General features: G+C 71.9%; 96 protein-coding genes, 1 tRNA gene, 1 pseudogene and 1 riboswitch (1 of these 99 running past the window's edge). Of the genes and pseudogenes, 36 read left to right on the forward strand and 62 right to left on the reverse strand.

All coding sequences use genetic code 11. The features are described from left to right. Nucleotides 1-553: 553 nt before the first annotated feature. Nucleotides 554-1,693 carry a glutathione-independent formaldehyde dehydrogenase gene (locus AB0F04_RS18685; protein WP_351637183.1) on the reverse strand — a complete coding sequence of 380 codons (1,140 nt, stop codon included), beginning with the start codon at nucleotides 1,691-1,693 and terminating at the stop codon, nucleotides 554-556. A 209-nt stretch (nucleotides 1,694-1,902) separates the two neighbouring features. Between AB0F04_RS18685 and AB0F04_RS18690 the strand changes: the two genes are divergently transcribed. Beyond that, a complete protein-coding gene (locus AB0F04_RS18690) occupies nucleotides 1,903-2,088 on the forward strand; it encodes a hypothetical protein (RefSeq protein WP_352099294.1) in 186 nt (61 codons plus the stop codon). 26 nt (nucleotides 2,089-2,114) lie between these two features. On the opposite strand, the gene nrfD is transcribed toward AB0F04_RS18690, so the two are convergent. From nrfD to AB0F04_RS18720, 6 genes are all read right to left on the reverse strand, one after another. Continuing rightward, complete coding sequence (gene nrfD, locus AB0F04_RS18695; protein WP_362042845.1) at nucleotides 2,115-3,035, reverse strand: NrfD/PsrC family molybdoenzyme membrane anchor subunit; 921 nt, start codon at nucleotides 3,033-3,035, stop codon at nucleotides 2,115-2,117. A gap of 38 nt (nucleotides 3,036-3,073) precedes the next feature. Continuing rightward, nucleotides 3,074-3,985, reverse strand: a complete 912-nt coding sequence (locus AB0F04_RS18700; protein ID WP_362042847.1) for a 4Fe-4S dicluster domain-containing protein — start codon at nucleotides 3,983-3,985, stop codon at nucleotides 3,074-3,076. Continuing rightward, nucleotides 3,982-7,284, reverse strand: coding sequence for a formate dehydrogenase (gene fdh / locus AB0F04_RS18705; RefSeq protein ID WP_362042848.1), 3,303 nt, complete (start codon nucleotides 7,282-7,284; stop codon nucleotides 3,982-3,984). The genes AB0F04_RS18700 and fdh overlap by 4 nt, the downstream gene beginning before the upstream one ends. A gap of 108 nt (nucleotides 7,285-7,392) precedes the next feature. Further along, nucleotides 7,393-9,174, reverse strand: a complete 1,782-nt coding sequence (gene selB, locus AB0F04_RS18710) for a selenocysteine-specific translation elongation factor (RefSeq protein WP_362042849.1) — start codon at nucleotides 9,172-9,174, stop codon at nucleotides 7,393-7,395. Next, nucleotides 9,165-10,586, reverse strand: coding sequence for an L-seryl-tRNA(Sec) selenium transferase (gene selA, locus AB0F04_RS18715; protein WP_362042851.1), 1,422 nt, complete (start codon nucleotides 10,584-10,586; stop codon nucleotides 9,165-9,167). Before selA ends, selB begins: the two co-directional genes overlap by 10 nt. A gap of 23 nt (nucleotides 10,587-10,609) precedes the next feature. Continuing rightward, a tRNA-Sec gene (locus tag AB0F04_RS18720) sits at nucleotides 10,610-10,704 on the reverse strand. Nucleotides 10,705-10,791: 87 nt separating this feature from the next. On the opposite strand from AB0F04_RS18720, the gene selD reads away from it, so the two are divergent. Further along, nucleotides 10,792-11,811 carry a selenide, water dikinase SelD gene (gene selD, locus AB0F04_RS18725; protein ID WP_362042852.1) on the forward strand — a complete coding sequence of 340 codons (1,020 nt, stop codon included), beginning with the start codon at nucleotides 10,792-10,794 and terminating at the stop codon, nucleotides 11,809-11,811. 143 nt (nucleotides 11,812-11,954) lie between these two features. Here selD and AB0F04_RS18730 read toward each other — a convergent pair whose 3' ends face one another. Beyond that, nucleotides 11,955-13,460: a S53 family peptidase gene (locus AB0F04_RS18730; protein ID WP_362042854.1), complete on the reverse strand. Its 1,506-nt coding sequence runs from the start codon at nucleotides 13,458-13,460 to the stop codon at nucleotides 11,955-11,957. Nucleotides 13,461-14,301: 841 nt separating this feature from the next. Then, a complete protein-coding gene (locus AB0F04_RS18735) occupies nucleotides 14,302-14,580 on the reverse strand; it encodes a hypothetical protein (protein ID WP_362042855.1) in 279 nt (92 codons plus the stop codon). Nucleotides 14,581-14,715: 135 nt separating this feature from the next. Between AB0F04_RS18735 and AB0F04_RS18740 the strand changes: the two genes are divergently transcribed. Further along, nucleotides 14,716-18,321 (forward strand): helix-turn-helix domain-containing protein, encoded by a 3,606-nt coding sequence (locus AB0F04_RS18740; RefSeq protein ID WP_362042857.1) that lies wholly within the window; start codon nucleotides 14,716-14,718, stop codon nucleotides 18,319-18,321. A gap of 93 nt (nucleotides 18,322-18,414) precedes the next feature. After that, nucleotides 18,415-18,876 (forward strand): hypothetical protein, encoded by a 462-nt coding sequence (locus AB0F04_RS18745; protein WP_362042859.1) that lies wholly within the window; start codon nucleotides 18,415-18,417, stop codon nucleotides 18,874-18,876. Between the two features lie 747 nt (nucleotides 18,877-19,623). Here AB0F04_RS18745 and AB0F04_RS18750 read toward each other — a convergent pair. The 4 genes from AB0F04_RS18750 to AB0F04_RS18765 all read right to left on the reverse strand — a co-directional run bounded on the left by AB0F04_RS18750 (nucleotide 19,624) and on the right by AB0F04_RS18765 (nucleotide 24,599). Then, the gene (locus tag AB0F04_RS18750; RefSeq protein ID WP_362042861.1) at nucleotides 19,624-21,348 is read right to left on the reverse strand and encodes an acyl-CoA dehydrogenase family protein; all 1,725 of its coding nucleotides are present in this window, start codon (nucleotides 21,346-21,348) and stop codon (nucleotides 19,624-19,626) included. Nucleotides 21,349-21,422: 74 nt separating this feature from the next. After that, the gene (locus tag AB0F04_RS18755) at nucleotides 21,423-21,995 is read right to left on the reverse strand and encodes a PadR family transcriptional regulator (RefSeq protein ID WP_362042863.1); all 573 of its coding nucleotides are present in this window, start codon (nucleotides 21,993-21,995) and stop codon (nucleotides 21,423-21,425) included. A gap of 86 nt (nucleotides 21,996-22,081) precedes the next feature. After that, nucleotides 22,082-23,725 carry a SpoIIE family protein phosphatase gene (locus AB0F04_RS18760; RefSeq protein ID WP_362043515.1) on the reverse strand — a complete coding sequence of 548 codons (1,644 nt, stop codon included), beginning with the start codon at nucleotides 23,723-23,725 and terminating at the stop codon, nucleotides 22,082-22,084. A gap of 190 nt (nucleotides 23,726-23,915) precedes the next feature. Then, on the reverse strand, nucleotides 23,916-24,599 hold the full coding sequence (locus AB0F04_RS18765; RefSeq protein ID WP_362042865.1) for a class I SAM-dependent methyltransferase: 684 nt from the start codon (nucleotides 24,597-24,599) through the stop codon (nucleotides 23,916-23,918). A gap of 191 nt (nucleotides 24,600-24,790) precedes the next feature. Between AB0F04_RS18765 and AB0F04_RS18770 the strand changes: the two genes are divergently transcribed. Then, nucleotides 24,791-25,357, forward strand: a complete 567-nt coding sequence (locus AB0F04_RS18770; protein WP_362042866.1) for a GNAT family N-acetyltransferase — start codon at nucleotides 24,791-24,793, stop codon at nucleotides 25,355-25,357. A 102-nt stretch (nucleotides 25,358-25,459) separates the two neighbouring features. Here the strand turns inward: AB0F04_RS18770 and AB0F04_RS18775 are convergent, their stop codons facing one another. The 5 genes from AB0F04_RS18775 to AB0F04_RS18795 form a co-directional block, all read right to left on the reverse strand. Beyond that, complete coding sequence (locus AB0F04_RS18775; protein ID WP_362042868.1) at nucleotides 25,460-28,018, reverse strand: CBM35 domain-containing protein; 2,559 nt, start codon at nucleotides 28,016-28,018, stop codon at nucleotides 25,460-25,462. Nucleotides 28,019-28,147: 129 nt separating this feature from the next. Next, a complete protein-coding gene (locus AB0F04_RS18780) occupies nucleotides 28,148-28,999 on the reverse strand; it encodes a carbohydrate ABC transporter permease (protein ID WP_362042870.1) in 852 nt (283 codons plus the stop codon). Continuing rightward, nucleotides 28,996-29,952 carry a sugar ABC transporter permease gene (locus AB0F04_RS18785; RefSeq protein ID WP_362042872.1) on the reverse strand — a complete coding sequence of 319 codons (957 nt, stop codon included), beginning with the start codon at nucleotides 29,950-29,952 and terminating at the stop codon, nucleotides 28,996-28,998. The genes AB0F04_RS18780 and AB0F04_RS18785 overlap by 4 nt, the downstream gene beginning before the upstream one ends. 76 nt (nucleotides 29,953-30,028) lie before the next feature. Next, on the reverse strand, nucleotides 30,029-31,339 hold the full coding sequence (locus tag AB0F04_RS18790) for an extracellular solute-binding protein (RefSeq protein WP_362042874.1): 1,311 nt from the start codon (nucleotides 31,337-31,339) through the stop codon (nucleotides 30,029-30,031). 118 nt (nucleotides 31,340-31,457) lie between these two features. Continuing rightward, the gene (locus AB0F04_RS18795; protein ID WP_362042876.1) at nucleotides 31,458-32,528 is read right to left on the reverse strand and encodes a LacI family DNA-binding transcriptional regulator; all 1,071 of its coding nucleotides are present in this window, start codon (nucleotides 32,526-32,528) and stop codon (nucleotides 31,458-31,460) included. 167 nt (nucleotides 32,529-32,695) lie between these two features. Here AB0F04_RS18795 and AB0F04_RS18800 point away from each other — a divergent pair, with 167 nt between their 5' ends. Beyond that, on the forward strand, nucleotides 32,696-34,825 hold the full coding sequence (locus tag AB0F04_RS18800; protein WP_362042878.1) for a glycoside hydrolase family 36 protein: 2,130 nt from the start codon (nucleotides 32,696-32,698) through the stop codon (nucleotides 34,823-34,825). 89 nt (nucleotides 34,826-34,914) lie between these two features. Here the strand turns inward: AB0F04_RS18800 and AB0F04_RS18805 are convergent. The 16 genes and pseudogenes from AB0F04_RS18805 to AB0F04_RS18880 form a co-directional block, all read right to left on the reverse strand. Further along, a pseudogene (locus tag AB0F04_RS18805) lies at nucleotides 34,915-35,769 on the reverse strand (PHB depolymerase family esterase); the annotation flags it as partial. Between the two features lie 312 nt (nucleotides 35,770-36,081). Further along, nucleotides 36,082-36,783, reverse strand: a complete 702-nt coding sequence (locus AB0F04_RS18810) for a FadR/GntR family transcriptional regulator (RefSeq protein ID WP_362042880.1) — start codon at nucleotides 36,781-36,783, stop codon at nucleotides 36,082-36,084. A gap of 198 nt (nucleotides 36,784-36,981) precedes the next feature. Next, a complete protein-coding gene (locus AB0F04_RS18815; RefSeq protein WP_362042882.1) occupies nucleotides 36,982-37,710 on the reverse strand; it encodes a FadR/GntR family transcriptional regulator in 729 nt (242 codons plus the stop codon). Next, nucleotides 37,701-38,732 (reverse strand): aldo/keto reductase, encoded by a 1,032-nt coding sequence (locus AB0F04_RS18820; RefSeq protein WP_362042884.1) that lies wholly within the window; start codon nucleotides 38,730-38,732, stop codon nucleotides 37,701-37,703. The genes AB0F04_RS18815 and AB0F04_RS18820 overlap by 10 nt, the downstream gene beginning before the upstream one ends. A 34-nt stretch (nucleotides 38,733-38,766) precedes the next feature. Next, a complete protein-coding gene (locus tag AB0F04_RS18825; protein WP_362042886.1) occupies nucleotides 38,767-39,804 on the reverse strand; it encodes a sugar kinase in 1,038 nt (345 codons plus the stop codon). Then, entirely contained in the window at nucleotides 39,801-40,442 is a 642-nt protein-coding gene (gene eda / locus AB0F04_RS18830; RefSeq protein WP_362042888.1) for a bifunctional 4-hydroxy-2-oxoglutarate aldolase/2-dehydro-3-deoxy-phosphogluconate aldolase, read from the reverse strand. Before eda ends, AB0F04_RS18825 begins: the two co-directional genes overlap by 4 nt. After that, nucleotides 40,439-41,197 carry an SDR family oxidoreductase gene (locus AB0F04_RS18835; protein ID WP_362042889.1) on the reverse strand — a complete coding sequence of 253 codons (759 nt, stop codon included), beginning with the start codon at nucleotides 41,195-41,197 and terminating at the stop codon, nucleotides 40,439-40,441. Before AB0F04_RS18835 ends, eda begins: the two co-directional genes overlap by 4 nt. Then, nucleotides 41,194-42,237, reverse strand: coding sequence for an alcohol dehydrogenase catalytic domain-containing protein (locus tag AB0F04_RS18840; protein ID WP_362042891.1), 1,044 nt, complete (start codon nucleotides 42,235-42,237; stop codon nucleotides 41,194-41,196). Before AB0F04_RS18840 ends, AB0F04_RS18835 begins: the two co-directional genes overlap by 4 nt. After that, complete coding sequence (locus tag AB0F04_RS18845) at nucleotides 42,234-42,671, reverse strand: RbsD/FucU domain-containing protein (protein WP_362042893.1); 438 nt, start codon at nucleotides 42,669-42,671, stop codon at nucleotides 42,234-42,236. Before AB0F04_RS18845 ends, AB0F04_RS18840 begins: the two co-directional genes overlap by 4 nt. Nucleotides 42,672-42,685: 14 nt before the next feature. Further along, a complete protein-coding gene (locus AB0F04_RS18850; protein ID WP_362042895.1) occupies nucleotides 42,686-43,573 on the reverse strand; it encodes an amidohydrolase family protein in 888 nt (295 codons plus the stop codon). Next, nucleotides 43,566-44,891 (reverse strand): L-fuconate dehydratase, encoded by a 1,326-nt coding sequence (locus AB0F04_RS18855; RefSeq protein WP_362042896.1) that lies wholly within the window; start codon nucleotides 44,889-44,891, stop codon nucleotides 43,566-43,568. Before AB0F04_RS18855 ends, AB0F04_RS18850 begins: the two co-directional genes overlap by 8 nt. 95 nt (nucleotides 44,892-44,986) lie before the next feature. Further along, nucleotides 44,987-46,030 carry an ABC transporter permease gene (locus tag AB0F04_RS18860; protein ID WP_362042898.1) on the reverse strand — a complete coding sequence of 348 codons (1,044 nt, stop codon included), beginning with the start codon at nucleotides 46,028-46,030 and terminating at the stop codon, nucleotides 44,987-44,989. Further along, on the reverse strand, nucleotides 46,023-47,588 hold the full coding sequence (locus AB0F04_RS18865) for a sugar ABC transporter ATP-binding protein (protein ID WP_362042900.1): 1,566 nt from the start codon (nucleotides 47,586-47,588) through the stop codon (nucleotides 46,023-46,025). The genes AB0F04_RS18860 and AB0F04_RS18865 overlap by 8 nt, the downstream gene beginning before the upstream one ends. A 44-nt stretch (nucleotides 47,589-47,632) precedes the next feature. After that, nucleotides 47,633-48,697 (reverse strand): sugar ABC transporter substrate-binding protein, encoded by a 1,065-nt coding sequence (locus AB0F04_RS18870; RefSeq protein ID WP_362042903.1) that lies wholly within the window; start codon nucleotides 48,695-48,697, stop codon nucleotides 47,633-47,635. A gap of 226 nt (nucleotides 48,698-48,923) precedes the next feature. Further along, nucleotides 48,924-51,821: an RICIN domain-containing protein gene (locus AB0F04_RS18875; protein ID WP_362042905.1), complete on the reverse strand. Its 2,898-nt coding sequence runs from the start codon at nucleotides 51,819-51,821 to the stop codon at nucleotides 48,924-48,926. A 365-nt stretch (nucleotides 51,822-52,186) separates the two neighbouring features. Continuing rightward, nucleotides 52,187-52,882 carry a GAF and ANTAR domain-containing protein gene (locus AB0F04_RS18880; RefSeq protein WP_362042907.1) on the reverse strand — a complete coding sequence of 232 codons (696 nt, stop codon included), beginning with the start codon at nucleotides 52,880-52,882 and terminating at the stop codon, nucleotides 52,187-52,189. Between the two features lie 241 nt (nucleotides 52,883-53,123). Between AB0F04_RS18880 and AB0F04_RS18885 the strand changes: the two genes are divergently transcribed. The 9 genes from AB0F04_RS18885 to AB0F04_RS18925 all read left to right on the forward strand — a co-directional run bounded on the left by AB0F04_RS18885 (nucleotide 53,124) and on the right by AB0F04_RS18925 (nucleotide 64,983). Further along, complete coding sequence (locus AB0F04_RS18885) at nucleotides 53,124-53,966, forward strand: endonuclease/exonuclease/phosphatase family protein (RefSeq protein WP_362042909.1); 843 nt, start codon at nucleotides 53,124-53,126, stop codon at nucleotides 53,964-53,966. Nucleotides 53,967-54,178: 212 nt separating this feature from the next. After that, entirely contained in the window at nucleotides 54,179-55,900 is a 1,722-nt protein-coding gene (locus AB0F04_RS18890) for a SpoIIE family protein phosphatase (protein WP_362042911.1), read from the forward strand. Between the two features lie 217 nt (nucleotides 55,901-56,117). After that, on the forward strand, nucleotides 56,118-57,110 hold the full coding sequence (locus tag AB0F04_RS18895) for a hypothetical protein (protein ID WP_362042913.1): 993 nt from the start codon (nucleotides 56,118-56,120) through the stop codon (nucleotides 57,108-57,110). An 86-nt stretch (nucleotides 57,111-57,196) separates the two neighbouring features. Next, a complete protein-coding gene (locus AB0F04_RS18900) occupies nucleotides 57,197-59,053 on the forward strand; it encodes an HSP90 family protein (protein ID WP_362042915.1) in 1,857 nt (618 codons plus the stop codon). Nucleotides 59,054-59,055: 2 nt separating this feature from the next. Further along, nucleotides 59,056-61,995, forward strand: coding sequence for a hypothetical protein (locus tag AB0F04_RS18905; protein ID WP_362042917.1), 2,940 nt, complete (start codon nucleotides 59,056-59,058; stop codon nucleotides 61,993-61,995). Nucleotides 61,996-62,049: 54 nt separating this feature from the next. Next, a complete protein-coding gene (locus AB0F04_RS18910) occupies nucleotides 62,050-62,580 on the forward strand; it encodes a GNAT family protein (protein ID WP_362042919.1) in 531 nt (176 codons plus the stop codon). 26 nt (nucleotides 62,581-62,606) lie between these two features. Beyond that, nucleotides 62,607-63,107: a hypothetical protein gene (locus AB0F04_RS18915; protein ID WP_362042921.1), complete on the forward strand. Its 501-nt coding sequence runs from the start codon at nucleotides 62,607-62,609 to the stop codon at nucleotides 63,105-63,107. A gap of 1 nt (nucleotide 63,108) precedes the next feature. Then, nucleotides 63,109-63,654 (forward strand): kinase, encoded by a 546-nt coding sequence (locus AB0F04_RS18920; RefSeq protein WP_362042923.1) that lies wholly within the window; start codon nucleotides 63,109-63,111, stop codon nucleotides 63,652-63,654. A gap of 147 nt (nucleotides 63,655-63,801) precedes the next feature. Continuing rightward, on the forward strand, nucleotides 63,802-64,983 hold the full coding sequence (locus tag AB0F04_RS18925; protein WP_362042925.1) for an aromatic ring-hydroxylating dioxygenase subunit alpha: 1,182 nt from the start codon (nucleotides 63,802-63,804) through the stop codon (nucleotides 64,981-64,983). A gap of 31 nt (nucleotides 64,984-65,014) precedes the next feature. Here AB0F04_RS18925 and AB0F04_RS18930 read toward each other — a convergent pair whose 3' ends face one another. Then, nucleotides 65,015-65,854 carry an alpha/beta hydrolase gene (locus AB0F04_RS18930; protein ID WP_362042926.1) on the reverse strand — a complete coding sequence of 280 codons (840 nt, stop codon included), beginning with the start codon at nucleotides 65,852-65,854 and terminating at the stop codon, nucleotides 65,015-65,017. Between the two features lie 64 nt (nucleotides 65,855-65,918). Here AB0F04_RS18930 and AB0F04_RS18935 point away from each other — a divergent pair, with 64 nt between their 5' ends. Then, nucleotides 65,919-66,398 (forward strand): MarR family transcriptional regulator, encoded by a 480-nt coding sequence (locus AB0F04_RS18935; RefSeq protein WP_362042927.1) that lies wholly within the window; start codon nucleotides 65,919-65,921, stop codon nucleotides 66,396-66,398. 72 nt (nucleotides 66,399-66,470) lie between these two features. Here the strand turns inward: AB0F04_RS18935 and AB0F04_RS18940 are convergent, their stop codons facing one another. The 3 genes from AB0F04_RS18940 to proP form a co-directional block, all read right to left on the reverse strand. Next, on the reverse strand, nucleotides 66,471-66,779 hold the full coding sequence (locus tag AB0F04_RS18940; protein WP_362042929.1) for a hypothetical protein: 309 nt from the start codon (nucleotides 66,777-66,779) through the stop codon (nucleotides 66,471-66,473). A 6-nt stretch (nucleotides 66,780-66,785) separates the two neighbouring features. Then, nucleotides 66,786-67,199 carry an SRPBCC family protein gene (locus tag AB0F04_RS18945; RefSeq protein WP_362042931.1) on the reverse strand — a complete coding sequence of 138 codons (414 nt, stop codon included), beginning with the start codon at nucleotides 67,197-67,199 and terminating at the stop codon, nucleotides 66,786-66,788. 131 nt (nucleotides 67,200-67,330) lie between these two features. After that, nucleotides 67,331-68,827: a glycine betaine/L-proline transporter ProP gene (proP, locus tag AB0F04_RS18950; RefSeq protein WP_362042932.1), complete on the reverse strand. Its 1,497-nt coding sequence runs from the start codon at nucleotides 68,825-68,827 to the stop codon at nucleotides 67,331-67,333. Between the two features lie 233 nt (nucleotides 68,828-69,060). Between proP and AB0F04_RS18955 the strand changes: the two genes are divergently transcribed. Beyond that, nucleotides 69,061-70,575 (forward strand): MFS transporter, encoded by a 1,515-nt coding sequence (locus tag AB0F04_RS18955; RefSeq protein WP_362042934.1) that lies wholly within the window; start codon nucleotides 69,061-69,063, stop codon nucleotides 70,573-70,575. A 138-nt stretch (nucleotides 70,576-70,713) separates the two neighbouring features. Here the strand turns inward: AB0F04_RS18955 and AB0F04_RS18960 are convergent, their stop codons facing one another. The 17 genes from AB0F04_RS18960 to AB0F04_RS19040 form a co-directional block, all read right to left on the reverse strand. Next, a complete protein-coding gene (locus AB0F04_RS18960; RefSeq protein ID WP_362042936.1) occupies nucleotides 70,714-71,235 on the reverse strand; it encodes an amidohydrolase family protein in 522 nt (173 codons plus the stop codon). After that, the gene (locus tag AB0F04_RS18965; RefSeq protein ID WP_362042937.1) at nucleotides 71,175-72,989 is read right to left on the reverse strand and encodes an ABC transporter ATP-binding protein; all 1,815 of its coding nucleotides are present in this window, start codon (nucleotides 72,987-72,989) and stop codon (nucleotides 71,175-71,177) included. The genes AB0F04_RS18960 and AB0F04_RS18965 overlap by 61 nt, the downstream gene beginning before the upstream one ends. Nucleotides 72,990-73,280: 291 nt before the next feature. Beyond that, a complete protein-coding gene (locus AB0F04_RS18970) occupies nucleotides 73,281-73,613 on the reverse strand; it encodes an STAS domain-containing protein (protein ID WP_362042939.1) in 333 nt (110 codons plus the stop codon). Beyond that, entirely contained in the window at nucleotides 73,610-74,932 is a 1,323-nt protein-coding gene (locus AB0F04_RS18975) for a SpoIIE family protein phosphatase (protein ID WP_362043516.1), read from the reverse strand. The genes AB0F04_RS18970 and AB0F04_RS18975 overlap by 4 nt, the downstream gene beginning before the upstream one ends. After that, nucleotides 74,932-75,738 (reverse strand): alpha/beta hydrolase, encoded by an 807-nt coding sequence (locus tag AB0F04_RS18980; protein WP_362043517.1) that lies wholly within the window; start codon nucleotides 75,736-75,738, stop codon nucleotides 74,932-74,934. Before AB0F04_RS18980 ends, AB0F04_RS18975 begins: the two co-directional genes overlap by 1 nt. 73 nt (nucleotides 75,739-75,811) lie before the next feature. Further along, a complete protein-coding gene (locus AB0F04_RS18985; protein WP_362042941.1) occupies nucleotides 75,812-76,468 on the reverse strand; it encodes a maleylpyruvate isomerase N-terminal domain-containing protein in 657 nt (218 codons plus the stop codon). Between the two features lie 75 nt (nucleotides 76,469-76,543). Further along, nucleotides 76,544-77,398 (reverse strand): ATP-binding cassette domain-containing protein, encoded by an 855-nt coding sequence (locus tag AB0F04_RS18990; RefSeq protein WP_362042943.1) that lies wholly within the window; start codon nucleotides 77,396-77,398, stop codon nucleotides 76,544-76,546. Continuing rightward, entirely contained in the window at nucleotides 77,395-78,144 is a 750-nt protein-coding gene (cbiQ, locus tag AB0F04_RS18995) for a cobalt ECF transporter T component CbiQ (protein WP_362042945.1), read from the reverse strand. The genes AB0F04_RS18990 and cbiQ overlap by 4 nt, the downstream gene beginning before the upstream one ends. Nucleotides 78,145-78,150: 6 nt before the next feature. Further along, nucleotides 78,151-78,519, reverse strand: a complete 369-nt coding sequence (locus AB0F04_RS19000) for an energy-coupling factor ABC transporter substrate-binding protein (protein WP_362042947.1) — start codon at nucleotides 78,517-78,519, stop codon at nucleotides 78,151-78,153. Then, the gene (locus tag AB0F04_RS19005; RefSeq protein ID WP_362042949.1) at nucleotides 78,516-79,217 is read right to left on the reverse strand and encodes an energy-coupling factor ABC transporter permease; all 702 of its coding nucleotides are present in this window, start codon (nucleotides 79,215-79,217) and stop codon (nucleotides 78,516-78,518) included. The genes AB0F04_RS19000 and AB0F04_RS19005 overlap by 4 nt, the downstream gene beginning before the upstream one ends. Before the next feature lie 29 nt (nucleotides 79,218-79,246). Continuing rightward, a riboswitch (cobalamin riboswitch) is annotated at nucleotides 79,247-79,432 on the reverse strand. Nucleotides 79,433-79,560: 128 nt separating this feature from the next. Continuing rightward, nucleotides 79,561-81,006: a serine/threonine-protein kinase gene (locus tag AB0F04_RS19010; protein WP_362042950.1), complete on the reverse strand. Its 1,446-nt coding sequence runs from the start codon at nucleotides 81,004-81,006 to the stop codon at nucleotides 79,561-79,563. Between the two features lie 227 nt (nucleotides 81,007-81,233). Next, complete coding sequence (locus tag AB0F04_RS19015; RefSeq protein WP_362042952.1) at nucleotides 81,234-82,526, reverse strand: MFS transporter; 1,293 nt, start codon at nucleotides 82,524-82,526, stop codon at nucleotides 81,234-81,236. Next, a complete protein-coding gene (locus AB0F04_RS19020) occupies nucleotides 82,523-84,331 on the reverse strand; it encodes an ABC transporter permease subunit (RefSeq protein WP_362042954.1) in 1,809 nt (602 codons plus the stop codon). Before AB0F04_RS19020 ends, AB0F04_RS19015 begins: the two co-directional genes overlap by 4 nt. 86 nt (nucleotides 84,332-84,417) lie before the next feature. Then, on the reverse strand, nucleotides 84,418-85,929 hold the full coding sequence (locus AB0F04_RS19025) for an ABC transporter substrate-binding protein (protein ID WP_362042956.1): 1,512 nt from the start codon (nucleotides 85,927-85,929) through the stop codon (nucleotides 84,418-84,420). Nucleotides 85,930-85,952: 23 nt separating this feature from the next. Further along, nucleotides 85,953-86,489, reverse strand: coding sequence for a GNAT family N-acetyltransferase (locus AB0F04_RS19030; RefSeq protein ID WP_362042958.1), 537 nt, complete (start codon nucleotides 86,487-86,489; stop codon nucleotides 85,953-85,955). 99 nt (nucleotides 86,490-86,588) lie between these two features. Continuing rightward, the gene (locus tag AB0F04_RS19035; RefSeq protein ID WP_362042959.1) at nucleotides 86,589-87,386 is read right to left on the reverse strand and encodes a VOC family protein; all 798 of its coding nucleotides are present in this window, start codon (nucleotides 87,384-87,386) and stop codon (nucleotides 86,589-86,591) included. A gap of 133 nt (nucleotides 87,387-87,519) precedes the next feature. Further along, nucleotides 87,520-88,332 carry an SDR family oxidoreductase gene (locus tag AB0F04_RS19040; RefSeq protein WP_362042961.1) on the reverse strand — a complete coding sequence of 271 codons (813 nt, stop codon included), beginning with the start codon at nucleotides 88,330-88,332 and terminating at the stop codon, nucleotides 87,520-87,522. Nucleotides 88,333-88,457: 125 nt separating this feature from the next. Here AB0F04_RS19040 and AB0F04_RS19045 point away from each other — a divergent pair, with 125 nt between their 5' ends. After that, nucleotides 88,458-88,934, forward strand: a complete 477-nt coding sequence (locus AB0F04_RS19045) for a DUF4396 domain-containing protein (RefSeq protein ID WP_362042963.1) — start codon at nucleotides 88,458-88,460, stop codon at nucleotides 88,932-88,934. Nucleotides 88,935-88,996: 62 nt separating this feature from the next. Next, nucleotides 88,997-89,359 (forward strand): hypothetical protein, encoded by a 363-nt coding sequence (locus AB0F04_RS19050; protein ID WP_362042964.1) that lies wholly within the window; start codon nucleotides 88,997-88,999, stop codon nucleotides 89,357-89,359. Between the two features lie 65 nt (nucleotides 89,360-89,424). Here the strand turns inward: AB0F04_RS19050 and AB0F04_RS19055 are convergent, their stop codons facing one another. Next, entirely contained in the window at nucleotides 89,425-90,564 is a 1,140-nt protein-coding gene (locus AB0F04_RS19055) for a winged helix DNA-binding domain-containing protein (protein ID WP_362042966.1), read from the reverse strand. A 143-nt stretch (nucleotides 90,565-90,707) separates the two neighbouring features. Between AB0F04_RS19055 and AB0F04_RS19060 the strand changes: the two genes are divergently transcribed. Beyond that, a complete protein-coding gene (locus AB0F04_RS19060) occupies nucleotides 90,708-91,373 on the forward strand; it encodes a hypothetical protein (RefSeq protein ID WP_362042968.1) in 666 nt (221 codons plus the stop codon). 217 nt (nucleotides 91,374-91,590) lie between these two features. Then, a complete protein-coding gene (locus AB0F04_RS19065; RefSeq protein WP_362042970.1) occupies nucleotides 91,591-92,202 on the forward strand; it encodes a sigma-70 family RNA polymerase sigma factor in 612 nt (203 codons plus the stop codon). A gap of 72 nt (nucleotides 92,203-92,274) precedes the next feature. On the opposite strand, the gene AB0F04_RS19070 is transcribed toward AB0F04_RS19065, so the two are convergent. Together AB0F04_RS19070 and AB0F04_RS19075 are read right to left on the reverse strand one after the other, a co-directional pair. Then, nucleotides 92,275-93,108, reverse strand: coding sequence for an alpha/beta fold hydrolase (locus AB0F04_RS19070; RefSeq protein ID WP_362042972.1), 834 nt, complete (start codon nucleotides 93,106-93,108; stop codon nucleotides 92,275-92,277). A gap of 5 nt (nucleotides 93,109-93,113) precedes the next feature. Further along, nucleotides 93,114-94,496, reverse strand: a complete 1,383-nt coding sequence (locus AB0F04_RS19075) for an FAD-binding oxidoreductase (RefSeq protein WP_362042974.1) — start codon at nucleotides 94,494-94,496, stop codon at nucleotides 93,114-93,116. Between the two features lie 716 nt (nucleotides 94,497-95,212). Between AB0F04_RS19075 and AB0F04_RS19080 the strand changes: the two genes are divergently transcribed. Beyond that, a complete protein-coding gene (locus tag AB0F04_RS19080) occupies nucleotides 95,213-95,800 on the forward strand; it encodes a hypothetical protein (RefSeq protein WP_362042976.1) in 588 nt (195 codons plus the stop codon). A gap of 9 nt (nucleotides 95,801-95,809) precedes the next feature. Here AB0F04_RS19080 and AB0F04_RS19085 read toward each other — a convergent pair whose 3' ends face one another. Together AB0F04_RS19085 and AB0F04_RS19090 are read right to left on the reverse strand one after the other, a co-directional pair. Continuing rightward, nucleotides 95,810-97,096 (reverse strand): cytochrome P450, encoded by a 1,287-nt coding sequence (locus tag AB0F04_RS19085; protein ID WP_362042978.1) that lies wholly within the window; start codon nucleotides 97,094-97,096, stop codon nucleotides 95,810-95,812. Nucleotides 97,097-97,125: 29 nt separating this feature from the next. After that, complete coding sequence (locus AB0F04_RS19090) at nucleotides 97,126-98,475, reverse strand: glutamine synthetase family protein (RefSeq protein WP_362042980.1); 1,350 nt, start codon at nucleotides 98,473-98,475, stop codon at nucleotides 97,126-97,128. A gap of 337 nt (nucleotides 98,476-98,812) precedes the next feature. Here AB0F04_RS19090 and AB0F04_RS19095 point away from each other — a divergent pair, with 337 nt between their 5' ends. The 10 genes from AB0F04_RS19095 to AB0F04_RS19140 all read left to right on the forward strand — a co-directional run bounded on the left by AB0F04_RS19095 (nucleotide 98,813) and on the right by AB0F04_RS19140 (nucleotide 108,971). Beyond that, a complete protein-coding gene (locus AB0F04_RS19095) occupies nucleotides 98,813-99,001 on the forward strand; it encodes a ferredoxin (protein WP_031108213.1) in 189 nt (62 codons plus the stop codon). 1 nt (nucleotide 99,002) lies between these two features. Then, nucleotides 99,003-100,214: an FAD/NAD(P)-binding oxidoreductase gene (locus AB0F04_RS19100; RefSeq protein ID WP_362042982.1), complete on the forward strand. Its 1,212-nt coding sequence runs from the start codon at nucleotides 99,003-99,005 to the stop codon at nucleotides 100,212-100,214. Further along, nucleotides 100,211-101,023, forward strand: a complete 813-nt coding sequence (locus AB0F04_RS19105) for an acetoacetate decarboxylase family protein (protein ID WP_362042984.1) — start codon at nucleotides 100,211-100,213, stop codon at nucleotides 101,021-101,023. The genes AB0F04_RS19100 and AB0F04_RS19105 overlap by 4 nt, the downstream gene beginning before the upstream one ends. A 96-nt stretch (nucleotides 101,024-101,119) precedes the next feature. After that, a complete protein-coding gene (locus tag AB0F04_RS19110) occupies nucleotides 101,120-102,583 on the forward strand; it encodes an aldehyde dehydrogenase (RefSeq protein ID WP_362042986.1) in 1,464 nt (487 codons plus the stop codon). Further along, nucleotides 102,576-103,505 (forward strand): 3,4-dihydroxyphenylacetate 2,3-dioxygenase, encoded by a 930-nt coding sequence (locus AB0F04_RS19115; protein WP_362042988.1) that lies wholly within the window; start codon nucleotides 102,576-102,578, stop codon nucleotides 103,503-103,505. The genes AB0F04_RS19110 and AB0F04_RS19115 overlap by 8 nt, the downstream gene beginning before the upstream one ends. Then, a complete protein-coding gene (locus AB0F04_RS19120) occupies nucleotides 103,498-104,343 on the forward strand; it encodes a fumarylacetoacetate hydrolase family protein (protein WP_362042990.1) in 846 nt (281 codons plus the stop codon). Before AB0F04_RS19115 ends, AB0F04_RS19120 begins: the two co-directional genes overlap by 8 nt. 163 nt (nucleotides 104,344-104,506) lie before the next feature. Further along, nucleotides 104,507-105,109, forward strand: coding sequence for a TetR family transcriptional regulator (locus tag AB0F04_RS19125; RefSeq protein WP_352098559.1), 603 nt, complete (start codon nucleotides 104,507-104,509; stop codon nucleotides 105,107-105,109). 138 nt (nucleotides 105,110-105,247) lie between these two features. Further along, nucleotides 105,248-106,708, forward strand: a complete 1,461-nt coding sequence (locus AB0F04_RS19130) for an APC family permease (RefSeq protein WP_362042992.1) — start codon at nucleotides 105,248-105,250, stop codon at nucleotides 106,706-106,708. 80 nt (nucleotides 106,709-106,788) lie between these two features. Beyond that, nucleotides 106,789-108,279, forward strand: a complete 1,491-nt coding sequence (locus tag AB0F04_RS19135; protein ID WP_362042994.1) for an aldehyde dehydrogenase — start codon at nucleotides 106,789-106,791, stop codon at nucleotides 108,277-108,279. Next, nucleotides 108,276-108,971, forward strand: coding sequence for a gamma-glutamyl-gamma-aminobutyrate hydrolase family protein (locus tag AB0F04_RS19140; RefSeq protein ID WP_362042996.1), 696 nt, complete (start codon nucleotides 108,276-108,278; stop codon nucleotides 108,969-108,971). Before AB0F04_RS19135 ends, AB0F04_RS19140 begins: the two co-directional genes overlap by 4 nt. A gap of 14 nt (nucleotides 108,972-108,985) precedes the next feature. Here the strand turns inward: AB0F04_RS19140 and AB0F04_RS19145 are convergent, their stop codons facing one another. After that, nucleotides 108,986-109,558: a MarR family transcriptional regulator gene (locus tag AB0F04_RS19145; protein ID WP_362042998.1), complete on the reverse strand. Its 573-nt coding sequence runs from the start codon at nucleotides 109,556-109,558 to the stop codon at nucleotides 108,986-108,988. 125 nt (nucleotides 109,559-109,683) lie between these two features. On the opposite strand from AB0F04_RS19145, the gene AB0F04_RS19150 reads away from it, so the two are divergent. Further along, nucleotides 109,684-110,625 (forward strand): LLM class flavin-dependent oxidoreductase, encoded by a 942-nt coding sequence (locus AB0F04_RS19150; RefSeq protein ID WP_362043000.1) that lies wholly within the window; start codon nucleotides 109,684-109,686, stop codon nucleotides 110,623-110,625. A gap of 15 nt (nucleotides 110,626-110,640) precedes the next feature. On the opposite strand, the gene AB0F04_RS19155 is transcribed toward AB0F04_RS19150, so the two are convergent. Next, nucleotides 110,641-111,672, reverse strand: coding sequence for a LuxR C-terminal-related transcriptional regulator (locus AB0F04_RS19155; RefSeq protein WP_362043002.1), 1,032 nt, complete (start codon nucleotides 111,670-111,672; stop codon nucleotides 110,641-110,643). A gap of 202 nt (nucleotides 111,673-111,874) precedes the next feature. Between AB0F04_RS19155 and AB0F04_RS19160 the strand changes: the two genes are divergently transcribed. The 3 genes in view from AB0F04_RS19160 to AB0F04_RS19170 are tightly spaced (at most 10 nt apart) and all read left to right on the forward strand, a layout consistent with a single transcriptional unit that may run on beyond the window. Next, complete coding sequence (locus AB0F04_RS19160) at nucleotides 111,875-112,885, forward strand: sugar ABC transporter substrate-binding protein (RefSeq protein ID WP_362043004.1); 1,011 nt, start codon at nucleotides 111,875-111,877, stop codon at nucleotides 112,883-112,885. Between the two features lie 10 nt (nucleotides 112,886-112,895). After that, nucleotides 112,896-114,566 (forward strand): sugar ABC transporter ATP-binding protein, encoded by a 1,671-nt coding sequence (locus tag AB0F04_RS19165; protein WP_362043005.1) that lies wholly within the window; start codon nucleotides 112,896-112,898, stop codon nucleotides 114,564-114,566. Further along, nucleotides 114,563-115,343, forward strand: partial view of an ABC transporter permease gene (locus AB0F04_RS19170; protein ID WP_362043006.1) — the 5' portion only. It continues 203 nt past the right edge of the window; the window shows 781 of its 984 coding nt (coding positions 1-781); the start codon lies at nucleotides 114,563-114,565; its stop codon lies off the right edge, out of view. Before AB0F04_RS19165 ends, AB0F04_RS19170 begins: the two co-directional genes overlap by 4 nt.

Consider the following 115,343-nt stretch of genomic DNA (forward strand, 5'->3'; position numbering starts at 1 on the left):
GGCGGGCGCAGGAGCGGCCGTCCATGGCGGAGCAGGTGGTCGGGAGCGGCGTCTTCAGGTCGCTGGCCCGGTCCGGTTCGACCAGACGCTGCCACGGCCGGCCGGGCCGTGTCCCAGCTGTTGCCGCTGGCCATGGTGCTCGCGGTGTACAAGCCGCGGGGCATCCCCCCCCGTTCGGGCAGCGATAACAGGAGGCGCAGCGCGAGGGCCGAATCGCGGGTGCGGGGACCGTGCCTCAGACGTGACAGGGATCCGCGTCCTTCTTGCAGATGCCGAAGTACGTGGTGATCGCGCGTGCCTGGCCGCGCGGATGACACTGGTCGTCCTGACCGCGCCGCCGGTCAGCACGCCGGGAACGGAACGCCCCGCCACGGGTGGGGACCTGGTGCTCGACGGCGGACAGCGGCAACGGCTCTCTCCGGCGAGGGCGCCGGCGGCGGCACCGACATCCTCATCACGCGGGGCGCCGCGGCAGGACGGCCCGTACCGCCGCGAAGCCCCCTCGCTGTCGTGACCGACCTGGCGAGGGGGCCTCCTTTCATGCGGGGTGTCCTCACTCGTGCGGGTGGAGCACGACCTTGGTGTAGCCCTCGACCCGCTTGTCGAACTTCTCGTAGGCCGACGGGGCCTGGTCGAGGGGCAGTTCGTGCGACACCACGAAGCTGGGCGTCGCGCGGCCCTCGATGATCAGGTCACGCAGCTGGCGGTTGTAGCGCTTGACGTTGCACTGACCGGTGCCCATCCGCAGCCCCTTCTCGAAGGCGCGTCCGATGGAGACCAGCAGCATGCCCTGCTTGGCCTGCTCGTCCGGCCCGCCCGGGTCGCGCGGGACGTACAGTCCCGGTATGCCGAGGGCGCCCGTCGGCCGGACCGTCTCGACGAGGGAGTTCAGCACGATCGCCGGCTCCTCGCGGTCCGCCTCGTGCGCCTGGGCCTGGTAGCCGACGGCGTCGATGCCCTTGTCAGTGCCTTCTCCTCCGGTCTGTTCCTTGATCTGCTGCGCGGCGTCGCCCTCGGTGAAGTTGATCGGTACGGCGCCGATCTCCTCGGCCTTCTGCAGCCGCTCCGCGACCCGGTCGACCACGAACACCTTGCTCGCGCCGCGCACCATCGCCGAGTAGGCCGCCATCAGGCCGACAGGGCCACCGCCGTACACGGCGACACTCTCGCCGGGACGCACGTCGGCCAGTTCGTTGCCGTGATAGCCGGTCGGGAAGATGTCGGCGAGCAGGACGAAGTCGGTCTCCTTCTCGGTGCCCTCCGGCAACTTCAGACAGTTGAAGTCGGCGTACGGCACCCGTACGTACTCGGCTTGCCCGCCCACGAACGGGCCCATCGCGACATAGCCGTAGGCGCCGCCCGCGAAGCCCGGGTTCACCGTCACGCAGAAACCCGTGTAGCCGGCCGTACAGTTCTTGCAGAAGCCGCATGCCACGTTGAAGGGCATGACCACCCGGTCCCCGCGGCTGAGCGACGTCACGCCCTCGCCTGCCTCCTCGATGACACCGAGGTTCTCGTGGCCGAACACGATGCCCGGCTCGGCGGCGGTACGGCCCTCGTACATGTGCAGATCCGAGCCACAGATCGCGGTGGACGTGACCCGTACGATCACGTCGTTGGGGTGCTGGATCCGGGGATCCTCCACCTGCTCGACCGCTACTTCGAACGGTCCCTTGTACACAACGGCCCTCATCCTTGAGCACCTCCACTGCCCGTGATGGATCGGTCACGCTCTGGAGCGGCAGTGCCGGGAACCCGCTGCTTCACCGCGAGAAAGGCCCCGGCCCGCAGCTCGGCCGGTCTTGTGTGGTATGCCTCATAGTCCAGACTGGTGCATGATGCGACGATTTGCACCCAGGGGCTTCTTTCGCCTGTTCGTGCTCTTCGGAAGGATCGACTGTCTTGTCACGACGTCTAGGCTCACTGCTCGTCCCGGTCTGTGGCCTTTCCGGCACCACATATCCGGTGGGAACCCGCGTGGCCATACGCGGCAACGGAGGATCCGTCGACGGCTTCGTCGACGGAGACTGGCTGCCGCTCGCCTGGTGGGAGTTCGCGGACATCCGGGAGGACTCCCGGGAGGGGTGACGCGGATGCCGACGGCCGCGCCTCCGTCAGGACTGCGCCGCACCGCGCCGCCGCTGCGGGAGCACCACGTACTTCGGGTCCTGAGCGGACGCGAGGCCGGCTTCGAAGACGCCGAAGCGCGTGCACAGGCCCGCCCCCAGGTACGCCGCGCCGGCCAGGGCCGATGCCACGGGGCTGCGGCGGCCGAGCAGTGAGAGCCCCGTCCCCACCGCGGTCAGGGACTTGCTCAGTCTCAGCAGCCGCCCCGGCCGGCCCGTGACGTACGGTTCGCCGACCAGCCCGAGCCGCCGCTCCATCCCGCGCAGGGCGGCGAGCTCCATGCCGGCGCCCAGCAGTCCCATCCGGGTGGGGGGCCGGTGGTCGACGCCGGGCACGCACAACGCGGCGCCTGCACCGCAGGCCAGCGCGCTGCCGCCGAAGACGAGGGGCAGCTCGGGATAGGCCTCGTGCCACGCCGGTACCGCGGTGTCGGCGAGCAGCACCGCGGTGTAGGTGCACATCGCCGGTCCCAGCACGCCCGAGCCGATCCCCGCCAGCCGGCCCGGCCGCGAGAACGTCCCGGTCAGCTCGGCGGCCGCCGAGGCGGTCGCCAGCGCGGAGAACGGCCCGATGATCCAGGACCCCACCGACAGCGGAGAGGTCGGTTTGAAGACCCTGAGCATGTTGAGGAAGCGCTCGGGTCTCCCGAGGTCGTGGATCAGCGCGGCCACGCTGGCGAGCGCACCCACCGCGGCCACACTCCGGCCCACCCTGGCCAGCTCCGGGCGCGAGGTCAGGTCGGCGAGGACCGCCATGGTCGCCGAGGCGCCCGCCGTCCCGCCCAGGAACAGGTAGCCCGGCACGTCCGGCACCTTCCAGGTGGGACGCTTCAGGATCGGACGGCCGTAGTAGGAACGGAACTCCGCCTCAGGAACCACAGAGCCCTCCCGGCGGCCATGTCGCGTCACGGCATCCTCCTCTCCTCCGGCTCCCCCCACCCCCACGGTCACCGGCGCCGCCCGGCGAAGGACAGTGCCACGCTCGCCGCCACGCCGAGTGCCGCCACCGCCGCGTGCCGCCACATCGACGGCAGGTCACGGGTGGTGACCACCGGGTCCGGCGGCAGTCCGTACACCTCCGGCTCGTCCAGCAGCAGGAAGAACGCCCCGTCACCGCCCACGCCGTCCTGCGGGTCCCGGCCGTACAGCCGCGCCTCGGGCACGCCGCGTCCGTGCAGCTGGGCGACGCGCTGATCGGCCCGCTCGCGCAGTTCTTCCAGCGGGCCGAACTGGATCGAGTCGGTCGGGCAGGCCTGGGCACAGGCCGGTTCCTGGCCGGCGCCGAGACGGTCGTAGCAGAGCGTGCACTTGAACGCCCGGCCGTCACCGGGCCGGAGGTCGAGCACTCCGTACGGGCAGGCGCTCACGCAGTAGCCGCAGCCGTTGCAGATGTCCTCCTGCACCACGACGGTGCCGAACTCGGTGCGGAACAACGACCCGGTGGGACACACGTCCAGGCAGGCCGCGTGGGTGCAGTGCTTGCACACGTCGCTCGCCATCAGCCAGCGCATCCCGGTCTCGGCCTCCCCGGGCGGGTCCGGCTCCGGCGGGCCGAGTGCCGGCATGCCCAGGTCGACCGGCTGCCGGGCGGGCACCTTCTGCTCGATGAACGCCACATGCCGCCACGTGTCGGCCGACAGCGCGCCCGTGTTGTCGAACGAGTCCCCGAGCAGATCCGGACCGTCCTGCTCGGGCGGGAGGAGGTTCCACTCCTTGCACGCCACCTGGCACGCCTTGCAGCCGATGCAGATCGAGGTGTCGGTGAAGAACCCCATCCGGGGCGGATGCGACTCCGGATAGCCGGCGTCCGAGCTGGGGTCGGCCAGCGGGCCGGACAAGCGGTTGGCGTCGGTCGTCATGGCTGCGTGTCTCCTCCCGCACCGGGGTCCGCGTCCTCCGGGGTGCCCGGCGGCCGGGCGTCCTCGGGGAGACCGGCGCGCTGCCGGTAGCGCGCCACGTAATCCAGCAGTTCCGGGCCGCGAGGGCGCCGGCCCGGACGGATGTCGCAGGTCGCCGCCTTGGATTCCTGGATGTGCACGTTCGGGTCGAGTACCACGGCCAGCAGTTCGTTCGCCGCGTCACCGGTGGACAGGCCGTTGGGGCCCCAGTGGTACGGAAGTCCCACCTGATGGATGGCCCGGCCCCGGACCCGCAGCGGCTTGATCCGGTCGGTCACCAGCACTCTCGCCTCGATCGCCGTGCGCGCCGTGATGATGGTGGCCCAGCCCCGGTGCTCCAGGCCTCGTTCCGCCGCCAGTTCGGGGGAGACCTCGCAGAAGAACTCCGGCTGGAGCTCGGCCAGGTAGGGCAGGGTACGGCTCATGCCTCCGGCGGTGTGGTGCTCGGTGAGCCGGTACGTGGTGAACACGTAGGGGAACACCTCGCTGTGGCTGGGGTTGTAGCGGTTGTCCCGGCGGTCGTACGCCTGGAGCGTCGGGTTGGTCTGCTGCCGGTACAGCGGGTTGTCCACCGGTGACTCGAACGGCTCGTAGTGCACGGGCAGCGGGCCGTCGGCCAGGCCGGCCGGGGCGAACAGCCAGGCTCGCCCGTCGCTCTGCATGATGAAGGGATCGGTGCCGGCCAGCGCGGCCTGGGCCCGGGCCCCCGGCGGCGGCCGGTAGTCCGGCGGCTTGTCGGCCTCGAAGTCCGGGACGTCCTCGCCGGTCCACCGGCGCTGCTCGGCGTCCCACCACACACAGCGCTTGCGGTCGCTCCAGGGCCTGCCCTCCGGGTCGGCCGACGCCCGGTTGTAGAGGATGCGGCGATTGGCGGGCCACGCCCAGGCCCATTCGGCGGCGACCCAGCTCTGCTCGCCGCGTGGCCGGCGGTTGGCCGCCTGGTTGTGTCCTCCGGCACGGATCCCGCAGTAGATCCACGTTCCGCAGGCGGTGGAGCCGTCGTCCCTCAGCTGGGTGGAGGTCGACAGCGGCCCGTCGGGTCCGTACCCGTTGATCTCGGCGAGCACCGCGTCGGCGCTCGGTTCGTCCAGTGGTCCCTCGGTGGGGTAGTCCCAGGTCAGGGCGAGCAGCGGGCGGTCGCGTGGATCGGTGGAGCGGGCGAGCTTGGCGCGGATGATGCGGCCGAGGTGGTAGTAGAACCACAGGTCGCTGCGCGCGTCGCCCGGCGGTTCGACGGCCGCGTGGTGCCACTGCACCAGCCGCTGCGTGTTGGTGAAACCGCCGTCCTTCTCCGTGTGGGCGGCGGCCGGCAGGAAGAACACCTCGGTCGGGATCTCCTCGGTGCGCAGCTCACCGGTCTCGATCTCCGGGCCGTCCTTCCAGAACGTCGCGCTCTCGATGAGCCGCAGGTCCCGCACCACGAGCCAGTCCAGGTTGGCCATGCCGAGCCGTTGCAGCTTGGCGTTGGCGGAGCCGACCGCCGGGTTCTCCCCGACGAGGAAGTAGCCCTTGCACTCTCCGGCGATCTGATGGAGCACCGTCTGATAGGAGCCGTGGTCCCCGGTGAGGCGCGGCAGCCAGTCGAAGCGGAAGTCGTTCTCGGCGGTGGCCGCCTCGCCCCACCAGGCCTTGAGCAGGCTGACGACGTACGCGCGCATGTTGCCCCAGAAGCCCGTCGTCGCGGCGTCGGCGGCCACGAATCCGTCGAGGTCCTGGTGCTGGTGCGCGTGTGGCATGGGGATGTAGCCGGGCAGCAGGTCGAACAGGGTGGGGATGTCCGTGGAGCCCTGGATGCTGGCATGCCCGCGCAGGGCGAGGATGCCGCCCCCCGGCCTGCCGATGTTGCCCAGCAGCGCCTGCAGGATCGACGCGGTGCGAATGTACTGGGCGCCCACCGTGTGCTGGGTCCAGCCGACCGAGTAGCACAGCGCGGTGGTGCGCTCACGGCCCGAGTTGGCGGTGATCGCCTCGGCCACCTTCTCGAAAAGCTCTCGCGGAACGCCGCACACGTCCTCGACCATCTCCGGTGTGTAGCGGGAGAAGTGCCGCTTGAGCACCTGGTAGACACACCGCGGGTGCCGCAGCGTCGGGTCCGTCCTCGGCTCGGTCCCCAGACCGGGGCCGCCGCTGCCGTAGGTCTCCGACCGGGCGGTCTCCCGGTGTTCCGCACCGCCGTGCTGCTCGGTCGTCCGCATGTCGTCACGTGCCGCCCAGCGTTCCCGGGCACCGGCGGCCGCCGCATGGTCCGCGCCCTCGTACATCCACGTCGTGGGGTCGTAGAAACCGCCGTCCGGATCGAACCCGGAGAACAGCCCGTCCAGGTCCTCGGCACCGGCGAAGTCCTCCCGCAGGATCGCCGCCGCGTTGGTGTACGCCACCACGTACTCGCGGAAGTCCTTCCCGTTGGTCAGCACGTGGTTGACCAGGGCGCCGAGGAACGCGATGTCCGTCCCGGGCCGCAGCGGCACGTACAGGTCGGCCAGCGCGCTGGTCCGCGTGAACCTGGGGTCGACGTGAATGATCGTCGCGCCCCGCTGCTTGGCCTCCATCACCCACTGGAAGCCGACCGGATGGCACTCGGCCATGTTCGAGCCCTCGATGAGGATGCAGTCCGCGTTGGCGAGATCCTGCTGGAACGTCGTGGCTCCGCCACGGCCGAACGAGGTTCCCAGACCGGGAACGGTGGAGGAGTGTCAAATGCGGGCCTGGTTCTCGATCTGGATCGCTCCCAGCGCCGTGTAGAGCTTCTTCATCAAGTAGTTCTCTTCGTTGTCCAGCGTCGCTCCGCCGAGACTGGCGATGCCGAGCGTGCGCCGGACCGGGGCGCCGTGGAAGGACTCCTGCCAGGTCCGCCGGCGGGTGTCGATCACCCGGTCGGCGATCATGTCCATGGCCCGGTCGAGGGGGAGCCGCTCCCACTCCGTGCCGTGCCCACGCCGGTGCAGCACCGTGTGGACCCGGTCGGGGCCCGTCACCAGTTGCTTGCTCGCCGACCCCTTCGGGCACAGCCGGCCCCGCGAGACCGGAGAGTCGGGGTCGCCCTCGATCTGGACGACTTCCTCGTCCTTCACGTAGACCCGCTGGCCGCAGCCGACGGCGCAGTACGGGCACACGGAGCGGACGACCCGGTCGGCCTGCTCGGTGCGGGGGCGCAGCTGCTCGGTACGGGGGGAGCGCGCGGCCGCCCCCCGGCCGAGGTCGTCTTCACCGGCGAGCTGCCGGTACACCGGCCAGCCCTCGAGCCACTGCCGCAGGCCCATGGCGATCTCCCGCCTCCGCCGTACTCCGCCCGACCAACGTAACGCCCGGTGCCCAGGGGTGCATGCGGTCCCATCCGTTCCCCTGCTGGGGCCGTGTCCCGTCGCAGGTCACAGGGGTCGGCCGGCGCGCACCCGGCGCGTGCTGTCCGGGAGCCGCTCGGTGATCCCCTGACGGTCCAGCAGCTCCAGCAGCGGCACCGCCACCCGCCGCGTGGTGCCGAGGGCCTGGCGGGCCTGGCTGAGGGTGAACGGCTGGCGCAGCCCGGAGAGAAGTTCACCGGCCCGCCGCTCGCACCCGGGGAGGAGAAAGACACCGTCGGCCACCTTGAGCAGGCGACCGGCCCGCACCGCCGCGGCCAGCTCCCTGGCGCCGAGTCGCAGCGCCGTCAGCCGGCCGGCGTCCGGCGCCGCGAACGGAGTCCGGCTCAACTCGGCGGCCAGTTCGTCCACCGCCGTCTCGACCGGTGCGGGGAGTACCGCGCGCTGACCTGGCGCACAGACCCGCCCGTCCACCACCACGAGCGAGGCGGCCTCGGCGAGCAGTTTCACCACCCCCGTCCCGGGCAGCCGCAGCCGTTGCCGCACCACGTCCACCGGGACGCCGGGCTCCAGCGGGTGGTCGCCGCGCCAGCCGTCGACCAGCTGGCGCAGTTCGCCGGTCAGCTCACGCCACACCCCGGGGTGTACGCGCCAGCCGTCGCCGACCGGCCGGCCCACCACCGGCAGTCCCATCGCGCGCAGCTCCCCGGCGGTGGCGAACCCCCGGCGACGCAGCACCGAGTCAGCCACCGGCAGCCGCCGCGGCCCGGCCAGGGCGGCCAGCTCCGCGCCGCGCCGTCCTGCCGCCCCCCGGCGGACCAGCTCGGGCGGGCACACGTCGAGCACGTCGACACCGGCCGCGACCCGATGCCGTCCCGCGTCGCGCAGCAAGGCCCGGTCACCGGTGCGCAGCGGCAACGGCCGGGCCAGCCGGAGCCGGGCGGTGTCCGGGCCCAGGGGCCTGACCCGGACGGGGACCGCGGCCGATCCGATGTGCAGCACGAGCTCGCGGGCCAGCTCGCCGGTGTCGTCCCCACGCAGTGCCACGTCGGCCTCGCCCGTGGTCAGCCACCTGTCCGGCGTGAGCAGAGCGTCGCCGCGGGTGAGCGCGTCGCGTTCGACACCGCGCAGGTTGACCGCGACCCGGGCGACCGCGCGGACCGTGCCGGCGTCCCGGCCCAGGGTCTGCAGGCCTCGTACCCGCGCTGCCGTACCGGAGGAGGCGAGCACCAGCCGGTCACCCACCCGCAGGGTCCCGGCCGTCAGGGTGCCGGTGACCACGGTGCCCGCGCCGGTGATGCTGAAGGAACGGTCCACCCACAGCCGGACGTCGGCCTCGGGATCGGCCGGCGGCAACGCACCGACCAACCGGTCCAGAGCGGCGCGCAACCGGTCCAGGCCCTCGCCGGTCCGCCCGCTCACCGTCACCGAGTCGACCCGCCCGAGACTGGTGCGGGCGACCCGGGCGAGAGCCTGGTCCCTGGCCGGCTCCGGGTCCGCCAGGTCACATCGGGTGACGGCGAGCAGCCCGTGCCGGACGCCCAGCGCGTCCAGCGCCTGGAGGTGCTCGGTGGACTGCGGCATCCACCCCTCGTCGGCGGCCACCACGAACAGCACGGCGGGGACCGGGCCGACACCCGCGAGCATGTTGGGCACGAACCGTTCGTGACCGGGCACGTCGACGAACGCGACCAGCTCGCCACCCGGCAGGGTGGTCCAGCCGAAGCCCAGGTCGATGGTCAGGCCGCGGTGGCGCTCCTCCGCCCAGCGGTCGGGCTCCATTCCGGTGAGCAGCCGGACCAGGGTGGACTTGCCGTGGTCGACATGGCCGGCGGTGGCGATCACGTGCACTGCGGGTCGCCTCCGTCGCCGCTCCGGTGGATCGCGGGGCCGGTCCGGCCCCCGTGCTCGTGGCTCCCGTCGCCGATCCGGCCGTCGCCGCTCTCCGGCCGGTCCTGCGTCGGCCGCGCCGACCGGTGAGCCGCGAGCACCGCCTCCAGCAGGGCCCGGTCCTCGGCCTCGGGGACGGTACGCAGGTCCAGCAGGCACCGGCCGTGTTCCACCCGGCCCACCACCGCGACCGTGCCGGTGCGCAGGAGGCGGCCGAACTCCTCGGGCAGGCCGACAGCCACGCTGGGCAGCCGTACTCCCGGCGCTCCGCCCCCTCCCACGGCCGCGGCGGTGTGCACGACCCCGGCCCGGACGTGCTCGTCCCGCAGCCGCCGCACCAGCGCGGACGCGCGGTCGTACAGGGCGCTCTCGGTGGTGGCGAGTGCCACGCGCACCGGCGGCTCCGGGCCGCGCAACGTGGCCTCCAGCGCGGCGAGGGTCAGCTTGTCCACGCGCAGCGCACGCGCCGCCGGATGCCGCCGCAGCCGCTCGACGATCTCGGCATCGCCGAGCAGCAGACCGGCCTGCGGGCCGCCGAGCAGTTTGTCCCCGCTGGCGGTCACCAACGCGGCGCCCGCCCGCAGGGCCGTGGCGGCGTCCGGTTCTTCGGGGAGCAGCGGATGCGGCGCCAGCAGACCGGAACCGATGTCCACGATCACCGGTGGCCCGAGCGCCGCCAGTTCGGCGACACCGGCGGCGGCCGTGAAGCCGGTCACCCGGTAGTTGGACGGGTGCACCTTGAGCAGGAACGCGGTGTCGGGACCGAGGACCTCGGCGTAGTCCCGCACCCGGGTGCGATTGGTGGTGCCCACCTCGCGCAGTCGGGCGCCGGTGCTCGCCAGCAGTTCGGGGATGCGGAAGCCGTCACCGATCTCGACCAGCTCGCCGCGGCTGATCACGATCTCCCGGTCGCCGGCCAGCGCGACGGCGCACAGCAGCAGAGCGGCCGCGTTGTTGTTCACCACATGCACCGCCCCGGCGTCCGGCACGGCCTCGGACAGCGCGGCCGTCACCCCTCGCCCGCGTCGGGCCCGGCGGCCCGCCACCAGATCGAACTCGACGTCGGTGCAGCCGGCCGTGGCCCGCACCGCGTCCTGGGCGGCGTCCGACAGCGGCGCCCGGCCGAGGTTGGTGTGCACCAGCACGCCGGTGGCGTTGATCACCGGCCGAAGGCTGCCCACCCGCTCCGGGAGGCTCTCCACGGCCGCCTCGGCCACGTCCTCCGGGGCGATCTCACCCGCTCGGGCCCTGTGCTGCGCTTGGGTGATGGCCGCCTTCACCAGCGGGCGTCCCAGCGTCCGCGTCGCCCTGGCCAGCCGCGGCTCGGCCAGCAGGGCGTCGGTGCTGGGGATGCGGCGCCGGGGATCGCTCACCGCAGCACCTCCCGGACCCGGGGTGGCGGAGGCGGACGGGAATCGAACCCGCCGACGGCAGCTCCTGCCGTCCGACGGTTTTGAAGACCGCGCCGGTCACCAGGCCGGATACGCCTCCTCGTACCACACGGTCATCTCACCTCGCGGTCCGTTTCGCAAACGCGCCGGAGGAATGCCGACCCGCACGATGGGCACCCCGGTGGCTGTGAGCACCACGACTTCCGGGAACCGCATCCGGCTCACCCAGTACGCGCACGGCGGCGGCTGCGCCTGCAAGATCCCGCCCGGCGAGCTGGAGGAGGTGCTGCGCGGCCTGGGCGACGGCGTGCCGGTCCGCGATCCCGCCGGCGAACTGGTCGTCGGGCTCGACGAGGGCGACGACGCCACGGTGGTGCGGCTGCACGACGGCCCGGCGGTGCTGGCCACCACCGACTTCTTCACACCGGTGGTCGACGACCCGTACGACTGGGGGCGGATCGCCGCGGCGAACGCCCTGTCGGACGTGTACGCCACCGGCGGGCGCCCGCTGGTCGCGCTGAACCTGCTGGCCTGGCCGCGCGGAGTGCTGCCCTTCGAGCTCGCCCGGCAGGTGCTGCGCGGGGGTCTTCAGGTGGCCGCGGAGGCCGGCTGTCATGTGGCCGGCGGCCACAGCGTGGACGATCCGGAACCCAAGTACGGAATGGCCGTGACCGGCGTAGTCGACCCCGACCGCGTCCTGCGCGGTGACGCCGGTGAACCCGGGGCGCCGCTGTCGCTGAGCAAACCGCTCGGCACAGGCGTCCTCAACTCCAGGCACAAGGCCACCGGCGAGGTGTTCCCGCACGCGGTGGCGGCCATGACCCGGCTCAACCGGGAGGCCGCCGAGGCGGCACTGGCCGCCGGTGTCACCTGCGCGACCGACGTCACCGGCTTCGGGCTGCTCGGCCATGCCTACAAGCTGGCCCGGGCGAGCGGGGTCACCGCGGTGATCGACTCCGCCGCGGTGCCCTACCTCGACGGCGCCCGCCAGGCCCTGCGCGAGGGCCATGTCAGCGGCGGGACCCGGCGCAACCTGGAGTGGGTGCGCGCCCACAGCGACCTCTCCGCGGTGACCGAGGAGGAGGCGCTGCTGCTCGCCGACGCGCAGACCTCCGGCGGGCTGCTGGTGGCAGGCGAGATCCCCGGTGCGCCGGTCGTGGGGGAACTGACGCCCCGCGGGAACCACGTCCTGGTGGTGCGCCGATGAGCCGGTGAGGTTCAGGCGAGAGCCCAGGCGCTCTGGTGCCAGGTGCCGGTCGCGACGGCCGCCAAGGGCGTCCAGCCGATCCGGGTGGCGACGGGCATCGCGCCGCCGGCCTGCGGCGCGATGCCCGACTGGGGGCCCGGAGGTCAGCCGCCGTGCACGGCGCTGACGAGATCGGGCAGGAGCTTCGCCGCGTTCGGCGTCCCCAGTCCGGTGACCGGGTCCCATCCTGTGCCGGCCGCATAACCCGGGACCGACGTGTCGGCGGTGTTGTTGCCCACGGTGACGTCGTTGAAGTCGGCCGCGTAGGTGGCCGGGTCGGACGCGAGCTTGTACAGAGCCGGGTTGATCCGTCCGAGTCCACCGTGGTTGATCTGGGCGGCGATGGAGACCAGGCCCGCCCACTGAGGACACGCCAGTGACGTGCCGCCGATGTCGTACCAGCCCGTGCTGCACGGTGTGCTGCCACACTTCAGCCCGCTCTGGCCGTCGGGCGGGAGGGACAGGTACACCAGTGCTCCCGTCGACGGACTCGCCTGCAGGGAGATGTCCGGAACGCCGCGCATGGCCCCGAGGGCCGTGCTGCCTGTCGGCAGCACGCCCGACTGGTAGTCCGGCTTGGCGAAGACGCTGCTGTAGCCGCCGCCGGAACCGGTCCAGCCGGTCTCCGATTGGCCGGGGGAGTTCTGGCAGGCCCCCGGCGGGGAGGCGCTGTCGACGACCCTGCCTTCGGTGGCGCCCGGGTCGGTGCACAGGTTCGTGCCGCCCACTCCGGTGACCAGCGGGTCGGATGCCGGCCACTCGACAGCGGGACGGGAGAGCGTCGACCCGCCCTGGCCCACCGGTGTCTTGGCCGAGCCGGCGCTTCCGTCGTCACCCGACGAGCCGAGAACGGTGACGCCGTTCTGTGCCGCCGCCTTGAAGGCGTAGCGCAGTTTCTCCAGCGACTGGGTGCTGCCGAAGGCGCCCTCCGCGGAGGCGAACGACTGGGAGATGACGGTGGCGAGGTGATGCTCGACGACGTACTGCTCGGCGGCCATCATCTGAGGGAAGCCCTGCACCCCGAGGGTCTCGGCGGTGGGGGTGGTCACCAGCAGGATGTTGGCGCCGGGCGCCATGGCATGGGCGGTCTCGACGTCAAGAGCCACCTCCAGCGCCCACGCGCTCTTGTCCTCCTGCCCGGGGCTGTTGCTCGTGGACGGCGGCGCCTTGGTGGCGGGCGAGCCCTGCAGCCGAAGCTCACTGAAGGTCGGCATGCCGGACGCGCAGCTGACGCCCTCTTCTCCGCACATGGGTGCGATGCCGAATGCACGGTCGAAGACATGCAGGTCGTGGGCCATGGTGTCGCTGCCGTAGGAATCGACGATGGCGATCGTCTGACCGCGTCCGTCGTCCCCGGCAGAGTGCAACGGGCCCACGTTGTAGGCGGCCTGGATGGCCTGCGGGGTGAAGCAGCGGCGTCCTGCGGAGGCGCACTGCGACTGGGTGGGTGGGGTCTGGCCGGCGGTCACCTGTGTGTAGTCGGCCACGGTAGGCCGTACGTGCGGATAGGCGGCCTGGTGGGCCGCGCTCGTCGCGGGGACGGCGCCGACCGCCGCGAGGCTGAGGGTTCCCACCCCCGCGAGCAGCCACCGTCTGATGGTGCGTGCCATCAGAGTCCTTCCTTGAGTGCGAAAGGGGACTTGGGCGTCCGCCACCTCAGGTGGGGGGTGGATACAGGGGGTGCGGACGTGGCGAGGCTAGCCCTCGCGGCTGCCGGGCCAACACATTCGTCTTGTCAACAATGATCAAAGAATGGCCATCGTGAGGACCCGCCGCATTGACGTCGGCTGCTGGCCATCGTCGGACGTCTGCTGGACAACGCGATCGCCGCCGCGGCGGGCGGACGAGGGTCGAGCTCTCGCTGGTCGAGGCCGTCGACCTGGTGCTGGTGCTGGTGCTGGTGCGGGTCGCGGACAGCGGCACGATCCGCTGTGCCTACGCGTCCCGCGTGGAGGGCTTCGAGGGGGTGGGCCGCGCGGCGACCGTGGCCGAGACGCCGGACGCGGTGCGACCCGACCCACTACCGAGACCGTCGAACCGGCCTCGTCACGTACTCGACAGACCGGCCCGATCCGCAGTCGAGCGGTTCTGTCCGGCGGCGCAGACCGCCGCCCGCCTCACCCCCCAACCTGGCCGACGCCTTCGACTCCGGCTCCCACGACGATCAGTTGCACCTGGGCATGGACCTTGTCGATGGCTGGACCTTGGCTCGGGAGGGCCGCAGGACATCGCCAGGGTGTGATCCACCGGGACATCAACTGCTCACCGGACGCCCGCCGTTCACCGGAGCCACCTCCGGGTGATCACACGCCTCCAACCGGCGTACGGCATGACGCGCAGGCCGGCGTCAACGCCGTTCGGCCGAGCAGTTCACCCGGCCGATCGGTTAGCCCAGGAGTCCCGATGAGGTATGCCGAGGTCCGGGGCCTCTTCTGGGATCGACACAAGGCGTCAGTCCTTGCGGGAGCGGGCTGCTCGTCGGCGGGCGCGTTCTGTCGTGTTGCGCTGCTCGCCGGCTTTCCCGGCCGGTCGTTCGGTGCGCCAAGCGCGGTGGGCTTCGATGAGTTCAGCACGTTCGTCCGGGGCCGTGTCCCGCAGGACCATCCGAAGCGTGATCAAATCCCGCAGGCTGCGGCCGAGACCAGCCAGTGCGTGCTGTGGACGGCGGGCAAGACGGATGAGCAGCCCGAGAACGAACGGTACGGCGAGCAAAGCCAGTTGCAGGGTCATGGGTGACACTCCTTGCGGGTCCGATGACAACTGTGTGGACAAAGACCGGCCGGCCTCGGAGTACCAGGGATAGTCTCGACAGGCGTTCATAGGGGTGATGTGAACGAGGACAAACCGTGAGGTCAGGAGCCGCCAGTGCCCGATACGGGGGACGGAGGGCCCGGGGGGGCCCAGAGGAAGCTCATCGCGCAGCTTCGCGAGGGCATGACCGCCCGCAAGATGAGGCAGGCAGATCTGGCAAGACGAGCCGGTCTGTCCAAGGCGTCAGTCAGCCACATCATGAGCGCGAAATCTGTGCCCACTCTCGACACGCTCGAACGCCTCATCACCGCTGTGGGCTTCCCCGAGCAGACGGCCCAGGACCTGTATCGGCTTCGGGAACGGGCAGAGGTCCGCACGCACCGCCTCGACGCCTATCTGGCCGCCGCCCTCGGCACTGCGCGCCACCACCCGTACGCCGGGGTGTTGCCGGGGAGCGCGCCGTCGCTCACCGACGTATACCTGAACCAGACATTCCACCGTCTCGGTCAGGACGACCGGCGCAGCACCATCGCCTTGCGACCTGCCGCGACAGTAGACGTGCTCAGCGACGACGTGCTGGCCGGCGGCAAACCCTGTGTGGTCGTCGCGGGGCCCGGAGGCGGAAAGTCGAGCCTACTTCGCATGTGGCTCGCTCGCGGGGCCGAACGCTGGCTTGCCGGGAACGGCCATGAGACCGTGCCAGTCCTTGCTTCAGCCGCAGCTCTGGCCGGCATTCCCCTGGCAGAAGCACTTGCCGCCGCGGCGAACAAGGGACTGGAAGGTCTCGTCGAGCCACTGCCCCCGTCATTCTTCAGTACCCCTCCGCAGCCATCAGTGCGATGGCTGGTGCTGGTCGACGGCCTCGACGAGATCGCGGACCCTCGGGTCCGGAAAGGGGTGCTGCGACACTTGGCCGCGGTTGCCAAGGGCGAGTACGCAGATCTGTACCAGTTCGTCGTCACTACCCGCCCTCTGGCTGACGAGGAAGTCGATGCCCTGGGCACCAGCGTGGCCCGCTACGAGTTGCGGCCCTTCGCCGGCGACGACCTACCGCTCGTCGCCGCTGGATGGTTTCGCCACATGCAATTGCCGGACTCCGACCGCATCACGCAGCGGTTCATCCAGGCTCTGAAGCGGACTCGCCTGTCTGAACTCGCCCGCGTTCCGCTCATGACCGCGATGCTCTGCCAGCTCCACGCCGCTGCCCCGGATCAGCCGCTTCCCGACAGCCGCAGCCAGACCTACCGCCACTTCATCACTCTTCTCCAAAAACAGCAGTACGCCGCCGGATCGCCTTACGCTCACGCCGCGCTCTTCGCCGGCCTGGAACGCTACGGAACTGCCGCCCTCGCCCGCGCAGAGAATGTCCTCGACCACCTCCATGATCTGATTGCGTACCTCGCCGCGCAGCGCCATGCTGGAGACACCCGGCCCGCACTCGACGTTCTGGGTTGCCTTCCCGAGGTGCAGACACCGACCCGTGTTCCCGAGGACGATTGGCAAGCCTTCTTGCATAACGCTCTGCGTCGCAGTGGTTTGCTTGTCGCGCCCGCCGGTGATCTCGTCTTCCTTCATCAAACCCTGCTGGAGTACCTGGCTGCCCGTCACATCATGCGTGACCGGGCAACCGGCGTCCGAGCTGTCCGCAGGATATTCAACCGATCAGATGTGTATGACCCCTCTGTGGATTTGGGGGGTGGTCTACCCGGCATCCAGGCCGTTTGGGGACGCAGGTACTGGAACAAACCGACCGAGGACCCTTCCTACGTGGGATTCCTTCTCGATGCCGCACATGACAACGGCTTCACCCTCCGCCCTTCACCGCTCCGCCGCCTTGCAGCCCGCGGAGGATTGTCGGGCTGTCAGTACATCGTCGCCCTCCACCGCCTGGGGACTGTCCTCTCGGGCGATGTCCGCAACACGACCACCCGCCGACTCCACGACCTGGTCCACGACCCCACCATCAGCCGCCCGTCCATCCGTGTCAGAGCTGCCGAGGCACTGGCCGAACTGGGAGATCCTCGCGCAATGGGTCTCCTTCGAAACCTGGCTCTCGACAGGAAAGGTCTCGGCTCCAGTCGCATGTCGGCAGCCAAAGTGCTGGCCGACATGAACGACCCCGACATCGCCCACATACTCCGCACCCTCGCCCGCGACGCAGATGTCGTGGAGGACTTTCCGAACACATCGTTTCGAGTGAAAGCGGCAAAGGCGCTGGCCGACTTCGACCGTGTTCAGGCAGCCGACATCATGCGTGATCTGATCCTCGACACGAGCCTTCGTCGCGACCACATCACGCATGCCGCCGAAGAGCTGGCCGCTCTCGACCGCTCCCGGTCCATTGACGCCTTGCGCGCGCTCGCCGGGGATACGACGTATCAAACCTCGTCCCGTCTCACTGCGGCTGAGACACTGGCCGAACTCCATGATGCCGGAGCCTCGGATCACCTTCACAGTCTTGCCGTTGATGCTGCCATCGACGCTTCGTCGCGTCTGCAGGCAGCCAAGGCACTGGAAGGACTCGGTGATCCTCGTGTCGCGAATCTCGTTCACCCGCTGACCTTCGACACTGCAGGCGACGCCTATTCCCGGGTCGAGGCGGCAGTGACACTGGCTAGGCTCGGTGATGGCCGCGCCGCCAGTGCTCTCAAAACCCTAGCCCTGGATTCCACCATCAATGACTCCTCACGAATGAAGGCAGCCGCGGCGTTGATCAGCCTCGATGGTCCACGTGCCGCAGCCATCCTTCAGGACTTGGCCCTCGACCCCACCATCCGCGCAACCTCTCGGGTGGGAGCCGCCACAGCATTGACCGGGCAAGGCGACACGAGCGCCGCCGATCTCCTTGACAGACTGGCCTCTGACCCCGTGATCGGCATGCAGGCGGCTGAGGCTTTGGCTGATCTCGGTGATCCTCGGGCTGCCGATCATTTCCACGACATTGCACTGCATACCGAGATCGCACATCACTCCCGCACAAGGGCCGCCGAGAGGTTGAGCAAGCTGGATGATCACCGAGCCGCCGACGTCTTCCACGCCCTCGCTCTTGAGGCCGCCCTTGACGCTTCATCCCGCGGTCGAGCTGCGGATTCGCTGGCGAAACTGGGTGATGCCCGCGCCGCGGACCTCCTGCACACCCTGGCCCTCGACACGAATTTTTCGTTCCGCATCCGACCGGCGAAGTCCCTGGCGAAGCTAGGTGATCCTCGAGCTGGCGGCGTTTTCCACACCCTGGCCCTTGATGCCGCCCTTGACGCTTCATCCCGCATTCAAGCTGCGGATTCGTTGGCGAAACTGGGTGACCCCCGCGCCACGGACCTCCTGCACACTCTGGCCCTCGACGGCGCCATCGACGCTTCATCCCGTATCCAAGCTGCGGATTCGTTGGCGAAACTGGGTGATGCCCGCGCCACGGACCTCCTGCACACCCTGGCCCTCGACACGATCCGCCGAAGGGAAGGGGCTACCGCGAAGCCCGTTTCCAAGCATTTCAGCTTCGACGAAGCCGCATTCGATATGGAGGACCACATGGAGGCGGTTAAGCGATTGGCTGAGCTAGGCGATCCTCGTGCCGCAGATCACTATCACGCTCTGGCCCTCGACTCGGTCATCGACGATTCGTTCCGCACACAAGCTGCGGAGGCCTTGGATTCCATCGGCGATCCCCGCGCCCCAGGTATCCTCGACGCACTTTCCAGCGAGCCCGCACTTGATGATTGACAGACGGGGTAGGGTGACGACCTGGCCGAGAATTTGATCTTCTCAACGCCCCGATGAGACATGCTTGTCGTATTGGGAGGACACGATCGGCGCATGTCAGAGGCCTTGGTCGACCTGGGAACCGTGAATGCGCCGTCTGGTGTGCTGGTGCTTGGCATAGCCGGGCGGATCGACCAGTGGCGAGTTGCCGGTGACGCCGCACTGCTGGAAGCGTGGACGGGCATGGACGACGAGCCGCATGACGGGCTCACCGATGTCTTCTCATGGGGCTTGTACGCGGTCGGCCGAACTCACTGCCTGGCGCGACCGCCTCCATGCGCAGGCCTCATGGTCTCGGTCGACAAGCACACCGATCTCCACCGCTTCCGGCGAGCCGAGTGGCACCATCCGCTCCATGTCGGCGCGATCGACGTCGGCCCTTGCCAGGTGCTCGGCATCGAATGGGACCAGGGCGACCACTCGATGAGGCACCGCGGCGAGCGGGCGGCCGGCCAGGTCCATCCGGTCATCGTTCACTTGAACGCACCGCTCACTCACTGCCTCTGCATGAGCTGATTCCCCGAGAGCGGCAGTCTGCGGGCGTCTGTGGCAGGACCTCACTACAGCCTGCGTTCCTCATCCGGCCTCCGGGCTGCTGGCCAGACGGCGTCTCCACCAGAGGTCAGAGCGCCTCTGCCGATGAGCGGCGAAGGGATCCGGCAGCGTGCGCTCGACGTATCCGGCATCCAGGACACGCACTTGGCGTTCGAGCTCGGCGCGAGGTCTGTGAGGCAACTGCCGTACGATCTCGGCGAGCACGTCGCGTGCGTGCCGCACGTCGTGGAAAGAACAGCCGCGGCAGGAACACGTATCCTCCTGCGGATACAGGGGCCGACGTCCGGGTGGTTGGAGGAATGCTCGGTACCGCCGCAGCGCACGGTCGGTGGCGCCGGGGTAGATGTAGTAGTCGCCCGAGAGCTGCTCCACTCGATCTATCGCGACGCTGGTTCGGGCAGAGAGGCCGTGGATCCGGTCTGGAGGCAGGCTCCACGCGAAACGGGGGGACTGCTGAGCGCGCAACGCGCCGGGGCGCTTACGCGGCATCGGCCTTTCGGTACGTGTACATGAGGGTCATCATGCCACTCCCTGCGGTCCGATGACGGTCAGGTTCCCAGGCGGTCCGGGGAGAGCCGTCTTCAGGCCCAGGAATCTCGTGCCCGACTGACCCTGCACATCGGCATCCGGTGCCGCCCCGTGCCGGGGAGAGGTGTCCCCGCCCGAGACCAGGGCGGGGACACGGCCACCGTGAGGGACGCGACGCGCCTACCGGGCCATCTCGTACGTGCCGGACAACGCCTCGACCCGCTGCCAGACGCGCTCCGTGCGCGCCTCGTCGACGACCGGCCGCCGGACCGAGGCCAGCGCCCACTCCTGCTGCTGTACGGTCGCCGAGTCCTTGCCGTGCAGTTCGACGGCATGCCCGGAGAAGTCCCGTACGAGGACGGCGAAGAGCTCGTCCAGCACGTCCTCGTCGAGTCCGGTCAGGCCGGCCTGCTCCAGGACGAGCTGCCCGTGCACCACGAGCGCGAAGAGCTGGCCGATCGACAGGACGAGGTCGAGGTCGCGGCTCTGGTCCGCGTCGGGCGCGGCCGTGGTGACGAACTCACAGAGCGCGTCGGCCTGTTCGCGCAGGCGAGCGACGTTGGGCAGGTGCGCGTACGCCTCGAAGGCCGGGCGCCAGTCGTGGAAGCGCACCGAGCCCAGGCCCCGGGCCGGTCCCTGCCGGAACAGGAAGTCGTCGTCGGCCGCGTCGAGACGGGTCGGCACACTCGGGTACTCGGCCGGGTCGAGGAGATGGTTGCGCATGAACTTCAGGATCAGCGCGAGGTTGACGTGGACCGTGCCCTCCAGCTTCGGCAGGCTGCGGATCTCCACGGCCGCCTGGCTGAAGTAGTTGTCCTTCTCGAAGCCCTTGGCGGCGATGACGTCCCACATCAGGTCGATGACCTTCTCGCCCTCCGTGGTCACCTTCATCTTCGTCATCGGGTTGAAGAGCAGGTAGCGGCGGTCGTCCGGGCCGGCGGAGCGGAAGTAGTCGACAGCGCGGTCGCTGAACAGCTTCATGCCGACGAGCCTGACGTAGGCGTCGGTCAGTTCGCGCCGCACGTGCGGGAACGCGGTGACGGGGCGGCCGTAGAGGACGCGGTTGCTCGCGTGGGTGACGGCCTCGTACATCGCGTGTTCGCAGATGCCGATCGAGGCGGTGCAGAGGTTGAACTTGCCGACGTTGACCGTGTTGAGGGCGGCGTCGAAGGCCGCGCGGCCGGTGTGCAGGACGTCCGCGGGCGTTACGGGATAGTCCTCCAGACGGAACTCGCTGACGAACTTGGACGAGTCGACGACGTTCTTGACCAGGTGGTAGGCCGGATGACGGCTGTCGGCGGCGAAGAACACGTAGCCGTCGGGACCCTCGACATCGGTACGGCGGCCGAAGACGGAGACGAGTCCGGCGGCGTTGCCGTTGCCGATGTAGTACTTGGAGCCGGTGGCGTGGAACCCGCCGTCGCCGTCGGGCTCGAGCAGCATGTCGGTGGAGTAGATGTCGGCGCCGTGGGCCTTCTCGGACAGGCCGAACGCGAACACCTCTCCTTCCGAGAGGAGTTCCGCGGCGCGGGCGCGGGCGGCGGCGTTGTCGCTCTGCCAGACCGGGCCGAGGCCGAGGATGGTGACCTGCCAGGCGTACCAGTAGTCCAGGCCGTAGAAGCCGAGGATCTCGTTGAGTGCGGCGATACGGGCGGTGTCCCACCGCTTGTCCGGCTCTCCCTCTCCCGCGGTGGACGACGGCGTCAGGAAGGTGGCGAACAGGCCCTCCTTCGCGGCGAAGGCGAGGAAGTCACCGAGCCATGCGCGGGTCCGGTAGTCCTCTATCAGCTGCCGCTTCCCGCGGTCCTCGAACCAGTCGACGGTGGCACGCAGCAAGCGGCGTGTCTCGGGGTCGAAGTGCGCCGGGTCGTAGGTGCGCGGGTTGAAGAGCAGGTGGTCAGCCATGGTGAGGGCCCCTTTCGGCTGTGGAGGTGTGGGAATCGAGAGGTGTGGCGTCCGGCGAGCAGGACGCGGCGCGGTCAGTGGCCCGGGCCGAACCGGGCCAGCGTGGCGAGCACGTCGTCCAGCCAGCCGATCATCATCCGCTCGTAGGCGATGCCGCCGCGCAGTACGACGTGCTGGAGCTCCCGCTCCGCGTCCAGCGGTGCTTCCGGAGCGGCCGCGCCCGCTTCGGGCCCCGTGAAGTCCCGCTCCTCGCCTGCCAGATAGTGCGTCAGCCGGTCCCGGTGCGCCTGCCGGTGCCGCTCCACCTCGCGGATCAGGGCGGCCGGGTCGTCGAAGGCGGCACCCCGGATCTTCACCGCCAGGTCGTGGCGGACGCTTTCCGGCTCGATCGGATCGTGCAGCCACGAGGACAGCGCGGCCCGGCCGAGGTCGGCGACGGAGTACTCCTTCTTGTCCGGCCGTCCCTGCTGCGGGACGTCCCGGGCTTCGACCCAGCCGTCGCTCTCCATGCGCTTCAGCACGCGGTAGATCTGCTGGTGGGACGCGGTCCAGAAGTAGCCGATGGACCGTTCGAAACGCCGGGCCAGCTCATAGCCGGATCCCGGCTTCTCCAGGAGCGACACCAGGATCGCGTGCTCGAGTGCCATGACGACGATCGTGCTATGCAACTCGTTGCATAGCAAGTCTCACCCCTGTCGATGCGACGCGGCTCACGTCCGCACGTGGTCCCCTGTCATTCCCGGCCGGGCAGCGCCTGCTCGAACCAGACGACCTTGCCCGTGCTCACCCTGGTCGCCCCCCAGCGCTCGGCCAGCTGGTCGACCAGGAACAGTCCCCGGCCGCCCTCGTCACTCGGCCTGGCGTGCCGCATCCTCGGCACCTGCGGCGAGTCGTCGCCCACTTCGCAGCGGAGTACGTCCGTGCGGATCAGGCGCAGGGTGATCGGCCGGGACGCGAAGCGTACGGCGTTCGCCACCACCTCGCTGACCAGCAGTTCGGCCGGCTCCAGAATCGAGTCGAGGCCCCACTGGCGCAGTGTCCTTCGCGTCAGCCGGCGTGCCTGCCGCGCTGTCTGCGGCCGTGGAGCCATGTACCAGTACGCCACCCTCTCCGGCAGGATGCCCTCGAACCGGGCCGCGAGCAGCGCGATGTCGTCGTCCCGGTCGCGCGTGCCCAGCGTGCCGAGTGCCTGGTCGCACAGCACTTCCAGCGACGGGGGACCGGCACCGGAAGCGCGCAGGTGTGCGCACAGCCGCTCCACGCCGGACAGCAGGTCCGAGTCGCGGGACTCGACGAGCCCGTCGGTGTACAGCAGCAGAGTCGCTCCGGACGGCGCGTGCATCTCGGTGGACTCGAAGCCGCTGCCGCCGACGCCGATCGGCGCTCCGGGCGGGATCCGCAGTACCTCCTCCCGGCCGTCCGCGTGGAGGAGCACCGGGGGCGGGTGACCGGCGTTGGCGACCAGCAGCCGATGCAGTACGGGGTCGTACATCGCGTACAGACACGTCGCCATGTGGTCACTGCCCAGCCGCTCCGCCTGCTCGTCGAGGTGGTGCAGGACCTCGTCGGGAGGAAGGCCGAGCCCGGCCAGGGTCTGCACGATGGTGCGCAGCTGGCCCATGATGGCGGCCGACGTCATGGAATGGCCCATGACATCGCCGATCACCAGCGCGACACGGTTGCCGGGCAGGGGGATCGCGTCGTACCAGTCGCCGCCCACCTGGGAGGCGCGGGAGGCGGGGAGGTAACGGCTTGCCAGCCGGACTCCGGTCGGCTCGGGCAGTGCCGGAGGGAGCATCGTGCGCTGCAGTGCGGCGGCGACCGACGTCTCGCGGAGGTAGAACGCGGCCTTGTCGACGCCGAGTGCGGTGTGGGTGGCGAGCTGGGAGGCGACAAGGAGGTCGTCCCCGGTGAAGGCGGGCCGGTCGGGGCGGCGGATGAGGACGACGCTGCCCATGACGTGGCGGCGGCCGAGCATCGGGGCGATGATCAGCCGCGGTCCGGGGCGCGCCGCACCGGGAACGCCCGCCGGTCCCAGCAGTTCGGTCAGGGCGGGAGCGACCCCTGGGGCGTCCCCCGGCAGGGGCTGCCCGGCGCGCAGCAGCTCGGCCAGCCGGCCGTCGGCGGCCGGGCGTACGACGTCTGCCGGTCGCACGTCCGCCGGGTCCCCGGGGGTGGGACCGGGTGCGTGGGCTGCCGGATCCCGCGGCGGCGCCCGGTCCGTGCTGTGCAGCCGCAGCATGGCCGGGGAGCCAGGACCCTCGTCCCCGGCCGGCAGTTGATCGGACAGGTGGACGAAGGCCGTGTCGGCGAAGGACGGGACGGCCGCCCGGCACAGTGCGTGCAACGTCTCGTCGAGATCGATGCCGCGGGCGATCCGGCGCGTCGCCTCGTCGAGGTAGCGGAGCCGGTCGGTCTGCGGCCCGGGGAGCTGTGGCCGGCGTGGGGGCGTGACGTGCTCCTTCGCCCTGGCCCACCTGCCGGGGTGTTCATGAGCTCTCAGGTGCTTCGTCACCGTGTCGCTTCCGTCTGAGGGGGCCCTGCCGGTGCGGGCGGGGCCGGAGCGGTCAGCCGCGCCGTCGGCAGCGCAGGAAGATCTGCACCTCGGGCGGTACGTCGGCGCTCGCGGGTGCGTAGGTGTAGGAGGCCTCCTCGACGATCTCGAAGCCGGTCGCCTCGACGGTCTCCCTCAGCTCGTCCCGCAGGTACCCGGACACCCGGATGGTCTTTCCGAGGAACGGGATCGAGAAGTCGTCCACGTCGGCCTCCACCATCGACAGCACGAACAAGCCGTCCGGTAGCAGGAGATGGCGGACGGTCCGCAGCGCGAGGGGGATCTCGGCGCGCGGCAGCATGAGCAGGGAGAAGAAGGCGGCCACCGCGTCGAACCGGCCGAGGTCGCAAGGTCCTCCCGGCCGCAGATCAGCGATGTCCGCCTGGTGGAAGGTGCCGCCGGGCACGTGCTCACGGGCCAGGGCGACCATTCCGCCCGACAGGTCGACGCCGGTGACCTCGAAGCCCGCCTCCGCCAGCTGCCGGGCGGTCGGGAGCCCGGTGCCGCATCCCAGGTCCAGCACGCGGGACCCGGCCGGCAGGGAGTCCACGAGCCACTCGGTGGCCGCGACCTGCCCTTCCTTGTGCGGGAAGGCCTCGTCGTAGTGGTCGCCGATGGCGTCGAAGGCCTCTGCCTGGCCGGTGCGGTCGGGCACTGCGTCCTCGTAGCCCAGCTCCCCGGGAAGGCTGCTGCTCACGGGCGTTCCCCCTTGTTCATCCTGCGTAATTTTTCCACATATCGCCGCTGTCGGTCCGGGGCGGCATCCCGTATGCGCACGGTATCCCTTGCGCTGCGCAATGTAAGGGGCGATGCAAGGGTGCCATGCTCTTGAGCCTCCCTTGGGGGGAGACGCCAGGTGGGGGCATGGAAGGCGCATACGATCGGCGGGTGAACGACACCGCCGTCCTGCATGCGGGCGCGACGCCGTCCGCTCCCGCCCTGGTCCTTCGTCCCTGGTGCGTGGAGGACGTCGCCGCGCTCGTCGATGTGTTCCGGGATCCCGTACTGCGCCGCTGGACCGGCTCGGCGGTGGAGAACGAGGGCGATGGGATGCGGTGGGTGCGGGAACAGGAGCGGGGCTGGACGGCGGGGGACCGGTTGGGGTTCGCGGTCCTCGAAACGCAACCCGATTCGCCCCGCGGGCAGTTGGCGGGCCACGTGGTCCTCAAGGAGGCAGCCTCCGGAAAGCCGTCCGCCGAGGTGGGCTACTGGACGGCGGCGCATGCCCGCGGCCGGGGGGTGGCGCCGCGTGCTCTGGAGGCTCTCACCGGCTGGGCCTTCGACGTCATGGGGGCCGACGGGCTGGAGCGCCTGGAACTCCTGCACCAGGTGGACAACCCGGCCTCGTGCCGCGTGGCGAGCAAGAGCGGGTACGGCCTCGACGCGGTCCTGCCTCCGGCGCCGCCCTCCTTTCCCCGGGAGGGTCATCTGCACATACGGCGCCGGGATGCCTGAGTTCCGCTCGGCAGGGCTGCTCAAGGGGCGGGCCGGCTCCGATCCGGCCCGCCCCTCGGCGTGCGATCGTGGAAACCTGCCGAGTGCGGTACGGCCAGCCGTTCAGCCGTTCAGGGGCGCGACGGTCACCTTGTCGATGTCCGGCGCGTACGCCGTCGCGTTGCCGAAGGTGATGGTGTTGATGCCCGCCTTCAGGGTGACCGGGACCGGCAGGTCCCAGAAGTTGGACCAGCTGTAGGAGTTGCGGAACATCACCCTCTGGGAGGTGTCGTTGACGGTGATGTCCGCTGCCCGGGAGATGACGTTGGTGTTGTAGTTCCCGGACCCGGCGACCTCGTTGTTGGCGTAGCGCACGTTCATCACGTAGCGACCGGCCGAGGGGGCGTTCACCTTGAAGGTGAGGGTGTTGCCGGCGCCCAGGCCGACGTGCCCGACGTACTTGCCCCCGGAGGCCCAGGAGTTGCCGGAGACCGACGCGGTTCCGGCGGCAGTGGCCTCCTCGGCCTCGTAGGCCGTGGCCCCCGACGTGCTGACAGTGCCGGTGACGCGCAGGTCGCGCAGGGTGAGGCTGCCGTTGCCCGGGACGGCTGCGGTGATGCGGTTGTTGCCCTGCGACAGGTACAGCCGCAGAGGCTTGTCGGTGACACGGCCCCGGGTGGAGGGGAGCGCGGCGGCGGTGGCGCCGTCGATGCTCAGGGTGCCCTCGCCGGTGGCGGCGTAGTCGGCGTGCACGGTGTAGTAGCCGTCGGCCGGCGCGTTGACGTCGAAGGCGGCCTTGTCGCCGCGGCACAGCACCAGGGCACCGGCGCCGCTGATCCCGGAGGCGGTGTAGTCGTACGACGGGGACCCGCTGATGTCGGCGTAGGCCGCGGGGTAGACGGTGTCCGGGGTCCTGGACGCGGTGAGGTCGATCTTGTCGAGCGTGACCTCGTTCGTGCCCTTGCTCAAGGTCAGGGTGTGCTGTCCGGCCGTCAGGGACACGGGCGTGCTCGCCGTGGCCCGGTAGGTCCAGTTCAGGGTCGAGCCGTAGGTCAGGGTCTTCGGCGCACCGCCGTCGACCGTCAGCGTCTGGGTGGCGGGCCCGCCGGACTGGTTGCCGTAGAAGACGTCCAGGTCGTAGGTGCCGGTCTTCGGGACGTCGACGGTGAAGGCGACCTTGCTGTCCGGCTGGTTCAGGCTGCCGACGTCCTTGGTGCCCGAGGTGGCGAAGCCGTAGGGGTTGCTCAAGGAGCCCTGGGAGTAGACCGTGCCGCCGGTGATGGCGGCGTTCTCCGCCTCGTACGACGCTGACCAGGGCAGGCTCGCCGCGGTGGGTGAGCCGCTGCCGGCCGGGTTGACGGTGACGCGGTACGCCGACATGGCGTCCAGGTTCGTCAGCGGCACGGTGACGCTGCCGTTCGCGGCGACCTTGCTGGTGGTGCGGGACACCACGCTCGGCGCGGCGGCGCCCTCGTAGCCGCTCCAGCCGACGCGCTCGACGGTGACGTTGACCTTCTTGCCGAAGCGCGAGGGGACGTTGCGGATCACGGTGTCGACGTCGCCGGAGGTGCCGCCGAGCAGTACCTGGGCCTGGCTGCGGCCGGTGTCCAGCGAGGCGATGCCCTGGACCGTGTCGATCGTGTTCGGCTGCGGCGGGTCCAGCCGTACGGTCTTGCCGGTCAGGCCCGCGTACCAGCGCAGCAGCCACCAGGTGCCGTTGGGGATGTTGGTCTGCGCGGCGTTGTCGTTGAGGTTGCCCGCGATGTTCCAGTAGGCCTGGTCGGCGTAGACCTTGTTGCGTTCGAACATCGACAGCCACTGCACCATCTGGCCGGGCACGGACTGGTCGCGCCGGTTGCCGTACTCGTTGATGCTGACCGGCCGTTCGGAGATGCCGGCCTTCTTCTCGACGGCCCGGTAGTCGGCGAGGTGGGACTCGAAGTCCTTCAGGGAGCCAGGGCCCAGCTCGTGCCAGGTGGTGATGTCCGGAAGCACCTCGTTGGCCTTGGCCCACGGATAGAAGTCGCCCATGAGCCTGGCGTCGTAGTGGGTCTCGTTGGGCCCCGCTATCCGGGCGTCGGGGATGATCGAGCGGATCTTCTTGTAGACCGTGCTCCAGTCGCTGCGGAACTTGCTGAGCGCGCTCGCGTACGTGGCACTGTCGGAACTGCCCAGCCCCTGATACCAGATGCCGTCCGGTTCGTTGAAGGGCACCCACACGAAGTCGTCACGGTCGGGGCGGGCGGCGACCTTGCGGACCATGGTGTCGACCTTGGCCAGGTAGTCGTCCAGACCGAGGTTCTCGTACGGCCACTGGGCGTAGACGTCCTGCATGTAGATGTGGACCTCGCCGCCGCCGTTGCGGTCGTAGCCCTTCTTGATCGCGAGCGCGTCCCCGTTGGGGTGCTGCGCCCCGTCCGGCGCTTTCTGCACGACCGTGGTCAAGTGCAGCGGAGCCACGAGCTCGTCGCCGGGGACACCGTCGTCGCTGAGCCCGTACAGCGTTCCGTTGGCGCCGTGCATGACGTCACCGGTGGTCCTGCCCAGGTCGACGGTGACCTGCGGGGTGGCCGCATGGGCGACGGGAGCGGTCACGGCGGCCGTGCCGATCAGCGCGGCGGCGCAGGCGACGGCCCCCATGAGGCGGGCGGTCCTGCGTGAGGTGTGCTCGGTTCGGGGCATGTGCGTCCTCCGCCTCCCGCGTCGCTGCGGGAGGATGGTGAGTGGACCGGGGAGCCCGGGCGGACCGGGCGGACCGGAGGGTGAGGGACGGGGCGCGCGGGGAGTGGCGCCCCGGAGGTCGTGGGCGCGCTACTTGACGGCGCCGCTGGTGATGCCGGCGACGATCCGGCGCTGGGCGATGACGAAGACGGCCACCATCGGAAGGCTCATCATCACGACGTAGGCGAAGATGAGGTGCCAGTTGTTCAGGTACAGCTGGGCGCTCGCGACCTGGTAGAGGTTGAGCGGGAGCGTGGCCTTCTCCCCGCCGCCCAGCACGAAGAACGCGTAGAAGACGTCGCTCCAGGCGAAGAGCATCACCATGATCGTCGCGGTGGCGATGACGGGGCGCAGGAGCGGCAGGATCACCTGGAAGAAGACCCGGACCGGACCGGCTCCGTCCATGCGCGCCGCCTCCTCCAGTTCCTCGGGGAGGTTCCGGATGAAGCCCGTCATGAAGAAGATCGACGTGGACAGGTACATCCCCGTGTAGACCGCGATCATGCCCAACTGGGTGCCTGCCAAGCCGAGTTGACGCAGTTCCATGACGATGGTGATGACGGCGGGCGGCAGCAGGAGCCCGCTGATGCTCAGCGCGTACAGCGTGCCGGTCAGGCGCCCCTTGCGGCGGGCGAAGACCCACGCGGCGCCGGCGCCCAGGAGCAGCACGAGGACCACGGAAGGGACCACGACCAGCAGGCTGTTGACGAAACCCTGGACGACCTTGCCCTGGTCGAAGGTCTGCTGGTAGTTCTCCGCGGCCTGCACCCGGTGCGGCAGCGAGAGGTTGGGCTTGATCGCCTCCGCCTGGGGCTTCACGGAGGTCACCGCGACGAGCCAGAGCGGGATGCCGATGGTGACGGCCGCGATGAGCAGGACGGCGGCCGGCTGCAGCCAGCGCGTGGGGCGCCTGCGGGCGGGAGCGAACACGGTGGCGGTCACTGGTTGTTCTCCCTCCGGCGCAGGCCGACGATCACGGGCACGGCGAGGACGACGACCACGAGGAAGAGCACCAGACTCATCGCGGACGCCTGGGCGTACAGGCCCTGGCCGAAGATGCGGAACATGTAGATGTTGAACACCTCGGTCTCGCTGCCCGGACCACCCCCGGTGGTCGCCTGGACGATGTCGAAGGTGTTCATGGAGCCGATCAGCGCGGTCGTCACGTTGAACGTCACCGCGGGCGCCAGCAGCGGGAACTTGATCGACCAGAAGGTGCGCCAGGCGCCGGCCCCGTCGATCCGGGCGGCCTCCAGCACGTCACCGGGCATGCTCTTCAGGCCCGCGAGGTAGATCAGCATGGCCAGGCCCATCCACTTCCAGCCGTGGACGAGGGTCACCACGACAAGGGTCCAGGTCGTCGACCCGAGCCAGGGCGTGTCGACCTGGTGTCCCGCGAGGGACGACAGCACGCTGTTGAGCGCCCCGTCCTGGGCGAGCAGGGCCCGGAAGATGTAGCCCACGGCCAGGGCGGAGATCAGTACGGGCAGGAAGAACACCGCCCTGAAGAAGCGGTTGAAGCGGGTGTCACGCTCCAGCAGCAGGGCCAGGCCCAGACCGAAGCCGTTCTGGAACACGGCCACCAGGACCGCGTACGCCAGGGTGATGCGGATGTCGCGGGCCATCGAGCCGTCGTTCAGGATGGTCTCGAAGTTCGACAGGCCCACGAAGCCGATCTGCGGGTGGAACGCCGACCAGTCGGTGAACGGGTAGACGAAGTTCAGCAGGTTCGGCAGCAGGAAGAACGCACCGAACACGGCGAGCGCGGGAAGCGCGAACCACCACGGCTGGTCGGCCTTCCTGCGGACGCGCTCGCGCCGGCCGCGACGGGGCGATGCGCCCCGGTCCTTCGCGCGCGTGGCGTCGATGGCGCCCCTGGTGGCGGTGTCCACCACTTTCTTACCTCCGGATGCGGGCCCCGGGCGCGCCGCCGACGGCGGCCCGGGGAGCGGGCTGGCGAAAGGGCGACGGTCAGAAGCCGGAGACGCCGCGCGCCTTGAGCACCTGCTCGAACTGGTCCTGGGCGGCCTGGGCGACCTGCCGGGGCGACTTCTTGCCGTAGATCATGTCGGCGAGGGCGAGATGCATGTCGGGCGCGGTCAGTGCCTTGACCTGGAAGACGCCGGTGGCGGAGGATAGCGCCTCGGCCTGGGCGATCGCGGTCTGCGGCAGACCGCCGGGGTTGGGCACCGACGGCTGCACCGAGACCAGCTTGTTCGCCTTGATGTAGTCCGGGTAGTCCTTGCCGAGCCAGAAGGACAGGAACTGCCGGGCGGCGTTCTGCCGCTTGGTGTCACCGGTCTTGAAGGCGACGACACCGTTGGTCTGGTCGGGCGAGTACTCGGCCTTGGCGGCGCTGTTGGCGATGGGGAACCAGCCCAGCTTCCTGTCCATCTCCTCCGTGCTGGAGGTGGCCTGTATCTGGGACTGGAGCGAGGTGACGTTGAGCGCCATCGCGGCACTGCCGTCCATGATCGCCTTGCCCTGGTCGACGAACGTGGCCGTCTTGTAGTTCTTCTGCGCCAGGCCGCCGTCGAGGACCTTCGTCTTGTACTTCGTGATGGCGTCGACGACGGTCTTGTCGGTCCAGGCGGCCTCGTTCTTGTTCAGCTTGTCCCAGAACGTCTGCGGCAGATCCGTCATCTGCACCTGCACCTGCCACTGCAGGGGCCACTTGTCGCCGCCGACCTCGAAGAACGGGGCCACGCCCGTCTTGGACTTGATCGTCGCGGCGGTGGCGAGGAGGTCGTCGTAGCTCTTCGGCATCGCGGTGATGCCGGCCTTCTTGAAGACGTCCTTGTTGTAGTAGATGCCGAGGACCGCGGGGCTGGTGACGATGGCCGCGTAACGGTGGCCGTCGACCTGGCCGAGGCCCTGCTCCGTCTTGCCGAGCTTTTGGACCCAGTCCTCCTGGTCGAGCTGGAGCAGGTTCTGCTGGGGCTGGATGAACGGCAGGGTGCTGCCCGTGGGCTGCCAGAACATCAGGTCCGGCTTGACGCCCGAGGCGAGCTTGGTCGGGACGTTCGACTCGTAGGGGTCGGGGATGACCTCGGTGTTGATCTTGGCCCCGGTGGCCTTCTCGAACGCCTCGATGGCCTGCTTGGGCTGCCCGACGCTGTTCTGGGCCGTCCACATGGTGAGTTCGACACCCTTGAGGTCGGCGGTCGGGTCGACCGATCCCTCGGGAGCGGCGCCGGTCCCTCCGGCGGTGCTGTCGCTGCAGGCGGTGGCGGTCAGGCCGAGCAGACAGGCGGTGACAAGGACGGAGACGGCTCTTCTCATGGCGAGATCCTCGGTCGTAAGGAGCGGGAGGGCGGTGCGCTGCTGTGGAGAGGGGCGATGGCTGCGGAGTACGGGAAGAGGGCGGAAGGGGACGTGGGGCCGCGGGGTGCGGTCCGGTTCATGTGCGGGGCGGGCCCGCGCTCTCCCTGAGGACGAGGGCGGGTTCGGCCGGCACCGCCGCGGGTGCCTGCTGGTCGGGGTCGAGGCGGGCACGCAGCAGCCCGAAGGCGGCGCGGCCCAGCCCCTGGAAGTCCATGCGGACCGTCGTGAGGGACGGGGTGACGTAGGCGGAGTGCGGAGCGTCGTCGAACCCGATGACGCTGACGTCCTCCGGGACCCGCCGGCCGGCGTGGTGCAGGGCCCGCAGGACACCGAGCGCCAGGTCGTCGTTGCCGCAGAGGATCGCGGTGGCCTCAGGGTTCCGGGCGAGCTTCTCCCCGGCCTCGTATCCGGCTCGGGCGTCCCAGCCCTTGCCGGACGGCTCGGGAGCGGCGGCGCCGGCCGCTTCCAGGGCCTGACGCCAGCCCTCGGCGCGCGGTCCCACCGAGTGCCGTGATCCGGTCGAGGCGGGAATGGCCACGTAGTGGACGGTGCCGTGCCCCAGCGACAAGAGGTGTTCGGTGGCGGCACGGGCCGCCTCGCGGTCGTCGGCCCACACGGCGGGCAGACCCGGTGAGCTGCCCGTGGGCGGCGCCTCCACGACCGCCGCGCACGGCACGTGGGCCGGTACGCGGTCCAGGGCGGCCGCACCGAGGCGGTCGAAGCCGATGACCACGAGGCCGCCACCGGTGTCGGCGGCCGAGGCGATCGTGCGGTCCAGGTCGTCCTCGGGAGTCAGAACCCGCACGCCGAGCGTGTGGCCCGTGGCGCGGGACGCCTCCTCCAGGCCCTGCAGGGTGGCCGCGTAACCGTAGAGCAGGGTGTTCGACGTGAGGACGGTGACCGACCGGGTCACGCCGCTGGCCAGCGCGAACGCGGTGGCGTTGCGCCTGAACCCCAAGGCGTCGATGGCCTCCCGCACCCGCTTGCGCGTCTCGTCCCGGACGTTCGGGTGGCCGTTGATGACCCTCGAAACGGTCTGGTAGGAGACGCCCGCCGCCTGGGCGACATCGCGGATGCTCGCGGCCTTCTGCTGCCCCTGAGGGGGGTCGGAGGAGTCGCACGACCTTGTGTGACCGGTCACAAACATGCGAGGATTGTGAGCGGTCACAACGCGGGCGTCAAGAGACCGGGAGCGCGCAATCAGCTCGCCGGAACCTCCGCCGCCGGGGCCCGGCCCCGTCGCCGTCGGTGAATCCCCAGATCAGCCCCACGCAGACCGTCGCAGGACCACTTCATCCCGGAAGGGGAAGCGCGTTGACCGCTACCGTCGAGACAGCCGAGGGCTCCTGGGTCTGGTCGCATCCGGAATCCGGCCTGTACGCCGTCCTGGGTGCCACCGGAGCGGTGAGACTGGGAAGACCCGGTCAGGACTGGGCCCGTCTGGTGCCCCTCGTCGAGGTCACCGCCACCGGTCACGGACGCATGTGGTCGGGGGAGCGGTTCATCGAGACGGCCATCGGCGAACGCCTGGCCTACGAGGGGCATGAGACGGTCCGGCGGGGCGGCGGGGAGTGCACGACGATCCGGCTCCTGGACGCCGAGACCGCTCTGGCCGCTCACGTCACCCTCGAAACCCGTGCGGGCAGCCGGTGCCTGCGGGCCCGGGTCCGCCTCGTCAACGAGGGCGGCGCGGCGCTGCGGCTGGAGAGCGTCTCCACCCTGGCCCTCGGTGGCGTCGTCGACGGGGCGGGCGGCCTCGACGACCTGACCCTGCACTGGGCGGACAACGACTGGCTCGCCGAATGCCGGTGGCGGCAGGACGGGTTCCGCAAGCGGGTGGTCCCGCTCAGCCGCTCCGCCCACGGTCACGAGGGCCGGGGCTGCTTCGAGCGGTACTCGCAGGGGAGCTGGTCCACCGGCCGCCACCTCCCCGTGGCCGGCCTCACCGACTCCGCAGGCCGCGCCTGGCTGTGGCAGATCGAGTCCAGCGCGGGCTGGCGCTTCGAGACGGGGGAGCGCGAGGGCGCCGCTTATGTGGCCCTGTTCGGTCCCGACGACGCGCACCACCAGTGGCGGCACACCCTGGCTCCCGGCGAGGAGTTCCACACCGTCCCGGCCGTGCTCGTCCACACGGAGGCCGGTGGACTGGACGTGGCCTTCGGCGAACTCACCGACCACCGCCGCAGCATCCGCCGCGACCACCCGGACCACCGCACGCTGCCGGTGATCTACAACGACTACATGAACACCCTGATGGGCGACCCCACCACCGAACGGCTCCTGCCGCTGATCGAGGCGGCGGGTGCGGCCGGTGCCGAGGTGTTCGTGATCGACGCGGGCTGGTACGACGACGACGCCCAGGGCTGGTGGGACGCCGTCGGCGCCTGGGAGCCCGCTCCCCGCCGCTTCCCGGGCGGTCTGCCAAAGGTCCTGGACACGATCAGAGCGCACGGGATGACCCCGGGGCTCTGGCTCGAACCCGAAGTCGTCGGCGTACGCAGCCCCCTGGCGCGCACCCTGCCTCCCGAGGCGTTCTTCCGGCGCGGCGGTCTGCGTGTCACCGAACACGGGCGGCATCACCTGGACCTGCGTCACCCGGCCGCCCGCGCCCATCTCGACGAGGTCGTGGACCGGCTGGTCGGTGAGTGGGGCGTCGGCTACCTGAAGCTCGACTACAACATCAACATCGGACCCGGCACGGAGAACGGCCCCGAGAGCGCGGGTGCCGGTCTGCTCGGGCACCATCGCGCTCATCTCGACTGGATGGCCGCGCTCCTCGAGCGGCATCCCGGCCTCGTCCTGGAGAACTGCGGATCGGGCGGCCTGCGCATGGACTACGCGCAGCTGGCCGTGGCCCAACTGCAGTCCACCAGCGACCAGCAGGACCTCCTGCGCTATCCGCCCATCGCCGCCGCGGCCGCCACCGCCGTGACACCGGAGCAGGCCGCGATCTGGGCCTACCCCCAGCCGGACCACACGCTCGACGAGATCGCCCTCACCCTCACCGGGGCCCTGCTCGGCCGCGTCCACCTCTCCGGCTTCCTCAACCTGATGAGCCCCGAGCAGTCCGGCCTGGTCCGCTCGGCGGTCTCCGTGTACAAGGAGCTCCGGCCGGAGCTCGGCGGGGCGCGGCCGTTCTGGCCTCTGGGGCTTCCCGGCTGGGAGGACGAGTGGATCGCGCACGGACTCCGTGGCCGAGGGGCCACGTTCCTCTCCGTCTGCAGGCGGGCACCGGACAACGGCGCGGCACCCGCCCCGAGCAGCAGCCTCGCCCTCCCTCATCTGCGGGGTACGCCCGTCCGGCCCGTGGTGCTGTATCCGTCGACAGCCGATGCCGCCGTGGAGTGGGACGCGGACGCGGGGCGGCTCACCGTCTCCCTGCCGCGCGCAGACACCGCCGTTCTCCTCCGGCTGGACTCGGTGGCGCCGGCCGCGCAGGAATGACCCGCGGCGGGACCGCGGCCCGCTCCCGAACGGAACGGGCCGCGACCGCACAGGAACTGCGCCGGCTCGCTGCCGGGGAGGAGGCCTCAGAACCGGGTGAAGAAGTTCCAGATCTCGCCCGGCACCCAGGTCCGGGAGCCGCTGTCGCCGGCTGCCCCGTCCTGCGGCGCGGCGATGTGGCCCTCGTCGAACGCGGCCCACACGACCGGGCGTCCGGAGGCGCAGCCCGCGTACGGGGTGACGCGGTGCGCCCTGCTGCCCTGCGCCGGTTCGGGCGCGTTCTGGGCCGTGCACCCGTTGTTGCGGACGAACCGGTCACGCAGCGAACGTCCGGCGGCCACCCCGAGGACGGAGTCCCGGATGCCGTGGATGCCCAGGTACGCGACGGGCTGGGAGCCGCCGCCGCAGCCGCTGAGCTGTGCGCCGGACTGAACGGCGACCGCGCGGAACACCGTCGCCCGGGAGCAGGCCAGGGCATAGGTCATCGCGCCGCCGTAACTGAACCCGACGGAGAAGCGCCGGGTGGTGTCGACGCACAGTGCGGCGTCCACCTGGCGGATGATGGCGTCGACGAAGGCCAGGTCCTCGCCGCCGGAGTTGGCCCAGCCGTTGTTCAGGCCCTGGGGTGCGATGAAGACGGCGCTGTTGTTCGCCAGCCGTTGGAGTCCGTAGTAGGCCCAGGTGCCGGTCTGCACGGTGCGGCCCGTGGCCACGTCGGTGGACGTGCCGCCCCGCCAGTGGAAGCCGAAGACCATCCGGTAGGGGCGGTTGCGGTCGTAGTTGTCCGGCACCTTCAGGATGTAGCTGCGGCTCTTGCCGTTGATCTGCAGGGTGTGGGTGCCGCTGCCGAGTCCGGGGGTCTTGCCGCATCCGGCCGTCGCCGCGGGGGCCGCGGCCCCCGCGGGCGCGGTGCGCTGCCCGTCGGTGCCGTCGGGCAGTGCCATGGCACTGGTGGCCGTGGCCATGGCGAGGAACGCCGCGGCGACGACGGACCATGACCTGGGTGACTTGCGCGCTGGCATCACATCACTCCTTCACGTGGAGATAGGTGTGTGCATGACAAGTTCGCCTCGCAGAGGGATGCCCCCGGGAACTCCAGGTGACCCCGGCTCTCATGAATCGTCCGGCACCTCGAACAGCGCTCGGGGTTTCGGTAGTTGGGATGATAGGAAGCTCGCGCCGACCGTCAATGCGTTGCACAGGGTTCCCGCGCGTTGTGACCGAAGCCCGTCCTGTGCGACGGCTCCCCGCACGTACTACGCCTGAAGATCGAGGGACTGCAGATGGCGCCGGAGCCAGTGCTCGGTGTTGCTGACGTGCAGCAGGGCGGCGGCCTGGCTGAGGGCGGGGTCGCGGGTGCACAGGGCGTCGAAGATCGCCTGGTGTTCCGCCAGGGTCCGCTCGGACGACCGGTCGTCGACCTGGCCGCGCCAGATGCGGGCCCGCAGGGTGTGGCCGGAGATGCCCTCGAGCAGGGAGAGCAGGGTTTCGTTGCCGGTGGCCGCGACCACCGCCCGGTGGAAGGCGGCGTCGTGCGCGTTGAGCTGCTCGACGTCGTCGCGAGCTTCCCGCATGGCGTCCAGGTGCCGCTCGACATCGGCCAGTTGCTCGTCCGTGATCCGGCCGGCGGCGAGCCCGGTGGCGAGCGGTTCGAGCAGCCGGCGCACCTCCATCAGGTCCAGCAGCGCGCCCTTGTCGCTCTGGAGGAGCTCCACCGCGCCGCCCAGGCCCTCCAGGAGCAGGCTCGGCTGGAGACTGGTCACGTAGGTGCCGTCTCCTCGGCGGACCTCCAGCACCCGGGCGACGGACAGCGCCTTGACCGCCTCGCGGGCCAGGTTGCGCGAGAGCCCCAGCTGCGCCGCCAACTCCGGCTCCGGGGGCAGTTTCGCGCCCGGGGGCAGCGCCCCCGAGCGGATGAGCTCACGGATCTGCTCTATGGCCTTGTCCGTCAGGGACAACCTGAGCTCCCTCCGCGAGCGCCGCTCCACAGGGCCCCTTACGCGAAACCGGCAGGCGGGCCGTCATATGTGACGCCGATGATACCGGCAGGACCGGCCGAAGATCCCTGGTTGTAGCCGGGGCGGGGACGTGGTGCAGGCCCGGTCTCCCGGGGCGTCCTGACCGTACGCCCCTCGCGTGGGCGGTCCTGGCTCCGGTCAGGAGGCGAGCCCGCCTGCCGGGCCGCTCTCGGGCGAGCCGCTCGTGGACTCCAGGTGCTCCCGCAGCCACTGCTCGAAGTTGCTGACATGCAGCAGTGCCGCCGCGTGGCCGAGTGCGGCGTCCCGCGCGGCCAGGGCGGCGTAGATGGCCTCGTGCTCCGCGAGGGTGCGCTCGCGGGAGCGGCTGTCGACCAGGCCGCGCCAGATGCGGGCGCGTAGGGTGCGGCCCGAGATGCCTTCGAGGAGGGTGATGAGGGTTTCGTTGCCGGTCACGTTGGTGATGGCCCGGTGGAACGCCGCGTCGTGGGCGTTCAACTGCTCGACCCCGCTCGCTTCCCGCATCGCGTCCAGATGCCCCTTCACCTCGGCCAGGCCGTCGTCCGAGATCCGGGCGACGGCCAGCGCGGTGACCACGGGTTCCAGCAGGCGCCGGACCTCCATGAGGTCCAGCACGACGCGCGGGTCCACCTGGAGCAGCTCCACCGCGCCGCCGAGACCTTCGAGCAGCAGACCCGGCTGGAGGCTGGTGACGTAGGTGCCGTCTCCCCGTCTGACCTCCAGGACGCGGGCCACGGCCAGCGCCTTGACCGCCTCCCGGGCCAGGTTGCGGGACAGGCCGAGCTGGGCCGCCAGTTCCTGCTCGGGAGGCAGCTTGGAGCCGGGCGGGAGCGCACCGGAGGCGATGAGCTCGCGGATCCGCGCGATCGCCTTGTCGGTCAGGGACATGGGGTGCTCCTCTCGGAGACGCCGTCACCGTGCGGGACCCGCCCGAGGGGCACGTCGGGCCGGATGAGTCCCTCTTCGAGGAGGTCGTTCCAGAGGCCGGCGGGAGTGCTGCGCCGGTGGAGCTCGGCGTTGCGCGTGACCTGGCCGGCGTTGCGCATGCCGAGGGTGACGTTGACGACGTGGGGGTGGGTGTGGGGGAAGGCGATGGCCGCGGCGGGCAGGGTCGTGCCATGGGCCTCGCAGACCTCCGCGATGGCCAGGGCACGCCGTACGAGGTCGGGCGGGGCGTCCTGGTAGTCGTACTTCATGCCGGCGGCGGGACGGTCGCGGGAGAGCAGACCCGAGTTGAAGACACCGACGGCGACGACGCTCTTGCCGGTCTCCCGCGCCGCGGGCAGGACGTCGTCGAGGGCGCCCTGGTCGAGCAGGGTGTAACGGCCGGCGAGCATGACGACGTCGGCGGCGGTCTCGCGCAGGAAGCGGGCGAGCATGGCGGACTGGTTCATGCCGGCGCCGATCGCGCCGATCACGCCCTGGTCGCGCAGGTCGGCGAGGACGGGCATGGCCTCGTCGGCTGCCTGCCGCCAGTGGTCGTCGGGGTCGTGCAGGTAGACCACGTCGAGGCGGTCCAGGCCGGTGCGTTCCAGCGTGGCCTCGATGGAACGCAGTACCCCGTCCCGGCTGAAGTCCCACTGCCGGCGCACGTCGTCGCGGACGACGAAGCCCTCGCTGTCGACACCACGCGGGTCTTCGTTGGGGACCAGCAGGCGGCCCACCTTGGAGGAGACGACGTACTCGCTGCGGGGCCTGTCGCGCAGCGCCGCGCCCAGGCGTCGTTCGGACAGGCCGAGACCGTAGTGCGGGGCGGTGTCGAAGTAGCGGATGCCGGCGTCCCAGGCGGCCTCGACCGCGGCCGACGCCTCCTCGGGTGAGGTGGTGCGGTAGAGGTTGCCGATCACGGAGGCTCCGAAGCCGAGCTCGGTGAGTTCGACACAGGTGTTGCGGATCGTTCGGCGGCGCAAGACGTTCTCCTCGGGGACTTCCGGGTGCGTGCGGTCAGCGTCTGACGTGGGCCGAACCGCCCGCGACGAGCGCCTCCACCTCGGCGAGGGTCGCCATCGAGACGTCCCCCGGGGTGGTCATGACGAGGGCGCCGTGGGCGGTGCCGTAGGCGAGGGCCCGTTCCAGGCCCGCATCGGCGAGCAGGCCGTACACGAGCCCCGCGGCGAAGCCGTCGCCCGAACCGATGCGGTCCAGGACGTGCAGTCCGGGCATGCGCGGGCCGGCGACGATGCCCGTTCCGGGGGACCAGGCGAGCGCGGACCAGTCGTTGACGCCGGCGGACGGCACCTCGCGCAGCGTCGTGGCGAGCACGCTCACCCCGGGCAGCAGGCGGGCCACCTCGGCGAGCGCGTCGGGAACCTCGTCGGCCGTGAGGCGACAGGCGCCCGGACGGCTGCCCGCGAGACCGAGGGCCCCCACGACGACGTCGGCGTGCCGGGCCAGGCGCAGGTCCGCCTCCCGGGCGCCGTCGGCGCCCCCGCGGCCGGCCCAGAGGCTCGGACGGTAGTTGGGGTCGTAGGAGACGGTCACGCCATGACGGCGCGCGGCGGCCATCGCCTCGTCGGCCACATCCAGGGTGGTCTCCGACAAGCCCGCGAAGATGCCGCCGGTGTGGAACCAGCGCACCGGGCCGGAGAAGACGGCGTCCCAGTCGACGTCTCCCTTCCGCAGCTGCGACACAGCCGTGTGCGCGCGGTCGCTGACGCCGAGAGCACCGCGGATGCCGTAACCGCGTTCCACGAAGTTGAGGCCGTTGCGGGCGCCGCGGCCGATGCCGTCGTCGGGGACCCAGCGGATCAGCGAGGTGTCGACACCGCCCTGCAGCATCAGATCCTCGACGAGCCGGCCGACGGCGTTGTCGGCGAGGGCGGTGACGACCGCGGTGCGCAGGCCGAAACAGCGGCGCAGACTCCGCACCACGTTGTACTCACCGCCCCCCTCCCACACCTGGAAGGAGCGGGCGGTGCTGATCCGTCCCTCGCCCGGGTCGAAGCGCAGCATCACCTCGCCCAGGGCGATCACCTCGGTCACGGGATACTCCTCTCCACCGCCTCGGCGGTCAGCCGGCGGATCTCCGCGTACTCTCCGCGCTCCAGGTGGCCGGAGGTGACCATCCAGCTGCCGCCCACGGCGAGGACCGCCGGGTGGGAGAGGTAGCCGGGCATCAGCTCAGGGCCGATGCCGCCGGTGGGTACGAAACGCGCCTGCGGGAAGGGCGCCGCCAGCGCCCGGAGCATCCCGATGCCGCCGAGCGGCTCGGCAGGGAACAGCTTGACGGTGTCCAGGCCCGCCTTCAGCGCGCGCATCAGTTCGGTGGCCGTGGCGATGCCGGGCACGACCGGGACCCCCAACTCCCGGCCCCTGTCGATGACGTCCGCGTCGAAGCCCGGGGAGACGAGGAACCGGGCTCCGGCCGCCACGGCCCGCTCCGCCTGCTCGGCCGTCAGGACGGTGCCCGCTCCGACGGTCAGACCACCGTGCGCCGCCATCGCCTTGAGGGCCAGCTCGGCGTCGGGCGTGCGGAAGGTGACCTCGGCGCACCGGGCACCGCCCGCCGCGAGCGCGTCGGCCAGGGGGCCGGCACTCGCCACGGACGGCACGGTCAGCACGGGCAGGAGACGGGCCCCCGCGAGAACGGCCGTCAGCTCGGAGCCACGCGTCGTGTTCATCGGCCGAGCCATCCGCCGTCGACGGGCAGGGTGGTGCCGTGGATGTAGTCGGCCGCGCCCGACGCGAGGAAGACGGTCGCACCGGCGAGATCGTCGGCGGAGCCCCAGCGGCCCGCCGGGATCCGCTCCAGGATGGCCTTGCTGCGCGCCGGGTCGTCCTGGAGCGCCTGGGTGTTGTCGGTGGCGATGTAACCCGGGGCGATGGCGTTGACGTTGACGCCGTGCGGGGCCCACTCGTTGGCCAGGGCCTTGGTCAGGCCGGCGATGCCGTGCTTGGCGGCGGTGTAGCCGGGGACGGTGATGCCGCCCTGGTAGCTGAGCAGCGACGCCGTGAAGATGACTTTGCCGTGCCCGCGGGCGACCATGCCCGCCCCGACCGCGCGGGTGAGCGCGAACTGTGCGCTGAGGTTGACCTGGAGCACCAGCTCCCAGTCCGCGTCCGAGTGCTGGGCGGCGGGGGTGCGGCGGATGGTGCCGGCGTTGTTGACGAGGATGTCCACCGGGCGCTCACGCCCGGCGAGGTCCGCGCCGAGGGCCCGCACGGCCTCGGGGTCGGCGAAGTCGGTGCGGATCGCCTCGAAGGCGCGGCCCGCGGCGGTGACGTCCTTCTCGACGTCGCTGCCCGGCTCCAGGGACGCGCTGACGCCGATGATGTCGGCGCCGGCCTCGGCGAGCCCGCGGGCCATGGCGCGGCCGATGCCGCGACTGGCGCCGGTGACCACGGCGAGCTTTCCGGTGAGGTCGAAGGCGTTCATGCGGCGGCTTCCTCGGAGTCGGTGGTGCAGTCGACGAGGATCTTCATCACGTCACCGCCGCCTTCCAGGGCTTCGAAGGCGGCCGGGGCCTGGGTGAGCGGGACGACCTTGCTGATGAGGCGGTGGGCGGCGACGGTGCCGTCGGCGACCAGGGCGACCGCCTTCTCGAAGTCGGAGCGGTCGTACAAGCGGGCGCCGACGAGGGTCAGCTCGCGCCAGAAGAAGCGGTGCAGGTTGATCTCGCGGGGCCTGGGGTGGATGGCGACCAGGCACAGCCGCCCGCGCACGCCGAGGACCTCGACGGCGGTGTCGACGCCGCCGGCGGCGCCGGACACCTCGAACGCCACGTCGGCGCCCGCGTCGCCGGTCCACTCGCCGACGAGCGAGAGGACGTCCGCGGCGGCCGGGTCCCAGGTGGTCAGACCGAGTTCCTCGGCGAGCAGGCGGCGGTGCGCGCTGAGCTCCACCACGCGCACCTCGGCACCGGCGGCCCGGGCGACCAGGGCGATGAGGATGCCGACCGGACCGCCGCCGACCACGACGACCTTCTCGCCGTGGCGGACACCGGCCCGGCCGACGTCGTGCACGGCGACCGCGGTGGGCTCGACGAGCGCGGCCTGGTCCAGGGGCAGCGAGTGGGGCAGGCGGATGAGGGTGGAGGCGGGCACGGTCCAGCGCTGCTGCATCGCGCCGGGGGAGTCGATGCCGATGAAATCCAGGTGCTGGCAGATGTGCCGGTGACCGGAGCGGCAGGCCGGGCAGGTGCCGTCCCAGCGCAGCGGCATCACGGTGACCGCGTCTCCGGGGCGCCAGCCCTCCACACCGGCCCCGACCGCGACGACGCGGCCGGACATCTCGTGCCCGAGCACGGCGGGCGCCGCGACGCGGGCGTCCATGTCGCCGTGGAAGATGTGCAGGTCGGTGCCGCAGATGCCGACGTAGGCGGGGGCCACCTGCACCTCGCCCGGGCCGGGTGCGGTGCTTTCGGCCGGTGCGGTGTCGAGCGTTCGGGCGGCGAGATAGCGGACGGCGAGAGTCATCGTGGGGTCAGGGTCCTTTCAGCGCGGACGCCGATGGTCAGCAGCAGGTTGGCGTAGGTACGGATGTCGGCGGTGACGACGGCGAGGGCGAGGTCGGGGGAGCGGGCGGCGTCGTAGAACTCGAAGCGGCCGAGCGTCTCGACGGGGACGGGCGCGAGCCGGGAGCGGTACTCGGCGATGGCCGGCGGTTCGGGCTCCCCCGCGGGCGGCACCATCACATGGGCCGTCTCGACGGGCAGGGCCCGCAGCAGCACGTCGAGGACGGTGGTGACGTCCAGCACGCCGGGGGAGAGGTTGAGGTGGACGGTCCTCGCCCGTTCCCCGACGGCGGTGCTCGCGGGGTAGTGGCCGTCGGCGAGCAGGACCCGGGCCCCGTGCCCGGCTCCGGCGAGCGCTTCGAGAATGCCGGGGTGGAGCAGTTCGGTCAGCAGCATGAAAGGACCCCTCCCTACGTGTCGTACAGCCGGTAGAAGCCGGCCGCGGTGTCGCACAGCAGCGCCTGCTTCTCGTACTCGGACAAACCGCGCAGCAGCTCCTCGACGGTGGCCGCCCAGCGGGCCCAGCCGCCGGCCAGGACGCAGACGGGCCAGTCGGAGCCGAACATGAGCCGGTGGGGGCCGAAGGCGGCCAGCAGGGTGTCCCACACCGGCCGGATGTCGGCGATGGTCCACGCGCGGTGGTCGGCCTCGGTGATCAGTCCGGAGACCTTGCACCGCACCTGGGGGAAGCCGGCCAGCACCCGCACCCTCCGCTGCCAGTCGGGCAGGGTGTCGCGGTGGGCGTGGGGGCCGATGGGCGGCTTGCCCGCGTGGTCCAGGACCAGGGGAAGCTCGGGGAAGCGCTGGGCGAGACGGATGGCCTGCGGGAACTGATGACTGCGGATGAGCACGTCGTAGCCGAGGCCCCGGTCCTGGACGGCACGCAGGCCCCGTTCGACGACCGGCTGCTGCAACCACTCCGGATCGGGCTCCCCCTGCACGAGGTGACGTACGGCCCGCAGGTACGAGCCGCCGGTACCGGCGAGGAGCACGTCGAGCATGTCCCCGACGTCGGCGCCGGCGAGATCGGCCCAGCCCACGACCGCGCCGATCAGGGGGTCCTTGTCGGCGAGTACGAGCAGTTCCGCCGTCTCCGGCACGGACGTGACGCACTGGACGAGCACCGTACGGGTCAGCCACCGGCCGGCGATCGGCCGGATCGCCTCCCGTCGCAAGTCCTCGACGCCGTAGGTGCGGCGGATCGGTTCGAGGCCCGGCTCGTCCAGCCAGGGCTGCGGGCGTCGGTCCAGGTCCCACACGTGGTGGTGGGAGTCGACCAGGGGCAGGAACTCAGACACGGGAGGACCAGACGGGGCCGTCGGGGAAGGAGTACTCCTTGAGGGACTCCGGGTGCATCTGCGCGCTCAGCCCGGGCAGGGTCGGCGCCAGGTAGTGGCCGTCGGTGATGCGCACCGGGTCGACGAAGTGCTCGTGCAGATGGTCGACGTACTCGATGACGCGGTCCTCGGTGGTGCCGGAGACGGCGACGTAGTCGAACATCGACAGGTGCTGCACCATCTCGCACAGGCCCACACCGCCCGCGTGCGGGCAGACCGGCACGCCGAACTTCGCGGCGAGCAGCAGGATCGCGATGTTCTCGTTGACACCGCCGACGCGCGCCGAGTCGATCTGCACGATGTCCACCGCACCGGCCTGCAGCAACTGCTTGAAGACGACCCGGTTGGCGATGTGCTCGCCGGTGGCGACCTTGATGGGGCTGAGCGCCTTGCGGACGGCGGCGTGGCCGAGGATGTCGTCGGGGGAGGTGGGCTCCTCGATCCAGTACGGGTCGTAGGGGGCCAGTTCGCGCATCCAGTCGATGGCCGGCTGGACGTCCCATCTCTGGTTGGCGTCGACCGCGACGCGGATGTCCGGGCCGACGGCCTCGCGGGCGACGCGCATGCGCCGGATGTCGTCCTCCAGGGACGCCCCGACCTTCAGCTTGATCTGCGTGAACCCGTCGGCGACCGCCTCGCGGGACAGCCGGGCCAGCTTCTCGTCGGAGTACCCGAGCCAGCCCGGGGTGGTGGTGTAAGCGGGGTAGCCGCCGTCGATCAGCAGGCCGATGCGCCGCTCGCGGCCCGGCTCGGCGCGGCGCAGGATCTCCAGGGCCTCCTCGGGGGTGAGCGCGTCGGACAGCCAGCGGAAGTCCACCTGCGCGACGAGCTCCTCGGGGGACATCTCGCCGAGGAAGCGCCAGACGGGCTTGCCGGCGCGCTTGGCCGCGAGGTCCCAGGCGGCGTTGACGACGGCGCCCGTCGCCATGTGGATGGCGCCCTTCTCCGGCCCCAGCCAGCGCAGTTGGGGATCGTGGACGAGGGAGCGGGAGAAGGCGCCGAGGTCGCCGCAGACCTCCTCGACCGACCGTCCGACGACGTGCGGGGCGAGGGTGGCGATGGCGGCGGCCTGCGCGTCGTTGCCCCGGCCGGTGGTGAAGGCCAGCGCGTGGCCCTCCAGCCCGTCGCCGGCGTCGGTGCGCAGGACCACGTAGGCGGCCGAATAGTCGGGCTCGGGGTTCATCGCGTCCGAGCCGTCGAGATGCTCGGAGGTGGGGAAGCGGACGTCCAGGACGTCCAGGGCGATGATGCGGGCGGTTGAGGGCTCGGCGGAGGACATGGCGGCAACTCCTGTGGGGGCGGGCGGGGCACGCGGCCCCCTGCGACGGGAAGGATGGTGGGGTGATCGGTGTCCGGCGGCGAGGGCCGCCCGGTTCAGTCCTGGACCTTGCCGCCCGTGATGCGGGAGATGGTCAGGGCGACCAGGATGATCAGGCCGTTGAGGGCGCCGATCCACTGGGCCGGGACACCGGCCAGGGTGAGTACGTTCTGGATCATGAAGAGCAGCAGGATGCCGCTGAAGGCGCCGAACACGGTGCCCTTGCCGCCGTTGAGACTGATGCCGCCGATGACGGCCGCGGCGAACACGGTGAAGATGTAGCCGTTGCCCTGGGCGGAGGCGACCGAGGCCAGCCGTCCGGAGAGCATCAGGCCCGCGAGGGCGGCGAGCAGGCTGCCGGTGACGATGACGATCCACAGCACCCGGTCGGTGCGGATGCCGGCCGCCTTCGCCGCGTCGACGTTGCCGCCGATGGCGTAGAGCGAACGGCCGAAGCTGGTCCAGCCGAGGACGACGATCGCTATGGCGAACAGGGTCAGGCAGATCCAGATCGAGGCCGGCATGCCGAACCACTGGGCGGTGCCCAGGTAGAGCATCGACGACGGCAACTGGAAGAACGTCTGGCCGCCGGAGATGCCGGTGAGGATGCCGCGCAGCACGATCAGCATGCCGAGCGTGACGATGAAGCCGTTGAGGCCGAAGCGGATGATCAGCACGGAGTTGACGACGCCGATCAGCAGGCCCACGGCCAGGGTCACGGGGATCGACAGGCCACCGGGCAGGAGCCCGAGCCCGTGTCCGGCTCCGGCCGGCACCACGAGCCAGGCGGCCACGCCGGGCGCCAGACCCATCGTGGACTCCAGGGACAGGTCCATCTTCTTGACGATCAGGATCATCGTCTGCGCGAGGACCAGCAGCGCCATCTCGGACATGGTCTGCAGGACGTTGATGAGGTTGTCGGCCTGCAGGAAGACCGGGTTGACGATCTGGCCGACGATCGCGATGGCCACGATCGCCGGAACGAGGGCGAGGTCGCGCAGCCGGGCCAGCGGGATCCGGCCGCCGAGCAGCGCGGTCCGCTTCGCGCGGTGCGCGTCCGTCGTGGTCGGGGACGCGTCGGCGACGACGGTTTCAGGCATCGAGGTCCATTCCTTCCATCGCGGCGACGAGGTCGTGGTCGTGCCAGCCTCGGGCGATCTCGTTGGTCACACGGCCCTGGAACATCACCAGGACGCGGTCGCACATGCGCAGGTCGTCGAGCTCGTCGGAGGCGATGAGTACTCCGGTGCCGCTCTGAGCGGTCTCCTCGACCTTGCCGAGGAGGAATTCCTTGGACCGCACGTCCACGCCCGCGGTCGGGTTGATCAGGACGAGCAGCCGGGGGTCGTCGGCCAGGGCACGGGCCATGACGACCTTCTGCTGGTTGCCTCCGGAGAGTCCGGAGACGGGCAGCTCAGGGCCGGGTGTCTTGATCGCCAGGTTCCGGATCATGTCCTCGGCGAGCCGGTCCCGCCGGCCGCGGTTCAAGAACCCGTTGGAGCCGAGCCGCTGGGGCACGGACAGCGTGGCGTTGTCCGCGATCGACATGTCGGGCACGAAACCCTGGTGGTGCCGGTCCTGCGGGACGAAGCCGGCACCGGCGGCGAGGGCGGCGGGCACGCTGCCCGGCCGGGGCCGCCGCCCGGCGATCTCGACGTTTCCGGTGGTGGGGGCCCGCAGACCCACGACCGTCTCGGCGACCTCGGTACGGCCGCTGGCGGCGGCCCCCGCGAGTCCGACGATCTCCCCGGCGCCCACCCGGAACGTCACGTCGCCGTAGTCGCCGTCACGGCCCAGCGCGCGTACGGACAGCGCCGGCGGGGCGGTGCTGTCCAGGCTGCTGGGGCGTTCCTGCCGCCGGTCCGCCGCCGCCTCGCCGGTCATGGCGGCGACCAGCTCGGTGCGGGGGAGGCCGGCGACCGGGGCGGTCACGATGTGCCGGGCGTCGCGGAACACCGTGACCATGTCGCAGATCTCGTAGACCTCCTGCAGGTGGTGACTGATGAACAGGAAGGTCACGCCCTGGCGTTGCAGGTCGCGGATGCGGTCGAAGAGCCGGTTGATCGCCGCCCCGTCGAGCTGCGCGGTGGGTTCGTCGAGGATGATGAACCGGGCCCCGAAGGACAGCGCCCGGGCGATCTCCACGAACTGCCGCTGCTCCACGTTCAGGTCGCCGGCCGGGCTCTGCGGGTCGACGTCCACCGACCAGGTCGACAGCAGTTCCTGCGCCCGGCGGCGCACGCCCGTCCAGCTGATCAGCCGGTTGCGGCCGTGGTCGTGCCGGTTCAGGAAGAGGTTCTCCGCGACGGTCAGCGTGGGGATGATCGTGGACTTCTGGTACACACAGGCCACGCGCCGGCGCCAGGCGTCGCGGTCCGCGAGCCGTGGGGCGGGACTGCCACCGAAGGTGACCTTGCCCTCGTCCGGGGACTGCAGACCGGTGAGGACGGACACCAGGGTGGACTTGCCCGCCCCGTTGCGTCCGACGAGCGCGTGGGTCTCGCCCGCCCTGATGGTGATCCGGGCGCCGTTCAGGGCGACCGTCGGACCGAATCGCTTGACTATGCCCGTCGCCTCGACGACGGGCAGGCCCGTGGCGGCCCGCCCCTCGTCCGCCGGGGCGGGCACGGGGTTCGCTGTTCGCTCCCCGTCCTTCATCTCAACCGCCTAGATCTCGTCAGCCGTCGCTCTGCCGGGGCATGTCAGCCGAGGTTGTTGCCCCAGAGGGCCTTGTCGTCGCTCTTGACGCTGGGGACGCCGCCGTACGTGCCGCCGTCCGCCGTGACCAGCGGGGCGGAGAGCTGGTCCTCCAGCAGGCCGGGACGGACCTGGATGATGGTGCTGTCGTGGTCGGTCTTGCCGGGCTTGAACTTCTTCCCGTCGATCGCGGCCTTCAGGTAGTACAGGGCGTACTTGGCGTAGAGGTCGGCCGGCTGGGAGACGGTGGCGTCGATCTTGCCCGCGGCGATGCTCTTGAGCTCCTCGGGGATGCCGTCGTTGGAGACCACGAACACGTGCTTCTTGTTCTTCGGGTCGACCAGCAGACCGCGCTGCTTGAGCACCTGGAGCGTGCCGGACAGGGCGAAGCTGGACTGCATGTAGACGCCCTTGATGTCCGGGTGGGCCGTCAGATCGGTCTGGAGCTTCTGGGCCGCTATCGCCCCGTCCCAGTTGGTGGCCTCACCGAAGACCTTGATCGCGGGGTAGTTCTTCTTCATGCACTCGTTGAACGCCTCGGTGCGGTCACGGCCGTTGATCGAGTCGAGGCCTCCCTGGAGCATGACGACCTTGCCCTTGCCGCCCAGCTTGGTGCCGAGGAACTGGCAGGCCTTCTCGCCGTAGGCCCGGTTGTCGGCGCGGACGACCATGTAGACCTTGCCGCTGTCGGGGCGGGTGTCCACGGTGACGACCGGGATCTTCTTCGCCTCCATCTGCGCCAGGGTGGGCGCGATGGCGGCGGTGTCCTGCGGGGCCATCGCGACGCCCTTGACGCCCTGGCTCATGAAGGTCTGCGCGTTCGCGGTCAGCTTGGCGACGTCGTTCTGGGAGTTGGTGGTCTTCAGGTCCAGGCCCAGCTCCTTGGCGAACTGGGGGGTGTACTTGATGTACGAGTTCCAGAAGTCGGTGTCGGAGCGGGGGTAGTCGACGCCCACGAGAGGCTTGTCGCCCGACGAGGCGGCGGTGGTGGAGCCGCCGCCGCAGGCGCTGAGCAGCGCCAGGGAGGAGAGGGCGGCCGCGGTGGAGCAGAGAACGGATCTGAGTCTCATCGTTGGATTCCTCGCGCTGGTCCCGTAGCGGGAGTTGTTACGCCGGCACGACAGCTGTGTGTCGCTGATGAAGAGATGGGATGTTTATAGACGGCGCCCAGTGGCGCCGTCTAGGGGTGTGCAGAAACTTGCTGGTAAAACGCGTCAAACGATCTAGGGTCGGACCCCTGGGATGCCTGCGGGCTAGATCCATCCCATCAATGAGGGGATGGATTCATGACGCCGCTCACAGTCCCACGAGCTGCCACTCCTGGTTCCAGCCGTTGCCGACGGGCCACTGGATGACCTTCGCGCGGTTGTCGGTGGAGTTGCCCTGTACGTCCGCGCAGAGCCCGTTCCTGACGTTGACGAGGCGGTAGTAGCCGCTGGTGGACGCCGGTACGAGCTTCCACCACTGGTTGGGGGAGTTCGTGTCCGACCACTGGTCCAGGGCCGTGCCGGCGCTGGTGGAGCTGCCGGGGTTGTCCAGGAGCTTGCCGCTGTTGACGTTGGACAGGCGGAACGAGCCGTCGTGGTCGGGCAGCAGTTTCCACTGCTGGTTGGGGCTGCCCGACCAGTCGTACTGGATGACGGAGCCGCCGTTGTCGGTGTAGGAGCCCGCCACCTCCATGACCTTGCTGCTGTTGTGGTTGACCAGCTTGAACGTGCCCGTCAGCAGGCCGACGGTGATCGTGGTGACCGTCCCGGCGGTGAGCGACACGACCCGGGCGTGATTGCCCAGCGGAGACGTCTTCACGGTCGCCGACGTGCTGACGGAGGTCATGCCGCGCCGGCACACGAACGTGATGTCCTGGTCGATGTCCGAGACGAGCGCGACGGTGGCGGTGCGGGCGCCGGTGTCCCAGGTCAGGGACCGCACGGTGATGCGGTTGCGGCCCCGAACGCCCTTGATGGTGCCGGAGGGCAGCTGGTCCGGGAGGGCCGGGAGGATCTCCAGGACACCGGGGCGTGAGTAGACCAGGGCCTCGCCGAGCACGCCCGGGATGGCGTTGGCGGCGTCGCAGTTGTAGATGTCCAGGTTGGGGTTGTGGGACGTCATCAGGGAGCGCCACACCATGTTCCTGCCGTAGATCTTCAGCAGGTTGGTGTAGACGCCCGGGCCGTCCTTGAGGCGGGCGCGGGCCAGGGCCCGGTGCAGGCTGCCGTGGGCCGAGTAGTTCTGGTCGCCGCGCAGGTCCAGAGCCCTGCGGGCGTACTTGACGAGGTCGGGCTTCTCCTCGGGGTTGATCTCGTGCAGTGGCCAGGCGCCGTACAGGTGCTGGACGTGCCGGTGGTCGTAGCGGTCGGTCAGGCCCGGCCAGGACCACTCGGCCAGCGCCCCGTCGCCGTTGACGGTGTAGTCGGGCAGCTTGGCCAGCAGCGCGGTCCAGCGCTGCACGCCCTGGCCGCTGCCCTGCTCCACGTTGAGCTCGTTCGCCGCGTCGATGGCGGCCTGCAGGGCGTGCTTGCCGGCCATGATGTCGCCGGTGGCGTTGATGGAGAACGCCTGGCCGGTGCTCGTGGGGAGGTTCTCCATGGAGTAGGAGGGAACGAAGACGGCCTTGCCCTTGGAGTCGGTACGGGTCAGGAAGTCCTCGTAGAACAGGGCCAGCTCCATCAGGGCGGGACCCAGCTTGTTCTTCAGGAAGTCCGCGTCGCCGGTGACCTGGTAGTACTCCAGCAGCGGGTAGAGCAGCCAGTCGGCGCCGCCGGTCCACGCCTGGCCGGGGAAGCTGCCGCTGTTGAAGTGCAGCATGTGCCCGTACTCGCCGTCCGTGCGGGACGGGGCGAGGAATCCGCGGGCGCCGTAGAGGTTCTTGGCGTTGTCCCGCCAGTGGGCCAGCTGGCCGAGGACCAGCTCGAAGTAGCCCTGCATGGCGTCGCTCAGATCGAGGATGTTGCCGCCCGCGACCTGCAGGTTGATGTTGGCGTCCGTGGTGATGTCGTCGGCCCAGGAACCGTTCCAGGTGCCGGTCCAGATGCCGGTCAGGCGCGGTGGCAGGACACCGCTGGAGCTGACGAACAGGTAGCGGCCGGAGTCGTACATGCGCTCCAGCAGCGCGCGGTCGATGGTGGAGGAGTTGCTCTTCTGCCGCGCGATCAGGGCGCTGGTGGACAGCTGCCGGTCGGCGGTGGAGACGTTCAGGTCGAGGCTGGAGCGGTCGTACATCACCTGGTGCTTCGGGGCGTGGCGGCCCAGCAGGGTGGCGTAGTCGGCGGTGAGCGCCGCGAGCGCGGCCTGCAGCGGCTTTGCGTCCCAGCCGGTGGCCGTCTCGTACCGGCCGAGCTTGGTCAGCAGCAGCACTTTGGTGGCCTTGGCGACCACGAGCGTCGCCCCGCTCGCGGTCACCGAGGCGTTGCTGCCGGTGACGACGACCCGGGTGACGCCCTCGTAGCCGTACGCGCCCCCGGACGGATAGGTGCCGCGCAGGTTGAGGTAGCCGTCGGTGCCGCTCTTGGTGGCGGTGGTGGTGTAGGAGACGCCGGCCGGCACGCCTTCGAGGGCGGTGTTGACGCCGATGGTGGTGTCCACGGTGCGCCCGGTGGCCGGCAGCAGTTCGTGGACGATGACCTGATCGGCGCGGGAGACGAAGACGTGCCGCTTCCAGGTGCCGTACGGGTCGGTCCAGGTGTGGGTGACCTCGCCGGTGCGGAAGTCGGTGATCCGGGCGAAGTCGTTGACCGTGGTCATGCCCGGGGTGGACAGCTGCAGTTCGTAACCGGGGTGGAAGGTCTGCGTCCAGCGCAGGTTCCACCCGTGGGCGAAGGTCGAGGAGGCACCGGCGTAGTCACCTGCCAGGGCCTTGTCCCGGGCGGACTCGAGGTAGGGCGATATCACCGGAGGCATCACGTCCCGGCTGCCGTTGGGCAGGACGAACCGGTGGTGGTTGAGGATCATCTTCTCGAGCGTCGGCGCCCCGTAGTAGACGGCGCCGTACTCGCCGTTGCCGCTCAGGAAACCGTCGGTCCAGGTCGAGGAGGCGGCGGCGTCCCAGATGCCGCGGTCGGGGAGGGTGACCTGGGGCGGTACGGCTGCGGCGGCCCGCGGGGCGAACACCAGGCCGGGCAGGGCCGTGGTGCCGGTCGCGAGAGCGGCTGCGGCGAGGAAGTTTCTGCGGCCGAGAGGGCGGTCGGGCAGTGGCATGGTGACGACTCCGTTGTCCGTGGGCGGGCGCGACGGGCCACGGGCACGGCTGTGCTCATGACGGTCGCGGATCCGGTGGGGCGAGGGCGGCCTGCCGGGCCGAGGTCATGGCTGTCGGGCGGGGTTCATGAGCGGCGACAGGGAGCGGAGCCACTGACTCCGTCTCGTGAACCCGGCGGAAGGAGCGCCGACGACATGGGATGAATTAACGGGGATGTTTCCGTGGTTGTCCAGAGCGTGGGCGAAAGAACCTTGCCACGCAGGCGAAACATCACCGTTACCGGGCGAAATGCGGGCATGGGGAATGACCGAGAGGGGTGGCCTGGTACCGCTACATGGGATGTTTGACCGGGGTGTCCTGCGCCTCAGGTCTGCTTGCCGGAGCGCTTGTCCCGGACCCGCTGGGCGACGTCGCGCAGCTTGATGTTGTGGTGCTGCGAGATGTTGCGCAGCACGTTGAAGGCGTCCTCGTCGCTCATCCTGTGGCGCTCCATGAGGATGCCCATGGCCTCGCCGATGGCGTGCCGGGTCTCCAGCGCGTGCTCGAGCTGGTCGATGGTGCGGGCGTCCGCGAGGGCGACGGCGGCGTGAGAGGCCAGCAGCCAGCCGGCGGTCGCGATGTCCTCGGTGAAGGTGCCCGGGCGGCGGGCGTACAGGTTGAGCGCGCCGAAGTCCTCTTCGTGGGTGTAGAGCAGGACACCGGTCATGCTGCCGATGCCCAGCCCGCGCGCGGCCTCGGCGTAGCGCGGCCAGTCGGGCCGGGGCCGGGTCATGTCATCGATCCGGAACACACGCTCGTCGTCCGCCTGCCGGGCGAGATCGAAGCACGGCCCCTCGCCCAGCTCGCCCTGCAGACGGTCGGACTCCTCGACCATGTCACCGGACGAGGACAGCGTGACGGCACGGCCCTTGCGCACCGCGAGGATCCCCGCCGCATCACAGCCGTCCACCAGCCGCACGGCCGACGCCACGATCTCGTCCAGCGTCTGCTGCACCGAGTCCTGCTTCAGCAGAGTCCGTGCGAGCACGGCCATTTCCTCGGCGAACTTCTGCCATTCCATGTCGCACCGCCCGCATCGACTACCAGTCCGGCCACCCTACGCACAGCCTTGTCGCTCACCGTCGAAGGCGCCAGAACCGCGGAGCGTGGCGTGAGCCGCGCCGCCTTTCGGTTCCGCGCCCGAACCATCGTGAGCCGTGGCCGCGGTGACGAGATCACGCGTCACCTGGGTTGCCGACGATCCCGTCCCATAACCTCGTGCGTGGAGGCGTCGGAAGCCGGGTGTGGCCCCAGAGGAGGCGATGGTGCTCGACAGGACGGGCGCGCGGTGGCTCGCGGGCGTCATGCTGGCGGTCTGCGTGGTGCTTGTCGGCCCCAGTGCACCGAACGGTGCCCTCTTCGCCGACGCACAGCCCGCCGTGGCGGCCCGGGACGTCGTGCCGAACCGGGTCATGACCTGGAACATCTGCAACCCCTGCTCGGCGAGCGACGTCGACAAGGCCGCGGAGATCGCCGCGTACGCGCCCCAGGTCGTCGGTCTGCAGGAAGCGTGTGTGCGTGACGTCGAGAGGATCCGGGAGTATCTGGAGAACCTGCACGGGCTGGCCTACCACGTCGAGTACGGGTCGGTGCTGCGCAAGTGGGGCCGCTGCGGGGGCACGCCGTGGAGCCCGGGGGCCTTCGGCCAGGCGGTCCTGTCGGCCGCGCCGATGACGGAACCGGTCACCGTGGAATACCCGGACGGCGGCTCCGAGGACCGCGGGTACATGGCCGTCACCACCACCGTCGACGGCCGGTCCGTCCGGGTCTTCAACACCCATCTCGCCCAGCGGCGTCAGGAGGCGGTCCGGGCGGAGCAGGTCCGTGTGCTCGCGGCGGAGGTCGCCCGGCACGACCGTGCGATCGTCCTCGGCGACTTCAACGCCGTGCCGGACGCCCCCGAACTGTCCGGCATCTGGGCACTGGCCACGGACGCCGACCCGCAGTGCCGTCCGTCGCCCACCGGAAGCTGTGTGCCGACGACCGACTGGCAGAGCAAGTTCGACTACGTGTTCCTGCGAGGCGTTGTCCCGCTCAGGCACCGCGTGCATCCGACCTCGTCCTCGGACCACAGCCTGCTGCACGCCGACCTCGACCTGAGCTGAGGGCGTTCGGCGGCCGGCCGCGCCCTGCCCGGCTAGCCCCCGCCCGGCCGGTCCGCTCGCCGGGACCGCAGGTCAAAGGCCCGCACGGCGTGCCGGATGCAGCGACGTGGCCGCGTCACGTGGAATTTTCCCGCGTATGGGCATACGGGGAGGGCAAGCAAGCAGGGAACGCCGGCGAGCGGGAGGCCGGCCCGATCGGCAGGGAGGCCGCGATGACGGGGCCGGAGTACACGGAGACCTTTCAGGGGCCGTCCGTGCCGACAGCGCCCGTCGCGCCGACCGCGTCCCTGCAAGCCATCGGCGCAGGCGCCTACGTCGTGGACGAGCAGGGCTGCATCATCGCCGTGAACGCCCATGCCGAGCGCCTGCTGGGCCGGCCCGCCGCCGACCTGATCGGACACGACGCCCACGACCTGCTGCACCGCGGCCCGCAAGGGCAGCCCCTGCCGAGGACGCAGTGCGCCATGCGGCAGGCCTTCCACGCCGGGCGCACGGCCCAGGCCGACGAGGACTACTTCGCCCGCGGCGACGGCACCGTGCTGCGCATCTCCTGGCTGATCACCCCCTACGACCTCGATGGCCGGCAGGGCGGCACGCTCGTCGTCTTCCACGCCCCCGGCCACACGAACGTCAGCGAGCCGGAGCCGGAGCCGGAGCCGGCGGCGCAGCCGCTGTCGGAGCTGGCACGACTCGCCCTGCTCGCCGAGACCACCACGCGGCTCACCTCCACACTCGACGTGGACGAGGCGCTGCGGCGGCTGGTGAACCTGGTCCTGCCCGGCCTCGCGGACTGGGTGGTCGTCGACCTGATCACCGAGCGGGACGAGGTGTGGCGCACCATCGTGGTCCACGCCGACGGCGAGAAGCTCACCCCCCACGAGGACCTGCAGGGGCCGATGCCGCCGATCCCCGAGGAATCCCCGATGCCGCTGTCCAGGGCCTTGCGCGGGGTCGCCTCCAACCTGGCCGGCCCGCAGACCTACCAGGGGGCACCGGACTCCGGCATCGCGGTCGAGCAGCGTCGCCTGTTCGACGTCACCGGCATGCGCTCCGCCGCCATCGCTCCCATCCGCAGCACCCGCGCCGTCCTGGGAGCACTCACCCTGGGCCGCGACGAGAAATCGGCGCCCTTCACACCCGTCGACCTCCCCCTCATCGAGGACATCGCACGCCGGGCCGGCCTCGCCCTGGACAACGCCCGCCTCTACCAGCGCCAGCGCAAGGTCGCCGAGACCATGCAGAACCATCTGCTGCCGCAGATGCCGGGCGTCCCCGGCCTGCAGATGACCGTCCGCTACCTGCCCGCCCCCGACGCCTCCCAGGTCGGCGGCGACTGGTACGACGCCTTCCCTCTGTCCGACGCCTCCACCGCCCTGGCCATCGGGGACGTCGTCGGCCACGATCTGGAGGCGGCGGCCGGCATGGCGCAGGTCCGCAACATGCTCCGGGCCTACGCCTGGTCCCAGCACGAGCCGCCCAGCCGGATCGTCGAACGGCTCGACGAGGCGATCCAGCACATCACCGACGTCACCATGGCCACCACGATCTTCGCCCGGGTCGAACCGGCCGACGACGGCTGGCAGCTGTCCTGGACCAACGCGGGACACCCCCCGCCGCTGCTGATCAGCCGGGACGGCCTGGCCCGCTACCTCACCGACGGCCACGGCATCCTGCTGGGCACCCAGACCGGCACCCGGCGCCGGGACGCCACCGCTCAGCTCCCGCCCGGTTCCACCCTCGTGCTGTACACGGACGGACTCGTCGAAGCGCCCCGCCGCACCCTCGACGAGGGGCTGGACCGACTGCGCCAGCACGCCGCCGCCCTGGCCCACCGGCCCCTCGCCTCGTTCACCGACCAGCTCCTGCGCCGGGTCCGCCCCGCGGGCAACGACGACGACGTCGCCGTCCTGGCGCTGCGCGTTCCCGACAGCTGACCGCGGGGGCGAGGCCGACTTCGCCGGACGGCTCCAGCCACCCGTTCCTGCCGAAGCCCGGCACAAGACCCGGACACCGCTGCGGTCCGGCGCCGCCGGGCCTCGGTGCCACGCTGTCCCGACGCGTGAAGCGCCGGTGAAAACCCGGTGGAGAGCATGTCGGTGGGTCCGCCTATGCTGCACCGGAAGATCACGCGGTACCAGGGGAGGGCGCGGCATGTTCGGCAAGCTGTTCGGTGGGGGCGGGGAGAGACCGACGGCGGATGCGCACGCCCTGCCCGTCTCGCGCAGGCAGAAGAACGGGACGTACAAACTGCGCGCACTCGGGGACGCCCGGGTGCTCGCCCTGGTGGAAGCGGCCGACGCCGGTGACTGGGCGGCGGTCAAGGCGGCCCTCGCCCCCTTCGACCTCGGCAGCGAACAAGCGGTCCTGGGGCAACTGACCGATGTGGACGGTCTGGAGGAATGGATCGTCCGGGCCGCCGAGGAGGACAAGGACGACAAGGAACTCCGGGCGACCGCCCTGCTCATATCGGGTGCGCGCCATGTCGCCTGGGGCTGGGAGGCGCGTACGTCCGCCCGTGCCGTGGACGTCAGCCGCGATCAGTGGCAGACCTTCTACGAGCGGCTGCGCATCGCCGAGGAGCACCTGCTGGAGGCCGCCGAGCTGCGGCCCGACTGGGTCACACCGTGGCGTCATCTGCTCACCTCGGGACGCGGCATGTCCCTCGACGACAGCGTCCAGGAGGCCCGGCTCGCAGCCGGTCTGCGGCGTGATCCGCTGAACCTGGACCTCCACCTGGAGTGGGTGTTGCACCTTCAGCCCCGCTGGGGCGGAGAGCCGGGCCAGGCCCTCGCGTTCGCCAGGAACGCCTTCGCCGGAGCGCCCGACGGGCACCGGCTCGGCTGCGCCGTCGCCATGGCGCACATCGAGGACTGGGTGGAGTCCGACAACCGCGACTGCCTGCAGCACCCCCGGATCCGGACCGAGTTGAGGGAAGCGGCCGAGCGCAGCATCCTGCACCACGCGTACGAGCGCCGCCTGGGCTGGCAGGGCGACTACAACATCTTCGCCATGGCCCTCTCGCTGGCGGGCAGCAGTACTGCCTCCAATGTCTTCCGCGAGCTGGAAGGCGTGTTCACCGAGTGGCCGTGGACCTTCATGGCGGACCCGCAGAAGGTGTACGCGCGCTTCCGCAAGGCCTTCTGAGCCGCCGGCCGCCCCGCCCCGGCCGTCCTCGGCCCGGTCCGCGGACCATCGCCCACCCCGCCGTTCACACCACCCCGGACTGCCCCATGCCCCTGCGTCACCACCCCACCGACCACGCCGCCACCGACCGCACCTTCCAGGTGGATCTGCGCGGCCTCGTCGATCTCCTCTCCCACCACCTCTATTCCAGTCCCCGCGTCTACCTGCGCGAACTGATGCAGAACGCGGTGGACGCCCTGACCGCCCGGCACGCCCTCGAACCCGCCGCCCCCGTCGGCGCCTTCGGCGTACGCCTGCACGCCGACGGCTCGGTGGTACGCGTCGAGGACGACGGCGTCGGCCTCACCGAGGCCGACGTGCACGGCTTCCTCGCCACCATCGGCCGCAGCAGCAAGCGCGCCGACCGCCTCGCAGAGCAACGGGGCGACTTCATCGGCCAGTTCGGCATCGGCCTGCTCTCCTGCTTCCTGGTCGCGGACGAGATCCACGTCCTGAGCCGCTCCGCCCGCACCCCCGACGCACCCGCCGTGGAGTGGCGCGGGCGCGGCGACGGCAGCTACACCGTCCGCACCCTGCCCGCATCCGCCCGCCCCCGGCCCGGCACCACCGTCACCCTGACGCCCCGCGCCGACGCGGGGGAGTGGACCCGGCCGGCGCAGGTGCACGCCCTGGCCCGCCACTTCGGATCCCTGCTGCGCCACCCGGTCACCTTCGACGACGGCACAGGCGGCTCCGACCGCTCCGGCACGTCCGTCAATCCCGAACCCGCCCCCTGGAGCCGTACGTACCCCACACCGGGAGCCCGCTCCCGGGCCCTGGCCGCCTACGGTGAGGAGGCCTTCGGCTTCAAGCCGCTGGACACCATCGAGCTGGACCTGCCGGCCGTGGGCCTGAAGGGCATCGCCTGCGTCCTGCCCGAGACCGTGCCGGCCGGGCGCCGCCACGGCCACCGCGTGCACGTCAAGGGCATGCTGCTGTCCGAGCAGGCCGAGGAGATCCTGCCCGACTGGGCGTTCTTCGTCCGCTGTGTCGTCGACGCCGAAAGCCTGCGCCCGACCGCCTCCCGCGAGTCCCTCTACGAGGACGCCACCCTCGCCGCCGTCCGCGACGCCCTCGCCGAGCGGCTGCGCGACTGGATCGCCCGGACCGCCGCCGGCGATCCGGACCTGCTCGGCCGCTTCCTCCAGGCACACCACCTGGCAGCGAAGTCCCTCGCGGTGCACGACGACGAGATCCTGCGGATGCTGCTGCCCTGGCTGCCGTTCGAGACGACCGACGGGCACTGCACCCTCGACGAGTTCGCCCGCACCCACCGCACCGTGCTGGTGACGTCCAGCGTGGAGGAGTTCCGGCAAGTCGCCGCGATCGCCTCGGCCGCCGGGCTCGGCGTCGTCAACGGCGGCTACACCTACGACCGCGAACTGGTCCACCGGCTGCCCGAGATCAGGCCCGAAGCCACGGTCGCCGACCTCGACCCGGCGGCCCTCACCGCCCACCTCGACCCCGTCGACCGGGAGACCGAGCTCGCCGCCGCGGCCTACCTCGCGCAGGCCCGCGACGCCCTGGCCGTCTTCGACTGCGACGTCGCGCTGCGCACCTTCCAGCCCGTCTCCGCGCCGGCCCTCCTCATCGACAGCCGTGAGGCCCGGCACGAACGCACCCGCTCCCAGCTCGCCCGTGAGCAGGAGGGCGGCCTGTGGGGCGACATCCTCGGCGCCCTGCGCCACGAGGTACCGCGGGCCCAGCTGATTCTCAACCAGCTCAACCCGCTGGTGCGCACCGCCGTCGCCATCGACGAGCCCGAGCTGGCCCGCACCAGCGCCGAAGCCCTCTACGGACAGGCCGCGATGCTGTCCCGGCGCCCGCTGCGGCCCGCCGAATCGAGCCTCATCAACCGCTCCTTCCTCGACCTGCTCGCCCACGCCCTCCGCAAGGACAGCTGACGATGCCCACCGCACCCCACCCCCAGACCACCGACGAGCTGTACCAGGCGCTCCAGGAGAACGACCGGCGCCCCTACGGCCGCACCCGCACCGTCACCGCCGAGGAACTCGTCGACGCCGCCGAGCAGTTCGAGGACCCCGTCCCGCTCGTCCGTGCCCTCCTCGAACTCCAGGAGGCGTACACCTACGGCTCCGAGCCCCGGAAGTCGCCGGTCGTCTTCGCGCGACTGCTCACCCTCTTCGACGAGCAGCCCGACGTGTTCGACGAGCGCCTGCGCCACATGCTGTTCTGGCGGTTCAAGTGGGTGTCCAACGCCCTGCGCGCCCTGCCCGAGATACCGCTGGCCAGCCTGCGCCAGTGGCTGACCGAGATGCGCGACCGCTACGAGAAGGCCGGCCTCGGCCTCCAGCCCTACTACGGGGAGGCGTACCAGCTCGCCGCCCACGTCGGTGAGGACACCACCCTCGCCTACGAGTTGTGGGCGGCCCGTACCCGCACCCGGCTCAGCGACTGCGAGGCCTGTGAGATCTGCCGACGCGCCCGCCACCACCTCACCGCGGGCGACGACGAGCGGGCCCTGCGCGCCTGGGAGCCCGTCCTGGCAGGCCAGGAGTCCTGCCAGGAGGAGCCCGCCCGCTCCCTGTCGTACGCGCTGCTGCCCCTGCTGCGCACGGGCCGCGCCGAGCGGGCCCGCGAACTCCACCTCGCCGGTTACCGCGGCTGCCGCCGCAACCCCTCCATGGCCGGGGAGGTCGGCAGGCACCTGGAGTTCTGCGCGCTGACCGGCAACGAGGCCCGCGGCCTGGAGCTGCTCGCCGAGAACCGGAACCTCTTCGACGAGGTCGACTCGCCGCTCGACCAGCTCGACTTCCTCACCGGCGTGGAGGTCCTCCTCCAGCGCGTCGAACTGCTCGGCCACGGCGAGCTGCCCGCCGCCGGATACACCGGCCGCACCTGGACCGCCGCCGGCCTGCGCGCCGAGGTGCGCAGCCGTGCCGACGACCTCGCCGCCCGCTTCGACGCCCGCAACGCAACCACGGCCCACACCGACCGCCGCAGGGACCGCCTGGACCGCGCCCCGCTCCTGGACACCCTGGAGCTGACCCTGCGCACCCGCAGCCTCGACGACGTGACCCCGGCCGCCCCCGCTGCCCCGACGGCCCCCCGCCCGGCCCCGGCCGTCCCCGAATCGATCACCGAACTCATTCTGCGTACAAGGGCGTTGACCGAGCAGGGTCACCCGGACGCCCGGGCCTGCTGGGCGCGGCTGCGCACCCTCGTCACCGCCCGCGACTACACCCACCCCGACGACCCGGCCGTGGGACCGGTCGTCCGGCTGCGCGCCGACCTGCTGGCCGAAGAGGCGAACCGGGCGCACGAGAAGGACCGGTTCACCGACGCCGCCGCCCTGAACGAGGAAGCCGCGGCCCTGTACGACGACGCCGGCGCGCCGGGCGACGCCGCGATCACCCGGGCCGGCGTCCTGCTCGCGAACGCCGAGATCCTCGCGGAGGGCGCCGACGGACCGCAGGCCAGGGCCACCGCCCTCACCGACGCCCACGCAGTCATGGTCCGCACGCACGAGGAGACGCCCGGCCTCACCCCGCACCAGGAGGCACGCCTGCTGCGGCTGCGGGCGAGCGCGCTCGCCCTGCGTCTGCAGACGACCCGGAGCCAGGAGCACATCGCGCCGGTCTTCGCCGAGGCGGACCTGCTCAGCGCGTTCGCCGCCCGGCACGACATCGCCGGGCAGATCTCGAGCGCACACATGCTGCGGGTCACCACCCACGCCCTCTCCGGCGACCTGCCCGCCGCGGTCACCGAGGCCGACGCCCTCCTGGACCGGCTGAAGGCCCACGGCCCCGCCTGGCACCTGCCCCGCACGCTCGGACTGCGCGGCCGGCTCCGGCTCGTCCTCCAGGACCCCCAGGCCGCGTACAACGATCTGGCGGAGGGACTGCGCCTGGCCGCCGACTGGCCGGCCGAGGCGGTCGGCACCACCCGTCTGCACACCGACCTGGCCGAGGCCTGCATGCATCTGGGCCGGCCCGAGGAGGCGCTGCGGCACCTGACGCGCGCGGCGGAGCTGGACCTGCGGCACGGCAGCCGGACCGACGCGTACTGCACCTACAGCAACGCCGCCCAGCTCAGCCTCGACCTGGGCCGCGTCGAGGACTGCATCGCGCTGCTCGACTCCCTGCTGGCCGAACCGGACGTGGCCGCCGGAGAGCTGGACGACCGGCTCGTGGCCCAGCTGCGTCTGACCCGCGCCCGAGCACTGCACACGGGGGACGACCTCAAGGCCGCCACGGCGGAGTTCGTCGCGCTCGCGGCCGAGTCGGCCGGCTGGGACGACGACCCGGGCAGCCACGCCATGATCGCCGCGGAGACGGCCGTACTCCTCGCCGAGTCCGGTGAGTTCGGCCGGGCCCACGAGGCCGCCGGCCAGGCGCTCGCCGCCCACGCGGAGGACCCGCGCTACGAGTACCTCAGCAACTCCCTGCGGGAACTCGCCCGTCTGCAGGCGCAGCAGCAGGGCGCGGACGGACTGGCCGACTCCCTGGCCGTCCTCGCCGACGCCGGCCGGATCGCCGAGGAGGCCCGCGCCGCCGGCTACGAGGCCCACGGCCGCTCCCTGGACACGGCCCTGGCCTACGAGTACGGGCGGGTCAACGCCTACGCCGGCGCGTACGAGGACGCCCTGGCGGCGCTGGACAAGGCACTCACCCTGCTCGGCGAGCCGGGGCGGGACGACGACCGGGCCGGCGAATGGGCCGAGTGCGTGCGCCTCGCGGGTGTCGTGGAGGGTCTCTACCTGGAGCGTCCCGCCCCCGCCCTGACCCGGCTGGACGCGGCCGTCGTCCGCCTGACCGCCCTGGGCCACGCCGAGGAGACGGAGCCGCTGACCTCCCTGGCGGCCCGGCTGCGCGACGAGGAGTGAGGACCTGTTGATATTCGCTGGTCGCGGGCCCGATGCGGCGCAGATACTGACGCGGTGGATCCAGTGACACTTGAGACCGGGCGTCTGCTGCTGAGGGCCTTCGAGCCGGGAGATGTGGACGCGGTGCACGACGCCTGCCAGGACGAGGACATCCAGTTCTACACGCCGGTGCCCGTGCCCTTCCGGCGGCAGGACGCCGAGAAGAGGGTCCTTCAGGAGTGGCCCGAGGGCTGGGCCACCGACAAGGACTACGTCCTCGGGGCGTTCCGCAAGGACAATGCGGCTCTCGTCGGCTCGTACTGCCTGACCAAGGTGAGCGCGGGCGTCTACGAGCTCGGCTACTGGGCGGTCAGGGAGCAGCGCGGCCGGGGCTATTCGGCCGAGGCCGCGCGGGCGCTGTGCGACTGGGGGTGGACCGCACTCGACGTTCATCGCATCGAATGGTGGGCCATGACCGGCAACACCGGATCGCGTGCCGTCGCCGAGAGCCTGGGCTTCACCGTCGAAGGGACGCTGCGCAACCGCGTCATCGCCAACGACGGCAAGCCGCACGACTGGTGGGTCGGCGGACTGGTACGGGCCTGATGGAGCGCACCGGGGGACGGGGGACCATGGGACGCGGTCTGCGAGTGGGCCTGCTGATGGCGTGCGTCCCGGGCCTGCCGTGGGCCGCACTCGCGCTGGGGGTGGCCCTGGTCGAGTTCGTCCGCGGAGGGGACACCCGGCTCGCCGCCCGCGATCTGCGCTACGGCGTGCTGCTCACCGGAGGAAGTCTGCTGGCCGGTGTGCTGATGGGTCTGGTCCTCGCCGGCGGGCTGGCCCTCGCGGCCCGTGTCCTCACCCGCCGGTGGGGCCTCACCCTCGTCGGAGCACTGCTCGGAGCGCTCGTCTTCACCGTCGAGTTCCCGGTCGTCGCGATCGGCACGGACGGGGCCTTCGCCCAGCTCGGCACCACCTTCCTCGCATGGCCGTTCATGACGGCGGTGGCGGCACTGCACAGCACGGACATCGCGGGCCGCACCCGCAGGCGCACCTGGCTGTGGGCACCGGGCCGCAGGCCGGCACCGGTGGCCGTCGGCCCAGTGCCCGAACCCCGCCAGGGCCCCTCGTAGGGTGCCCTCCGTGAGAGTGGGGACCGAACAGACCCGGCTGGTCGTGCTGCGGGGCAACAGCGGGGCGGGGAAGTCGTCCGTCGCGGCCGGGGTGCGCGAGAGGTTCGGGCGGGGGCTGGCGCTGGTCGGGCAGGACAACCTGCGCCGTGTCGTGCTCCGGGAGAGGGACCGGCCCGGCGCGGCGAACATCGGTCTGATCGACCTGACGGCCCGCTACGCCCTCGACGCCGGGTACCACGTCGTGGTCGAGGGGATCCTGTACGCCGACCGCTACGGCGAGATGCTCACCCGGCTGCGCGCCGACCACCGCGGCCCGACCCACGGGTACTACCTGCACGTGCCGTTCGAGCAGACCCTCGTCCGTCATGCCACCAAGCCGATCGCGAACGAGATCGGCGAGTCGCGGCTGCGCGCGTGGTACCGGGAACTGGACCTGCTGCCCGGCGGCGTGGAAACGGTCATCGGTGCCGAGAGCACCCTGCGGCAGACCGTGGACCGCATCATGCTCGAAACGGGCCTGGCCGGTCTGCCCGAGAACGACCTCTAGCCGCGCCCTCACCCGTCCGTACGCGCCGGGCAGGGCGTGGGCGGTGCGGCGCGGTGAGACTGGGCCGTGCCGGGCGCCCGCACCGGCAGCCCGGTGCTGCCCGACGGGACGTGCGGCTGTCGCTGCCCGTACGCGCGAGGGAGAGGTATGACCGAGACCGACGAGGCCGGGGCCTTCCCCGCCGGGGCCGCGTGGCCGGCGGCCCACCGTGACTCGGGTACGGGCCCGGTGGACCTCCGGCGCGTCGGGGCGAACCCGGACTTCTGGTATCCCGTCGCCCTGTCGAAGGACGTGCGGCGCGAACGGGCCTTCGCGGCGACGTTCGCCGGGGAGCGCATCGCGCTGTACCGCGGGCAGAGCGGCACCGTGTACGCACTGGAGGACCGGTGTGCCCACCGGCAGGTGCCGCTGAGCATGGGCGTCGTGGAGGGCGAGACCCTCCGCTGCTGCTATCACGCCTGGGCCTATCGCGGCGACGGACGCATCTCGCAGATCCCCTACCTCGCCAAGGGCGACGGCCGGCCCCCGCGCGGCGTGCGCGGCTACCCCGTGCGCGAGGCCTACGGCCTGGTCTTCGTGTTCCCCGGCGACCCGGAGAAGGCGGCCGCCGCACCGCTGCCCGACCTGCCGGCGTTCGCCTCGCCTCGGTACAGGACGATGACCTACTCCCGGACCGTGCGCTGCCACTACTCGTTCATGCACGAGAACCTGCTCGACATGAACCACCAGTTCCTGCACCGGGGCGTGGTCGGACGACTCCACCCGGAGCTGCTCGACTCCCGCACCGACGAGCGGTCGGTTGAGGCCAGGTACCTCTTCAGCCACGCCGGGGGCAAGCGCAACCGCGGGGCCGGCCTGCTGGCCGCCGAGGGGATCGGGGGCAGCGACTCCCGCGACGTCATGACGATCCGCACCGAGTACCCGTACCAGACCCTCGACCTGGTCCCCGAGAATGCCGAGCGGCCGGCCTTCCGCCTCTGGGTCGCCTACGTGCCCGAGGACGCCGAGCAGCGCCGGTGCCGCACCTTCGGACTGCTCATGATCGAGAAGCCGCGGATTCCCGGCGCCCTGCGGTTGGCCTGGCCCCTCATCAGGCGCTTCACCGAGCGGGTCTTCGCCGAGGACCGGATGGCCGTCGAGGCCGAGCAGCGGGCCTGGGACGAGCAGGGCGAGGACCGCAATCGCGAGGTGTTCTCCCTGATCCTGGACGTCCGCGAGGTGCTGCGCACCAACGGCGTCCCCCTCCGCCCCCGGGCCGCCGCCTGCGGTGCCGCCTCGGTGTGCACCGGGCAGGACCGCGATCCGGCGGCGGTGCCGGACACTCCTTAGGGGCGGACCCGCGGCCCGTCGGGGCAGGGGTTCAGGCGAAGAACTCCCGCAGCAGCCGGCTGACTTCGGCCGGTTGCTCGGTGGGCAGGGAGTGGTGGGAGGCACCGGACAGGGTGACGACGCGCGCCGAGGGCAGGAGCCGGCGTGCGGCGGCCGCCGCACGCCGCGGATCGTGGGCGCGGCTGCGTTCCGCCAGGAGCACCAGGGTCGGTACGGTGCATGCCGCGAGTTCCGGAGCCCTGGGCCGCCGCATGGCCACGACCTTCGACCGGCGGGCGGTGGCGGTGCTCCCCAGGAATGCGTGCCACACCGGATCCTCGGGGTCACGGCCGGTCTCCCACCGGTGGAAGGAGTGCACCCGCTCGGCGCTGGGCCTCAGCAGCATGGGCAGGGCGCGGGCGAGGTAGCGCGGGCTCATGCCGGTGAAGCAGTTGACCGGGTCGAGCAGCGCCAGCCTGCCGAGCCGATGGGGCGCGTGCAGTGCGTAGCGCAGGGCGATCCAGGCGCCGTAGGAGTGACCGCACAGGTGCGCGCCGTCGAGGTTCAGCGCGTCGAAGAGGGCGTCGAGCCAGGCCGTCAGGTCCGCCGCGCCGCGTAGCGGTGCCCCGTCGTGAATGCTGCGGCCGATGTCGCCCATGAGGTCGACGGCGTGGATGCGGTGGGCCGGGGCCAGGGCGCCGGCGGTGGCGAACCAGGCGGCCGAGGTGGCTCCGCCGCCGGGCAGCAGGACCAGCGGGGTGCCGTCCTCGCGCCCGCTGACCTGGACCCGGGTGGTGCCGTAGGGGGTGGGGACGTCGACGCCGTGCAGCTTTCCCGGCCACCGTCGCAAGACGTCGTCGTACGCCCTGAAGAACCCTGCCGTGTCATCCATGTCCCCGCCCCGTACGACTCGTTCACCGATACTCTCGACGAACGAGATATTAGGGGAGTGAAGCATGGACGACCAGGATCCCGGTCTGCGACTGGTGCATCTGCTGCGGGCGGTGACGCTGGAACTGGACCTGTTCGCGGCCGAGTTCGCAGGCCGCAACGGGCTCCATCCCACCGATGTAAGGGCGTTGATCCATCTGCTCGACGCCGGCCGCGAGGGCGTGCGGGCCACCCCGGGGTGGCTGGGCGCGCAACTGGGGGTGAACTCGGCGTCGACCACGGCCCTGGTCGACCGGCTGGAGCGTCTGCACCTGGTGCGCCGGGAACGGGACACCGAGGACCGGCGGCGCGTGCTGCTGGTCGTGCGGGACGAGGCCGTCCGGCTGGGCTGGTCCTTCTTCGGGCCGCTGATCCACGAAATGGTCGCCGCGATGCGGTCCTTCGACGAAGCGGAACTGGCCGTGGTCAGACGTTTCCTGCTGGCCATGCGGGACGTCGCCGCGGCCGGGCGACATGCCCAGCGGGAGGGCTCCGCGGGAGAGTGACGTCACGCCTCGGCATGCCGGCCGCGCCCTCGTCCCTGCGGGTGATGCCGAGGGCCGTGAACCACGACCGGCTCACGGGCGAGGGTTGGTGCGGTGCCGGCGCGGGCGGGCGTCCGGGCCTCGGCGCCCCGCCACCGACGCGCAACGCGGGCACAGGCGCCGCACCCGGTCGGCGGCGCCGCCGGACTCCGGGAAGGCGTCCGGCCAGCCCACGTGCGGGAAGCGGACCAGCCGGGAACGGCTGAGGGACAGGCCGCAGACCGTCTCGTTGCGGCCCGGCTCCCAGGCGTGCACCTCACCCGACGGCAGCCGCCGCCGCCCCTCCTCCTCGTCGGTCCACTGCCCGGACGCCGCCACCGCGTACTGCTTCACGCGTGCCACGACGGGTCAGCCCGCCGTGTGGTCGACGCGCAGCCGCACCTGCTCCTCCAGCCGTCGCAGGCTGTTGTCCAGGGCGTCGGCGGCGGCCCGCTCGCCCGGATCGTGGCCGTCGTCGAAGAACGACAGGTGCACGGTCACCTCGCTGGTTCCGCCGTCGAGCCCGGCGACCTGCAGCCAGCCCGCGTAGCCGCCCTGCTCACGGGTGCCCCATTCGAGCCGCATCTGCTCCGGCCGGGCGCGCAGCACGGCGTCGGTGTCCTCGTCGGTGCGGTCCTCGTGCACGGTGACGGCCGGCGGTTCCCCGGCCTCCACGTGCAGCGCCTCCGGCAGCCAGCTGTCCAGCCGCCCGACGTTCGCTGCCTGGTCGAAGACGTGCTCGGGCTGTGCGGGCATCGTGCGGGAACGCTCGTACTCGGTCATCGCCTTACCGGCCTCGCCTCGGGGGTCGTAGCGCGCACCGTGTTCCCGCTCTGCCCGGGCCCAACCGCTGAAGGCCCCGCCCGCACGCTCGCGGACGGGGCCCTTCGCATCGGCCGGAACCCGGTCTTGGGTCAGAACCGGGGCTGAGGGGACTGCGCCTGGACGAGTTCCTCCGCCTCCGCCTGCGTCTCCACGGACGGCGGGGAGCCGGCCAGAGGCTGGTTGGCGGTCTCGCGCATGCACAGCACGGCGATGACACCGATGGCCGCGGCGCCCATGGCGTAGTACGCCGGCATCAGCGTCGAGCCGAAGGCTCCGATCAGCGCGGTGATCACCAGCGGTGTCGTTCCGCCGAAGATCGAGGTGGCCAGGTTGTAGGCCACCGAGAGCGACCCGTAGCGCACCTGCGTGGGAAAGATCGCCGGGAGCGCCGCCGACATGGTGCCGAGCATCGCCACCAGGGAGAGCCCCATCAGCAGCAGGCCCAGGGTGATCAGGACGACGCTGCCCTGCCGGATGAGCAGGAACGACGGCAGGGAGAGGAAGAGGAACCCGAGCATCCCCGCCATCAGCAGCGGCTTGCGCCCGAAGCGGTCCGACAGCCGCCCCACGTAGTTGATGACGCACATCTGCAGCACCATCACGACGAGCAGGATCAACAGCCCGTGGTTGGTGCCGTAGCCCAGCTCCTCGGACAGATAGGTCGGCATGTACGACAGCAGCATGTAGTCGGTGATGTTGTACGCCGCGACCAGGGCGAGGCACAGCAGCAGCGGCCGCCAGTACCGGGTGAAGATCTTGCCGAGGTCGGCGGCCGCCGAGGTCTCCACCGCGTCGGCCGCCTCGCTCGCCTTGGCCTGGCCGCCCTCCAGCTTCTGGAAGGCGGGCGTCTCGTCCAGCTTGAGCCGCAGGTAGAGGCCGATGAGGCCGAGCGGGGCCGCGACGAGGAACGGCACGCGCCAGCCCCACGACAGCATCTGATCGTCGCTGAGGAGCATCTGCAGGACGACCACGAGACCGGAGGCACCGACGTAACCGGCGAGCGTGCCGAGCTCCAGGAAGCTGCCGAAGAAGCCGCGCCGTTTGTCGGGCGCGTACTCCGCGATGAACGTCGAGGCGCCCCCGTACTCCCCGCCGGTCGAGAAGCCCTGCACCAGCCTGAAGAAGATCAGCAGGGCCGGGGCCCACAGACCGATCGCGGCGTGCGAGGGGACCAGACCGATCGCGAAGGTCCCCACCGCCATCATGATCATGGTGAGGGAGAGGATGCGCTTGCGCCCGACCTTGTCGCCGAGCGGCCCGAAGACCATGCCTCCCAGCGGACGCACCAGGAACGCCACCGCGAAGGTCGCGAAGGAGCCGAGCAGCTGGGCGGTGTCGTTGGTGGAAGGGAAGAAGACCCGCCCGATGGTCGACGCCAGATAGCTGTAGATGCCGAAGTCGTACCACTCCATCGCGTTGCCGAGGGCGGCGGCCTTGGTGGCGCGCTTGACCGCCGCATCGTCGGTCACCGTGATGTCGCTGCGGCGCAGCTTCGGGTTGCGTCGTTTCTCGATCGCCCGGAACAGCACCCGGTGCCGTCTCACCGCCGCGGGATCCACCGACTCGTCGTTGTCGGTCTCCGCCATCACGTGGTTCCTTTCGCCGTTCGCATTCCCAAGGACCACGCCTGCACAGTTCTCGCGCGATCAAACAACCCCGTTCGCACGGCGTCCGGTTGATCACGAAACGTGATGCACGGGTGCTCAGGGTGAGAGGCGGGCCGCCGCGCCGTCCGGGAGGATGCGAGGGGCGGGGGTGTGCCCGTGCCCCGGCGGGGGAACTTGAGTCGCCGGGTGCGTTCCTGGTGAGAGGAGCCCAAGTGACGGCGTCAGCGGCGGGCGGCCACGACCAGGGTGCGCGGGAGGACGGGTACGACCCCGACCCCAAACGGTGGCGGGCCCTGTGGGTCACACTGGTGGCCGGCTTCATGAGCCTGCTGGACGTGTCGATCGTGGCCGTCGCGCTGCCCACGATCCAGCAGCAGCTGCACGCCTCCGCGGCCGAGGTCCAGTGGGTGGTGTCCGGCTACGCCCTCTCCTTCGGACTCGCCCTCGTCACCGCCGGCCGCCTCGGCGACGCCCTGGACCGGCGTCGTATCTTCCTCATCGCCCTGAGCGGTTTCGTGCTCTTCAGCGCGGCCTGCGGAGCGGCTCCGAGCATCACCCTGCTGGTCGTGGCCCGCCTGGCACAGGGACTGGCCGCCGGCTTCATGGCACCGCAGAACTCCGCACTCATCCAGCAGATGTTCCGCGGCGGCGAACGCGGCCGCGCCTTCGGCTTCTTCGGCGCCACCGTCGGCATCTCCTCCGCTGTCGGCCCCCTGACCGGCGGCCTGATCCTCGCCCTGGCCGAAGGCGACCAGGGCTGGCGGTGGATCTTCTACGTCAACGTGCCCATCGGCATCCTCGCGGTTCTGCTCGGCCGCCGCCTGCTGCCCCGCACCCGGCGTTCCGGCCGGGAACACGTCGACCTGCCCGGAGTCCTGCTGCTGGGTCTCGGCGTCCTCGCGCTCATGTACCCCCTGGTCCAGGCGGAGACCGGCGGCCTCGCCCGGCTGTGGTGGATGTTCCTCGCCGGTGCCGGGCTGCTCTTCGTCTTCACCCGGTGGCAGCGCCGGCTGCTGGACCGCGGTACCCAGCCGCTGCTCGATCCGCGGCTGTTCACCACCGTGCGCGGCTATGCCGTCGGCGCGGGCGTCGGCACGCTCTACTTCATCGGCTTCAGCGGCGTCTGGCTGGTCTTCGCCCTCTTCTACCAGCACGGCCTGGGCTTCTCGCCGCTCGAGTCGGGCCTCGCGGTGACGCCCTTCGCCCTCGGCTCGGCCCTCGCGGCCGCGGTGTCCGGGCGACTGGTGGACCGGCTCGGCCGGCTGCTCACCGTGGGCGGGCTCACGGGCGTGATCCTCGGGCTGGGCGGCACCGCGCTGCTGTTGCGCTTCGCGCCCCTCGACATCGCGCCCTGGATCGCCGCCCCGGTCCTCTTCCTCGGTGGAGTGGGCGGCGGGTGCGTGATCTCCCCCAACATCACCATGACGCTCCGCGACGTGCCCGTGCACATGGCGGGCGCGGCCGGCGGCGCCCTGCAGACCGGCCAGCGCCTCGGTGCCGCCGTGGGCACCGCCGCCCTGCCCGGTCTCTACTACCTGGTCCTCGGCGCCAGGAGCGACGACTACCGTGGTGCCCTCTTCCTCGCCATGGCCGCCGGGATCGTCGGCATGGCCGCGTCCCTGGCCCTCGCGGCCTACGACTGGCGCCGCGACCGACGGGCCCCTCAGGCGCACCGCCCGTGCCCCGACGATGTCGCCCACAACCCCGTGCACGCCCGGCAGAGCTGAGTTCCAGGCGTTCACGAGGGCTGTGTCCGCATCTGCCGCCGGGCGGGCGGGCCGTCGTGCGGCTCCCCGCGTGACGCGCCGAGGGCGCTGGTCGTCGTGAGGACGCCAGGACCGGCAGCGCGAGCGGCTCGACCACGCTCAGGCGGCGGCGTGCACCCGCCGGCCCTCGACGAAGGTCTCCAGGACCCGGGTGGCGGCGATCTCCTGCGGCGGACCCGCGAACGGATCGCGGTCGAGGACGACCAGGTCGGCCGCCTTGCCGACGGCGATGCTGCCGGTGATGCCGTCGAGGTGGTTCACATGGGCGCTGCCCGCCGTGCAGGCGGCGAGGGCGGTGCCCAGGTCGAGGCGCTGCTCCGGGAAGAAGGGCGGGGTGTCCGCGGGCGCCTCGGGGGAGATCCGGTTGACGGCGACATGGATGGCCTGGAGCGGGTCGGGGCTGCTACCAGGACCTCGATCCGGCGACGTACCCGTCCCTGACAGCGGCTCGCCCGGAGCTGCCCGCCATGGCGGACAGCTCCTTCGAGCCGGCGGTGGACCTCCTCCTGGAGGCCCTGGCAGCCCGGGCTCGGGCCCTGAGGCGCGGGTGAGCGAGCGCGCTACAGCACGTCGGCCCGCCCGGAGGTGTCGTCGAGGAAGCCGCCCGACTGGTGCTGCCACAGCTTCGCGTAGGCACCGTCCACCGCGAGCAACTCCTGGTGCGTGCCCTGCTCGATGATCCGGCCGCGGTCGAGGACGACGAGCTGGTCCATGCCCGCGACCGTGCTCAGCCGGTGCGCCACCACCAGCGCGGTCCGCCCCTCCATGAGCCGCCACAGCGCCTCCTGGATCAGCAGTTCGCTCTCGGAGTCCAGGGCGCTGGTCGCCTCGTCGAGCAGCAGGATCGGCGCGTCCCGCAGGATGGCCCGCGCGAGAGCGACCCGCTGGCGCTGCCCGCCGGACAGCTTGACGCCCCGCTCGCCCACCATGGTGTCGAAGCCGTCGGGCAGCGCCTCGGCGAACTCGGTGACGTGGGCCGCCCCGGCCGCCCGGAGGATCTCGGCGTCGGTGGCCTCCGGCCGTGCGAAGGCGATGTTGTCCCGCAGGCTGCGGTGGAACATCGCCGGGTCCTGCGGCACGTACGCGATCCGTCCGCGCAGCTCCGCCTGGCGCACCCGGCTGATGTCCTGGCCGCCGATCAGGATGCGGCCGTCGTCGATGTCGGTCATCCGCAGCAGCAGCCGGGTGAGCGAGGTCTTGCCGCCGCCGGACCGGCCCACGAGGCCGATCTTCGCCCCGCTCGGCACGGCCAGGTCGAGTCCCTCGAACAGCGGCCGGCCACCCCGGTGGGCGAAGGTCACCTTCTCGAAGCGGACGTCGGCGGCCCGGGACCGCAGCGGCTCCGGGTCCGGCGGGTCGAGCACGGTCGGCGGCGTCAGCAGCAGCTCGGTGAACTGCGCGGCCTCCGTCATCGAGCTCTCCAGCCGACGGTAGATCTGGTTGAACTCGAACATGATCCGGGTCGCGTTGGTGTAGTAGGCGAAGGCGACCACGACCGCCTCCACCCCGTGCGTGCCGCCGCCCAGCGTCACCGCGAGGAGCAGTCCCATCGCGTTGGTGAGCACGGACATCGGCGCGACCAGCGTGTCGATGCGCAGATTGCCGTAGTCCCACGACCGAATGGTGAGCCGGCGGGACGTCGCGACCCGGGAGCGGTGCTCGGCGGCCTCGCGCCCCTCCGCGGCGAACGCACGCACCGTGTCCATGTTCATCAGGCTGTCGGCGACATGACCCGACACCCGGGCGATCGCCTCCTCACGCCGGTCCACGAGTGCCTGGCGGCGCCGGACGAGCGGCACGACCAGCACCGCCGTCAGCGCGATCATCGCCAGCAGGCCGACGACGAGCAGCGGTTCGTAGCGCCACAGCACCACCGCGCCGAACACCAGCGGCACGAAGCTCCCCACGACCTGGAAGGTCAGCGTGTCGACGAACTGCTCGAACCGGGAGGCGAAGCTGAGGACCCGCTTGGTCAGCGAACCGGCGAAGTTGTCGTGGAAGAACGCGGCGTCCTTGGCGAACAGTTCGTCCATCCCGATCACGTACAGGTGCTCGATGCCCAGGGCGTCGAGACGGCTGAGGCAGTGCAGGGCGACGCGCCACAGTGCCTCCGCGACCAGCAGGACCGCGGCGAAGCCGAGCACGTACGGCAGCGCCGAGCCGGCCGTGACGTCCTTGTTCCCGGCGATGTCCGCGACGAGCTTGGCGACGATCAGCGGCGCGACGTAGTTGATTCCGATGTTGCCCAGCGCCGAGAGCAGCATCGTGGGTGCCGTCCACCGGCGCAGCCGGGACAGCTCCCGTCCGTAATAGCGAAGTGCGAGAAGCACCGAGCGCCTGCCCGGTAATGCCCTGTGTGTTTCCGGCGTTTCCATCCCACCCCTGTGTCGTTCTGTGGCCGTCCGCCGCGCCGCGCGTGCGGGCAGGGGCCATCGCCGCAACGGATGTGTGAGGTATCGGGTCGAGTCCGGAAGTGTCCCGCGATGCCGGCCGCGCAGTCCAAGCGTTTTCCGGCCGGGCGGAGGTGTGCGGGGAGCGCCAGGAGGCGCGGCGGCCGGGAGCCCGTACGCCGGGGCGAGGCAGCAGAGCCCTCCGGGACGAGGGGGCCGCCGCCTGCCGGGAAGCACCTCAAGCCGGTGTCCGTCCTCCCCGCCCTCCCGTACGGCTCATGACGCGGCGCTGGAGTCCGGGCGCAGGGTGAAGACCTGGTCGAGACCGACGAGGGTGAGGACGCGCAGCAGGTTCGCCGGTACGGCGGCCAGGGCGATGTCGGCGTGGGCGGCCAGGGCGTGCTGGCGGGCGGCGAGCAGGGCGGTGATGCCCGAGGAGTCGCAGAACGAGAGGCCCGACAGGTCCAGGACCAGGCACTGCCCCGGCGACAGGGGCAGCTGGTCGAGCCATCCGCGCAGCACGGGGGCCTGGTCGAAGTCCAGGTCGCCGGCCACGAACAGAACCGGTCCCTTGGTGGTGTCGAGCTGTCTGATGGTGAGCGCGTTCATGAGGTGTGACTCGTTGCCGGGGCCGATGCGGAAGGGGTGGCGGGAACGCCGAGGGCGAGCAGAGCGGTGTCGTCGTCGAGCCCGTCGCCGAAGCTCTCGAGCAGCCCGGTGAGGGCGGTGATCACCGCGTGCGGTGCTGCGGGAGCGTGCTCGGTGGCGAAGGCGCGCAGGGCGTCCTCGCCGTACAGGTCGTCGCGGCCGGGACCGGTGCGGGCCTCGGTGAGGCCGTCGGTGTACAGCACGAGCGTGTCACCGGGCGCCAGGACGGTCTCGGCCGTGCCGATCGGCGCGCCGGGGACGACGCCGATGAGCAGGCCGCCGGGGGTGGGCAGGAACTCGGCTCGGCCGTCCGCCCGCAGGACGAGGGCCGGTGGGTGGCCGCCGGAGGCGAGGCGCACCAGGGCGCTGCCGTGTTCACCGCCCGGCTCGACCGTCCCGACGATGCAGGTGCAGTACCGGGGGTTGCCGTCGCCGGTGTACCGCTCGTGCAGGACGGCGTTCAGCGTGCTCAGCGCCGAGGCCGGATCCGGGTCGTGGTGGGCGGCGGCACGCAGGGTGTAGCGGGTCAGCGAGGTGAGGGACGCGGCCTCGGGGCCCTTGCCGCACACGTCGCCGAGGAAGAACGCCCACCGGCCGCCGGCCACGGGGAACAGGTCGTAGAAGTCGCCGCCGAGCTGGTCCGGGGACGCCGTGTGGTAGTGCACGGACGTCTCCAGGCCCGGCACGGCGGGCAGCGAATCCGGCACGAGGGAGCGCTGCAGGACGGCGAGGGCGTGGGCCAGCCTGGCCCGGTCGGCCTCGGCCTGTCGGCGGGCCTCGTCCGCCTCGGCGCGGGCCCGCTCGGCATCCTGGCGCCGGCGCAGGAGCTCCTTCTCGTAGGCGCGGCGGTCCGAGGCGTCGAAGACGGTGATCCGGTTCAGCAGGGGTTCGCCCTCGGTGCCGCACTTGACCACGGCGGAGACCAGCACCGGCAGCGGGCCGCCCTCCTGGCGCCGCATGTCCAGGGCTATGCCCCGCACCTCGCCCTGCATGCGCAGCAGCGGAGCGAAGTGCGTCTCGTGGTACAGCTTCCCGCCGACGGTGAGCAGGTCCGCGAAGCGCTTGCGGCCCGCGACGGCCCCACGGTCCAGGCCGAGCCAGTCCAGCAGCGTCGTGTTGATCTTGGCGATGGTGCCGTCCATCATCGTGGACAGGTAGCCGCAGGGGGCGGACTCGTACAAATCCTCCGCGCTGTCCTCCAGCAGCGCGGTGAACGCCGCCGCCGTGCTCGCCTCGTCCCCCGTCCCGGTGGGCTCCGGCACGCCGCCCGTGCGGCACATCACTTCCGGGACTCGAGGAAGTCGAGGATCGCCGCCGTGGTGGCCTGCGGTGCGCTGAGCTGCGGGCAGTGCCCGGTGGCGTCGAGCGTGACCAGTCGGGAGGCGGGGATCGCCGCGTGCACCCAGGCGCCGACCTCGCGGGGCGCGATGGCGTCCTGCTCGCACTCCAGTACGAGGGTGGGTACGGACACGCCCTTCAGGTCCTCGCGGCTGTCGGTGAGGAAGGTCGTGCGGGCGAAGACCCTGGCGATGTCGGGGTCGGTGGCGCAGAAGCTGTTGGTGAGTTCCTGGCCCAGCTCCGGACGGTCCGGGTTGCCCATGATCACCGGAGCCATGGCGGACGACCAGCCCAGGTAGTTCGCCTCCAGGGAGGCGAGCAGCTCGTCGATGTCCTCCGTGCTGAAGCCGCCGCGGTAGCCCTCGTCGTCGATGTAGCAGGGCGAGGGGGTCACCATCACGAGCGCCCCGATCCGCTCCGGCGCGGCCTGCGCCGCCAGTACGCCGACCATGGCACTGACCGAGTGCCCGACGAAGACCGCGTGCCGCAGGTCCAGCTCCTCGCAGACGTCGACCACGTCAGCGGCGTAGCCCTGGAGCGAGGAGTACCGCTCCTCGCTCCAGGCCGCGAGGTCCGAGCCGCCGGAGCCGACGTAGTCGAACAGCACCACCCGGTAGCGCTCGGCAAGCGCCGGCACCACCAGCCGCCACATGTTCTGGTCGCAGCCGAACCCGTGGGCCAGGAGCAGCACCGGCGCGCCGTCGGGCCCGGGGATGACGTTGACGTTGTTCCTGCGGCGGATGTCCATGGCGGCCATGGTCGCACCCGGGCCGCAGCGGTCCGACGGCGGCCCCGCGGGCCACGGTTTCGCGCCCGCGAAGTCAGCCCAGGTACAGGGGCACCCTGGAGGCCAGATCGCCGAGCCCGGCCTGCTCCGCCTCGGTCGGCGCACGCCGCCCGGTGCCGATCAGCAGTGCGTCCACATCGGTGCAGGCGGACGGGAACGGGCTCCCCGCGATCCGCTCCAGCATGTCCCGGGACCGGGCGAGCCCCTCCGCGGGCGGGGGCTTCGCGCCCGGGAGGTGGGCGACCAGGTCGAGGTGGTGCAGCGTCCACTCCATGACATAGGCGGAGAGGAAGTCGCCCACGGTGAGGATCTCGTCACGGGTGCCGACCCGGCCGGCCGGATCGGCGAGCAGGGCCGCGCGCCCGGCGGCGGAGCCCACGTCGTCCAGATGGAACTTCAGCAGGCCCGGATCCTCGTACGCGGCGGCCAGCCGGACGGTCAGGGCGTCGAGCGGGTCGTCGCCGGTCGGCGGCGTGTCCGAGACGTCCCAGTAGGTCAGCGCGTCACGGGTCGGTTCGCGGTCGGCGGGGGTGGCCAGGGTGATCAGGACGTCCTGGGCGTCCACGATCAGATGGCACACCAGGTCCCGTACCAGCCAGCCCGTACAGCCGGAGGGCCGCCCGAAGTCCTCGTCGGAGAGAGCGGCCACCGCCGCGCGCAGCGCCGTCCAGGTGCGGGAGAACAGATCCACCCCGGCAACGTAGTGCCGCGCGGCGGCGCCGGACAAGCGCGTTTCGGCCGGCCCGGCCCACCGCCGGGAGGGCCCTCACCCTCCGGGCGCCCCCAGCCGCCCTCCCACGAGCCCGGCGAGCTCGTCCGGTGTACGCGGACCCGGCTCCGTTTCCGTCACCAGGCCCTGGAACCGCAGGAGTTCCGTCACCGCCGCACCCCACGGCAGACGCAGCCCCGCCTCGCGCAGGAGATCCGTGCGGCCCAGTGCCGTGGCCGCGGGCCCGGTGCGGACACCGGACGGCGTGAGGAGCGCGGCGTCGTCGGCCCAGCGCAGGGCGAGATCGACGTCGTGGGTGGCCATCACCACCGTGGTGCCGGCGGCACGGAGCCCGTCGAGAGTGGTGAGGAGCCGCTCCTGGCCGTCGGGGTCGAGTCCGGCCGTGGGCTCGTCCAGGACGAGGACGCGCGGCCGCATGGCGACCGCACCCGCGATGGCCGTGCGTTTGCGCTGTCCGTAGGAGAGCAGATGGGTCGGCCGGTCGGCCAGGGCCGTGATGTCCAGGGCCGCCAGCGCCTCCGCCACCCGCGCCCGTACCTGCGTGTCGTCCAGACCGAGGTTCAGCGGCCCGAACGACACGTCCTGCTCGACGGACGCCGCGAACAACTGGTCGTCGGGGTCCTGCACCACCAGCTGCACGGTCGTCCGCAGCCGGGTCAGCCCCTTGCGGTCGTACGCCACCGGCTGGCCCTCGACCGTCAGCCGCCCCTCGTGCGGCTTCAGGCCGCCGCTGAGCAGCCGCATCAGTGTGGTCTTGCCGCTGCCGTTGCGGCCGAGCAGCGCCAGCGCCCGCCCCTCGCGGATCTCGAAGTCGAGGCCACTGAGCACGGTCGGGCCGTCCTCGTAGGCGAAGGACGCGCCCCGCAGGGCGACGAGGGCGGGCTCGCTCATGTCAGCGGCCTTTCCAGTGCGAAGGTGAGGACGGCCAGCGCGACGAGCAGCGCGCAACTGGCCGCCGTGAAGCGGACGGAGACCCGGGCCTCGGGCACCAGGACCCGCAGGGTGCCGTCGTAGCCGCGCCCGGCGAGCCCGGCCTGGAGCCGGCCGGCCCGGTCGAAGGCCCGGACGAACGCGGTGGCGCCGAGCCCGGCCAGGGAACGCCACTGAGCGCCCCGGCTGGTGTGCCCGAGCCGGGCCGCCTGGGCCTCCCGGATGCGCCGCATGGAGTCCAGCAGCAGGAAGCTCATCCGGTACGTCACGAGCGCGACGTCGACGACCGCAGCCGGGATCCGGGCCCGGACCAGTCGGGGCAGCAGGTCGGACATGGGCGTGGTGAAGGCGAACAGCAGCACGCCCAGGGAGGCCGCAGAGGTCCGCAGCAGCAACTCCGCGGCCCGCACCGGCCCGTCGCCGGCGAGGGAGACGAACCCCTTCGGCCCGCCCACCTGGACGAGCAGCGTGAGCGCGCCGGTGACGCAGAAGCCCAGCGGCACCCGGTAGGCCCGCCACAGCCGCCGCCCGGGCACACCGGCCGGACCCAGCAGCACCAGCAGGGCCGTCAGGAGCACCAGGGCCGCGCCCGGCCAGGGCGGCAGGGAGATCGCGAGCACGGTGAGACCGAGCCCGAGCACGGCCTTGTCCACGGGATGGCGGCGGCGCCAGCGACTGCTGTGCGCCGCCGCGTCGATCGGCAGCACCCGGGCTCAGTCCCGTTCCTCGGCGGACGTCCCGCGGGTGTCGGAGAGCGCGCTGTCGGCCTCCCGTTCCAGCGCCCGCCGCTCACCCTGCCGGCGTCCCCGGCGCAGGCCGAAGTAGTAGGCGAGGACCCCGGCGCCGAGGGCCGCCTGGAGGGAGAACAGTGCCGACTCGATCTCGCCGGACGGCGGTTCGTACAGCGGCGAGAACCACGGCTCGTAGTCGGGCTTCAGCTCGGTGATCGCCGTCTCGGCCTCGCCGTCGGCCCCCGCGAACGGCTCCTTCTTGTGGTCGCCGAGACCGAGCGCCAGGGGCAGCACCGCGAGCGCGACCACGGCGAGCAGCAGCACCAGGTTGATCTTCGTGTTGCGGTTCATCGGGCCACCGCCTCGGACTCGGCCGGGGCCTGCTTCTTGGCGAGGAGGACACCCAGCCGGGTCAGTTCGCCCTTGCTGGACTGCACCAGCAGCCGCATCACGAGCACGGTCAGCAGGCCCTCGCTCACCGCGAGCGGGATCTGGGTGACGGCGAAGATGGAGCCGAACTTGCCGAGCGCGCCCGGGAATCCGCTGCTCGGGTCGGGGAACGCGAGGGCCAGCTGCACGCTGGTGACGCAGTAGGTCGACAGGTCGGCGACGAACGCGCCGGAGAAGACCGCCACCATCAGCGGCGCGTTGGAGCGCCGCAGCAGCTTGTAGACGGCGTATCCGGCCCAGGGGCCGACGATCGCCATGGAGAAGACGTTGGCCCCGAGCGTGGTCAGGCCGCCGTGCGCGAGCAGCAGTGCCTGGAACAGCAGGGTGATGGTGCCCAGCACCGCCATGATGGGCGGCCGGAACAGGACGGCTCCCAGGCCCGTGCCGGTGGGGTGCGAACAACTGCCGGTCACGGACGGCAGTTTCAGAGCGGACAGGACGAACGTGAAGGCACCGGACGCCCCGAGGAGCAAGGTGCTCTCGGGGTGCTCGCGCACCTCACGGGTGAGCGACCGGACCCCGTGGACGACGAACGGCGCCGACGCGACGCCCCAGGCGACCGCGTGCGCCGGAGGAAGGAAACCCTCGGCTATGTGCATGGCTCAGCAGACCCTCTCCAGCACCTCGTGGATGGTTGACGCGCCTTGGCCGGTCTCCTGGCTGACGGGTACCACCGCCCGGACTCCGCCTTCCCGGGTCGCAAGGACCCAGTGGCTGCCCGTGAGGGCCGGAGCCGGACTTCCCGATTCACAGTGGCGAGGGCCGCACCGGCATCACACCGGATTTCCCGTTCACCAAGGCCTGGTGACAATAAGGCCGGGATAAGGGCGATGACAAGCCACCCAAGGGGCGCGCGAGGGGGCGCCCGTTCGCACACCGGCGCATCCTCCGGCTGGTCCACGCGCTCCGCGCGGGGTCTCTCCGCGCGATGTCCGGGCCGTGTCAGTCCTCGCCCCCGTCGTCCCCGCCGTCGTCGCCCGCCCCGTCGTCCCCGGCCGGGCCCGGCTTCTCCGGATCCGGCTGCTGCGGGCCGCCGTCGCCCACTTCCTCCGTCGGGGTCGCGGCGGTCGGCGCGGGCGCGGGAGGGGTCGGCGAAGGAGGCGGCGTGGACGGAGTGAGATCCCCCACGGTGCCGGTGGCGGGCGTGTCGGCCGCTGCCGGGCCGGCCGCCGGGTCGGCCTGCGGACCGGAGGAGCCGGGCGTGGCGGAGTCGGCGGACGGCGCGGCGGCGGGGCTGCTCGCACTCGGGGACGCGTCGGGTTCCGTGCCCTCCGTGGTCGTGTCGGGCGTGAACCAGCGCATGCCGATGAGCATCGCGGCGATGAAGAGTGCCGCGGCGGCTGCCGTCGCGGCCAGCTTCGACCGGTTGCCGTGACCGCCGCGTCCGCGCGAGCGGCCCGAACGCCCCGACTGGGCCGCCCGGGCGGCGGCGCGGTGGCCCGTGGTGGCCGGCAGCGCGTACGTGGTCGGGCTGCCGGTCTCGGCGGTCGCGTACGGTCCCGGCCCGGCGGGCATCGCCGCGGAGGCGGTGTTCGGCCGCGGCGGCGGCGAGACCTCCGGCAGCGGCTCGGGCAGACCCCGCCAGGCGCCCTGGGCGAACCACTCGGCGGCCTGCTGGGCGGTGGGACGGTCCTCGGGCTGCTTGGCGAGCAGACCGAGGAGATAGTTCTCGAACGCCGGCGGAAGCCCGGCCACACCGAGCTCGCGAGGCGGCACGGGAGCAGAGTCGAGGTGCTGGTGGAGCAGGGCGACGGCGGTGTCGGCCTCGAACGGCGGGCGCCCGCTGAGGAGCTGGTAGAGCACGCAGCCCAGGGAGTACATGTCGGAGGCGGGCCCCGCCGGCTTGCCCAGGGCCCGCTCGGGCGCGAGGTAGAGGCCGGTGCCGATGATCTGGCCGGTGGCGGTGAGCGCGGCGCCGGGGTCGTCGAGGAACCGCGCGATGCCGAAGTCCCCGATCTTCAGCGTGCCGGCCGCGTCCAGCAGCAGGTTGGCGGGTTTGACGTCCCGGTGCACGATGCCCTGCGCGTGCGCGGCGGCGAGCCCCGCGGACGCCTGCGCGGCGAGCGCGGCCACCCGCTCGGCGGGCAGCGCGCCCGAGCCGTTCAGCACCCCGGCGAGACTGTCGCCCTCGACCAGCTCCATCACCAGGTACAGCCGGTTGTCGTACTCCCCGAAGTCCAGCACACCGACCACGTTGGGATGGTTGAGGCGCCCGGCGGTCTGAGCCTCCAGACGGAACCGGGAGGCCGCCGTCGCGTCGGTGTCCTGGGGCAGCAGCAGCTTGAGGGCCACCGCTCTGGCGAGCGTCTCGTCGTACGCACGCCAGACCTCTCCCATTCCACCGCGCCCGATCTCCACATCCAGCCGGTAGCGGCCCGCTAGCAGCACTCGTCCTCGTCTCACGCATAGGGGAAGGTCGTCGCCGCAGGCCGAACTCCCCGCTTGTGGGCGGGGATTGGTGGGGGTGCCGCAGCCGACCCAGGATACTGGCGCGGCATGACCGCCGATCTCCGCGGCGGTGTCCTCGGACGGGCCCGGCGCGACATCCCGGAGCGGACCAGCCGGGCGCCGGGACGACACTCCCGGCGCCCGGCTGCCGCGGGCAACCGGTGAGGTCAGACCGCCGCGCCCGTCCCCTTCTCCCGGCGCGGCAACAGGGCCACCGCCAGGGCCGGTACGGCCGCCAGGACCAGCCACGGCACGGCGGCCGGCAGGCCCAGGTCGAGCAGGAAACCGGTGGCCGCGCTGCCGGCCAGGACGATCAGGCCCGAGACGGACGACAGCGCACCCGTGTAGAGCCCGAGCCGGCCCTCCTCGGCGAGGTCGGGCACCCAGGCGCGGGCGGCGGGGACGACCAGCATCTGTCCCACCGTGAGCAAGATCACGAAGCCCGCGGCCGGGAGCAGCCCGGCCGTGCCCGTCCAGCCGGCGGGCCGGGCCGCGGCCACCACCGCGAAACCGGACGCGATCAGCAGCAGCCCCGCGGCCATGGAGCGGCGCAGATCCAGCCGGTCGCCCGCCCAGCGGGTCACCGGCAGCTGGGTGAACACCACCAGCACGGAGGACAGCGCGAAGAGCCAGGACAACGGCGCCTGGGACCCCGCAGCGCGCTGCACCTCGTCCGGCAGGGCCAGATACAGCTGGTTGTAGGCGAGCAGATAGGTGCCGTACGCACAGCACAGGGCGAGGAAGCGGCGGTCGCGCAGCAGGGCGCGGACCCCGCCCCGCGCCCGGACGCGGACCCGGCCGGGGATGTGCTGCGGCATCAGCCACAGGTGCCCGGCGAGGACGAGCACGAAGACTCCGGCACCGGCCAGACACGCGGTGCGGAAGTCGACGGCGAGCAGCAGCGCGCCGAGCAACGGCCCCACGAACGCCCCCGCCTGGCCCGCCACGCTGAACAGGGCGAGGACCCGGGTGCGCGGGCCGTGCCCGTCCTCCTCCCATCCGACCGCCTGGCGGGCCACCTCGGACTCCACGGCGGGGGAGAAGAGCGCCGCGGCGAACCCGATCACCAGCACCGCACCGATCACGGCCCCGCTCGTCCCGGCGTAACCGAGCCATGCGAACCCGGCGATCCGCAGGCCGCAGCCCGCCAGCACGACCGGCCGCACCCCGAACCGGTCGACGAGCCAGCCGCCGACCACGAACAGCCCCTGCTGGCTGAAGGTGCGCAGCCCGAGCACGAACCCGACCAGCCACCCCGCCATGCCGATCGCGGTGCCGAGATGCTCGGCGAGGAACGGCAGGACGGCGTAGAAGCCGATGTTGAAGGCGAGCTGAGTGACGATCAGCAACCGCAGCAGCGGGGACAGTTGCCTGACGAGCCGCCAGGTGCTGTCGCGGCCTTCGCTGGGGATCGCTGGGGCGGCCTTGCGGGCCGGCACCCGGGAGACGGGGTCGGTCATCGTTCGTCTGTCTGTGAGGCGGACACGGGCGTCAGGAGGGCGTCGGGGCGGTCCGGGTGCCGTCGCGGGGCCGGCACGCTGTGCTCCACGGGGGGCAGGGCCGGGTTCGCCGGCCGGGTGCGCCGCCGGGGCAGCCGTACCCCGCCCGCGGCCGTCACCGCCAGTGCCCCGAGCAGGGCGAGGGCGGCGGCCGGGAAGAGGACGGCCCACGGGGCCCGTTCGGCGTAGGGCTGGTTCTCGGCGAGCAGCAGGCCCCATTCGGGGGAGGGCGGCTGGGCGCCGAGGCCGAGGAAGCCGAGCGCGGCGAGGCTGAGCGCGACGCCCGGGAGCCGGAGCAGGGCGTGCCGGGCGACCGGGGGCACGACGGCGGGCAGCAGTTCGTGCCGGAGCAGGTACCAGCGGCCGGCGCCCAGTGCCCGGGTGGCGACCAGATGGGTCGTCGCGCGCTCCTGCCGCAGCAGCGAGGACGTGTGCGCGGCGAGCGGGGACCAGGCCACGACGGCCACGGCGAGCGCGGGCGTCCAGGGACCGCTCCCGGCGATGCCGGTGACGAGCAGCCCGGCCAGTACGGGCGGTACGGCACTGAGTGTGTCGGCCAGCGGCCCGGACAGCCTCGGCAGCAGCCCCAGCAGCAGTCCGGCGACGAGGGCGGCGGCACTCACCGCGAGGGCGGTGCCGAGGGTGGTCACCGCCCCGTGGGAGATCCGGGCCAGGACGTCCCGGCCGAGCGCGTCCGTGCCGAAGGGGTGCTCGGCGGAGGGAGCTTGCAGCCGGGCGAGCGTGTCCAGGGCGAGCGGGTCGCGGAAGACACCGGCCCCGACGACAGCGGCCAGCAGCCCCCCGTGGAGCAGGGGGAGCGATCGGGGTGCGGGGAGCCGGGGCCGGTGCAGGGACTGCAGGGCGCCGTCGCGCAGCGCCGGTCCGATCAGCAGCCGGGCTGCGGTCCGGGCGAGGAGCCCCGCTGCCGCCGCGAGCAGGACGAGGGCGAGGGTGCCGCTCTGCAGGGCGGGCAGATCCTGGGCGAGTGCGGCGTGCAGCGTGAGCCGGCCGAGGCCCGGGATGTCGAAGATCTGCTCGACGGCGACCGATCCGCCGGTCAGCCCGACCACGAACAGTCCCAGGTTCGGCAGCAGTCCGGGCACGCAGCGGCGCACCGCCTGCCGGGCCAGCGACCTCGGCGGAACACCGCGTGCCGCGGCCGCCATGGCCCAGGGTTCCGTGAACGCGCCGGGCAGCATGTCGTCGAGCATCCGGCCCAGGACCGCCCCGGCGGGCAGGCCGAGGGCGAGCGAGGGCAGCACCATCCACTGCGGGCCGTACCAGCCCAGGGCGGGCAGCCAGCCCAGCTGCACGGCGATCACCGAGGCCAGCACCGAGGCGACCAGGAACTCGGGCAGCGAGGCCAGCACGGCCGTCACCGTACCGCCGGGACGGCGCGCACCGAGCCGGCCTCGCGCGCCGGACCGGAGGGTGGGGGCGCAGACGGCTGCGGTCGTGCCCGCGGCGACCACCAGGGCCCCGCACATCAGCAGCAGTGACACGCCGAGCGCCTGCACGACACCCGGCAGCACCGGGGCGCCGGACACCCAGGACGAGCCCGCGTCCGCGTGCAGCAGGCCGCCCAGCCAGCGGCCGAGCAGGACCCATGGCCCGTCGTCCAGGCCGAGTTCGGCGCGGATCGCGTGCAGGGTCTCCGGTGTCGGATCGCGGTCGGCGGAGCGGGCCTTGAGGACGGTCAGCGCCGGGTCGGTGCGCGACAGCCACGGGAGCAGGCCGATCGCGCCCACCAGAGCGGCCGTGAGCACGGCCCGCCACGCCAGCGTCGGGCCACCGCCCCGCGCGAGGACGCGCAGGGCGGTCAGAGCCCGGGTCGGGAGAGAGGTCTGGGTGTTCAGGGCCGGGTCCCCACGCCGACGAACTCCCGCTCGTACGGGTCGAGCCGGGCGCCCCGCACGGACGCCCGGACCCCCGTGACGGCCTTCAGGTGCACCAGCGGAATCACCGCGTCGGTACCCAGGATCGCGGCCTCCGCCTTCATGGCGGCGTCCTGCCGCTTCGCCGGGTCGGACTCGGACCGGGCGGCGGCGACGAGCCGGTCGACGTCCCGGTCGCACAGGAACGCCAGGTTGTAGGAACCGTCGCAGGTGAAGTCGCTGTCGAGCACGGTGACCGGGTCGCCGGTGTCCGTCATCATGTTGCGGGCGACGACGGCGGCGTCGAACTTCCCCTCCAGCAGATCCCCTTCGAGACGCGCGTACGTCCGCACCTCCAGCTTCACCTCGAACCCGGCCTTCTCCAGTTGCTGTTGCAGTACCTGCGCGGCCTCCGCCAGTTCGGGCCGGTCGTTGTAGCCGGCGATGGTGATGCTCTTGCCGCCGGGGTCGGCCGCCGCGGCCCGCCCGGACGGCTTCAGGCGCTTGCCGGCGGCCCAGGTGAGGGCCGGACCGTAGAGGCCCTGCGCGGGTTCCGCCGACCCCTCGTAGACACCCTTGGCGACGGTCGCGCCGTCGACCGCCTCACGCGCGGCGGCCCGCAGTCCGGCGTCCCTGAAGGCGCCGGAAGCGGTGTTGAGGTACAGACTGGCGTTGCGGGCGGTGTTCGATGCATGGACCGTGCCCTTGCCCAGGGAGGCGGCCTGGGCGACGGGGACCGCCTCGGCGATGTCGACGTCCCCGGTGCGCAGGGCGTTGGCGCGGGCCGTGCCGTCGGAGACGTACCTGACGTCGACGCCCGAGGCCTGGGCCCGGCCGCCCCAGTAGCCGTCGAAACGGTCCAGTGCGGCCGACCGGTCACCGGTGACCTCGGTGAGCTCGAAGGGGCCGGTGGCGGTGCCGACCGCGTTCACCACGCCCTTCTTCCCGTAGGCCTTCGGGGAGAACACCGCGAGGCTGGGGTTGGTCAGCCGCAGCGGAAGCACCGGGTCGGCTCCGCCGGTGGAGACCCGCACCCGGTTCTCCCCGACGGCCTCGGCGGTCAGCTTCACGCCGGATATCGCGGTGGGTGCCGGCTTCGCCGTGGCAGCGTGGGTGAGAGCGGAGGCGACGGCGGCCGCGGTGACGTCCTCGCCGTCCTGGAACTTCGCGTCCCGGAGGGTGAACAGCCAGCTCTCGCCGCCCTTCTCGCTGCTCCAGGACTCGGCGAGCGCGGGTACCGCCGTGCCGTTGGCGTCCAGGCGGGTCAGCCCCTCGGCGACACCCAGCCGGGACAGGTTGTAGGCGTCGTACCCGTACGGCGAGTAGTTCTGCGTCGGCGGGAAGGCCAGGGCCACGCGCAGCCGGCCGCCGCCCTCGGAGCCGGAGGAGTCCGAGGACTCGGCGGTGCCGTCACCGGAGGACGCGAAACAGCCGGAGAGCAGCGGCAGGAGCAGCAGACCGGCGGTGAGCCGGCGGCGGGGGATTCTCATGATGTATATGAATACCATTTTCGTTAAACGAGTGGTACTTCGAAGTGCACCACACCGCTGCCCCCGCCCGGCACCTCCTCGCGCTCGTCGCACAGCACCTTGCCCAGCGCCTTCCACAGCCCCATCGCGCCGGGGGAGTCCGGGTAGGTGTGCAGGTAGACGGACCGGTAGCCACCGTCGGTCCGGGCGAAATCCAGGAGGCGGTCCACCAGTTGCCGGGCCAGTCCGCGCCGCCGGTGCTCGGGACGCACGTACACCCGCCTCAGCTGCGCCGTCTCGCCCGAGGGGAACCGCTCGGCCAGCCACCCGGGGTTCGGCGGGTGGGCCGGGCCGCGCGCGTCCAGTGCCGCCGTGGCCGCCACCGTCCCGTCGTGCTCGTCCACGGCGACCAGGAGAGTGTGCCGGGCCGGCGTGACGTAGAACGGCACCGGATCGATGATGTCGGCGTGCCAGCGCGGCACGTAGCCCGTGCCGAAGTCGCGGTACACGGCGTCGAGCATCACCGCCCGGGCCCCGTCGATGTCGGCCGCCGTGGCTTCCCTGATGCTGTAGTCACGCATTTGCGCATCATATGCAAGAAGGTTTTCGGCGGTGGTCGGGGGGCGTGGCCGACGCCGGTCGGGCGCTCGCGACGCCGGCCGGGCGACAGCGACCCCGGTTCAGCCCTCGGACGGAGCGAGCACCACGAAGTCCGCGTTCGCCGGGTCGAGGCAGACCGCGAGCCGGCCGACGCCCTCCATGTCGGCCGGACCCATCTGCACGCTGCCGCCGTGCGCGGTGACCTGGGCCACCGCGGCGTCGCAGTCGTCGACGGCGAAGACCGGGTGCCAGTACGGCCGCCCGCCGGTCAGCGCCAGGTCGTCCTTGCCGACCTGCATGAGCCCGCCGTGCATCCGGTCCTCGGAGAGACCCGAGGGGGTGATCAGGGTGTACACGCCCGCGCCGCCCGGCAGCGGCATGTCGCTGAACTGCCAGCCGAAGAGGGAGCCGTAGAACTCCCGCGCGCCCGCGGCGTCGGTCGTGTACAGCTCGGTCCACGACAGCGAGCCCGGCCGGTCCACCAGTTCCAGGCCCTTGTCCGTGCCCGGCTGCCAGGCGGCGAACTGGCCGCCCAGGGGGTCGCTGTACTGGGCCATCCGGCCCCAGTCGTCGAGGTCCATCGGCGCGACCCGCACGGTGCCGCCCGCCTGTCGCACGGCCTCCGTCGTGGCGTCCACGTCGGAGACGCTGTAGTAGAGCATCCAGGCCGACCGCGCGCCTTCCTCGGTGAGCTTGCCGAGCCCGGCGACGGTCTTGCCGTCCTTCTTGAACATCCCGCCCTCGAAGTCCTCGCTCTCGCCCATGGGCTCGTAGTCCCACCCGAGGACGGCTCCGTAGAAGCCGGCGGCGGCCCGGACGTCCGGAGCGCCAAGGTCGAGCCAGCAGGGAGAACCGGGGACGAACTCCGTCGTGATCATGGCGATGTATCCCTTCCGAGGGGCCTGTGTGCCCAGCGTGACACCGAGCACGGGCCATCGCCCGTCGGCCGTTCCCCGTTCGGGGGACTCGGCGGACGGAAGGGGAGGGGGCGGCGGGACGCGGAGGGAGGGTTCAGTGGACGGACAGTCCGCCGTCGACGAACACCGACTGCCCGGTGACGTAGGCGGACGCCGCGCTCGCCAGGAAGACCGCCGCGCCCGCGAAGTCCTCGGCGAGCCCGTTCCGCCCGATCATCGTGCGGGCGGCGAGGGCCGCCACCTTCTCCGGGTCCGACGACAGCCGCGCGTTCAGCGGTGTCATGACGAAGCCCGGCACGAGCAGGTTGCAGGTGACCCCGCGCGGCGACCACGCCTCGGCCTGGGAACGCGCCAGCGCCTCCAGGCCTCCCTTGGAGGCGCCGTAGGCGCCGCTGTGGACGAACGCGCGGTGCGCCTGCTGTGAGCTGATGTGGATGATCCGCCCGTATCCGCGCTCCGCCATCCGGGGGCCGAAGCGCTGCCCGAGCAGGAACGGTGCCTCCAGGTTGACGGCCATGGTGGCGTCCCAGACGTCCTCGCCGAGTTCGTCCATCGGCGGACGCAGGTTGATCCCGGCGCTGTTGACGAGGATGTCGGGCTCCCCGAACGCCTCGACCGCCCGCTCCGCGGCCGTCCGCACACCCTCGCGGGTGCTCAGATCCGCGCTGACCCACGCGACACGGCAGCCGAGGGCCGTCAGTTCCTCGGCGGTCGCGGCCAGCCGGGTCTCGCCACGTGCCACGACCACCACGCTCGCCCCGGCGCGGGCGAGGGCGTCGGTGACGCCGCGGCCGATGCCGGAACTGCCGCCGGTGACGACCGCGACCCGGCCCTGGAGGGAGAACAGTTCGGAGAGGTAGGCCTGGGCCGCCCGGGACGGCTCCGCGGGGGTGGGGTGTGTCGTCATGGCGACCACTCTAGGTCGATCATCCGACTGCCCCCCCCGGGCGGTGCTCGACCACCCGGCGACTCGCGCCACGAGTTCGCTCCGACCCCTCCCGGTCATACCCCCCGGGGGTATATAGTCGCGGCATGGACCACACCGCTCACGAACCCGAGAAGCAATCGCACGCGCCCGCGTCCTGGGGGACCGCCGTGAAGGCGACGTTGCACTGTCTGACGGGGTGCGCCATCGGCGAGATCCTGGGCATGGTGATCGGCACGGCGCTGGGATGGGGCAACGCGCCCACCATGGTGCTGGCGATCGGACTCGCGTTCCTCTTCGGCTACTCCTTCACCCTGTTCGCGGTCCTGCGGGCCGGCCTCGGCCTCAAGGCGGCGATCCGGGTCGCGCTCGCCGCGGACACGGTCTCCATCGCGGTCATGGAGCTCGTGGACAACGCGATCATCGCGCTCACGCCGGGCGCGATGGACGCCCATCTGTCGGAGGGCCTGTTCTGGGCCGCGCTCCTCGGTGGCTTCGCCGTCGCCTTCCTGATCACCACCCCGGTCAACCGGTGGATGATCGGCCGCGGCCGGGGTCACGCCGTGGTGCACGCCCACCACTGACGCGACGTCACCCCGCGTACGCCCGCGGGAACCGGCGGGGGGCCAGGGGCCGTTGTCCGGGCATGAGGTACACCGAGTGGGCGGGGCAGCTGCTGCCTCTTCTGATCGTCGCGGGCGCCCTGGCGGTCGTCATGGGCCTCTTCACCTGGCTCGCGTCCGCGGTCCGGCGCCGGGGCCTCGCCGGGTCCGGATTCCGAGCGGCCATGGCCTCGTACGAAGAGGCCTTCCGGGTGACGGCCCACGACGCCCACTACGAGATCCAGGCCCAGGCGCAGGCCCAAAGCCCCGCCGCAGCCCCCGGCGACCCCTGGCGTCCCGCCCGGGACACCACGGGCGGGGCCGGGCCGGCGCGGCGCCCCGGCCCGCGGAGCGGGCTGCGCCGCCGTCTCGGGGCATGGCGGCGGCGGGCCCCACGGTGGAGGTGACCGGCTGAAGCGCGCGGCCCGGCTGACCGCCGGACGGCCCGGCGCTGCTTGCGTGCCGCACGGGCTCAGCCCCTGAGCAGGCGCACCCGGCCCCCGGGGAGTTTCGGCCACCAGTGGTGGTAGCGGCGGTAGACCTCGGTGTCGCGGTCCGCCAGCAGCGCCGTCAGCGAGGCGGCCTCCGCGGCGAGTCCGTCCCACGCGGCGGTCGGCAGATCGTGGAACGCCGTGGCCTCGACCCCACCGTCGACCGCCCGCCACACGCCGGCGACCCGGCCGTCGACCAGGAGCGTGGGCAGCACGTCGCCGTTCACCCGGATCACCAGACGGCGATACGCCGGGGGGATCACGCGGCTGCGGTCGGCGTGGGCCAGCAGCACGCTGTCCCACATGGCCATGAGCCGCGGCGGTGCCGGTGTGTCGACCGGTGGGCGCGCGGCACCCGGTACGTCGTACAGCACGGTCCCCTCGGGCCCCCGGAGCTGCTCCACCGCGTCGCCGCATTCGAGCAGGGCCCGGCGTACAGGTGCTCGCGGCACCATGGCGAACTGCGCGACGTCCGCCACCGACGCGGGCCCGAAGGCCCCCAGATAGCGCAGGACGAGGTGGCACAGCGCCTCCGGCACCGTCGCCCGCCCCCGCGGTACCGGGCCGGTCCGCGCGGCGACGAACGACGACCGGGAGCCGAACGACCACGGCCCGCCGGTCGGGACGTGCAGCAGCGGCGCGTACGCCTTGAGCCCCCACCACGCCCCGGCCTTCTTCTCCGCCCCGACCCGCTCCGCCAGCCAGTCCTGCATCTCGGCGGCCGTCCGCGGCCGGTCCGCGAAGTCCAGCACCGCGGGGACGAGCGCCTCGCCGTCGGCCGGGGTGAGCCCGGCCGCGGCGAAGCGGTATCCGAGTCGTGAGGCGTACAGCGTCGGCTGCATCGCCTCACGGAAGACCTGGTAGTCGTCCCTGTGGACCGCGTGCAGCGTGATCCGCATCAGCGTCGCCTTGACCACCGCACGCCCCGCGAAGGCGGTGTCGAGCTCCTCCGGCGCGAACCCGGCCAGCCGGTTCCACAGCGCCACGTAGGGCGAAGCGGCATGCTGCGCCTGCAACGCCACCACGCGCCGCACCGCCTCCCCGGCGTCCATCGCCTCCCGCTCCAGCAGCAACTGGCGTTTGAGCGTGGCCCGGTTGAGTTCCTGCGCGGTGATGTCCACACCGGGGATTCTGCCGTGGCCCCACCGGAGGTACCGACTCCGTCACCGTGGCCCGGATCACATGGCCTGGATTGAGTGCCCGACGGGAGAGATGTCCGTACTCATGGGTGTCGGGGCGGTGCCGGATGCGAGGATGAGGCGCCATGACAGTCGGGTGGTGTGCTCGCGTGACACGGGCCGCGGTGTTCGCGGCCGTCTGCGTCGTGCTCGCCGCCCTGGGGCACGTCATGATGTCCGGCGACCACGTGCCCCTGTCGACGCTGCTGGCCGGCTGGGCCGCGACGGGAGTGGCGGGCTGGTGCCTCGCGGGCCGCGAGCGCGGACTCCCCCTCGTCGTCACCGTCGTCGTGGCCGTTCAGACGGCGCTGCACTCGGCGTTCGCGCTCGGACCGCCGACGCCGGCCGCATCCGGGTCCGGCTCCGGGGACACGCCCTCCGTGACCCATGGCATGGGATCCATGCGTCACGGCATGAGCCACGGAATGAGCCCGGGCTCCCTGGACTCCATGGCCGCGCACCCGGTTCACGTCCCCGGCGGTGACTCCTCCCTCGGCATGCTCGCCGCCCACCTCCTGGCCGCGCTGTTGTGCGGCCTGTGGCTGGGCCACGGGGAACGGGCCGTCTTCCGCCTGCTGCGCGCCGTGGGCAGCAGGCTCGCCGCACCGCTGCGGCTCCTGCTCGCCGTGACCGCACCGCCGCCCCCGCCCGTGCGCGGACGGCGGCGGCCGTCGCACCGTACGCCGCACCGGCTCCTTCTCGTCCACGCGATCACCACCAGGGGACCGCCCGCGGGGACCGCTGCCGCCTGACGGCAGCCGGTGGTATCCCGGGGCCGTCCCTGCGCGCCCCGGCCGGAGGTGCACGTCCGTACCCGCGCGCACCCGCAGGCGCCCACGCCTCACCCCGCGCCCTACGGGACGTTCACCCCTCTCCCGCTCACGGGACCGCGCACCCACGCGAGCACGTCGGGCCTCACGGTCTGTCCGCCCGCCTCCTCGTGGTCCCGCAATCCGAGAAGGACATCAGGTGATCACTTCTGCCCTGCCCCTTTCGCACGAGAGACCGGCGTCGGCCGACGTGTCGATAACCGCCTGGGCGCTGGCCGCCCGCGGCGGCGACTCCGTGGCCGTCGACCACTTCGTACGCGCCCTGCACCGTGACGTCATCCGGTACGTCGCCCACCTGTGCGCCGACCCCCAGGCGGTGGACGATCTGGCGCAGGACACGTTCCTGCGGGCGCTCGGCAGCCTGCACCGGTTCGAAGGCCGCTCCTCGGCGCGGACCTGGCTGCTGGCGATCGCCCGGCGCGCGGTGGCCGACAGCATCCGGTCCACCGCCGTACGCCCCCGCCCGGCCGATCTGCCGGACTGGGAGCCGGCCGCCGAACTCGCCCAGCCGCGCGGCCTGCCCGGCTTCGAGGACGGTGTGGCGCTGATGGACCTGCTGGCGGGACTGCCGTACGAACGCCGCGAGGCGTTCGTCCTCACACAGCTGCTCGGTCTGCCCTACGCGGAAGCGGCCGCGCTGAGCAACTGCCCCGTCGGCACGGTCCGTTCCCGCGTGGCCCGTGCCCGGGCGACGCTCCTCGCCCTGCTCGCCGCCGCGGAGGAACCGGACCCGGCGCTCGTGGCGGCGTGACACCCGTCGAAGAGCGCACGGTGCCCGCCGCCTTCCGGCGGGCACCGGCCGGCGAACGGACGCCCGGCATGGTCAGCGTTGCCGGGCTGCGTTGCCGTCGGCCCGTGCCTCCACCTCCCTCCAGAAGACGCCGACCCGCGCGTTGAACACCTCCGGTACCTCCTGGAACGGCTGATGCGCCTCCCCGGGCAGCACCTCGAACACGGCGCCCGGGATGCTGTCCGCGACCGCCCGGCCCAGGCGTGGCGGCGTGGCGAGGTCGAGTTCACCGGCGAGCACGAGGGTCGGGACGCTGATGCCGCCGAGGCGGTCGAGGGTGTCGTGACCGGCGAACGCGGCGAGCTGGCGCTGGAAGGCCTCGGCGGACTGCGGATGCTCGAAGGCCAGGGTCTCCTCGATGCAGCGGTCGACCATGCCGTCGGCATGGGCGCGCGGGGTGTAGATCCACAGGAAGAACGCTTCCAGCATGGTCCGTTCGTCCGGGGCGCGTTCGACCATCCAGTTCCAGAAGCGTGTCATGGACCGGAAGTAGGGATCCGGGCGGGCCATCGTGCTCATGAGGACGAGGCTGCGGACCGGGCCGGGGTGGCGCAGGGCCAGTTCCTGGGCGATGAAACTGCCGCCCGAGAAGCCCATGACGTGAGCCGACGGAACCTCGAGCGCGCGCAGCAGCGCCGCCGCGTCGTCGGCCATCCGCGCCACGGAGAGCGGGCCGTCGGGCAGCGGGCTGCGGCCCGCGCCGCGGTTGTCGAACGCGGTGAGCCGATAGCGGTCCGCGAACCCGTCGAGCTGTGGCCGCCACGCCTCGGCGGGGTCCCCGAGCCCCGCGACGAGCAGGACGTCGGGCCCCTCGCCCCGCTGCTCCACCCAGAGGTGCACGCCGTCGGCGTCGACCATCCGGCCCATGGCCCTCACCCCCGCGCCGGTTCGATGTTCTGGTTGGCGTGGAAGAAGTTGTCCGGGTCGTAGGTCCGCTTGATCCGGGCGAGCCTGTCGTAGTGGTCCCGGTACGTGGCCCGGACCCGTTCCTCGCCCTCGTCCGAGCCCATGAAGTTCACGTAGGAGCCGCCCATCGAGTACGGGTGCAGCGCCTCCTGGTAACCCACGCACCACTGCTTGATCGTCCCGGCGTTGGCCGGGTCGGGGTCGACGCCGGCGAAGACGCCGGACCAGAGCGCGTCCCGGTAGTTCCACGCGGTGTCGTCCGGGCCGGCCCGGTGGGCGGCTCCGTCGATGGGGTAGAGGTGCATCAGCGAGAGCGGCGTCGGAATGTTCCGGCCGTACTCGAGGTGCACGTCCAGTGCGGCGTCGGGGATGTGGTCGAAGAAGTCGCCCCGCCAGTACCACTGGTAGCCGGTGGGGATCAGTTCGTCGAACATGCTCTGCAGCGCGTCGTACGGCATCGGCGTCGAGAAATGGAAGGCGGGCCGGCCGGGAGCGTTCACCACCGACAGCGTCTCGTCGAGCAGGGCCGGATCACTCGTGCAGCACCACACGATGCCGCACACCTTCCGCCCGTGGAGCTCCTCGGGGAAGGGCGGGCCGGGCGGGACGACGAGGACGGCGAAGAAGCCGTACACGTCCTCGGGCGCGGCGGGGAGGAACTCTCGGTACCAGGCCAGCACTTCGCGCGTGGCCTCGACGGGCCAGACCGTCACCCCGGCCCCGACCGTGCCCACCGGGTGCAGCCGGTAGGTGAGGGAGGTCGCGATGCCGAAGTTGCCGCCCCCGCCGCGCAGGGCCCAGAACAGGTCGGGGTGCTCGGTCTCGCTCGCGGTGACGAAACTGCCGTCCGCCAGCACCACGTCGGCGGCGATCAGGTTGTCCACGGTCAGCCCGAACTTGCGGGTGAGATAGCCGTGCCCGCCGCCGAGCGTCAGGCCCCCGAGGCCGGTCATGGAGATGATGCCGGTGGGAGTGGCCAGGCCGAAGGCCTGGGTGGCGTGGTCGAGGTCGCCGAGGTGACTGCCGCCGCCGGCCTCGGCCGTCCGCGCATCCGGGTCGACCCGCACCCAGCGCATCGGCGACAGGTCGACCGTGACACCGTCGTCCACGAGGCACAGGCCGGGGCCGCTGTGACCGCCGCCCCGCACGGCGAGTTCCAGGCCGTGGTCGCGGACGTAGGTGACCGCGGCCATCACATCGGCGGCGTCCGCGCAGGGCACCAGGGCGGCGGGCCGTTTGTCGATCATCGCGTTGTAGATCTTGCGTGCCTGGTCGTACCCGGCGTCCCGCGGGCCGATCACCGGCCCCCTCAGCGAGGTCCGCATCTCTTCCAGGGTGGCGGTGTCCATGACGATCTCCTACGGAGGCGTGACCGCTGACCTCACCAGCGTCCCGCCGACCGCCGAGCGACGCACGTCCGCGGGAGCCGCGCCGCCCGGGGGTGCGCAAGTCTTCATCAACCGCATTCTGCACATCGACCCGACCCGAAACCTTCAACGAAACTGGTCGAGTGCTTGCCTGCGGATCGGGGCGGCGGCGGCCGGGAGGTTCCCGCACGCCGAGGCCCTGGCCGGCCGCCGCAGGTAGCGGACGAGGGCAACCCCGGCGGAGAGGGCGGACGACCTGGCCGCGCTGCTCGGCGGACCGGTGGTGGCCGTGGGCCACCCCACGGGAGGACAGGTCGTCAACCTGCTCGCCGTACGGCATCCGCACCTCGTCGGCTCGGTCGTCGCCCTCGACCCGGCCCACGGCGCCCACGGCACCGAGGTGGCGGACATTCCCGCCCGGCTCGCTGGTCACCGGGCGGACGGCGCCCGCGCGGCGACGGCCTTCGTCGCGGCCGCGTTCGGACCTCGGCACCGGGCCCGCCCTCACGGGTCCGGACCTCGGCGCTCCCGCGGCCGAGCGGGCCGTGTTCGTCGGCGACACCGCTTCGGCCACTGGGCGGACAGCGGTCACGACCGGCACGAGGAGCACGTCGCACGGACGGTCCGGCTGCCGCGCACCTGGGTGGGCCGGGAGAAACCGATGGCGGTCGGCACCGGGGCGTGCGACGGTACGGTCCATGGGCAACTCCACGGCGTACCCCGTTCTGCGCACCGACGACGCGAGCACGGCATACACGCAGGCCAGGCGGCTGTGCGCGCTGCTGGAGCAGGAGGACGAGGTGTGGCTCACCGCGGAGCTGCGCACGGCCGGGGAGGTGCGGCGGATGGCCGCACTCCTTCCCGGCGGCACCTTCGAGCACGTCACCACACGCACCGATCCCGTGACCGGTCGGCATGCCGTGTTCGACCTCGACGTGGCGACGGCGGACGACGCGGCACTGGAGGCGCACCTGCCGCTCGACATCATCGAGGAGGTCGCCCCGGGAGAGGTGGTGAAGAACTTCGCGGCAGCCCTCGGCCGGGGTGCGGCCGCCATCGAATGGCACGGCAGATGGCCGGACGACCCGGCGGCGGGGCACTACGGATCGCCCCCGTACGACGGGGTCCAGGTCGCCTTCCACGGTGACCGGGCCCAGCAGGGCCGCTGGACCGAGGAGCACACCGTCTTCGTGCATGTGACCAAGTTCGGCGACCTGCCCCGCGCCCGGAAACTCGCCGCGCACATCGGCAGCGAGGTCCTGGGCGAACCGCAACTCGGCTGGTGACCGCGGGCGTCAGGCGAGGGTGACCTCCACCGGCAGCCTCTTGATGCCGTTGACGAAGTTGGAGCGCACGCGCGGGACATCACCGGCCAGGCGGATGTCCGCCAGGCGCGGGATCAGTTCCTCGAACATGATGCGGATCTCGGTGCGGGCCAGCAGGTTGCCCAGGCACAGGTGGGGGCTGCCCTTGCCGAAGGTCACGTGGTCGTTGTCGCGGCGCGCGACGTCGAAGTCGTAGGGGTTGCCGAAGACCTCCTCGTCGCGGTTGCCGGAGGCGAACCACATCACGACCTTGTCGCCCTCCTTCACCCGCTTGCCACCCAGCTCGACATCGCGCGTGGCGGTGCGGCGGAAGTGGTAGACGGGGGAGGCCCAGCGCAGGAACTCCTCGACCGCGACCGGGATCAGCGACGGGTCCTCCCGGAGGCGGGCCAGCTGCTCGGGGTGCTGGAGGAGGGCCAGCATCGAGTGGGAGATGGTGTGCCGGGTGGTCTCGTTGCCGGCGACGACCAGCAGCAGGAAGTAGTTGTCGAAGTCCTGCGGGGTGAGCGGCACTCCGTCCCGGGGCGTGGTGTTGACCAGCCGGGAGACCAGGTCCGTGCCGTCACCGCCCCGCCGCCGCCGGGCCAGCTCGCGGCCGTACTCGAAGACCTCCAGCGAGGCGGGGGAGCGGAAGGGCAGATCGCGGTAGCGCTCGCTCTCCTCGCTGTGCAGCAGGACGTCCGCGTAGTCGGGGTCGGTGTGGCCGATGATGCGGTTGCCCCAGTCGATGAGCTTCTGGTTGTCCTCCGGAGGCACGTCCAGCAGCCGGGCGAGCACGTTGATGGGGAAGTCCGCCGAGACGTCCTCGACGAAGTCGAAGCGGCCCTTGGCGAGGGCGGCGTCGAGGGTCTTCGCGGTCAGCCCCCGCAGGAAGTCGGTGTAGCCGCCGATCACGTTCGCGCCGAACTGCCGCTGGATCAGGCTGCGCAGAGCGCGGTGCCGCACCCCGTCCAGTTCCAGGATCGAGGCGCGCTTCTTGATCTGGTCGTCGTCGACCTCTTCGAGGTTGACGAACCTCGTCGACGTGAACGTCTCCGCGTCGCGGTCGACCCGCACGATGTCCCGGTGCCGGGTCAGCGCCCAGAAGCCGGAGTTGGGCGCCTCCTCGGGCTGCCAGTGCACCGGGTCCTCGTGGCGCAGGGTGTGGAACATCCGCCAGGGCGTGACAGCGTCGGTGAAGCGGTCCAGGTCGGCGAGGTTCACGTCCGCGAGGGGCAGCGGCTCGCGTACGGCGTCGGTCGGGGTCTCGGTGGTCATCGGCAGCTCCTCGGCGGCACAGGGGGGCGTCACAGGTGGTAGGCGTACTCGGTGAACTCCCAGTCCGTGACGTGCCGGTGGAAGCGTTCGACCTCGTCGCGCTTGTAGGTCAGGAAGGACGTGGTGAATCCCTTGCCGAGCAGGTCGGTCAGGGCGGTGTCCGCCTCCAGGGCGTCCAGCGCGGCGGACAGGGTCTGCGGCAGGACGGCGGAGCGGGCGGTGTCGTAGCCGTAGCCCTCCAGCGGGGCGGGCGGTTCCTCACCGGCCAGCACGCCCAGCAACGCGGCGGCCGTCGTACCGGCGATCGCCAGGTAGGGGTTGGCGCTCGCGTCGCCGAGGCGCAGTTCGAGCCGGGCGCCGGTGCCGCGCTCGGGCGGGATGCGCACCATGGCGCTGCGGTTGTCCAGCCCCCAGTCGATCAGCCACGGCGCGAGGGTGTCCGGGCCGAAGCGTTTGTAGGAGTTGACCGTGGGGTTGAGCAGCGCGGCCAGGGCGGGCGCGTGGGCGAGGACGCCGGCGACGGCGTGCCGGGCGGTCGCGGACAGGCCGTACGCGCCCGACGGGTCGTCGAAGGTGTTGTGGCCCTCCTCGTCGTCGCAGGAGAGGTGGAGGTGGAAGCCGGAGCCGCCGGCGTCGTTGAACGGCTTGGCCATGAAGGTGGCCAGCCGGCCTTCCTTGCGGGCCAGTTCCTTGATCGCGGCCTTGAAGCGGAAGGAGCGGTCGGCGGCCGACACGGCCTCCGAGTGGGTCAGGTTGATCTCGATCTGGCCGCCGTCGAACTCGTGGTTGCCGCTGATCGCCCCGACCCTCAGATCACGCATGTGGCGCAGGGTGCGCAGCAGATGGTTGTCCGGGTCGGCGCGCAGGCCGGCGGTGTAGACGACCCCGGGCCGCGGGGCGTAGCGGCGCCAGCCGCCGGACGGGTCCGGCTCGCACAGGAAGTACTCCAGCTCCGGCCCGACCACCGGCCGCAGGCCGTGTTCGGCACAGCGGGCGAGGACGGACCGCAGAAGATCGCGGGGCGACTCGGGTGCGGGTGCGCCGGTCGCCGGATCCACGACCTCGCCCAGGCAGGCCGCCACCCCCGGCTCCCAGGGCAGCGGCACCAGGGTGTCGAGGTCCGGGCGGACACAGATGTCCGGCAGGCCCGCGTCCAGCCCGCCGCTCACCGGCACCACGTCCCCCTGCGGGCTGGTGTGGTAGACGGCCCGGCAGAACGCCAGGCCGTGCTCGCAGGCCCGGGGCAGCTCCTCGACCAGCACGTCACGTGCCCGGTCGGTGCCGATCAGGTCGGGATAGGTCACCCGGACCACGTCGATGCCGTCGGCGGCGAGCCGGTCCATGTGGCGGCGGACTTCCTGAGAATCGTGAGCGCTCACCGTTGTCTCCTCGGGCGGACGTCGGGACACCTCCGGGGCACGGGGGCCGGGGAGGCGGGTGGCGTGAGAGCAAGCCTCCGGGCGCGGCGGAGCCAGGACCGCCCGGTGCTTGTTTGATGCCAAACGGTAGGGGTGGGTGCGGTGTCCCGCAAGAGGGCCGGGGCAAGAATTTATCCATCCGGATAGCTCTTGACCAGACCCCCGCCCCTGCCTACCTTGTTTGAAGCCAAACGAGTTCGGGGCGCGTTCGACCGCACCCCGTTGGCCGGGGCCCGGCCCTTCCGGCCGGGCCCCTCTTCCTTCCGCTTCGACGCCCTCACATTCAGGAGGACCGGCCATGAAGGTCGTCGTCGACATGAACAAGTGCCAGGACCACGGCCAGTGCGTCTTCTCGGCCCCGGACGTCTTCCGGATGGACGACGACGGCCGCCTGGCCTACGTACCCGACCCCGACGACGCCCTGCGCGACGAGGTCGAGGAGGCCGCGGACGTCTGCCCGCTGCAGGCCATCCGGATCGAGGACTGAGATGAGCGGGCGCATCGTCGTCGCCGGCGCTTCTCTGGGCGGGCTGCGCGCCGCCGAGCAGCTGCGGGCCGCGGGCTGGACCGGCGGGATCACGGTGATCGGCGACGAGCCGCACCCGCCGTACAACCGGCCCCCGCTGTCGAAGGAGGTCCTCGCGGGCAAGGCGGCCTTCGACTCCCTGGCCTTCACGCCGAAGGCCTCCGTGAAGGATGTGGAGTGGCGGCTCGGCACGAGAATCGTCTCCGCCCGGCTCGCCGAGCGCACCGTCGCGCTCGAGGACGGCTCCTCGATCCCCTACGAGGGTCTGGTCGTCGCCACCGGCATGCGGCCCCGCCGGCTGCGCTGTCCCGGGCCCCTCGCCGGCCGCCACACGGTCCGCACCATCGATGACGCCCAGGTGCTGCGGGAGGGGCTGACCAGGCCCGGCGCACGGGTCGTCGTGGTCGGCGCCGGGTTCATCGGCTGCGAGGTGGCCGCCACGGCGGTCGGGCTCGGCGCGGCCGAGGTGACCGTGATCGATCCGCTGCCACTGCCCATGGCCGGGCCGCTCGGGGAGCTGCTCGCCCGGGAGCTGCGCACGCGCCACGAGGCACGCGGGGTCCGCTTTGTGCTCGGCGCGAGCGTGGCCGGGTTCGAGGGCGGCGACCGCGTCACCGGTGTCGTGCTCACCGACGGGACCGTGCTGCCCGCCGACGTGGTGGTGGAGTCCGTCGGATCGGTCGCCAACACCGAGTGGCTGGACGGCAACGGGCTCGACCTGGGCGACGGTGTGCTCACCGACGGGCACCTGCGGGCCGGCGGCCGGCCCGACGTCGTCGCGGTCGGCGACATCGCCCGTTTCCCCAACGCCCGCTACGACGGCGTGCCGCGACGCGTCGAGCACTGGTCCGTGCCGGCCGACTCGGCCAAGCACGCGGCGAAGGTGCTGGTGGGCGGTGACGCCGGCCTGCCGCCCTTCGCACCTCTGCCCACCTTCTGGAGCGACCAGCACGACTTCCGGTTGCAGTCCTTCGGTGCGCCGGGCCTGGGCCTCGGCGACGTCCGGGTCCTGGACGGTGACCTCGCGGGGGATGTCCTGGTCGGCTACCACCGCGACGGGCTGCTCGTCGGTGTCGTGGCCCTCGGGGGACCCTCCGCGGTGCGGGCCGCCGCCCGGTACCGCGCCGATCTGCTGAAGCAGCCCGCCCTCACCACGCAAGGAGCTCTCTCGTGACCGGACTTCGTGGATACTTCCACCCCAAGACGGCGACGGGCGCGTCGTCGCTCATCCCCTCCCCGCCCTGGCGGTACTCCGGTGACCTGCTCACCGTCGAGTACCGGACGGACCCCGCGCGTGTGCGTGAACTGCTGCCCGAACCACTGGAGTTGGCGGACGACGATCCGGGGGCCGTCGCCCTGATCTGGGCCGACTGGCAGTCGTGCTCGGCAGCGGGGGAGGAACTGCTGGATCCCGTGCGGGCGCAGTACAAGGAGGCCTTCGCGGTGGTCCGGTGCCGGTTCCGGGGGCTGACGTACTCGCGGTGCGTCTACATCTGGGTGGACAAGGACTTCGCGATCGCGCGGGGTCTGCACCAGGGGTATCCGAAGAAGCTCGGCTCCATTCACCAGACGCGGCCGCATCCCTACGGGCCCGCTCCCCGGATCGAGGCGGGGGCGCGGTTCGGGGCGACCCTGGCGGCTGCGGACCGGCGTCTGGCGCAGGCCGTGGTGACGCTGCGAGAGCCGTCCGAGGGCGGTGGGTTCGTCAACGCGCATCCCATGGCGCATCACCGGTGGCTGCCGTCGGTCGAGAAGGGCAAGGGGCTGGCACTCGATGAGCTGGTCGAGTCCGGGGCCGCGTCCTTCGAAGGTGGCCAACCCTGGGTGGGGGACGCCGAGTTGGAGTTGTTCGAGGCGCCTACCGAGGAATTGGCACGGCTGGAGATCCGGGAGCCGATCGCTGCGTACTACCGGCAGGTCGGGGTGGTCTGGGACGGGGGGCGGCTGCTGGAGAGTGGCACGTCTGGGGTGGTTGCCGAGTGACGTGTGTGGGCGGGTGCGGGCCTCGTCGTGGTTGATCGCGTAGTTCCCCGCGCCCCTAGGGACGTGCAATGCCCCTCGTCGAATGGAACTCTTCTCATGTCTGACGACATCAACGTTGCCGGTGTCTCCGTTGACACCCGGCACTGGATCGGCGGCCGGCGCGTTGCCTCCGCCCGTACTTTCACCGATCACTCGCCCATCGACGGCAGCGCGCTCGGCGAGATCGCCCGGGGCGGGCCCGCCGAGGCCGAAGCCGCTGTGGCAGCCGCGCGGGACGCGTTCCCCGGCTGGGCCGCCACCCCCCGCGCCGAACGCGCCCGCATCCTGCACGCCGTCGCCGACGGTGTCGAGAAGCGGATCGAGGAGCTGGCGATCGTCGAGACCACGGACAACGGCGCCCTGCTCCGTTCCCACCGGCGGGGCGTCATGCCCCGGGTCGCCCACAACTTCCGGTTCTTCGCGGACTGGCTGCTCGGGCTCGGCCACGAGGACTTCGACACCCGCGGCCACACCAACCACGTCAGCTGGGACCCGGCCGGGCCCTGTGTGCTGATCACCCCGTGGAACGCGCCACTGATGCTGGCCACCTGGAAGGTCGCCCCCGCCCTCGCCGCCGGTGACACCGTCGTCCTCAAGCCCGCGGAATGGTCACCGCTGACCGCCTCCCTGCTGGCCGACATCGCCGCCGAGGCCGGACTGCCCGCCGGTGTCCTCAACGTCGTCCAGGGCTACGGCTCCGAGATCGGCGACGCGCTCACCTCCCACCCCGACGTGCGCCGCATCAGCTTCACCGGATCCGTGCCGACGGCCCGGCGCATCGCGGGGTCGGCCGCCGCGAACCTCACGCCCCTGAGCCTTGAACTGGGCGGGAAATCACCTCTGTTGGTGTTCGCCGACGCCGACCTCGACCTGGCGGTCGACCTCGCCGTGGAGCAGTACGACAACGCCGGGCAGGTCTGCCTGGCCGCCACCCGGCTGCTCGTCGAGGAACCGGTCGCCGAGGAGTTCACCCGCCGGTTCGTCGAGAAGGCCACGGCGCTGCGGCAGGGCGACCCGCGTGACGAGAGCACCGACATCGGGCCCAACATCCACCCCCTCCAGCTGGAGAAGATCGACGGCTTCGTGCAACGGGCCCTCGCGGCGGGGGCGCGAGCGGTCATCGGCGGGCATCGCGAGGAAGGGCAGTACTACGCGCCGACCCTGCTCACCGGCGTCGCCCAGGACGCGGAGATCGTGCAGGAGGAGGTCTTCGGGCCGGTCCTGACCCTCCAGACCTTCGCCGACGAGGACGAGGCCGTACGGCTCGCCAACGACACCCGCTTCGGGCTGGCCGCCACCGTCGCGACCGGTGACCGTGAGCGGGCCGAACGGGTCACCGCCCGGCTCGTCGCCGGCACCGTCTGGGTCAACTGCTTCTTCGTACGCGACCTCCAGGCACCCTTCGGCGGCTCCCGGCAGTCCGGGGTGGGACGCGAGGGCGGGACCTGGAGCTTCGACTTCTACTGCGACCTGAAGAACACCGTCACCGCCCCGAAAGGTTGGAACCAGGACCATGGGTGAGATCGTCGGGGCCGGGCTGCTCGCCCACGTGCCCACCATCGTGCTGCCCGAGGCAGACCGGCTGGAGCTCAACGAGGGCAAGGAGATCACCCTCGTCACCGGGCTGCGGGAGCTGCGCCGGGACGTCTTCGAGCGGGATGCCGCCGACGATTACGACACCGTCGTCGTCCTCGACTCGCACTGGGCGACCACCGTCGAATTCGTCGTGACCGCGCAAGCGCGCCGCGCCGGGCTGTTCACCTCCGAGGAACTGCCGCGCGGCATGTGCAGGATGCCCTACGACTTCCCCGGCGATCCCGAACTCGCCCACAACGTGGCTGCGTTCGCCGACAAGCGCGGCACCTGGATCACTCCGATCGACGACGCGTACCTGCCGATCTACTACGCCACCCTCAACCTCTGGAAGTACTTGGGGGAAGGCCTGCCCGACAAGCGGTGGGTCACCATCGGCGTCTGCCAGACCGGCGACATGGAGGATCATCTGCGGCTCGGGCGGGCCCTCGCCGACGGGATCGCCGCGACCCCCGGGCGACGCGTCCTGGTCATCGCCTCCGGCGCCCTCTCGCACACCTTCTGGCCCCTGCGCGAACTGCGCGACCACGAGGCGAGCGACCCGGTGCACATCCGCACCCCCGAGGCCCGTGCAGCGGACCGCGAGCGCATCGCCTGGTTCAAGGAGGGCCGCCACGACAAGGTCCTCGACACGATGGACGAGTTCTGGAAGTTCAAGCCCGAGGCGAAGTTCTTCCACTACCTGATGATGGCCGGTGCCCTGGGCGAGCGGCGCTGCGTCGCCCGGGCCCGTCAGTACGGCGACTACGAGAACTCCGTCGGCACCGGCCAGGCCCACCTCTGGTTCGACCGCCCCGCGGGCGGCTGGACCGCAGACCACCCCACCGCGCAGGAGTCCGCCCATGCCTGAGTACCGCCGCATCCTCCTCGACGGCGCCGCCGTCCAGGTCACCGCCGACGGTGACGAACTCGTCGCCGGGGACGGCCGCCGGGTGAAGGCCGACGACGCGCGGCACCTGCCGCCCGTCGTGCCGTCCAAAGTCATCGCCGTGCACCTCAACCACCGCAGCCGGGTGGACGAGTTCGGCATCGGGCTGCCCGGCACCCCCACCTACTTCCACAAGCCGACCTCCGCCCTCAACTCCCACCGGGGCGCCGTCGTCCGCCCCGAGGGCTGCAAGTGGCTCAACTACGAGGGCGAGGTCGCCATCGTCATCGGCAGGACCGCGCGGAACATCGCGCCGGCCGAGGCGGGGGAGTACATCGCCGGGTACACCGTCGCCAACGACTACGGCCTGCACGACTTCCGCGACACCGACGCCGGGTCGATGCTCCGGGTGAAGGGCTCCGACACCCTCTGCCCGCTCGGCCCCGGCCTGGTCACCGACTGGGACTTCCACGGCAAGCGGCTGCGGACGTACGTCAACGGGGAGGTGGTGCAGGACGGCTCGACCGACGAGATGACCTGGGACATGCACTACCTCGTCGCCGACATCGCCCGCACCATCACCCTGTACCCCGGGGACGTCCTGCTGTCCGGCACCCCCGCCCACTCGCGTCCCGTCCAGCCGGGCGACGTGGTGGAGGTGGAGGTGGAGGGACTCGGACGGCTCACCAACCACATCGTCACCGGGCCGACCGCCATCCGCACGGACGTGGGCGCCCAGCCCACGGAATCGGAGGAGGTCCTCTCGACCGCCCTAGGCGGCGACTGGGAGTTCCGTGGCATCCGGCCGCCGCGCCGCTGACGCGGAGCCCGGCAGCGGTGGTGCGGGCGTGCTCCCCGGGCCTCCGGCCGCCGGCGCGGCATGCGACGGCCGGTCCGCCGGCGCGGAGTCGGGAAGCGGCGGTGCCGGCGTGCTCCCCGGCCGGCCCGTCGTCGCGCGGGACCGCCCCGGTAGGGTCACGGGCATGACCGAGCCCGCCGGGCGCCGCCCCCGCAAGCGCGTGAACTACGGCACGGGCCGTGAGGCCCTGCTGGAGGCCGCCGTGCGGGTCGTGGCCCGGGGCGGGCTGCGCCGGCTCACCTACCGGGCCGTCGCGGAGGAGGCCGGCGTCACCCACGGCCTGGTCGTGCACCACTTCGGCTCCCGGGACGCCCTGATCGAGGAGGCCGTGGCCCACGCCATCCGCTCCTCGCTGAACAGCAGCGCCCTCGAACCGGGCACCGGAAGGGCCGCCGACTTCTCGGTGGGGCTGACGGACATGGTGGAAGCCGGGCCGGACCTCCAGGCGTTCCAGTACGAACTGCTCCTGGAAGCCCGGCGGCGCCCCGAGCTCCTGGCCCACCTGCGTTCGCTGTACGACGAGTACTTCGACGCGACCCGGCGCGAGCTCACCCAGATGCTGCCCGGCCCGGTCGGCGAGGGCCTGTCCCGGATGGTGTTCGCCACCCTGGAGGGACTCGTCCTGCACCAGCTGGTCTTCGGAGAGCGCGAGGTCATCGACGAGGCCCTGGACGAGCTGCGCTCGGTGCTGCGGCTGCTCGCCGAGCGGCCCGGCGACGAAGCCTGACCCGCTTTCGGCCCCTGCCGTCCCGCGCCGCCGCAATCCCTCGTCCCTCACCCCTTGCCAAACGGATAGTTCCGCCCCACGATGAGGCAACTCGTTTGGCCTGAAATGATCCTTCCTCCCCTCTGGCAGGTGATCCGAGTGGACAGTCAGACGGTCTCCCGGCACACGGCGGAACCGGACACGCCCACCGCAGGCACGCTCAAGCCCAACGCCCTCGGCGTCCTGGGCATCCTCTTCTTCGTCCTGTCCGCCCAGGCCCCGCTGACCGGCATCGCCGGCGCGGCCCCCATCGCCGTGGCCCTCGGCAACGGCCCCGGGGTACCCGCCGCCTATCTGGTGGCGGGCCTGGTGATCCTGCTGTTCTCGGTGGGGTTCGTCGCCATGGGCCGCCACGTGGTGGACGCGGGCGCCTCCTACACGTACATCGGCAAGGGCCTCGGCCGCACCACCGGCACCGGCAGCGCGGGCCTCGCCCTCTTCGCCTACTGCACCATCCAGGCCGCGATGTACGGCCTCTACGGCGCCATCGTCAGCGGCCTCGTCGCGAGCCACACGGGCCTCGACCTGCCGTGGTGGGTCTGGACGCTGGCCACCATGGCCGTCGTCCAGGGGCTCGGTGCGGCCGGCGTCGAGATGGGCGCCAAGGTCCTCGCCGTGTTCGTCCTCGCGGAGTTCAGCATCCTGTCCGTCTTCGCCCTGGTCACCCTCTTCAAGGGCGGCGGACCCGAGGGGCTCGGCCTCGCCGGCAGCTTCTCCCCGTCCGCCGCCCTGGACGGCGCACCGGGCGTGGCCGTGATGTTCGCCGTGGCCTCCATGTTCGGCTTCGAGGCCACCGCCATCTACGGCGAGGAGGCACGCGAGCCCAGGAAGACGGTGCCGCGGGCCACCTACCTCGCGGTCGCCGTCGTCACGGGCTTCTTCGCCCTGGTCTCCTGGATGCTGATCTCCTCCTACGGCGCCTCGAAGGCCACCGCGGCCGCGGGCAGGGCCCTGGAGAGCGGGGACGGCGCCGGGTTCGTCTTCGCGCCCATCGCGGCGGACTTCGGCGGCTGGGTCGGCGACGTCCTGCCGGTCCTGCTCGCCACGTCCCTCTTCGCCGGCATCCTCACCTTCCACAACTCGGCCAACCGCTACCTGTTCTCCCTCGGCCGCGACCGGCTGCTGCCGCTCCGGATGTGCCGGCTCAACCGGCGTCACGCGCCCTGGACCGCCGGCTGCGTCCAGACGGCCCTGGCCGTCCTGCTGGTGGTGCCCTTCGCGCTGGCCGGCAAGGACCCGGTGCTGACCCTGTTCTCCTGGTTCAGCGGCGTCGCCGTCCTGGCGATGATGCTGCTGTACCTGCTGACCTCGGTGTCCGTCGTCGTCTTCTTCCGCCGCTCCCGCCTCGACACCCGCCCCTGGAACACGCTGATCGCACCCTCCCTGGGCGCGCTCGGCATCGCGGGAGCGATCTGGCTCATCCTGGCCAACTTCACCACCCTCATCGGCGGCGAACGCACCGCCGCCCTGTGGCTCACGCTGTCCGTCCCGGTCGTCATGGGACTCGGATCGGTCGCTGCACGGGTGCGGGGGAGGGCTGTCGCGGCTGCCGACGGCTGACCGCGAGCACGGCAGTCCGCAGGCACGGCCGTCCGCGCACAGTCCCGCCCATATCGTTTGAGATCAAAGGAGGATTCCTCATGCCGGCCGTCCCCCACGACGAGTGGCTGCGCCGCGCCAAGGCGTTCCAGCTCTCCGGTGGCCATCACATCGACGGCGCCGAAGAGGCTGGGGGAGGGGCGACGTTCCCGGTCGTCTCCCCGCGCGACGGCCGGGTCCTCGCCGAGGTCGCGGACGGCGGAGCCGCCGAGGTGGACGCGGCCGTCGCCGCCGCCCGGCGGGCCTTCGACGCGGGCCCCTGGCCGCGCCTGGCACCCGCCGAGCGCGGCCGGGCCCTGCTCCGCCTCGCCGACCTGCTTCAGGAACGACGCGAGGAGCTCGCCCTCACGATCAGCCTGGAGATGGGCAAACCGATCGCGGACGCCTGCGGCATCGAACTGCGCGCCGCCATCACCACGTTCCGCTGGTACGGCCAGCTCGCGGACAAGCTGACCGACGAGTCCCCGCACACCGCCCCGGACGCCCTCGCCCTGGTCACCAGGGAACCCGCCGGGGTGGTGGGGGCGGTGGTCCCCTGGAACTTCCCGCTGACCCTGGCCGGCTGGAAGGTGGCCCCGGCCCTGGCGGCCGGCTGCACGGTCGTCCTCAAGCCCTCGGAGTACTCCCCGCTCTCCGCCCTGCTCCTCGGGCGTCTGGCCACCGAGGCCGGCCTCCCGCCCGGCGTCCTCAACGTCGTCACCGGCGACGGCCCGGCAGCGGGCCGCGCCCTCGGCCTCCACCCGGACGTCGACGTCCTGGCGTTCACCGGCTCCACCGCCGTCGGCCGCCACTTCCTGCGCTACGCCGCCGACTCCAACCTCAAGCGCGTCTGGCTGGAACTGGGCGGCAAGTCACCCAACATCGTCCTCCCCGACGCCCCCGACCTGGAGAAGGCCGCCGCCACCGCCGCCTGGGGCATCTTCTTCAACCAGGGCGAGATGTGCACCGCACCCTCCCGGCTCCTCGTGCACTCCTCGATCGCCGAGCGGGTCACCGAGGCCGTGGTCCGGCGGGCCCGTGAACTGAGGGTGGGCGACCCGCTCGACCCGGAGACGGAGATGGGCGCCCTCGTCGGCCGGGCGCACCTGGACCGCGTGCGCGACCACATCCGCCACGGCCTCGACGAGGGCGCCCGCCTGCGCACGGGCGGCGACCGCGTCCTCGCCGAGACGGGCGGGACCTATCTCGAACCCACCGTCTTCGACCGCGTGGACCCGGGCTCACGACTGGCCCGGGAGGAGATCTTCGGCCCCGTCCTGTCCGTGCTCGCCTTCGACGACCTCGACGAGGCGGTCCGCCTGGCCAACGCCACCGAGTACGGCCTCGCGGCCGGTCTGTGGACCTCCGACCTGTCCACCGCCCACCAGGTGTCGCGCGCCCTGAAGGCCGGAACGGTCTGGGTCAACTGCTACGAGGAGGGCGATCTCACCGTGCCCTTCGGGGGCATGAAGCAGTCGGGCAACGGCCGCGACAAGTCCGTCCACGCTATGGAGAAGTACACCGAGCTCAAGACCACCTGGATCCAGCTGTGACCCGCCCGCTGATCGCGATCCCCGCGCGCTTCTCCGCCACCACTTCGGCCCTCCGGTACGCCGCCGAGGTCAACGCCCGCGCCCTGATCGAGGCCGTGTGGCGGGCGGGTGGCGAACCGGCGGGCATCCATCCGGCGGACTCGGGCACCGCCGACCGGCTGGCCCGCTTCGACGGCGTCCTGCTCCCCGGCGGCGGCGACCTCGCCCCCCACCGCTACGGCGCCACCGACACCCACGACACCGTCTACGACGTCGACACCCTCCAGGACACCTTCGACCTGGACGTCGCCCGCCACGCCCTGGAGTCGGGCCTGCCCCTGCTCGCCGTCTGCCGCGGCCTCCAGGTCGTCAACGTCGCCCTCGGCGGCACCCTGGAGCAGGACATGGGCGGCCCCGAGCACGAGCACCGCCACCTCGTGCACCCCGTCACCCTGGAGCCCGGCTCGCTCGTCGCCCGGGCCGCGGGCACCGAGAAGACCGACGCGTCCTGCTACCACCACCAGCGCGTCGACCGCCCGGGCGCGGGCCTGCGCGTCACGGCCCGGGCGGCCGACGGCACCGTCGAGGCCCTGGAACTCCCCGGCGCCCACGGCTGGTTCACGGCCGTCCAGTGGCACCCGGAGGACACCGCACGCGAGGATCCCGCCCAGCAGGGCCTGTTCGACGCGCTCGTGCGGGCCGCGGCCCGGTGAGGCCGCGGCGGTTCTCAGGCCCGGGGCCGCCGGCCGCTGCGCCGCGGGGCGGGTTCGGCGCCGCCCAGCAGGGACTGCCGTCGCTCCTCGCCGTGCTCCTCCACCTGGAGCACCACACTGCGCAGCCCCTCGGCGAGGCTGCGGCACTCGGCGTCGCTGAGCCCGGCGGTGACGAAGGCCTCCTCCTCGTTGAAGGCCGGGAACACCCGCGCCATGAACTCCTCGCCCTCGGCGGTGAGGCTCAGCAGCACCAGGCGCCCGTCGCTCGGATGGCCGTCCCGCCGCAGCAGGCCCCGGGACTCCAGCGTGCGCACCACACCCGTGAGCGTGCCCTTGGAGATCCCCGCCTCCTCGGCCACGTGCCGGGTCTCCGACTCGCCCCACACCCAGACCACCCACAGCACCACGAAAGCCGTCCAGGTCAGATCCGAACCGCGCAGCACCGAGTTCTCCAGGTGCTGCCGCACGGCGGACGCGGCCCGGTAGATGTTCGCCACCGCCGCCATCTGCTCCCGGCGGATCGCGATGCCGCCCAGCTTCGCCGCGGCGAGATTCTCGGCTTCGGTGATGGATCGGTGCCCCGGCACGAGCGGCTCCTTCGTCTGGTCGCGACCGCCTCGGTGCGGTCGCGACGCGTCACACACGGGCGGCTCAACCCCGTCGCCCGGTCGTTCGGACTCAAATTGTACGAAGCCGAAAGGAAGAACCCCTCATGCCCAGCCCTCCCCGCATGCTCCTCGTCCTCAGCGAGAACTGGACCCTCACCGGCGGCCGGGCCGATCTGCCCCTCGCCGTGCGCTGGGCCCGCGAGGCCGAGGACGCCGGTTTCGACGCGGTCATGGTCAGCGAGCACATCGTCCTGGGCCCCGACGCGGCGGCGGCCGGCATCATGGGCAACCCCCGCGACTACGCCCTGCCGGGCAACCAGGACCCGTACACCCCCTGGCCGAACTCCCTGCTGCTGCTCGCCGCCATCGCCTCCGTCACCTCCCGGTTGCGCCTGGCCGCCGCGGCCGTCCTCGCCCCGCTGCGTCACCCCCTGCTGCTCGCCCGTGAACTCGGCACCCTGGACCTGATCAGCGAGGGCCGTCTGGTCGTCCAGCCCACGGTGAGCTGGAGCAAGGACGAATACGAGGCCCTCGGTGTGCCGTTCGCCCGTCGCGGGCGGCTCCTCGACGAGCACCTGGACATCTGGGCGAAGGCCTGGGGCCCGTCCCCGCTCTCCCACGACGGACCTCACTACCCCTTCCGGGACGTCTACTTCGAGCCCAAGGCCCACCGCTCCGACGGGCCCCGGCTGTGGTTCGGCGGACAGCGCCTGCACGGCCCGGTCCTGCGCCGCCTCGTCGAGTACGGCCACGGCTTCCACCCGCTCGGCCGGCCCACACCCGAGGACCTGCAAGGGCTCAAGGAGGCGATGTCGACGGCCGGGCGGGACATCGCGGAGCTGGAGATGATCGGCGGAACCCAGGCCGTGTTCCCCGACGACCGCTCACCGGCGGACCTCGGCGCGGCGCTCTCCGTGATCCCGGAGCAGGTGGAACAGGGCTTCACGACCTTCTGCGTCAAGCCGAACCAGTTCATCGACGACCCCGAAGGCATGGGGGAGTTCTGCCGCGAGGTCATGCGGCGCGTCGAGGCGCTGACGTCCTGAGCGCCCCGGCCCGGATCACCGCTCGACGAACCGCGCCAGGTGATCCGGGCCGGGCCGCAGCAGCCCGTCCCGCACGGCGAGCGCCGTGGCCTCGGCCCGCGAGGCGCAGCCGGTCTTGCGCAGCAGGTGCTCGACATGGCTGTGCACGGTCCGCGGAGACAGGAACAGCGCCTGGGCGATCGCCTGGTTGGTCTGCCCGGTGGCGGCGCGGGTGAGCACCTCCAGCTCCCGGGGGCTCAGCCCGTACGGCAGTTCCGTGGGCGTCTCGTGCACCAGCACCGCGTCCGCGGCCAGGCCGGGTACCGCCGGATGCCGGTGCAGCACGACCCGCCGCCAGCCTCCGCCGGCCGGCCACAGCAGTCGCAGCCGCTGCCCGCGCGTGCCGGCGAAGGCGTTCAGCAGCGCACCGAAGCCGTCTGCCTCCCGCAGGACCCGGGGCCGGTCGCGGCCGGGCAGGTCGATGACGCGGCCGTCACCGGTGACCAGGCTCGCCGCGTCCTCTCCCGCCAGGCCGTGCAGGTCACCGGCGTGGGCCAGCGGGTCGGCGAAGGCGGCAAGGGCGGGGATCACGCAGGCGAGCAGCCGCCGCGCGTCGGTGTCGTAGGCGTCCGGGCTTTCCGTGGACAGGTGCACCAGGCCCACCAGCCGGCCCCGCTGCCGCAGTGCCCCCGTGACACCGTCCCGGAAACCGGCCGGGCGGACCCGCTCGGCGTAGAACCAGCCGTGCCGGAAGCGGGGCCCGGTGTCCTCGGTGTCCTCCGCGTCCTCCGAGATGGACGGCGGCAGCTCCCGCCGTACGACGTTGCGGTACCACGGCGTCGCGACGAACTCCCCGGCGAGGGCCTGCGAGGCCTCGGGGGTGTAGCCGATGCCGGCGATCTGCACGTGGGCGCCGGTCAGCGGGTCGATGGTGAGCAGGGTCGCCGCGTCCAGGGGCAGCGCACGGGCGAGTTCGCGCAGGGCCTGCGCCGAGGCCGAGGTCGTGTCGCGCTCGCGGGTGAGCATGCCGATGCGGGCGGCTGCCGCGATCTGGTGGTGGCTGGTCATGACGAGCCTCCGGTCGGCTCGGACTGCAATGTCGTTTGGGGCCTAACGATAGGGCTCCCGTTCGGGGCCCGGCAAGGTGCGAGGAGAAGTCCGGCCGTGCCGCGGTGGGTATTTGTACGGATGGTGCGGCGGGCCCGGCGGGACTTTCCTGTTCGGCACAGCCGGACGCCCCAGTCGGGCCCGCCCCTCGGAGAGCCCCGCCATGACCCCACCCCCGTACACCGCCTCGCGCAGACACTTCCTCGCCCTGTCCGCCGCCACCGCCCTCGCCGCCGCCGGATGCTCGGCCCCGGAGAACACGGCCGCCTCGGCCAAGCCCTCGGCCTCCGGCGGCACCCGCCTGACGCAGATCGGCCTCGACTACCCCTTCACCCAGCTCCCGCTCTACTCCACGCTGGTGAAGCTCTCCACCGCACAGGCGAAGCGGCACGGCATCTCACTGCTGACGACGAGCGACAACGCCAGTGCCGACACCCAGGCCACCAACCTCAACACCTGGGTCGCCCGCAAGGTCCCGGCGGTCGTGTCCTTCCCCATGGTGTTCGAGGCCGCCGAACCCATCGCCAAGGCGGCCCTCGACGCCGGACTGATCTGGGTGACCTACGGCGGCTCCCTGCAGCACCAGAGCGCCGACATCAAGTTCAGTTTCCGCGAGGGCGGCACCCTGCTCGGCGCGGCGGCGGCGAAGTGGGCCCAGGAGCACCTCGGCGGCAAGGGCAAGATCGCCTTCCTCACGGACGACACCATCGAACTGGGCCGCGAACGCACCAAAGGCATGATCGACGCCTTCACCGAGGCGGCGCCCGGTGTCGACGTGGTGGCGCGGGAGCAGTCCATCGACCCGGACACGGGCCTGTCGAAGACGAAGGCGATCCTCGCCAAGCACCCCGACCTCAACCTCGTTCTCGGCGTCACCGACGCCGCCGCGTACGGCGGATTCAAGGCCCTGCAGCAGGCGGGCCGGGACAAGGACGACGCGAAGACCTTCGTCGGCGGCCAGGACGGCTCCGCCCCCTCCCTCCTCGCCGTCAAGCAGGGGACGTTCTACCGGGCCTCCGCCGCCCTCGCCCCCAAGGACATCGCCGCGGCCATCGTCGACGTGCCGCGCGCGGTCGCCGCCGGGAAGGCGAACCCGAGCGCCCAGGTGCCCATCACACTCGTCCAGCGCGCCGACACCGCCCGGATCGACGCCCTGCTCGCCCAGAACGCCTAGGGCCGGTGCCATGACGACGACGAACCTCCGCATCAGCGGCCTGACGAAGTCCTTCGGCGGCGTCCGGGCCCTCGACGGCGTGGACCTCACCGTCCCCGCCGGCCAGGTGCACGCCCTGCTCGGACACAACGGCGCCGGCAAGTCCACCCTCATCAAGTGCCTGGGCGGCGCCTACCCGCCCGACGCCGGCACCATCGAGGTCTGCGGGACGCCGTACACCCGGCTCACCCCGCGCGAGTCCATCGCGTCCGGCGTGGCGATCATCTTCCAGACGCTCAGCGTGGTCGACGCTCTCACCGTGGCGGAGAACATCTTCCTCGGACAGGAATGGACCCGGCACGGCCGCATCGACCGGCGCGCCCAGGAGGAGCTCGCCGCCGGGCTGCTCCAGCGCGTGGCCGCGAAGTGCTCCCCACGCGACCGCGTGGGGGATCTGCCCATGGGGCAGCGCCAGTTGGTGGAGATCGCCAAGGCCCTCAGTCGCAGCGCCGCCGTCCTCGTCCTCGACGAACCGACGGCCGCCCTGTCCGGCGCGGAGACCGATGCCCTCGCGGAACGCGTCGAGGACCTGCGCGCCCAGGGGCTCGCCGTCGTCTACGTCACCCACCTCCTGGGAGAGGTGGAACGGCTCGCCGACGCGGTGACCGTGCTGCGGGACGGACGGGTGGCCCACCACGCCACGGTGGCGGGGCGGACGCGGCGCGAGCTGGTGGAGGCCATCACGGGCCCACCGGCGAAGCACGTGGGACCCCGGCCGGAGACCGGCCAGGGGGAAGGCGGCCTCGGCCCCACGCAGGCGACCGACGCACATCACAGCGCGCCCGCGCCGGTCCGCCGGGTGCCCCGGGCCGCGTGCACACCGGGCCGGGAGGAGACCGGGGCCGCGCCCTCACCCGCTCGGGAGGCGACCCGGGCAGCGCGCACACCGGCCCCGCCCCGGCTGGTGATCGAAGCCCTGCGGGGACCCGGCTTCGGCCCCGTCGACCTCACCGTGGCCGCAGGGGAACGCGTCGGCCTGTTCGGGCTCATCGGCTCCGGCCGCACTCGCATCCTGGAGACCCTCTACGGCAGGCGCCGCGCCACCGCCGGTACGACACGGGTCGGCGACCGTACCGTCAGCCCGGCCCGTCCGGCCGACGCGCTCGCAGCCGGGATCGCGCTCGTCCCCGCGGACCGGCGGGCCCAGGGCCTGTTCCCGACGATGACCGCGCAGGACAACGCGCTGCTGCCCTCCGTGCAGTCCCTGTCCCGCTTCGGCGTGCGGGCGCTGCGCTCCGAGCGGCGGGTGTTCGGCGCCCTGGCCGACGCGGTCGGGCTGCGCCCGGCCAGGCCGGGGCTGCCGGCGGGCTCGTTCTCCGGCGGCAACCAGCAAAAGCTCGTCCTCGGCCGGTGGATCAACGAGGCCCGGCACGTGGACGTGCTGCTGCTGGACGAGCCGACGCAGGGCGTCGACGTGGGCGCCCGGCAGGAGATCTACCGGGTGGTGTCCGCCCTCGCCGGGGAACGCGGCACCGCCGTGCTGTTCGCCTCCAGCGACCCCGAGGAGATCGTGGCGCTCGCCGACCGCTGCCTGATCGTCGCGCAGGGGCGGATCGCCGGCGAACTCTCCGGTGCCGAACTCACCGAACAGGCCCTGCTGTCGGCCGTTCACGACCCCCTGACCGCAGAAGGAGCAGCATGACCACCGCCGACCAGGCCCTCCCACGGCCCCGCCTGATCACCACGAGCGGGCTCGCCGCCGTGCGCCGCAACCCGCTCCTCGTCGTGCTCGTCGCGATGGTGCTGGTCTTCCAGCTGACCACGGGCACCTTCCTGGACCCGGCCAACCTGAGCGGCATCGCCACCGACGCCGCGACCCTCGCCATCGTCGCCGTCCCGCTGGCCCTGCTCGTCATCAGCGGCTACCTCGACCTGTCGGTCGGCTCCACGCTCGCCCTCGGCGGGCTGGTGGGGGGCTGGCTGGCGGGGCAGCACCACCAGTCGCCGGCCGTCGCCCTGCTCGGGGCGCTCGCCGCGGGGGCGCTGGTCGGGGCCGTCAACGGCGTGCTCTGCTGCTGGTTCGGGCTGTCCGCGTTCATCGTCACCCTGGGCATGCTGACCGCCGTACGGGGCCTGGCGCAGCAGCTGTTCCCGCTGCCGCTGAGCGGCTTCGGCTCCGGGTTCGCCTGGATCGGCGGGGCCCGCCTCGCCGGGATCGCCGCCCCGGTCGTCATCGCGGCGCTGGTGCTGGCCGCGGGCGCCCTGTTCCTCGCGCTCACCCCGGCCGGGCGGCACGTCTTCGCCATCGGCGTCAACCGGGAGGCTGCCCACCTCTCCGGGATCCACATCCGCCGCACCCCGTTCGCGCTGTTCGTCGCCACCGGCACGGCCGCCGCCCTGGCCGGGGCCATCAAGGCATCGGTGCTGGACAGCGCGGTGGCGGGCACCTCGGGCGCCGGGTTCGAACTGACCGTGCTCA

Origin of the sequence: Streptomyces sp. NPDC029041, assembly GCF_040637515.1 — a bacterium.
Taxonomy (GTDB): domain Bacteria; phylum Actinomycetota; class Actinomycetes; order Streptomycetales; family Streptomycetaceae; genus Streptomyces.

Coding starts and splice junctions, on each gene's coding strand:
- AB0F04_RS18685 (WP_351637183.1), bottom strand. CDS start 1,693: ATGAGGGCCGTTGTGTACAAGGGACCGTTCGAAGTAGCGGTCGAGCAG.
- AB0F04_RS18700 (WP_362042847.1), bottom strand. CDS start 3,985: ATGACGACCGACGCCAACCGCTTGTCCGGCCCGCTGGCCGACCCCAGC.
- AB0F04_RS18730 (WP_362042854.1), bottom strand. CDS start 13,460: ATGGCACGCACCATCAGACGGTGGCTGCTCGCGGGGGTGGGAACCCTC.
- AB0F04_RS18735 (WP_362042855.1), bottom strand. CDS start 14,580: ATGACCCTGCAACTGGCTTTGCTCGCCGTACCGTTCGTTCTCGGGCTG.
- AB0F04_RS18745 (WP_362042859.1), top strand. CDS start 18,415: ATGTCAGAGGCCTTGGTCGACCTGGGAACCGTGAATGCGCCGTCTGGT.
- AB0F04_RS18750 (WP_362042861.1), bottom strand. CDS start 21,348: ATGGCTGACCACCTGCTCTTCAACCCGCGCACCTACGACCCGGCGCAC.
- AB0F04_RS18755 (WP_362042863.1), bottom strand. CDS start 21,995: ATGGCACTCGAGCACGCGATCCTGGTGTCGCTCCTGGAGAAGCCGGGA.
- AB0F04_RS18775 (WP_362042868.1), bottom strand. CDS start 28,018: ATGCCCCGAACCGAGCACACCTCACGCAGGACCGCCCGCCTCATGGGG.
- AB0F04_RS18790 (WP_362042874.1), bottom strand. CDS start 31,339: ATGAGAAGAGCCGTCTCCGTCCTTGTCACCGCCTGTCTGCTCGGCCTG.
- AB0F04_RS18795 (WP_362042876.1), bottom strand. CDS start 32,528: ATGTTTGTGACCGGTCACACAAGGTCGTGCGACTCCTCCGACCCCCCT.
- AB0F04_RS18815 (WP_362042882.1), bottom strand. CDS start 37,710: ATGTCCCTGACCGACAAGGCGATCGCGCGGATCCGCGAGCTCATCGCC.
- eda (WP_362042888.1), bottom strand. CDS start 40,442: ATGAACACGACGCGTGGCTCCGAGCTGACGGCCGTTCTCGCGGGGGCC.
- AB0F04_RS18835 (WP_362042889.1), bottom strand. CDS start 41,197: ATGAACGCCTTCGACCTCACCGGAAAGCTCGCCGTGGTCACCGGCGCC.
- AB0F04_RS18840 (WP_362042891.1), bottom strand. CDS start 42,237: ATGACTCTCGCCGTCCGCTATCTCGCCGCCCGAACGCTCGACACCGCA.
- AB0F04_RS18845 (WP_362042893.1), bottom strand. CDS start 42,671: ATGCTGCTGACCGAACTGCTCCACCCCGGCATTCTCGAAGCGCTCGCC.
- AB0F04_RS18855 (WP_362042896.1), bottom strand. CDS start 44,891: ATGTCCTCCGCCGAGCCCTCAACCGCCCGCATCATCGCCCTGGACGTC.
- AB0F04_RS18860 (WP_362042898.1), bottom strand. CDS start 46,030: ATGCCTGAAACCGTCGTCGCCGACGCGTCCCCGACCACGACGGACGCG.
- AB0F04_RS18865 (WP_362042900.1), bottom strand. CDS start 47,588: ATGAAGGACGGGGAGCGAACAGCGAACCCCGTGCCCGCCCCGGCGGAC.
- AB0F04_RS18870 (WP_362042903.1), bottom strand. CDS start 48,697: ATGAGACTCAGATCCGTTCTCTGCTCCACCGCGGCCGCCCTCTCCTCC.
- AB0F04_RS18875 (WP_362042905.1), bottom strand. CDS start 51,821: ATGCCACTGCCCGACCGCCCTCTCGGCCGCAGAAACTTCCTCGCCGCA.
- AB0F04_RS18880 (WP_362042907.1), bottom strand. CDS start 52,882: ATGGAATGGCAGAAGTTCGCCGAGGAAATGGCCGTGCTCGCACGGACT.
- AB0F04_RS18885 (WP_362042909.1), top strand. CDS start 53,124: ATGGTGCTCGACAGGACGGGCGCGCGGTGGCTCGCGGGCGTCATGCTG.
- AB0F04_RS18890 (WP_362042911.1), top strand. CDS start 54,179: ATGACGGGGCCGGAGTACACGGAGACCTTTCAGGGGCCGTCCGTGCCG.
- AB0F04_RS18895 (WP_362042913.1), top strand. CDS start 56,118: ATGTTCGGCAAGCTGTTCGGTGGGGGCGGGGAGAGACCGACGGCGGAT.
- AB0F04_RS18900 (WP_362042915.1), top strand. CDS start 57,197: ATGCCCCTGCGTCACCACCCCACCGACCACGCCGCCACCGACCGCACC.
- AB0F04_RS18905 (WP_362042917.1), top strand. CDS start 59,056: ATGCCCACCGCACCCCACCCCCAGACCACCGACGAGCTGTACCAGGCG.
- AB0F04_RS18915 (WP_362042921.1), top strand. CDS start 62,607: ATGGGACGCGGTCTGCGAGTGGGCCTGCTGATGGCGTGCGTCCCGGGC.
- AB0F04_RS18925 (WP_362042925.1), top strand. CDS start 63,802: ATGACCGAGACCGACGAGGCCGGGGCCTTCCCCGCCGGGGCCGCGTGG.
- AB0F04_RS18930 (WP_362042926.1), bottom strand. CDS start 65,854: ATGGATGACACGGCAGGGTTCTTCAGGGCGTACGACGACGTCTTGCGA.
- AB0F04_RS18935 (WP_362042927.1), top strand. CDS start 65,919: ATGGACGACCAGGATCCCGGTCTGCGACTGGTGCATCTGCTGCGGGCG.
- AB0F04_RS18945 (WP_362042931.1), bottom strand. CDS start 67,199: ATGACCGAGTACGAGCGTTCCCGCACGATGCCCGCACAGCCCGAGCAC.
- proP (WP_362042932.1), bottom strand. CDS start 68,827: ATGGCGGAGACCGACAACGACGAGTCGGTGGATCCCGCGGCGGTGAGA.
- AB0F04_RS18965 (WP_362042937.1), bottom strand. CDS start 72,989: ATGGAAACGCCGGAAACACACAGGGCATTACCGGGCAGGCGCTCGGTG.
- AB0F04_RS18970 (WP_362042939.1), bottom strand. CDS start 73,613: ATGAACGCGCTCACCATCAGACAGCTCGACACCACCAAGGGACCGGTT.
- AB0F04_RS18975 (WP_362043516.1), bottom strand. CDS start 74,932: ATGTGCCGCACGGGCGGCGTGCCGGAGCCCACCGGGACGGGGGACGAG.
- AB0F04_RS18980 (WP_362043517.1), bottom strand. CDS start 75,738: ATGGACATCCGCCGCAGGAACAACGTCAACGTCATCCCCGGGCCCGAC.
- AB0F04_RS18990 (WP_362042943.1), bottom strand. CDS start 77,398: ATGAGCGAGCCCGCCCTCGTCGCCCTGCGGGGCGCGTCCTTCGCCTAC.
- AB0F04_RS19000 (WP_362042947.1), bottom strand. CDS start 78,519: ATGAACCGCAACACGAAGATCAACCTGGTGCTGCTGCTCGCCGTGGTC.
- AB0F04_RS19005 (WP_362042949.1), bottom strand. CDS start 79,217: ATGCACATAGCCGAGGGTTTCCTTCCTCCGGCGCACGCGGTCGCCTGG.
- AB0F04_RS19015 (WP_362042952.1), bottom strand. CDS start 82,526: ATGACCGACCCCGTCTCCCGGGTGCCGGCCCGCAAGGCCGCCCCAGCG.
- AB0F04_RS19025 (WP_362042956.1), bottom strand. CDS start 85,929: ATGAGAATCCCCCGCCGCCGGCTCACCGCCGGTCTGCTGCTCCTGCCG.
- AB0F04_RS19030 (WP_362042958.1), bottom strand. CDS start 86,489: ATGCGTGACTACAGCATCAGGGAAGCCACGGCGGCCGACATCGACGGG.
- AB0F04_RS19035 (WP_362042959.1), bottom strand. CDS start 87,386: ATGATCACGACGGAGTTCGTCCCCGGTTCTCCCTGCTGGCTCGACCTT.
- AB0F04_RS19040 (WP_362042961.1), bottom strand. CDS start 88,332: ATGACGACACACCCCACCCCCGCGGAGCCGTCCCGGGCGGCCCAGGCC.
- AB0F04_RS19045 (WP_362042963.1), top strand. CDS start 88,458: ATGGACCACACCGCTCACGAACCCGAGAAGCAATCGCACGCGCCCGCG.
- AB0F04_RS19050 (WP_362042964.1), top strand. CDS start 88,997: ATGAGGTACACCGAGTGGGCGGGGCAGCTGCTGCCTCTTCTGATCGTC.
- AB0F04_RS19060 (WP_362042968.1), top strand. CDS start 90,708: ATGACAGTCGGGTGGTGTGCTCGCGTGACACGGGCCGCGGTGTTCGCG.
- AB0F04_RS19070 (WP_362042972.1), bottom strand. CDS start 93,108: ATGGGCCGGATGGTCGACGCCGACGGCGTGCACCTCTGGGTGGAGCAG.
- AB0F04_RS19075 (WP_362042974.1), bottom strand. CDS start 94,496: ATGGACACCGCCACCCTGGAAGAGATGCGGACCTCGCTGAGGGGGCCG.
- AB0F04_RS19080 (WP_362042976.1), top strand. CDS start 95,213: ATGGGCAACTCCACGGCGTACCCCGTTCTGCGCACCGACGACGCGAGC.
- AB0F04_RS19085 (WP_362042978.1), bottom strand. CDS start 97,096: ATGACCACCGAGACCCCGACCGACGCCGTACGCGAGCCGCTGCCCCTC.
- AB0F04_RS19095 (WP_031108213.1), top strand. CDS start 98,813: ATGAAGGTCGTCGTCGACATGAACAAGTGCCAGGACCACGGCCAGTGC.
- AB0F04_RS19100 (WP_362042982.1), top strand. CDS start 99,003: ATGAGCGGGCGCATCGTCGTCGCCGGCGCTTCTCTGGGCGGGCTGCGC.
- AB0F04_RS19110 (WP_362042986.1), top strand. CDS start 101,120: ATGTCTGACGACATCAACGTTGCCGGTGTCTCCGTTGACACCCGGCAC.
- AB0F04_RS19115 (WP_362042988.1), top strand. CDS start 102,576: ATGGGTGAGATCGTCGGGGCCGGGCTGCTCGCCCACGTGCCCACCATC.
- AB0F04_RS19120 (WP_362042990.1), top strand. CDS start 103,498: ATGCCTGAGTACCGCCGCATCCTCCTCGACGGCGCCGCCGTCCAGGTC.
- AB0F04_RS19125 (WP_352098559.1), top strand. CDS start 104,507: ATGACCGAGCCCGCCGGGCGCCGCCCCCGCAAGCGCGTGAACTACGGC.
- AB0F04_RS19135 (WP_362042994.1), top strand. CDS start 106,789: ATGCCGGCCGTCCCCCACGACGAGTGGCTGCGCCGCGCCAAGGCGTTC.
- AB0F04_RS19150 (WP_362043000.1), top strand. CDS start 109,684: ATGCCCAGCCCTCCCCGCATGCTCCTCGTCCTCAGCGAGAACTGGACC.
- AB0F04_RS19155 (WP_362043002.1), bottom strand. CDS start 111,672: ATGACCAGCCACCACCAGATCGCGGCAGCCGCCCGCATCGGCATGCTC.
- AB0F04_RS19160 (WP_362043004.1), top strand. CDS start 111,875: ATGACCCCACCCCCGTACACCGCCTCGCGCAGACACTTCCTCGCCCTG.
- AB0F04_RS19165 (WP_362043005.1), top strand. CDS start 112,896: ATGACGACGACGAACCTCCGCATCAGCGGCCTGACGAAGTCCTTCGGC.